This window comes from Pseudoleptotrichia sp. (assembly GCF_057270515.1).
Genome location: NZ_DBHIXS010000004.1, coordinates 57,672 through 173,014, shown reverse-complemented (window position 1 = coordinate 173,014; position 115,343 = coordinate 57,672). Strand labels below are relative to the sequence as shown.

Genomic DNA, 115,343 nt, shown 5'->3' with positions numbered 1-115,343 from the left:
GAAAATGCCCTTTACGGAATCCCTGAAACTGAAAAAGTACAAATAAATCTTGATAACAAAAATGCTGAAGTTGATTTTTCTTCCGATATAAATGATAAAACAATTTCAGACATAATCAAATTCGCAGGATATTCGGTTAAAAATATAAAAAATATATAATAAGGAATAAAATAAAATGGCAAAATCACTATCCCCGTCAGATATATGTCCTATGGACTTAGGCATTAATATATTAAGCGGAAAATGGAAATTACGAATTTTATGGAATATTTATAATAAAAAAATCATACGTTTTAATGAACTTCAGAAAGTTTTGGGAAATATAACTACTAAAACCTTAACCGAACAATTAAGGGAACTCGAAGATAAAAAAATAATAAAAAGAACCGTTTATCCTGAAATTCCTCCAAAAGTAGAGTATTCTCTGACCGAAACAGGCAAAACTATCGAGCCTGTATTAAAATCTTTATGTGAATGGGGAAAGGAATATATGAAATCATCGAAATAATACATTTATTTTGAAAATATTGATATAACAAAATATTAATATAACATAATAAATCTCTATAACATAGAAATATGAAAATCTTTCTTATGGTAAATTGATCTGATTAACCGATGTGTTTTTTTCTTAATACCATTTTTTTATAAATAAAAAATTCCATTTCTCATTTTCTTTTAAGTTTTATTGGGTATAATATATATAGAAAAATTTGAAAGGGATGATTTATTATGAAATTAAAAATTATATTAGCTTTAATTTCAATATTCTTTATTTTTAGCTGTGTTTCAGATTCAAAAGGTGAAAATCAAAGGACACCCGTTAAATCAGCTAACCTTACGAATACTTCATGGAAATTAAAAAATCTTACAGGAGTAAATTTAGAGCAGATTTATTCAGATAAAAAATTGAAAAATGGAATTACTCTAAAATTTTCTTCTGAAGGAATGAGCGGTCATTCAGGGATAAATACATATTCCGCAGAATATAAACTGAAAGGTAACGGTATTTCCTTTACTCCGATAACTGTTTCCTTAATGGCAGGGGATATTGACTTAATGGATTTGGAAAGTAAATATCTTGAACAACTTCAAAACGTGAAATCTTATGAATTAAAAGGCAATACTCTGATACTAAAAACCGGCAATGGAGCTTTAACTTTTGAAAAAGTTGAATAAAAATTGAACAATTGAATAATAGTTAAATAATATAAAAATAGGGCTATTTCAAAAATAAAAGTCTTTTCAGCTTTGAAACAGCTCTATTTTTATTTTACAGATCTTTCATTAAGTCATCAATTTCATAATAAACTTTTCCATAGTCAAGGAAAGGTCTTTTTATTACTAAAACTGTTGTTCCGCATTCCCTGCACGCTTCGATTTTTTCCTGTTCTCCTCCTGTTGTCCCGCTTTCCTTGGTTATGAGATAGTCTATTTTATAAGTTTCAAGCATTGCTTTATTCAATATTTTACTTATAGGTCCCTGTATTGCTATTATTCTCGAAGGCAAATAACCTAATTCTTCAGCTTTTTTTATAGAATCGGCAGTGGGCAACATTCTTACATACAGATTATTTTTTTCTCCCATTTCTTTTATATCTTTCAGATTATTTGACCCCAATGTACTTAGTATATTTTTTCCTTCAAGCCTTTTTACAAATTCATTTACTTCTTCAAGCGAGTCAAATTTTTCTATGTTCTCATTTCCATAATCAAGCATTTTTCTTTCAAATCTCATATATTTTACATTCATTTCATCTGTTACTTTTATTATAAAATTACTTACATTTATCGCATAAGGATGACTGGCATCCACAATCAAATTTATATTTTCCTTTTTAATCAGTTCTCTCATTTGTTCTTCGCTCAATCTCTCGGAAACTACTTTCAGTTCCCTCTTATCATTATTATTTTTCTCAATATATTCTTCAAGAAGTTTTCCTCCATATTCTGTAGCCGTGCTGACAAGTATGCTTCTGTCGGTCTTTTCTATCAGTTTTTCAAATATATCCCTCGAATCTTTTGTCCCTCCGATTATCCAAATCATTTTCAAATCTCCTCTCATTTGTTAAAAAATTTATTTTAATCAGTTATTTTCCAATTTATATCTTTATTATACTGTCTTTGCCAAAATAGTATCATTACCAATTTTTTATTATCTTTTTAGATAATTCAGTTTATCTGATGTTTAATATATTTTATTTTTCTTCCGAAAATTTCCCATTTTTATAATTAAAAATTTTATAATCTCCATTATTTACAAGTTTTCTTTCGTTTATTTCGAGTAAATCCTTATTTTCCACATAATTTATAAACATTTCAAGCACAGTTCCATGAGTAACTATAAGTATATTTCCTGATTTATAATTTTTTAGAATTTTTTTTATCCCTCTCAAAAACCTGTCTAAAGCGTCTTTCAGCTTTTCAGCTTTTATATTTTCAGCATTATACCTTTTTACATTATGAAAATAATTTTCCGCTTCCTCAGAATATTTTTCAAATACCTCTTCATGACTTAGTCCCTGCCAAAGTCCAAAATAAACTTCATTTAATTCAGACATCTTTTTTATTTCTATTTTGTCATTTTTATAATTTATGTTTTTATTTAAGATTATTTCTGCCGATTTTACAGCCCTGCCCAGCTCGCTTGTATAAACTCGGCTGAATATAATGTTTTTAAGCTTGTTCCCCGTATTTTTCATTATCTTTATCCCATTTTCTGTCAATGGAGAATCTAACTGGCCTTGAAATTTTTTTATTAAATTCCATTCGGTTTCGCCGTGCCTTACAATATATAGTTTCAAGCTTTTCTCGTCTTTCCTGTTATTATCATCCTTCTGGCTCATTTTATTATTTTTCTCCCGTAATTTATACTTGAGGGTATTTTCTCACTGTTCCTGTTATATTACATGCCGCCTCTATTACAGGAAACATCATAACCGCTCCTGTACCTTCTCCCAGTTTCATATCCATAAACAGAAGAGGTTCCATTTTTAGTTCTTTCATAATATATTTCATTCCCTGTTCCTCACTTAGATGAGAAGGTATCATATAATCTTTTGAATTTTTGCACAGTTTATATGCACATAATGCAGCTACAGACGAAATAAATCCGTCAATTACAACAGGTATGCAGTTTTTTGCACAACCAAGATAAACTCCTGTCATTCCTGCAATATCCAGTCCTCCAACTTTTACAAGTACATCTATAGGGTCGGCAGAATTTATATTTTCTTTTTCGCTATTTATATTTATCGCTTTTTCTATAATATTTTTCTTATGTTTCAGCGTTTTATCATCTATCCCGCTCCCATAACCTACAATATCGTCCAAAGGCAAATCCGTAAAGACTTTTAACATCGCACTGCTTGTAGTGGTATTTCCTATTCCCATTTCACCGGTAGCAAAAAGATTATAGCCTTTTTGAACAAAAATATCGACGATTTCTATTCCCGTTTCTATTGCTTTAATCGCAGTATCATAAGACATTGCAGCTCTTTCAGCTATATTATGAGTACCCGTATGCATAAGTTTTCTGTCTATGATACCTGCGAGATTTATTATGTTTTCAGTATCTGTCGTTCTGTCTATTCCGAGATCGATGACTTTCACATCAGCATTAAATACATTTCCGAGAGCATTTATAGAGGACTTCCCTTGAAGCATGGCTTCCACTACATATTGAGTAATGACCCTCTTTGATTTACTTACTTTTTCCCGCTCAACTCCATTATCTGCTGCCATTACCGTTACAATCTTTTTTTCAGGTCTATAATTTTCTTTTATTCCTTCAAGCTGTATTGCGAGATTTTCAAGTTTTCCAAGCCCTTTCGGCGTCTTTAAAAGTGAATTCAGTTCTTTTTCCTTATTTTTCATTCTTTCTCTATTTATCGGTATTATATTTTTTATAGTGTCGGCTAAAATTTTAGAATAATGCACAACAAAATTCACCCTCTCTTTTTATTTTATAACTATTACTCTTTATAATCATTACTCATTTTTAAATCATTTTGCCATTTTATCGAAAGCTTTTTCAGTAATCTCAAGTATCTTTTTCATTTCTTCGTCAGTGTGAGCCATGGATATAAAATGAGCCTCGTATTTAGACGGCGGAACTATTATCCCATTTTCAAGCATAGTATCAAAATATATGTTATACATTTTATCACTTGTATTTATAGCGTCCTCAAGGTTTTTCACCTTTTTATCGGAAAAAAATATTGTAAACAAGCTTCCTTTACAGTTTACAGTTGCATTTATATTATATTTTTCTATTAATTTCTTTATTCCCTGAATAAAATTATGGACTTTTTCATTCAGTTTCGTATATATATCAGGATTATTTTTCAATATGGAGATAGTCTTTATCCCTGCTGCCACGGAAACAGGATTTCCCGACAGAGTTCCCGCATGATAGACATTTCCGACGGGTGAAACAAGGTTCATAATATCTTCACGACCTCCAAATCCTCCGACAGGATAGCCTCCGCCTATTATCTTTCCAAGCACTGTCAAATCAGGAGTTATCCCGTAAAGCTGCTGAGCCCCTCCCAATGCCACTCTGAAACCGCTTATTACTTCATCAAATATAAGAATTATATTTTCCTTTTCAGTTATTTCTCTCAGTTCTTCCAAATATTTTTTATCAGTCTCAATCAATCCCATATTTGCAGGGATTGGCTCCAATATTATACAAGCAATGTCTTTTTCTCTGGCTAAAAGTTCTTTTACTTTTTCAATATTTCCGAAAGGCAATGTCAAAGTATCTTTTATCACTCCGTCCGTTATACCGTTGCTGTCCTGATGTTCAAAAGTCAGAAGTCCTGACCCCGCCTTAACCATAAGCGAATCAGAATGTCCGTGATAACATCCTTCAAATTTCAATATTTTATTTTTTCCTGTAAATGCACGGGCTACTCTCACTGCCGCCATTGCAGCTTCTGTGCCTGAAGTTGTAAGTCTGAGTTTTTGAATAGACGGAAAACATTCTTTTACAAGCTCTGCCAGTTCCACTTCTTTTTTTGTAGGCAGACCGAAAGAAGTCCCTTTTTCCACTTCCTTTTTTATACATTCCAATACTTCAGGGTAATTATGACCTAAAATCATAGGTCCCCATGAACCTATACAGTCTATATACTCATTTCCGTCCTCATCACAAAGCCTGCTGCCTTTCGCGCTTTCTATAAATATAGGATAATCTTTATTTACGGACTGAAATGCCCTTACAGGACTGTTTACCCCTCCGGGAATTGATTTTTTTGCTTTTTCAAATATTTTCCTTGAATTTTCAGTTTTCATTTTATTCTCCTATTTTTTACATAATTTCTTATATTATATACTTAAACTGCTTTAAAATCAAACTATTTAAAATATTCTAAATATAAAATTCGATAAAAATAAAAGAAATTAATTCTTCTTTTGGAATTTACAAAATTTATTTCATTTAATCAATTAATCAATTTACGCTTTTAAAATTTTTAAATTTAAAAATTTTAAAAATAAATTTATTTTTCTTATAAACAAAAAAATCAGGAAATAAAATTCCTGAGAAATTTGATATATTTGAATATTATTTATAACTGCCCATTTCCTTCAATTCTTTTAATAATAATTCTTTATCAATCGGTTTTCCTATAAATACTGTATTATTTTCAGCTTCTACCTCTGAAAAGGAAATATTGTAGCCCGTATCTACCACATCAATATGCATATTATAATCAGGACCTTTAAACACTCCCTTCGCTCTGTTTATATCTCCATAATATCCTAAAATCAGTTTATCCAGAAAAAACGTAAGAACGGCAGGATTTTCGGCATAAGCACCTTTATAAGTAACATTTGTCATTTTATTTTTTACATCTATCAAATCGGTATTTTCAATTTTTACAAGCTCCCCACTGAAAAGACTGTTCCAGTAATCCATATCCTGATTATGATAATCCGCTATATGAATATCGGCATGAAGATTTATTTTTTTTATGTCCTCATAAATTATATTTAGCTCATCATCTGCCATATTTTCCACTTTTGATAACTGAATATGAGCCGCCATTTGGACTTGGTCCATAAATACTTCCTCATATTTATTTTTATACTTAAAATATGTTCCCGCATCTATTATTGTTACAGGAGGAAGCACCTGTATTCTTTCATATTCTACATTTTTTACATTATTTAAAATATTACTCAAAACTGCTATTCCCGACGGTTCAACTATTAAAAAATCAGGATTCAGAGTATTATCTATAACGAGTAGGGATGACATAAAATCAGCCTTTGTGCTGCAACAGGCACAACCGCTCGTCAATTCCCACACGTTGAGTTCTATCTCCTTTTCTTCCGTCTCATTGTTATTTTTCAATATTTCACTGTCGATATTTACATCTCCGAACTCATTTTCAAATATGACATATTCTCTTTTCGTACTTTTTACCATTTCTTTAATAAATGTCGTTTTTCCTGCTCCAAGAAAACCTGAAATAACAAGTATTTTCATATTTCCTGCTCCTTTCATTTATCAAAAAAGTAATGTATATTTAAATATAGTAAAACCGCTTTAAAATGAAACTAAAAAATTTCAGTTACTTCATTTTTATAAGAATTTATCAGTCCGATATTACAGGAATTTTACTATAATATGAATAAAACAGGGCTGCCTAAAAATTAAAAAATATTATTTTCAGTATAATCTCAATTAACTTATGCTTATTTTCTAATTTTAAGACAGCCCTTTCAATATATTTTTTATTATTTTACTTATTTATTTACTCTTTCAGAAGTCATATATACTACAGGCTTAATTACTCCGTCTTCTTTTGTTCTCATTAATTCCAGTGCTTTTTCAACATTTTCAAATCCGTCAAATCTGTGAGTAATCAGTAAGCTTGGATCCAATTTGCCGAATTCTATCAATCTTGCCAGTTTTTCAAGTCTTAATCTACCTCCCGGCATTAGTCCTCCGTAAATTCTCTTATGTCCCATTCCAGCTCCCCATTCTACCCTTGGGATTTGTATGAAATCTCCACTTCCTAAGTAGTTTACGTTTCCTAAACGTCCACCCGGTTTCAGTATTTTCATAGCTGTAGCAAACAATCTCTGGTCTCCTCCTGCTATCAGCACTCTATCCACACCTTTTCCGCCAGTCAGTTCCATAATCTGGTCTTCTGTCGGTGCAACTTTAAAGTCAACTATATCTGTAGCTCCGTAAGCTTTAGCTATAGGAATTACTTGAGGTCTTGAATCAACAGCTATTATTCTTCCTGCACCTTTCAATGCTGCAGCTGCAACTCCCATAAGTCCGACAGGTCCTAATCCGAATACTGCTACCACATCACCGAACTGTACATCTGCCAATTCTGCACTGTGGAACCCTGTAGGAACCATATCACTCAGCATACATGCTGTTCCATAGTCCATTCCTTTAGGCATTAATGCCAAATTTCCGTCAGCATCATTGACATGGAAATATTCACCGAAAACTCCGTCTTTTACGTTTGAGAATTTCCAACCTGCCAACATTCCTCCACCATGCATAGGGAACCCTGCCTGTGCTTCAACTGAATTCCAATCCGGAGTTATTGCTGCGACCAATATTTTATCTCCAACTTTGAAATCTTTAACGAGAGACCCTACTTCCACTACTTCTCCGCAAGCCTCGTGTCCTAAAACCATATCAAATCTTTCTCCAACTCCGCCTTCGTATACTGTGTGTATATCTGAAGTACATGGAGCCAATGCTAACGGTTTTATAATTGCGTCTGTCGGCCCGCATTCAGGTCTGTCTTTTGTAATCCAACCTACTTCTCCTATTTTTTTCATTACAAATGCTTTCATTTGCTCTGCCATAAGAAAAACCTCCTGAATTATTTTTGTATAATTTTTTATACTAATATAGTATACCCTAACATATGCTCATATGCAAATATGAAAATCAAATTCTTTTTATCAATTATTCAACTTATCAATATTATCAATAGCTAACTTCTAAAAAATACTTATTTCACATTGAGATAACGTTTAATATTGTTATTTTTATAATTTAATTTTGAATTTTTTTTATTATTATTCTTTGTCATGTTTTTCCTGATTGGGAAAACGGAAGATAAAAATATAGAAAGGAACTGTTCTTAATCAGATCAAAAACAATTCCTCAAATAAAAAATAGTTTAAATTTTTAAATAAATAATATAAATATTATTTTTTATATCTCTTTTATTCTTCTTCAATATTATTTATTACTTCCGACTTTGTTTTCAAAAAACTTGGAATAATCAGTACAGCAATAATTATAAGCATTATTATATATATTCCCAAATGACCTATAAAACTGTTTACAGTTCCCAAAAGAATTCCTATCACTGTAAAATCGACATCTCCAAATGTAGTATTTTCAAATCCCAATTTACCAAGTACAGGAAGCAATGCAGCAGGCAGAAATGACAGTAATAAACCATTTACAAAAGCTCCGACCATTGCTCCTTTTTTCCCTCCTGAAGCATTTCCATATATTCCCGCCGTAGCTCCACAGAAAAAGTGAGGCACTAATCCCGGAATAATCAGCATTCCTCCTGAAATTCCCAATATTATCATTCCTATTATTCCGCCGATAAAGCTGAAAATAAATCCGATTATAACCGCTGTTTGTGCAAATGTGAAAAATACCGCACAATCCACCGCAGGGATACTGTTAGGAATTATTTTTCTTGCAATCCCCTGAAATGCAGGTATCAAATCAGCCAAAATCATTCTGACACCGTTATATACTATTGCTACTCCCACCGCAAATTTCAATCCTAACATTATGACATACAGATATGGAGAAACACCGCCTGAAAGCTCTGAAACAAACTTACTTCCGGCTGCAATTCCGGCTATCAGATAAAACACTACCATTGTAATTGCCGTTGCTATTGTAGTATTTCTTAAAAATCCCCATTTTTCAGGTATTTCAATATTTTCTGTGGAATTTTCGGGATTTCCTACTTTTCCTCCAATCCATGAAGATATATAGTAACCTAGACTGCCGAAGTGTCCCATGGCGATTTCTTCACCGTCGGTAACTTTCAAAGTGTATTTCTGACCTATTGCAGGAGATATTGCACTCCACGTTCCCAAGAAAAATCCTCCTATGATAATCAAAGCAATATTTGCAAATCCCATGGCTCCCAATACCGCCGACAGCAGACATGCCATGTAGAAGCTGTGATGTCCTGTCAGGAAGATGTACTTATATTTCGTAAACTTCGCTACAAGCAAATTTATAAGCAATCCTGCTACAAGTATCATCATCGTTTCCTTACCGAGCATTTTTTGAGCTGTGGCTACTACCGCTTCATTATTTGGAACGACACCTGTTATATTGAACCCTTTTTCTATCATTTTTCCCAAAGGATCAAGGTTTGATGTTATGACATCCGCTCCCGCTCCTAACATAATGTATCCGAGTATAGGACCCAAAGTCCCTGTCAGAATTTTATGACCGGGTTTTTTCAGGGCAATCAAACCCATAAATGAAACTAAACCTAATAATATCGCAGGCTGACTTAAAATATCCGTTAAAAACATTAATATTCCTTTCATAATCATTCTCCTTTTCATTTATTATAATTTTTTTATATCCGTTTTTATAATTTTATTTATTATAATGCTGCCTTATATTTTCCAATACGTCTTCTTTTATCTTTTTCTTATTTGTGTAACTTCTCGTTACGATGACATTTTTATTGTCGGGAAATTGGCTTGCTATTTCTTTTACCGTTACAACTATATCGGTATCTTTTGATAAAGCACTGTTAAAATCTGCCGATTCAACCGAAATATCATTCATACCCTCTTCCTTACATATTTCCTCTATTTTCATCGCAAGCATAAGACTGCTCCCTATTCCGTTTCCGCATACAGTTAAAATTCTCAACATAATTCTGTCTCCCTTTCTTTAAAAATTTTTTCTATTTCTTCAATAGTTTTAGCATTTATAATTTTTTCTATCTCATCATCTTCATCTAAAAATTCTGATAGTTCCTTCAGTATTTCAATATGCTTATCCTTATTTTCAGCAGCCAGTATAAAAATTAGATTTACATCATATTCTCCATATTTGACAGTTTTATCCAATTTCAGTAATGACAGCGAAGTTTCATTTACGCCATTTTCAGGTCTTGAGTGAGGCATAGCTACTTTATCGGTTATTACTACATAAAATCCCATTCTTTCTATATCATTTATCATAGCTTCTACATATTTTTCTTCGATTTTTCCGTTTTTTATTAACGGAACAGAAGCAGTCCTTATACTTTCTTTCCAAGTTAATGCTTCTTTTTCTATCCCTATATTGTCCTTCAAAATTTTACTCAGCATTGTATCTCCTCCAAATAGTCAATAATATCTTTTGTATTTTTACATTTTAATAAACTTTCTTTCAAATTTTCTTTAGATGCCAAGTTAAATATAAATTTCAGAATTTTCTGCTGGTTTTCCCTTTCTTTTATTGCAAATGCTATAAATATGTTGACAGGCTTTTCATTCGGCAAAAATACCTCTTTTTTTGAAATTAATATAAAAATACCGTCTTTCAGAACATTCTCGGAAATACTTCCGTGAGGAATTGCAATTCCTTCTTCGATTACAATGTACGAGCCTAATTTCTTTATGATATCTATCATTTCCTGAATATATTTGTCTGTAATATAGCCCATTTCTTTCATATTTTTGCCAATCATTTTTATTGCCTGTTCCCAGCTTAAATTTTCATTATATATCATTATATCGGAATAACTGATAAATCTTTCGGCATTTTTCTTTTTATAATTTATATCATCCAATATATTATCCTTAAACTTATTTTCCAGTTTTTTTATAAGTTTTTCCTTGTCATCGCTTTCTTCTATAACTTTCAACAGTTCAGACAGTAAAATTTTTCTTTTTCTTCTGAAAATTCCGTATTCAGAAATTTTATTTATATCTTTTTCATCTAATAGCGGCTTTATCGTCAAAACAGGTATACTGTAAATATCTTTCAATTCGAGAGTCGTCAGTATCAGATCTATTTTTATCCCTGAATTTACAGTTTCTTCCAATTTATAATATGGAATAACTGCCAGTATTTCCATATTAAAATTTTCTTTTAAATTACGTTCCAGCAATTTGGAAGTCCCCTCTCCCAAACCGCAGACTAATATCACTTTTTTTCTTATATAATCTGCATTTCTTTCCACAGATGCTTTAAAATGATAACCTAATAATGCCACTTCATCTTCAGGAAAGGAAATACCTATTTCTTTTTCTGCAACAGATATTACCTTTCTTGTAATATCTAAAATAGGGTCTTTATTTTCTATCAGTTCCCTAAATACAGGATTTGTTATATGAATACCCTTTTTTATCCTGTATATTGTAGGCTTTAGATGATAAAGCAGACATTCAAACAAAATTTCATCATTACTTATAGCCAAATCAGTATATCTGAAAAATTCTTTCATCATTTTTCTGATCAGTATTTCTTCATTGAGCCAGTTTTCCAGATTTAATTTGTTAATCGTTACTCCCATTAAAAAATCGGCAAACTTTATAATAGAAACTTTATTTAAAATCTCTATATTATTCTTTTTCAAACTTTCAGTTATAATTTTAAATTCTTTTGTTTCCTCTATAAATGAAAGAGATACCTTTTCCTTATCATTTTTTTCATTTATGATTACTAATAGATAAGAATACAGGACTTTATACGTATCATCTTTAATGTTTAATTTCAGATGTTTATTTATATCATTCAGAAAATCAGATATTTTATTTTCTTCTATTTGCCCGAAATTATTTAAAAAAATTTTTCTTATGTATTCCAGATAAATTTTTCTTTCTTCCTTATTTCGGAATAGAAATTCTTCTATCTTTTTGGTTTTCAGCCATTCTTCATTTTCCAGATTATTGTATTTCAAATAATATCCGAAATTATTTTTATAAAGAATTTTTATTTTCTTCTCACCTAAAATTTCTTTTAAAATACGAAAATCTTTTTTTATTGTAGTTTTAGAAACTTCCAAATCTTCAGATATTTTCTTTAAATTTAGTTTCTTATCAAAAAAAAGTTTAAATTCTAAAATTTTTATTCTTTCTTTTTGGTCAAATTTCCCTGTGTTTTCAATAGCGGAGTATATTTTTTTCAAATTCTGATTAATATCAAAATGAAGTATTTCCCCTTTTTTTTCTATTTTTTTCAATCCCATATTTTTTAGAAATATATTTATATTCTGTAAATTATATGAGAAAACCCTCTTATTTATTCCATTTTTTTCCAATATTTCATCTTCAGGGATATTTCCGTGTTTTATTAAAAATTCAAGAATTTTTACTTCCCTACTGTTCAGCATTTCTACCTCCCATTACAGTTATACCTCTTTTATCAGTATTTTCAAGATAAAGTTTTTTTATTTTTATTTTACAAAAAGTTACCCCTGAATTTTATAAAAAAGACCGGAAATAATCCGGTCCTACTTATTCAAAAGTTTAATTTAAATTTCCATTTTCCTATATTACTGTGTTACCAGTTTAGATTCTACAGGAATCTCTTTAGGTTCATTATTTGGAGATATTTCAGGCTTATTTTTTATTGCGTCCAACAAAATTTTGAAACTTTCCACTCCTATATTTGCCGAATCCTGTGCCACAGTTGCACTAAGACCTTTCTGTTTTATGGAATCCAGTGCTTCAGGGGCTCCATCAGTACCTACTACTATTATCTGATTTTGTTTGTTTGCATTTACTACTGCCTGCATAGCTCCCAATGCCATTGTATCATTTGCCGCATATATCGCTTTCAGATTAGGATATTTCTGGATTAAGTTTGCCGCAAGGTCGAGAGCTTTGGCTCTATCCCAGTCTGCCGGCTGACTTGCCACAAGTTTTATTTTCGGATTTGCCTTAAATGTTTCTGTCGCTCCCTGTTTTCTGTATTCTCCTGACGCAGTTCCCGCCTTACCTTCTATAATTGCCACTTCTCCACCGTCAGCGAGTTTACTTATGATATATTCCGCTCCTTTTGCTCCTACTTTTACATTGTCAGTTGTAACAAACGCCAGCACACTTCCTCCTGAAGCTTTCAACTGGTTCATATCTATTTTTTCATCAATGTTTACAACATAAATTCCTTTTTTATTGGCTTCTACTATTCCAGGTATGAGGTTTACAGGGGATAATGGTGCCACTCCTATAGCCTTATAGCCTTTTCCCATGAGGTTTTCCAGAATTTTCAGTTGTTCCTGAACATCTTCTTCGGAATTTACTGCAAAAATATCGACTTTTACTCCCTGTGCCGCCGCTTCTTTTTCAATTCCTTCCTTCATACTTACCCAGAAAGGATTTGACAAAGTTTTCAGAATAATGGCAACCTCAGCTTTTCCCTCTCCTGAACCTGCACTGCTATTTTCAGTCTTTCCCGTTTCCTTTGAGCCGCCGCCGCACGAAACTAACAAAAATAATCCTACAAGCATTAAAATGCTCTTCAAAAATCTGTTCATCTTTTTTCCTCCTAAAATTTTTTTATTATATTAATTTATTTTATTACCTATTTTTCATAATTTCTTATATAATACGCAGCTCCCAATATTCCGCTTTTCTGATCATGATTGGAAATAATTATATTCATATCCTCTGCCGGATAAGGTTTTCTCGCTTTTTCATAAATAGCTTTTTTCAGTCTGTCAATAGGGAAACCTTTCATTATCGGAACTCCACCCGCAATGATAATATAATCAGGGTCTAAAATATTAATCTCCGTAGCAATGGGTATCGCCAATGCGTCAATAAAGTCCTGAATAATCCTTGTATCACCATGTTCCATAAAAATATTGTCTATGTCAGTTTCAGGAAAGTTTTCCTTGCTGATGTTCTTCAAAGCTTTTCCCGAAGCATGCATTTCGATACAGCCTGTATTTCCGCAGGAACATACTTCTTTTGACCTTAAAACGGGAATATGTCCCAATTCACCGGCTACACCATGTTTCCCTTCTATAATCTGTCCATTTATATAAATCGCGTTTCCAAAACCTGTCCCTACATACAGCCCTATAACTACTGTGTCATTTTTTATATTATTTTCTTTTATATCCCTGAGCATAAGAAAATTTACATCTTTGTTTATATATATAGGTATATCCAGTCTTTTTTCAAGGGTATCGGCTATATTTATATTGTCCAGATTTTTTATATTAGGTGTAGAATACACATATTTCTTATCCTTACTTACTATTGACGGAAATCCTATTCCGATAGCTTCTATTTCTTTCTTGTATGAATTTATATAAAATTTTATCTGCTCGACAAGATTATCGATAAAATCTCCTTTTTGAAGTTCAGTAATAGGTTTTATCTGAAATTCTTCCACTTCATACTTCTCGGAAACCAGTCCTATTCTGAAATTTGTTCCTCCTATATCTATTCCTAAAATATATTTTTTTTGCCTATTCATAGTTGTCTCCTTAAACTATTCAGCTGTTTCTCTGTTATATATATCTATCATTTTGTCCCACGCCGCTATCAGGTTTTCATCCAAATTAAATAATCCCGAACTTCCGACTATCAGTATTTCAGCTCCGGCAGCGGTCAATCTCTTGAATGTTCTTTCATTACACGAACCGTCGATTTCTATTAAATATGAATAGCCGTTTTTTTCTTTCAAAGTTTTCAGTTTTTTTATTTTTTCAATCATTTCAGGTATAAAAGGCTGTCCTGCAAATCCCGGGTCTACAGTCATAACAGTTATTTTATCTATCAAATGAATATAGTATTCCAGCCAGTCTACAGGAGTGGACGGATTTAAAACTATCCCAACTTTGCAGCCTAATGATTTTATTCTGTTTATAATTCTGAAAGCGTCTTTATTTATAGTTTCCGCATGGGGGGATATGTATGTTGCCCCTACTTTTGCGAGTTCATCGATATAATCTCCCGGAAATTCCGTCATAAGATGTACGTCGATAGGTAATTTTGAGATTTTATTCAGCTGTTCCACGAAGAATGGGGATAACGTTATATTCTTTACAAAATGACCGTCCATTATATCCACATGGTAGTAATCCGCCCTTTCATTAAGTATGTCAACCTGTTCTTTAAATTTTGTCAAATCCATACACATAAGTGATGGAGAAAATTTCATTTTTCCCATTTTTATTCTCCTTTCTTTTTCCCTCCAAATATTTTATCTGCCGTAACTGCTAAGATGATTAATCCTCCCATTACAATTTGCTGATAATATGTCGGCACTGTCAGTAAATTCAGACCGTTGTTGATAACTCCTATAATCAGTCCTCCCATTACGACACCGAATATTTTTCCTTTTCCCCCGAAAAAGCTTGTTCCTCCTATAATTGCAGCGGCTATCGCAAATGTTTCAAAGCCTGCTCCCGCTCCGGGTTCTGCCGCTCCTACTCTGGCTGTGGAAACAACTCCCGCTATTCCCGCACATGTACCTGATATTATAAAGACAATAAGAGTATGCAGTTTTACATCTATTCCCGAAAACCATGCAGCCTGTTTATTTCCCCCAAGGGCATATATATTTCTTCCCAATTTTGTCTTTGTCGTCAGAAATCCCAAAATCAGAGCTATAACAACTGCTATAATTGCAGGTACAGGTATTCCTAAAATTCTTCCGGCTATCATTTTTGTAAATAAAGGGCTAAATCCGAAAACAGGTCTTGCATCGGATATAATAAGAGTTATCCCTCTAAAAATCGCCTGTGTCCCCAAAGTAATTATAAAAGGGTGTAATTCCGTTACATTGACTAAAAATCCGTTTAACAATCCGATTAACGCCCCTGCCAGAATTCCTCCTATCAGTATAGCGAACACAGGGTTCATACCTGCTACTAACAGTTTCCCTGTAAACATACCCGTGAGGGCGATTACCGAGCCGACTGACAAGTCTATCCCCGCTATCAGTATTGCAAAAAATTCACCGCAGGCAATCAGTATATTTACAGAACTTTGCAGTATAATCTGTGTTATATTGTCAAATGAGAAAAACAGTGCAGGCTGTCCTATCCCGAAAACTACCATTACTATAATTAAAATGCCGAAAGTCCCATATTTCTGCCATAACGTATTAAATTCTGATTTCATTTTTCCTCTCCTTCATTAGTTAATATCTGCATTATCGCTTCTTCCGAAGCTTCCTTTATAGGTAAAATTTTTGCTATCCCGCCGTCCCTGAATACTGCTATTTTATCACAAACGGCAAGTAATTCAGGCATTTCTGATGATACCATCATAATTATTTTTCCCTCATCGGACAATTTTCTTATAATAGTATAAATTTCACTTTTACTTCCTATATCTATCCCTTTAGTCGGCTCATCAAATATTATAAGTGATGAGTCTGCCATCATCCATTTGCTCAATATTACTTTCTGCTGGTTTCCTCCTGAAAGCTCCGTTATATTCTGGTCTATTGACGCACATTTAATATTTAGCTGATTTTTCCCTTTAAGTGCGTATTCCTTTTCTTTCGTATCGCTTACAAGTCCCCATATTCCTTTCATTTTTGAATTTTTGATAAAAGGCAGTATCGAGATATTCTGTTTAATGTCGAAATTATGAAAAAATCCTGTGTCTCTCCTATTTTCAGTAACAAATCCCATTCCTTTCTTTATGGAGTCGTATTCATTTTTAGGTATTGATTCTTTCCCGAACATTTTTATAGTTCCGCTTTTTATAGGCTCGACTCCGAATATGGCTTCCATGAGTTCACTTCTTCCCGAACCTACCAGCCCTGCAAATCCCAAAACTTCTCCTTTATTGATTTTAAAGGAAACATCTTTTACTTTCCCGTCCATACGGGTCAGGTTATTCACTTCAAAAATTACTTCTTTCCTGTCAAGTTCAGGATTATTTGAATCGTATCTCGATTTTATTTCCCGACCGACCATCATCGTTACAAGGTCTTTTATATCCACATCTTTTATATTCCTTGTTCCCACATCTTTTCCGTCTTTTAATACCGTTACTACATCTCCAATTTCTTTCAATTCTTTCAATTTATGGGATATATATACTATCCCTTTTCCTTCCATTTTCAGCTGTCTTATTATTCTGAAAAGATTGCTTGTTTCATTTTCTGTCAATGACGTTGTAGGTTCGTCCATTATTATGACATCTGCGTCAGCCGCAAGAGCTTTTGCAATTTCGACTTGCTGTTTTTCGCTTATTGTCAGCTCCTCTACAGGAGTATAGGGATCTCTGTTCAGTCCAATTTTGGTCAGTATTTTATTTGTTACTTCTTCCATATATTTATAATCGACCGTTTCCACTCCGAATACTTTTTTTGTCGGTAATTTCCCTACAAAGAGATTTTCCTGAATTGACAGCTCGTTTATTACGCTCAATTCCTGATAGATTATACTAATCTTATTTTCAAAAGAAAGTTTGGGAGTCAAAAATTCATAATCTCTTCCGCCTATAACTATTTTTCCCGATGTCGGCTCATAAACTCCGCTTAAAATCTTCATAAGCGTAGATTTTCCGGCACCGTTTTCCCCAAGCAAAACGTGAACTTCTCCCCTGTTTATTTTAAAGGATATTTCATTTAAAGCCGTAACAATACCGAATTTCTTTGTAATATTTTTCATTTCTACCAATGAATTGCTGCTCATACCGCTTCTCCTTTCCGACTTTCGATACTTCTAACTTTCCGTACTTTTTCTCCTAATCAGGTTTACAGGTATTTTTATATTTCTGACATTGCTCTTTCTTGCCAGTATCTTGTCCATAAGCAGTTCCACAGCCAGTTCGCCCATTTTCTGTTTATTCTGATTTATAGTAGTGAGAGGAACACCCGCCATTTCAGCTGCCGAAATATTATCAAAACCTACTAATTTTACTTCATTGGGAATTTTTATCCTTCTCTCATTCAATGCCATCATTATTCCCAGTGCCATAGTGTCGTTTGTAGCAAAAATTCCGTCGAACACTTCTCCCGAATCAAGCAGTTCCAGAGTTTTTTCTTTAGCTTCCTTATGACTTATAACTGTAACATCGCACAGCAGTTTATTGTCAAAATTCATTCTGTAATCTTTCATTGCCTGCAAAAATCCTAAATATCTTTTATATGCCGAAGATATTTTTCTTATATCTTTCATTACCGCCATTTTTTTGCAGCCTGAGCGGATCAACTCCTGTGCTGCCAGATAGCCTCCATGAAAATTATCGGATTCGATATATATTTCCTTGTCATCTATGTATCTGTCTATATAAATTACCGGAATCTTAAACAGTTGACTGTCATTTTCCAGTTGAACTCCTCCGCCTATGTAAATTATTCCGTCTACAAACTGTCCTATAAGATTGCTCAGCTGTCTTTTTTCAATTTCGATATTTTCATCGGTATTACACACAAAAACCGAATAATTATATTTTATAGCCTGTTTTTCTACTGACTGAACAATTTTGGCAAAAAATTCGTTACTTATATCGGGTACGATAACTCCGATAGTCTGAGATTTTTTTGTTCTCAGGCTCCTTGCATTGACATTTCGCTGATAGGACTTACTTTCTATCAGCTTTAAAATTCTCTCTTCGGTCGCTTTGGAATAGCCGCCTTTTTTATTTATAACCCTTGAAATTGTGGCTATGGAAACATTGGATATTTCAGCCAGTTCCTTTATGGATATTGTTTTTTCATTTTTCATTTTTCCCCTCACACTACTTATATTTTTATAATTTTTTATTTTTCTGTATCTGTACTTCCCCTTTTAACGTTTACATTTTTTACACATTTGATACTGCTGATAATATTTTTTCATTTTATTTTTATTTCTGTTTTTCATTAGTAAACGTTTACGTAATTAATAATTGATATAGTATACCCTGATTTTTAATTTTGTCAATAGAGATTATAAAAATTATATTTATGAATTATTCAAAATCATAGTTTTACATATTATCAAGCATATTGACCCTGTTGGAGTGCCGTCCGCCCTCAAATTCCGCATCCAGCCATTCCTTTACAATCATCTTGGCAAGCTCGCTTCCCACTACTCTTGAACCGAAAGCAAGTATATTGGTATTATTATGTTCTTTGGACAGTTTTGCCGAATATGGCTCACTGCATACGACTGCCCTTATTCCTTTTACTTTATTGGCAGCTATTGAAATGCCTACTCCCGTTCCGCACATTACAATTCCGCAGTCGTAGCCTCCTTTTACTACTGCCTCGGCAACTTTCACACCATAAATGGGATAATCGGTTCTTTCTTTTGTGTATGCTCCGAAATCTTCGACCTCATGTCCCAGTTCTTTTAAATAATCGACTATGACAGGTTTTAATTCCAATCCTACATGATCGCTTCCAATTGCTATTTTCAATATTGACACCTTCCTTTTCATATTTTTCGAGAAATCGTTTACCTTAGTTCTTATTATTATATTACCACATTTTTTCTTTATGTCAAATAGTTAAAAATAAATTTTTTTTAACTTTTTTTATTATTTTTTCTGTAATTTTTAGGAGATACTTTATATCTTTCCTTAAATTTCCTATAGAAAAAACTGCTGTTACGGTATCCGATTGCCGACAGTATCGCCTCAATGGAAAGCTTTGTTTTTAAAAGCAGATATGCTGCTCTTTCGAGTTTTTTTTCCTGAATTAATTCTTTAAAATTATGATCGGTATATTTTTTTAAAATTCTGCTTATAAAATATGCCCTCTGTCCTTTTATGGTGGAAAATTCTTTCAATGTTCCGTTTTTATAATAAATCTCTATATAATCCAAAGCGGAATCCAATAAATCCTTTTCATATTTTTCGGAAATGGAAGAATCTGATTTAATTATTTCCGAATTTTCTAAAAGGGTCAAAATAAGTATTTCCATATATTTTTTAATTATAGTATTATTTCTGGATTTATTCTGTAAAACCGTCCGTATTATATTTTCTACAATATTCTGAATTATGACCATTCCCTGAGTCTGAAAATGCAGATAACTGATACTCCTATATTCTTTTGATATGGAAGAAATCATAAAATCATATATCCTGTTTCCTTTTCCGATAACGGAGTAAATCTTATCGAAAACTTCGGGAAGAATAATAAAGTTTATCGCTATATCTTCTTTTCCCGCGGGTAAAATCTCCTGAACGGCATTCTGATTTAAAAGAAGGAGTTCTCCCTCTCTTAACTGTATTTTTTCCTTATTGATAATATGTGTCGTGTATCCCCTGTACATGTATATCATTTCTATATAATTATGACTATGCTCAGGAAAGCCTGTAAATCTCGTGTGGGTTCTTATTCCAATCAGCTGGTTATTTTTTAAAAATTTTTTGCTTTCTATAACAAATTCTTTCCGGGATGTATAAATCTCCTTTCTTATTTTTCTTTTTCCGCTTAAAATAACTTTTTCTTCGACCGTAATTTTTTTCAATATTTCCAATAATTCCTCACTCACAGAATCACCTCTTTAATATAAACTGTCTTATTTAATTATATTATATAATTTTGTTTTTGCAAGCAAAGTCCTTTTTTTTATTTTATAAAGACCTAAAGTTTTAAAGTTTTCACGGTAAAATAAAAATAAATATACTGCAATTCTATATTCATAGGAGGAAAAAATGGGGAACTGTTATTTAGCTATAGATATAGGAGCTTCAGGTGGCAGACACATTTTAGGCTATATGGAAAATGATAAAATCCGACTGAAAGAAATTTACCGCTTTGAAAACAGGATGATAAACGACGGAGGAAATCTGTGTTGGGATACTGAATATCTTTTTCAGCAGATTATCGAAGGACTCAAAATATGCAGACAGATTGACAAAATACCTGTAAGTATGGCGATAGATACGTGGGCTGTGGACTATGTTCTGCTGGACAGAAATGATAAAATCATAGGAAAGACCTACGCTTACAGAGACCACAGAACTGAAAATATGGATAAAAAAATTGAACATATAATATCCTCTGAAAAATTATACAAAAGAACAGGTATTCAGAAACAAGTATTCAATACTGTATATCAGTTAATGGCTTTTAAAGAAGAATATCCTGAATTACTTGACAATTCCGAAACTTTTTTAATGCTTCCCGATTATTTCAGTTTTCTCCTGACAGGAGTTAAAAAGTCCGAATACACAAACGCAACTTCAACTCAACTGGTAAATTCTGATACGAAAGACTGGGACTGGGAGCTTATAGAAAAACTCAATTTCAATAAAAATATATTTTTACCTCTCAATTTACCCGAAACAGTTACAGGAAATTTTAAAAAAGAAATCATAAATCAGGTCGGATTTGACTGTAAAGTTATCATGGCTGCTTCCCACGATACAGCTTCGGCTGTCATTTCAGTACCTGAAACGGATGAAAAAAACAGCTCCATTTACATAAGTTCAGGAACATGGTCTCTTATGGGGATTGAAACCGACAACCCCATTTCTACAAAAGAAAGTATGAACCTAAACTTTTCAAATGAGGGCGGCTATCATTATAAATTCAGATTTTTGAAAAATATTACAGGACTATGGATTATACAGTCTGTAAGAAATGAAATAAATAAACAGTATTCTTTTGCAGAATTATGCAAAATGGCAGAAGATGAAAAAGATTTTCCTTCAAGGATTAACGTAAACGATTTATGTTTTTTATCTCCTGAAAGTATGATAAAGGAAATCCAATCATATTGTGAAAAAACGGGACAGATTGTTCCCCGTTCAATTTCTGAAATTGCTTCGGTTGTCTATAACAGTCTGGCTGATTCTTATAATAAAACAGCCGAAGAAATTGAAAAAATAACAGGCAAAAAATATGAACAGATACATATTATAGGAGGCGGCTCAAATGCTGATTATTTAAACCAACTTACAGCAAACAGAACAGGAAAGACTGTATATGCAGGTCCTGCCGAAGCCTCTTCCGTGGGAAATATCATAGTCCAGATGATACAAAACAAGGAATTTTCAACTTTGAAAGAAGCAAAAAAATTTATTTATAAATCTTTTGAAATCAAGAAATACAGACCTTTGGCTAATAATGAAAGGAGAGATTAGTATGTTCATCAAAGAAAGATACAGCTCTGCAAAAAAGATATATGAAAACATCGGAGTGAATGTTGATGAAGCTCTTGAAATATTAAAAAATATAAAAATTTCGATGCACTGCTGGCAAGGCGACGACATAAAAGGATTTGACAGGGAAGGCCCTCTGACAGGAGGAATACAGGTTACAGGAAATTATCCAGGGAAAGCCCGTAATCCTGAAGAACTGATGAATGATATAGTCAAAGTATTTTCCCTTGTCCCTGCAAAACATAAACTGAATTTGCATTCCAATTATGCTATTTTTAAAAACGGTAAATTTCATGACAGGGATAAACTCGAACCCGAAGATTTCAAGGAATGGGTAAAATTCGCAAAAAATCAGGATATAGGACTGGATTTCAACCCTACTCTTTTTTCCCATAATATGGTTGTAAACAATCTTACTTTATCGAGTCCCGAAAAAGATGTAAGAGAATTTTGGATTAATCACTGCAAAGCCTGTATAAAAATTTCCGAATATTTTGCTTCCGAGCTAAATCAGCCGTGTCTAATGAATATATGGATTCCTGACGGCTATAAGGACATTCCGTCTGACAGGCTTTCTCCAAGAATGAGATTTAAGGACTCTCTCGACAGTATACTGGATATCAGCTATGATAAAGAAAAAGTCTTTGTATGTCTGGAATCAAAAGTATTCGGGATTGGTCTTGAATCTTATACCGTAGGTTCGGCAGAATTTGTAACTAACTATACTCTTAAAAACAATATAGTTCCCCTAATGGACAACGGTCATTATCATCCTACAGAAACGGTATCCGACAAGATTTCCTCCATGCTGCTGTTCCATGACAGGATTGCACTGCACCTCACAAGACCTGTACGTTGGGATTCTGACCATGTAGTGCTTTTTGACGATGAAACTAAGGAGATAGCCAAAGAAATCATCCGTAATAATGCCTTAAACAGAGTATTTATAGGGCTGGATTTCTTCGATGCAAGTATAAACCGTATTTCAGCGTGGGTAACAGGATTGAGAAATGTCCAAAAAGCTTTATTATCTGCTCTGCTCATTCCCAATGAGAAACTGTCCCGATTACAGCAACAGAACAATTTTACTGAACTGCTGATGTTGCAGGAAGAAATCAGAACTTATCCTCTGGGGGATATATGGAACTATTTCTGTGAAATGAACAATGTCCCTGTAGACAGAAAATGTTATGAAGAAATTAAAAAATATGAAGATAGTGTTTTATCCGAAAGATTCTAATAAAAAAGGAGATAAACTAATGACAGATATTTTTAATATAAGATTTATCAAAGATTTTTGTGAACTTTGTCAGGACGGCTTTAATCACGGCTGGCATGAAATGAACGGAGGAAATTTGAGTTACCGTCTACAGCCCGAAGAAATAAAGCAGGCAGAAAAACTGTTCAGCCTGACAGACAGCTGGCATAAAATAGGTACTGATGTCCCCGAACTGAATAACGAATATTTTTTAGTAACGGGAACGGGAAAATATTTCAAAAATGTTTTAAAAGCTCCCGAAGAAAATATAGGGATTATTCAGATAGACAATAAAGGGGAAAATTATAGGATAGTTTGGGGATTAAGCAATAACGGGATGCCTACGAGTGAGCTTCCCACTCATCTGATGAACCACGAAGTGAAAAAAAAGCAGACCGGCGGAAAACATCGGATTATATATCACTGTCATACTCCCAATATTATCGCTCTCACTTTTCTGCTCCCTCTGAAAGACGAAGTATTTACAAGGGAACTGTGGGAAACGATGACCGAATGTCCTATTATTTTCAGTAAAGGTATCGGAGTTGTAAAATGGATGGTGCCGGGCGGAAGAGAAATAGCCGTTGAAACATCGGAACTGATGAAAATGTATGATTTGGTAATTTGGGCTCATCACGGTCTGTTCTGCTCCAGTGAAAATTTTGATATTGCATTCGGACTGGCTCTGACTTTGGAAAAAGCCGCGGAAATACTTATAAAAATTATGTCCGTTTCACCAAAAAGATTACAGACCATTCAGACAGATGAATTCAGAAAATTGGCAAAAGATTTTAAAGTGGAGATTTCAGACAGATTTTTGTACGAAAAGTAAAGCATTAAATAAAGTACAGAATAAGGAGGTTAAAAATGAACAGTCCTTTTTTGGAACTGGAAAACATAAGTAAGACTTTTCCCGGAGTAAAAGCATTAAATAAAGTCAGATTTGATATTTATCCCGGAGAAGTCCACTCTCTTGTAGGAGAAAACGGTGCGGGAAAATCCACTCTCATAAAAGTTATGTCGGGAGCACATCAGCCTGATGAGGGAGGAATTATAAAAATAAACGGCGAACAGGTAAAAATTTCAAATCCTATAGACGCCATAAAAAAAGGGATTTCGGTTATTTATCAGGATTTCAGTTTATTCGGCAACCTGACTGTAGCGGAAAATATTGTAATAAACCAGATTATAGAAAAAAACAGGCTTATACTCAACTGGAAAGAAATCAGGACAAAAGCCGAAGAAGCCCTCAAAGTTGTGGGTATTAAGATAAATCCCAACGAAATCGTGGATAATCTGTCCGTAGCAAAAAAACAGATGGTCGCAATAGCAGGAGCAATCGCTCAAAATGCTAAAATGATAATCATGGACGAACCTACGTCCGCATTGTCAAAGCAGGAAGTTGAAAATCTTTACGGAATTATCGATATGCTGAAATCTAAAAACATTGCGGTAATGTTTGTCAGCCATAAAATGGACGAACTTTTCAGAGTAAGCGACAGATTTACGGTATTCAGGGACGGACAATATGTCGATACGGTAAAGGCGAACGATATTGATAGAAAAACACTGATTTCAAAAATGGTCGGACGGGATGTCAGCATTCTTAATTATGCAAATTTAAATATTAAAGAAGAAACTATATTGGAAATTAAAGATTTAAGTAAAAAAGGAAATTATAAAAATATAAACCTGAAACTTTACAAAGGAGAAGTCCTCGGAATTACAGGACTTGTAGGAGCCGGCAGAAGTGAGCTTTTTCAGACAATATTCGGAATATTGAAACCCGATTCGGGAAAAATAATACTGGAAGGAAAAGAGCTTAAATCCAATTCTCCGTGGACAGCTCTGGAAAAAGGAATAGGATATATTCCTGAAAGCAGACAGACACAGGGATTAGTTCTGGAAAAAAAAGTCTCGGACAATATTACTTTACCTCTGCTGAAAAAATTTACAAATAAACTCGGCATTATCAATACGAAAAAACAGTCTACTCTTGTACATGACTTAATAAATAAACTGGATGTAAGACCTAAAGATGAAAATCTGACAGCCTCCCAACTGTCGGGAGGAAACCAGCAGAAAGTCGTAATAGCCAAATGGATAGCAGCAAATCCTAAAATTCTGATTGTCGATGAGCCGACAAACGGTGTCGACATCGGTGCAAAAGCGGATATCCATAAAATCCTCAGGGATTTGGCTGAAAGCGGCACAAGCATTATAGTCATTTCCTCGGAGCTGCCTGAAATTCTGTCCATAAGCGACCGTATCCTGGTTATGAGAAAAGGCTGTATCTCGGGAGAATTTAAAAATGACAATCTTACTCAGGAAGCAATAATGGAAAAAGCTGTTATAAATAAGTAAAAAAGAAGGAGATAATCAAATGTTCGCTAAATTAATCAAGAAAAAAGAATTTTCAGTATTTTTAATTATTCTAATAATTTCTTTTTTTCTCACTATTATAAATCCGGTATTTTTTACCTTTACTAATTTTATGGATATATTAAAAGGAAATGTCGTAGTCGGAATACTGGCACTCGGTATGCTGCCTATCCTGATTACGGGAGGAATAGACTTGTCAGTATCTGCAAATATCGCACTGACCACTCTGATTACAGGTAAGCTTTTGACCCAGTCCAATATGGGATTGCCCGCTATTTTCCTAATTTGCTGTATTGCAGGGGGAATAATGGGTGTCTTAAACGGTCTTATAATTACCTGCTTCAATATTTCTCCAATTGTAGCGACTTTAGGCATACAGAGTATAATGCAGGGAGCCATTCTTGTATACACTAAGGGAAATATGATTACCAATATGCCCGAATGGTTTCAGAAATTCGGAAGAATAACAATCGCAAATATCCCTATACAGATTTTCTTTCTAATTCTAACAGTTGCGATAATGTCATTTATCCTGAAATACACATTGACAGGAAGAGGAATATATGCCATTGGAGGAAGTGAAGCGTCGGCTGTCCGTGTAGGTTATAACCCCCGAAAAATAAAAATTTTTGTCTATACTTTGGCGGGAATATTATCAGGTATAGCAGGAGTTATCAATACTTCTATCGTTCAGGGAGTAAATCCCAATACATTCGTGGGAACCGAGCTGAATGTCATCGCCATTGTAGTAATCGGGGGTGCAAGTACCTTGGGAGGGACAGGAACCGTTCTCGGAACTTTTCTCGGAATGTGTCTAATGGCTATACTGAATAACGGACTGGTATTGGCAAAAATCCCTACTTTCTGGCAAAAAATCGTTATGGGTATTATTATCATCGTTGCAGTGTCAATCGATGTAATAAGTAAAAAATATGAACAGAACAGATTAGTCCGTATAGACTTGGATGAATTGGAGGAAAAATGATGAAGTTTAAGCGTGAGATAAAAAATATAAACGAAGTTACCCTTTTAATAATTCTTATTATTTCTACATTAAGTGTGGGACTTCTATCTCCTGACAGATTTTTTACCTTTAACAATTTTATGAGTACATTGAGGCAAATGCCCGAATTCGGTATTTTAGCCCTTGCAATGATGTTCCCCGTTCTGACAGGAGGGATCAACTTATCCATCGTTACTACGGCAACTATGAGCAGCATTGTTTCAACTTATTTTCTCACGGGAGCGATTAGCAAGCAGAACCCTGTTCTTGCAATATTTTTAGCGATACTCCTTTCCCTGCTTATATCTGTAACAGCGGGATTTCTGAACGGCTATATTACGGCTTATGTGGGAGTGGCGGCAATGCTCGTAACGCTGGGAACGACTACTCTCTTTGAAGGGATAAGCCTAAATCTGACCAAAGGAGGTTCCATATCAGGTTTTCCTCTCATATTTTCCTACATAACGACAAAAAATCTGCTGGGAGTTCCTGTTCCGTTTATAATCTATCTGTTCTTTATAATCCTGAGCTATATTATTTTACATAAAAGTTCTTTAGGTACCAAGATACTAATGCTCGGATGTAATGAAACAGCCACAAGATTTTCAGGTATTAATACTAAAAAAGTCATACTGTCTACTTATATTTATTCGGCTATACTTTCATCCATATCGGGCATCATTATGATGTCCAGATATAATTCGGCAAAAGTCGATTTCGGCTCATCATACTTAATGCAAAGTATTACAGCTGTGGTTTTGGGCGGTGTGAGCATTTCAGGAGGACACGGCAATATACTGGGAACAGTTATTGCAGTTGCAATCATACAGATTATATCCAAAGGGCTTAATCTGATAAATGTGGATAGAAATATAGTGGATATAATAATGGGAATTATACTGATTACCGTTCTTGCAATCCGTTATATATCAAAAGTTCTAAGTGATAAATCCCTTATTTCGGGAAGAAAAAATAAAAATTAATAAAATATAGAGGAGGAATTCAATTATGAAATTCAAAAATTTTTTCAAGATTTTTTTACTTTTAGCTTTTGTACTGTTAATAAGTTGCGGTGAAAAGAAAAAAGAAGAAAACAATTCATCATCACAGACAGGAACAGAAAAAAAAGGAAAGAAATTCAAAATTGCTATTATGCCTAAACTGACATCTATCCCTTATTTTGAACAGACAGGAGAAGGAGCAAAAAAAGCAGGGGAAGAATTAGGCGTAGAAGTCATTTACATCGGACCTAACAAAGCCGATGCCGCTGAACAGGTAAAAATGATAGAAGACCTTATTAATCAAGGAGTAGATGCTATCGCTGTAGCTCCTAATGACCCGGCAGCTGTCATCCCTGTACTTCAGCAGGCAAAAGCTGCAGGAATAATGATACTTGACTGGGATACACCTACTGACATCAACGTTGTTGACGCTTCCATTCACCAAATTGACGATAAAGTTTTAGGAGAACATCTCTTTGATAAATTAGTCGAAAAAATGGGAACGGATACAGGCGAATATGCTATAATAACAGGAGGATTATCTGCTGCAAACCTTAATTCATGGATTGATTATGGTTTAAAATATGCAAAAGAAAAATATCCTAATCTAAAATTAGTAACGGATAAAATCCCTTCCGATGAAAAACAGCAGGAAGCATACAGCAAAGCTCTCGATTTACTAAAAGCTTATCCTAATATAAAAGGGATAATAGGATATTCGACAGTTGCTCCTTTAGGAATTGCACAGGCAATACGTGAAAAAGGATTACAAGATAAAATAGCCGTAGTAGGAACTGCTGTCAATGAGGACTCTCAGGAATACTTAAAAGACGGTGCCTTGGATGGAGGATATTTGTGGAACACAAGAAGATTGGGATACTTGACAGTAGCAGTTGCCAAAGCTATGCTGGAAGGAAAAAAACTTACTAACGGTATGGAAATTCAAGGATTTGGGAAAATAGAAGTAAAAGCCGACGGTAAAACAGTTATAATGGGACCGCCTGACAACTATGAAAAAAAATAATCCTGTAATCACTGAAATTTAAGGAGAAGTTATGAATAAAATAGGAGTAATAGGCAGCTTGAATATGGATACAATCATTCAGGTTGAAAAAATGCCCGAAGAGGGAGAAAATATTTTTCTGGAAGCCATTGAAAACAGTTTTGGAGGAAAAGGCGGAAATGCCGCTATTGCATTGAAAAAACTAAACTGCGATGTGTGTTTTTTCAGTTGTCTCGGCAATGATCATGACGCTGAACTGATTAAGGAAAACTTATCCCGATACGGGATTGACACTTCAAATATAAAAATTTCTAAAAACTGCAAGACAGGAGCTGCCTATATATTCCTTGAAAAAAACGGAAATAACAGGATAATTGTTAATCCGGGAGCAAATATGGATATAAACGGAGCGGATATAAGAAATATATTTAAGAGAGAAATGGCAGACTGCACACATATACTGATACAGTTGGAAATTTCCATAGAAGCTGTCAAGGAGATTATCAGTGTATGTAATGAACTGAACATCAAATTAGTCATTGATGCAGGTCCTATAAGAAATATCAGCATTAACGACCTTACGGGAGCATATATTGTAAGTCCCAACAAATCCGAACTGGAAGCTCTTGTAAAAAGGAAACTGCATACTCTTGAAGAAATCAAATCCGCAGGAAAAGAGTTATTGAATAACGGAATAAAAAACGTCCTTGTAAAAATGGGAGAAAACGGAAGTCTATTTTTGAACAGTGAAACTGAAATTTATCAGAAAGTTTATAAGGTAGACACTGTGGATACAACCGCCGCAGGAGACAGCTATATGGCAGGTTTTGTCAAATCACTGTCAGAAAAAAACAACCTAAAGGAAGCTATGAATTACGGAAGTATTTGCGGAGCTATCGCTGTTACTAAAATAGGTGCCGTTCCAAGTTTACCTTCACTGAAAGATATAGAAAATTTTACTGAAAATCTTAAAGAAAGGAGGACAGTTACTTCAAAGTAATTAATAAAATATGGCATATTTATTAGGAATAGATAACGGAGGAACTGTTTCAAAAGCTGCTATCTTTGATGAAAACGGTAACCAGATAGCAGTAGCAGGCATGATAACTGAAATAATCACTCCAAAATCAGGTTATATGGAAAGAGATTTGGAAAAATTATGGGAAGTGAATGCCGCCGTAATTAAGGAAGTTATAACTAAAAGCAAAATAAATCCTGAAGAAATTGCAGGAGTATCTTTTTCAGGACAGGGAAAAGGTCTGTATATGCTTGATGAAAATGGAGTCCCTGTATATAACGGGATTCTGTCTTCGGATATGAGAGCATGGAAGTATGTAAAAAAATGGTATGAAAATGGAACTAAAGACAAAGTCTATAAGAAAACTTTTCAGGAAATTCTTTCAGGACAGCCTGTAAGTATACTGAACTGGTTTAAAGACAATAAGCCTGAAATATTAAAAAAAGTCAAGTATATCCTTTCTGTAAAAGATTATATAAGATTTAAGATAACAGGAGAAATTTATTCTGAAATAACTGATTTTTCAGGCTCAAATCTGTTAAATCTGAATACAAAAACTTATGATAAGGAACTTCTGTCCTTATTCGGTCTGGAAGAAATAATGCCCCTGCTTCCTCCACTAAGACAGTCCATTGACATCTGCGGATATGTTACTGAAAAAGCGGAAAAAGAAACATTACTTCGGGCAGGTACGCCAGTCGTGGCAGGAATGTTTGACATCGACGCAAGCGGAATAGCTTCAGGAATATACGATGAAAAAGAGCTGGCAATGATTGCGGGAACATGGAGTATAAACGAATATATAGGTAAAGAACCTATTTCCAACGGGACAGTAAGGCTGAACTCAATTTTCTGTATTCCGGGATATTACCTTTACGAGGAAAGCAGTCCTACATCTGCGGGAAATTTGGAATGGTTCATATCAAACTTTTTAAGCTTTGAAAAAGAAAAATTGAAATCCGAAGGAAAAAAAATATATGACCTCATAAATGAATGGGTAGCTTCCGTAAACCCTGAAGAGAGTAATTTAGTCTATCTACCATTTTTAAACGGCTCCAATGAAAATGAGCTGGCAAAAGGTACATTTACGGGTATGACGGAATTTCACCAGAAAAAACATTTGGCAAGGGCAGTGTATGAAGGTGTTGTTTTTTCCCATGTTACACATATGAAAAATCTTTTAAAAAACAGGGAATTACCTGAAAGAATAAGATTATCAGGAGGCGCGGCAAACTCCGACGTCTGGGCTCAAATATTTTCCGACGTGCTTCAAGTGCCTGTGGACATTTTGAGGGATAAGGAATTTGGAGCATTGGGAGCTGCAATGGTAGCAGGAATATCGACAGGAATTTTTAAAGATTTTAAAGAAGCTGTGGATAAAATGGTAAAAATAAATAAAACTGTTTATCCAAGAACAGAATATAAAAAAATATACCAAGAAAAATTTGAAATATATAAAGCAGTAAATAATGCTTTAAATAATGTGTGGGATAAATTTGAAATTAAATAATAGAAGAATAGTAGGAAAAGCTGTCTCATAAGGTAGAAAAAATATTCTAATTATAAGTTATATATAATGAAACCCCTTTAAAGTGAAACTGAAAAATTTTAGTTAATTCATTTCTATAAAAAATTATCAGTTCAATATTAAAGGGAGTTTTAATGTATTTTATCATTTTTATGAAATCAGTAAAAATAGTAACTTTAAAGATAATGACTTTCATTTTTTTAAAATATATGATATTTATATAAGTAAATTTACTTTTACTTATGAGACAGCCCTTTTTTATTTTAAGATTATTTTATTGTTTCTATTATTTTATATCTAATCTCTTACTCCTTTCTTAAAACATATGAATTGTATTATTTTAATTGTTTCTATTATTTTATACCAAACTCCATTTAAAATTGGATATAGAGCTTTATAACATTTATATTGGATTCTATAACAAATGTCTTAATCTATCTCTGTTAATCAAATGGAAATAGTATCAAGTATTTTTTATCATCTCTTTATAGCAAAAAAATGATTTATATGTTATCATCTCCATATAAAAAAGGAGTGTAGAATATGACTATGACAAAAGTCCTACTATTGCTTCTTCAATGGATTTATTATAAAAAAGGAGTGCAGAATATGACTATGACAAAAGATGAAATCCGAAAAAATCTGATTTTAAAAAGAAATTCTCTTTCAAAAAAAACTGTTCAAAAAAACAGCAATCTTATTATAAAAAATCTCATTCCCTATGTTCGGGAAGTCAAAAATATTATGATTTTTATGAATATGGGAAATGAAATCGAAATTACAAAGCTGATTGAGCTGTATCCCGATAAAAAACATTATATCCCGAAAACTTTCCCAAAAAGAGAAATGAAGATAAATATTTATGAGAAAGAAAATCTGATTTTACATAAATTCGGATATTATGAGTCGTCATCAGATATATTTTATGATGAGGAAATTCTTGATTTAATTATAGTTCCCGCTATTGCTTTCGATTATGAAAAAAACCGTATCGGATTTGGCGGAGGATACTACGATACCTTTCTAAATAAAATAATTTCAAATAATCCAAGCAATGAAAAAAATCGCAACAAACCTTTATTTATAGGCATATGTTACGATTTTCAGTTAATTGAAAATATTCCGTCAGAAAAACATGATATAAAAATGGACATTGTAATTACTGAAAAAAATGTTATCTATTAATTATAAATAGTTATAAAACAGAAGCTGTTCTAAAAAATAAACATCTTATAGTAAAAACGTAGCAGAAAATATAATTATTAATATTTTGAGTCAGTTTCTATTCTATTTCACGGCTTTATCAATTATTATTTCTCCCTTATAAGTGTCTATTTTAGCTTTTGCACCTATAGGCACCGTAATAAAAGGTCTTACATGCCCTGATTTAAATCCGCTTATTACAGGTACTTTCATTTTCCCGAAATTATCTTCAAATACGTCTTCCAGTCCCATATCGTCAATTTCGGCCCTTTTTGCATTTTTAAAATCGCCTAAAAGTACTCCTTTTATATTTTTTAGCTTTCCTGCAAGTTTCAGATGTTTCAGCATTCTATCTATCCTGTAAGTAGGCTCATTCGTTTCTTCGATAAACAATATTTTCCCGTCAGTATTAATCTCATATTCTGTTCCGAGAGAAGCTACTATGAGGGACAAATTTCCTCCAGTTATCTGACCTTCCGCTCTTCCGCTTTTCAGAACAAAATATTCATTATCAAATTCGAGCAGATTTAACGGTTCCTTATTTATAAACGTCCTGTTAAAAGAAGCCTCTGTAACCGGAGGTATATCTTTAAAATTGGAGCTCATAGGCCCATGATAAGTTACAAGTCCCGTTTTTTCATTAATAGCAATCAGAAGAGTAGTAATATCACTATATCCTGAAAATATTTTCGGATTTTTCTTTATTGTATCGTAATTCAGTTTATCTACCAGTCTTATAGTTCCATAGCCTCCTCTAATTGCAAATATCGCCTTTATATTTTTATCGGCAAACATATCATTTATGTCTTTAGCTCTTATTTCATCAGTTCCGCCAAACCCATACCATCTGGCATCAAAAGACTTTCCATAGACTACATTAAAGCCTTTATTTATAAGATATTCGACTTCCGCGTCTGCTGAAGAGCCTGTATAATTTGCAGGAGCAATCAGACCAACAGTATCTCCGGGTTTTAATCCCTCCGGTATTATAATCTGCTGTTTTTCAGCCCCCGTTATAATGCTCACAATCATCAGAAGTAATATTAGTAATATATATTTTATTTTCATCATTTTAAAAATTCCTCTAACTTTTCTTTTAATTTTGTCCAATCAGGTAAATGTATACCTTTTATACCAAATTTTTCAGCAGCCTCTATATTGACTTTCATATCATCAATAAACACCGTTTCTTCAGGATTTAAAGAAAATTTATTTAAAATCTCCTCGTATATCTCTTTTTCAGGTTTTAAAAGATGACAGTAACAGGATACCGTATGTCCGTCAAAATTTTTGAAAAAATCATATTTTTCATATATATCTTCAAAAGCTCCTTTATGAAAATTTGACAGAATATACAAATTATATTTTTTCTTTAATTCAGGCAATAATTCAGTATTTTCTTTTATAGGAAGCAGCAGTCCTGAAAAATTTGTATCAAAAAGCCTATCGATTTCTTCCGCTTCTTCGGGTACCCTTTTCTTAAATATTTCCTTAGCATCTTCATACGACAGGGTTCCTCTGTCAAGCATAAGCCATTCAGGACTTGCAAATACTTCCTTTAAAAACTTTTCATTTTTTGTATAATCCCGAGGATTAAAATTTATAAGGACATTTCCCAAATCAAACACAATATTCCTAACAGCCATTATCTTCTCCAATCTTTATAATTAAAAAATATTTTTACATCTAAATAACGATATCTGAATAACAATATTATTTTTCAATTTCTAAATATTATAAATTTTCAGTTTTTCTGTTTTGATATTTTAAATTTCTATATTTAATAATAGATATACCCGTATTACCGTGTTTGTAAAAACTGCTTTATATATCCTGATATTTTTTAAATAATCAGATATTACAATTAATCAACCATAAAATCTCTTATATATTGCAATACATCTTCTTTTTTAACTTCGGAACTTTCTCCCGTTCTTCTGTCCTTAATCTCGACAATTCCTTCAGCTGCACCTTTTCCTACAACTATTTTTAAAGGAAACCCTATTAAATCCGCATCTTTAAATTTAAATCCCGCTCTTTCGTTTCTGTCATCCAGAACGGTCTCTATTCCATTATCGGATAATTCAGCATATATTTTTTCTCCTAATGAAACCTGTGTTTCATCTTTAATATTCGCAATTATCACATCGACTAAATAAGGAGCAATATTTTTGGGCCATATGATACCGAACTCATCGTGATTCTGCTCTATAGCTGCTGCCATAACTCTTGAAATCCCGATACCGTAACATCCCATTTTTATTATCTGTTGCTTTCCATTTTCATCAAGGACAGTAGCATTCAATGCTTTTGAGTATTTATCTCCCAATTTGAATATATGCCCGACTTCAATCCCTTTTGCCAGTTTTAAAGTTCCTTTTCCGTCGGGAGAAGTATCTCCCTCCTTTGCTTTTCTTATATCTGCGACTAAATCATATACTATATCTTCGATATTTACGTTTATATAATGATACTCCTCTTTATTCGCACCTAATGCAAAATTTCTCACATATTTGACAGTTTCATCAATTACTACTTTCAGTCCGTCCTTTTTCTCATAAGAACCCGCATATCCCGGTACCAGACCAAATCTTTCACATTCTTCAGGAGTCATCATTTCAAGCTCAATTTTCGCTCCGATAGCATTTTTCAATTTTATGGAATTTACATCCAGATCTCCCCTTATCAATGCCAATACAAAGTTTTCCCCGTCTTCAGTAACTTCTTTCAGCATTACCGCCTTTACAGTTTTTTCTTTAGGAATATTCAAAAAATTTGCCAAATCTTCTATTGTTTTTGCATGTGGAGTTTTTACCAGCTCTTTCATCAGTTTTTTCTCATCACTTTCTTTCAGTTCAATAATGCTTACTGCTTTTTCCACATTTGCCGCATAATTTGAAGAATCATCGTACAGAATATCATCTTCTCCGCTTTCTGCGAGCACCATAAATTCATGCGAAGAATCTCCGCCTATAGAACCGGAATCAGCTTCTACAGCTCTGAAATTCAGCCCACATCTTGTAAATATTCTTTCATATGCAGATTTCATATTTATATATTCTTCGTCGAGGGATTTTTGGTCAATATGAAAACTGTAAGCATCTTTCATAATAAATTCTCTCCCTCTCATAAGTCCAAATCTCGGTCTAATTTCATCTCTGAATTTAGTCTGTATCTGATAAAGATTGAAAGGCAAATCCTTATATGAAGATACCATATTTCTCACTATATCCGTTACCACCTCTTCATGAGTAGGTCCTAAAGCAAATTCCCTTTCATTTCTGTCTTTCAGTCTCATCAGTTCGGGTCCGTAAGCAAACCATCTTCCCGATTCTTCCCATAAGGAAGCAGGCTGCAACACAGGCATAAATATTTCCTGAGCCTTTGCTCTGTCCATTTCTTCCCTTGTGATATTTTCTATTTTTCTTAAAACTCTGTATCCTAAAGGCAGATAACTGTATACCCCTCGTGTGAGCTGTTTTATCATTGAAGCCCTTAACATCAGTTGATGACTTATTATTTCAGCTTCTTTAGGTGCCTCCTTGTATGTTTTTAGAAATGCTTCCGATAATCTCATTTTTCAATATATGCAATATTCCTGAAAATCAGGATATCTATTGCATTTCTCCTTTCTTTTTTATAGTTATGATATAATCATAGAATTTAGAATTTTTCAAATAGCTCATTATTTTTCATAAAATACAATTTTTTCTTTTTATTTTATCATTTTCCCTATGAAATGTCTACTTATTACGGCACTAAATTATACATCCCGAAATCATATGATAAATTTATTTAAAATTTTTTCAAAATTATATAACACAAATATGTAACATAAAATAGAAAATGATTGTCAAAAAATAATCCCTATGACAAACTATATTTTACTTTAGAAAACTATATTTTTTCCACTTCATTATTATTAAATTTTATTTCCGATACGATTACCGACATCAGTATCAGTGCCGCTCCTATCAGCACTTTCAGAGTCAATACTTCTCCAAGCATAAGAAAGGCAAATAACGGAGCAAACAAAGACTCTGTCGTCAATATTATCGAAGCCCTCGTAGATGTAGTCCATTTTTGAAAATATGTCTGTAATAAAAAAGGAATTGCAGTTGAAAATACTGTCAGATAAATTACCGAAACCAATGCCATACCGCTCAGAGGTTTTATTTCCTTTATTCCTGAAATAAATATCAGATTAAATAAAAACAGAAAACCTCCTATCAACATCTGAATTAAAACCAGATTTATCGTGTGAACTCTTTCACTGTAATATCCTGTCGCCGCAACCTGAGCTGCAAAAAAGAATGCAGAAATTATAGTCAGAATATCTCCCTTATTCAGGTTCGTCAAATTCATCTCATTGTCAAAACTCATAATCCCCACTCCCATTACACATAAAATGGAAGCAAGAAATGTGGATTTGTTAGGTCTTTCCTTATATATAAACCAGAAAATATAAGGAACGATAACCACATTTATCGCAGTAAAAAAGGCATTATTACTTGCCGTTGTCAGCTGCATTCCGAAAGTCTGGAAAGCATATCCGAAAACCTGAAATGCTGCTATCATAAATCCCGCTTTAAAATCATAAAGAGTTATTTTCTTCATTTTTTTTCGGAAAAGAGCAAAAAGGACGGCAAATCCACCTAAAAATCTTATTGTTAGAAGATAAAACACATCCATATTTTCATTTAGTCCTATTTTCACAAAAATAAAACCTAATCCCCACAATATTCCTACAAGAAGCAACCCCATATCAGCACTACGTTTTTTCATTTTTCAAAGCCCCTTTCTGAAATTAAAATAAAATTTTTTCTATTTTCGACTAATTATTTTCACTGATTTTTATGAAATTTCTCATATATATCTCTTTTCAGAAACTCATTTTCTATTTTTCCGTTATTTTTTTCAAGATAATCAATTACATAATCTCTTATTCTCTTTATTTCCTTTACATTTTTCACAATATCCGTCATCATCATATCGGAAACTCCGCTCTGTCTTGTACCCAGTATTTCTCCCGAATTTCTCAATTTCAAATCTTCCTCGGCTATTTTAAAACCGTCTGTCGTTTTTTCCATAATCTGAAGTCTTCTTTTTGACAAATCATTGTCAGTTTCAGATTCCAAAAAACAGTAAGACTGATATTTACCCCGTCCTACCCTTCCCCTCAACTGATGAAGGGAAGACAACCCAAACCTTTGGGCATCCCTTATTATCATTATGGAAGCATTGGGAACATTGACCCCCACTTCTATTACAGTCGTAGATATCAGTATATCCAGCTCATGATTTTTAAATTTTCTCATTATATCCTGTTTTTCCTTATAACTCTGTCGTCCATGGATTAATCCTAACCGTCTGTCAGGAAAAATGTTGCTGTATTCATCATAAGTCTCCTGTGCGGACTTCACATTCAGAGTTTCACTTTCTTCTATAAGCGGAGAAACGACATACACCTGACGACCTTCTTTTATTTTTCGCTCAATAAATCCATACATTTTATTCTTCTCATCAAGGTCTTTTATCCATTTGGTCTTTATAGGCATACGTCCCTTCGGCAGTTCGTCAATAATGGAAACATCAAGATCCCCGTATATGGTGAGAGCAAGAGAACGGGGTATGGGAGTAGCACTCATTACTATAAGGTTGGCAATACTCCCCTTTTCTCTTAAAAGTTTTCTCTGCACAACACCAAATCTGTGCTGTTCATCTATCACTATCAATCCCAGATTTTTAAAAACAACGTCATTTTCTATAAGGGCATGTGTACCTATGACAATATCCACAAGCCCATTTTCTATTTCAGATAAAAGTTTTTCCCTTTTCTTACCTTTTACACTTCCTGTCAGTAGTTCGACTCTCACATCGAGATCATTGAATATATCCACTATTCCAAGATAATGCTGTGTTGCCAGTATTTCCGTAGGTGCCATTATTACACCCTGATAACTGTTTTCAGCCATATAAAGAAGCATAATAAGAGCGACTATGGTTTTCCCTGAACCCACATCCCCCTGTATCAGCCTATTTACTATTTTTCCTGCTTTCAGCTCCTTATAAATCTCGCTTATTACTTTTTTCTGGGCTTTCGTCAAATCATATTCCAGATTTTCTATAAATCTGCTCACGAGCTTTTTGTTGTCCTCCAGCTCATAAATATTGTTATTTTCCTTGTCGGTTTCAAATCTGTTCTGTAAAATCCCCATTTCAAGAAGAAGAATTTCTTCAATCATAAATCTTTTTTTAGCTTTTTCCTTCTTTTCAAAATTTTCGGGAAAATGAATATTTAATATCGCCTCTTTTCTTGAAAGCAGCCCCTCTTTTTTCATCAAATCTTCAGACATATTTTCCTGTAGCAAATACCCATAGTCGAGTAATGCTTCATTTATTATTTTTCTTATGGCTTCCTGCCTCAACGAAGCTACTGACGGATAAATAGGCATTATCTGCTCATATTTCAGGGAACCTTTCACTATACCGTCCTGTATTCTTTTATATTCAGGATTTATCAGCTGAAATTTGGCTGAACGTTTCACTTTCCCGTAAACAAGGAGTTCATCGCCTATCTTTATATTACTTTTTATAAATCTATTATTAAACCATACTAATTCTACAATCCCCGTATCATCTTTCAATATTGCACGAAACATAGTACGTCCCGCTTTTATATACTGATTTACAGTATTTATAATAACTCCTTTTATAACTACAAATTCATCTGGAAGTATATCTTCTATATTTTTGCTGTTTGCCTTGTCTTCATAAGCTCTCGGGAAAAAATAAAAGAGCTCGTATAAAGTATATACACCAAGTTTATTAAACTTACTCACAGCTACTTTACCTGCCCCTTTGATTTTCAATTCTTCCAGATTTTTAAACAATAAGTTATATGTTGCCATTTTCCACTTCCATCATATTTTTATTTTAATCATATCTATATTATCATATTATACGCCTTTTGAAAAGATGAAGTTATCTAAAAAATAAAAAAGAGGGGGTCTCCTCATAAGTCAAAATAATTGACAGCCTCTTTTTTATTTTCATATTCGTTATTTTTATTTGTTATTTTTTCTAAACAATCAGTAAACTCGGTTTCAGCAGCAATATCAACCCCAGAATAATCATCAGTATTCCTCCGAACAGATTTACCCATTTGGAATATTTTGTTGTAAGCTGTAATTTATTTACACTTAGTAAAGCCAGCCCAAAAACCATTATATCATCTATCATATAACCTATAATATATATAAAAGTATAAATCTGTCTATTCCAGAAAGAAATATTGTTTATCTGAAGTATTTTCGTATAAGTTTGAGGTATTCCTACCGAACACGCAAATTCTATAACATTTACAGACAGTGCCAACCCTATTATTCCAAGTGCTGTCAGCAGTGTAAAAGGCTTATTCGCAATTTCTCTTATTTGATTTGAAATTTTGGCTCTCTTTTTAAAGTCGGTTACTTCACAGGAAAGTTCATCTCCTTTTTTCAGATAATTTCTTACAAAAAATATTCCGCCTATTATTCCGACAATTCCTACAATAGGAGTTACCCATTTATCCAAACCTACAAAATCCCATGTATAAAGCCACGCATTCAAAATCAGGTAATACATTACCGCTTCAGCAAGGATAAACAACCCTGCCACTCTGAACATCTTAGTTTTACTGCCCACAGCAATAAGAGCGGTCAGAAACAGCACAAGCACCCACATCGCACAAGGATTGAAACCGTCAACAGTTCCCAAAATTAAGGACATTAAAGGAAGCGAATAATCCGTTAAATCGACACTTTTATTTATAAAAGGAATATTCACAATTACCTGTCTGGAAGCATCTTTTGTAAGTCCCGGTATTTCACAGACTTCATCTCCCTCACAGACGGAGCCGTTTGAACTTATATTCTCATATTTACCGTTTTTTACATATTCTTCCAATGTAAGGACCGAATTAGCCTTTTTTTCCTCATCAATTAATTTTACAATTTCCTTACCTGTTGTATCAGGGGTATTAAATCCTTGTATAATGTGTCCGTTTAAATATATAATCGGAGTTCCTTTTACGAGTTTCAGCTTTGTCGTAACTTCATCAAAAAACTTTTTATTTTCCCCGTTCTCATCAATTTTATATTCAATATATTCAAAATCTTTTCTTTTATTAGACAGTTCCGTCAAAAATTTTTCTAAATTTGCACAGTTTTTACAGTCTTTTCTCCCAAAATATTCAATCTTAACCTTATCTACAGCCGATGAAAGCGTTCCTACCATAGATATTACAAAAAATAATATTATCATTTTAGTTACTTTGTTTTTTAAAATTGATTGCACCATAATTTTCTCCCGATTTTTAATTATTCTTTATAGATAATAACAGTAGAAACTGCATATTCTTTACTGTGTGAAATGCTTATCTGTATTTTTAGATTTTTCGCTTGATTTAATAATTCATTGTAAAGGATAACGTTCGGTTTTCCAAGCTCATCATTCAATATCTCAACATCACTTAATGAAAATCCCCTCACTCCTGTCCCGAGAGCTTTGGAAACAGCTTCTTTTGCGGCAAATCTGCCTGCATAGCTGGCATAAGGATTTTTTTTCTGCTCTACATATTCTATTTCTTTTTCAGTATAAACTTTTCCCTTAAAAGAAGAAGTCCTGTTAATAGCGTCTCTTATCCTGCTTATTTCGATAATGTCGGTTCCGATTCCGTATATTTCCATTTATTCTCCTTTATACTGACTTTTCTTTATACTTGCTTTTTTATAAAAAATAGATGGAAACAATAACTTAAACACCGTTATTTCAAGAAGAAAATAACTTTTTATAAAAAAGAAAAATAAAAATTTTTATTATATTATTTTTTCAAAAACTTAAATTATAACCCATATATTTTTTTAGCATTTTCAGTAGTAATTTCAATTACTTTTTCTATAGGAACTTCTTTTATCCTTGCTATCTCTTCAGCTACATATTTTGTATAAACAGGCTGATTTCTCTTTCCTCTGAAAGGAACAGGCGTCAAATAAGGGCAGTCCGTTTCCAGAACTATTTTATCAAGAGACAGTTCTTTTACGAGTTCTTTCGTTTTTCTGTTATTTTTAAACGTTACTGTTCCGCCTACTCCTATATAATATCTGTCAAGAAAAGGTTTTGCCGCCTGAAAGGATCCGGGATAACAATGAAGTATCCCTCCTACGTTAGGATATTCCCTTAAAATATCAAGGGTATCCTGTAACGCTTCCCTTGTGTGAATAACAATGGGCAGCTTTACTCTTTCTGCAAGTTCTATTTGTTTTCTGAAACCTGCTTTCTGTACTTCTTCAGGGTCTTCCATCCAGTGATAATCGAGTCCTATTTCCCCTATCGCGACAACCTTTTTCTCATTTAATGCCAGTTTCTCCAGCTCTTTTTCGACATCATTATTGTATTTTTTTATGTCTACGGGATGTATGCCTATTACCGCATGGACAAAGGAGTATTTATTTGAAAGTTCTATACTTTTTAATGAACTTTCCATATCAAAGCCTATACTTACAATCCCTTCCATTTGTTCCGATATATCTTTCATAACAATATCAAAATCTTCCTGAAACTGCTCGTCATATATATGCGTATGTGTATCTATTATTTTTTTCATTTTTTTCCTTTACAGTTCTTAACTAATATTCAATTTCTTAATCTTAAAAACAAAAAATTTATGCAATATATGTTTCAGGACATAATAATGCAAAAATAATATTTATGAATTTTTTTAGATAATTTCTATTTCGGATAATTCAGATTTTCCTCATTCAATTTTTCCAATGTTTCTTCCAAATATTTTTTGGCTTCAAAATTTGCCATAGGTAAATTCTGGTCTAAATAATTTCCACATTCTATGGCTGTTGCTCCGGGTACATCACCTTTAAATTCAGCCATAAATTTGAAAGTTTCTTTCATTAACTCAACTATATCTTTTGACTCCAGTTTTCCTTTAAGTATGAGATAAAAACCTGTTCTGCATCCCATAGGTCCGAAATATACTATCTTATCTTTCCAGACAGGGTGATTTCTTAAAAATGTAGCTCCTAAATGCTCCATTGTGTGAAGTTCAGCTATATTGATTACAGGCTCTCTGTTAGGAAGTTTCATTCTTATGTCGAAACTTGTAAGATAATTCCCGTTTATTTCATCTATTCTTGAAACATAAAGCCCCCTGTTAAGTCTTATATGGTCTACTTGAAAACTTGCTATTCTTTCCATATACAATCATTCCTTTCATTTATTATTTTATAAAAAAATTTTTTGCTATATTTTTTCGCTATATTTTTCTATTTATATTTCGTTCTATTTATTTTCTATTTTATTATTTTAAAATTTTTTATTTAAAAAAATTTCCTGTTCTATCTCTTTATATTTATTGATGATTCTATCAGTAAATCTAATGTTTGAGTGTAGTCATATCCTTTTGAGGCTGTACTTTTAGGCAAAAGACTTGCAGCAGTCATTCCGGGCAATGTATTTACTTCCATAAAATAAGGCTTATCTCCTACTACCATAAAGTCCACTCTTGCAAATCCTTCACATTTTACTGCATGATAGCTGTCATAGGCAAATTTATCTATTTCATCCTGTATTTTTTTCTCAAATTCAAATACAAATTCTCTTGCTCCTCCGTCAGAATATTTGGACTTATAATCGAAATAATCTCCTGCAACAGCTTCTATTTTAAGTGTAGGATAGACTTTTCCATTGATGATAGGTACACTTATTTCAGTTCCCGTGAGAACTTCTTCCACCAATGCTTCTTTGTCCATAGTATACACAAGCTCAAGAGCTTTTGCAAATTCTTTTTCATTTTCGACAAAACTTACTCCTATACTTGATCCGCCTGAATTAGGCTTTACTATAACTCTATCTCCCAACTTTTCTTTTATCTCTTGAAAATCTGCCTGTTCTCCCTCTCTTATGCAAATTCCTTTTGCTGTCCTCACCCCGTAAGTTTCCACTATTTTTTTTGTAAGTTCCTTATCCATGCACAATGCACTTGTCATAACTCCCGAACCGCTGTAAGGAATTCCAAGACTTTCAAGGATTGCCTGTATTCTTCCATCCTCACCAAATGCTCCATGTAGAGCTATGTATACAAAATTTAGATTTAAATCTTTTAATTTTTCAAATACTTCCTTTTCTGAATTTATGACAACATCAAAAACCTCGTATTTATCTCTGTTCAGATTTTTTATAATCTCTTTTCCGGTATTCATTGAAACTTCCTTTTCAGTAGAAATTCCTCCTCTTATTACTCCTACTCTCAGTAATTCCGACATCTCAAACATCCTTTCTTTTTTATTATATTTCTTATCTTATATCCTTTATATTTTTTATTCTTTATATCTTAATATTCTTTATATCTTTAAATATTTCTAAATTCATCGCTATTTTCCAGATTCTTGATTTTAGCCATAAGACAAGGTTTTCACATTAAATAGAAAAATAATTTATATATTTTATTGTTTTTTTGAAATAATTCTAATTAGCTATTATTTTATCGTTTCTGTGAAATAACAAAATAATCATTGTATTTAATGTCTATTTTTATATTCTAAATATTTTATCATTTTTATAAAATAACTCTAATTAGCTATTATTTTATGGTTGCTTTTAATTTTAGCCGTAAGACAACATTTCTCATTAGATAGAAAAATAATTTATATATTTTATTGTTTTTTTGAAATAACTCTAAGTACCTATTATTTTACTATTTTTTTGATATAACAAAATAATCATTGTATTTAATGTCTATTTTTATATTTTAAATATTTTATCATTTTTATGAAATAGCTCTAATTAGCCATTATTTTATCGTTTTTGCTAAATAACTCCGATAGACTAAATGTTTTTTAATTTTTTCCGAATTTTTTTCTAAAAATTTAACAATATATAATTTAGCAAAATTTTTATTTTACATATCTTTAAAATCTTTTTCCTCAAATGTATATTTTTTACCGCAGAAATGACATTCCACTTCTATCTTTCCTTCTTCTTCAAGGATATGATTTATCTCCTTTTTGCCCAAAGTCATTATCCCTTTATAAAATTTTTCTTTTGTACAATTACATTTATATTCAAGTACCGATTTTTCAAGTATTTCGTAATCTTCGACATATTTTTTTACATGAGCACCCGATATTTCGGCTTCATCTTCAACGATTGAAATATCTTCATATAACAGTTCCGCTATTTTTTCGGAAGTAAATCCTCCCGATAGAAGTTCGGTTATACTTCTTATCTGCCTTAATTTATCTTCAAGTTTATCTATAAAGCTATTTTCTACTCCCGGGAGAAGCTGTATTATATAGCCTCCGGCTTTCTCCACATTGCCGTCATCCAAAAGTTTTACTCCCAATGCGACTACAGATTTCACCTGTTCGGAAATCAAAAAATAATGAGCCATTGTATCCGCTATGTCTTCGCCTGCGAGATGAGTCAGTCCGATAAAAGGTTCTTTCAGTCCCATATCTTTTATTACTTGTAGCGTTCCATTTCCTATAAATTTTACATGACCTTTTTCATCGGTTATAAATTCTCCTTTTTCATTTACTATACTGTTTAATTTTTCATTTTCAACAGTTCCTATGTAACCTTTTACTTCCCCTTTTTTATTACCCGTAGCGAGCATATTTCCGTAAGGACCGTCTCCGTTTATTTTCAGTGTAAGTAAATCATTATCTCCTTTCAGATCTTTCCCCATAATTGCAGTTACAGTCAGTAACTTCCCGAATAACATAGTTGCCACAGGGTCAAGGTTATGTATGCTTTTTGCTTCCTTTACTATCTCTGTCGTATCACATATAAAAAATCTGGCACATTTACTTGTCCCTCTTATCAATTCAGATTTTTCTTTCATTTTTTACTTCCTTTTTTCTCTATTATTATTTAAAAGAGGCACTTTACACGTGCCTCTATATTATTTTATTTTTTATCCAGCTTAGGCTCGGTAAGTTTCTGATCTTTTCCGGCATTCGGTCCCTCCTGAAGAATCTGATTTTCGTTATCATTTTCTTCTTCACCGTCAGTTCCTAAAGTATTCAAATTTGCTAAAGTTGTATTCAGCTTACCGAATAAAACATCTATATTTTCAGCCGTTACATTTATTTTATTTCCTTCTTTTGTTTTTACAACGACAAATTTTGTAACATTTTTAGCTTTTGGAACTTCTTTAGATTCCAGCACTTTTTTAAATTCTTCTTCTATAGGCGGTGTGTTACTTTGGGAAAATGTATCTTTAAGAAGTTTCTGAAAAATCATCATAAAAACTTTTTGTGTGTCCACATTTTCGACAGAAACAGTAATTATTGTTACATCTCCCTGTTTTTCCTTGCCTACTATTTCATATTTTATGTTTTTAAATAATGTTTCAAAAAATAGTTGCTGCATTTTATTATTATATTCCAATTTCAAATCTTTCGTAAAATCTTTATTCACGGAATATTTAGAAGCCTCATCAAATTTCTTTTCTTTTACATTATCTATAAATTTTGATACTACAGTTTCAGGATTTTCCCCACAGCTGATTATCAAAAGAAACATAAAAATACCCAATAATATTTTCTTCATTATCTGCTCCAATCTTATTTCATTTTGTCTCATTTTACATTATTTAAAATAACAAGTCAAGCCCAATTAGTTTCCTTGAAATTAATAGGTTACAACAGCTCCTCTACCTGACTAATCTTTTTGATTTATTGATAACTGAACGCATTCTTTCTATAATTTTTTATTATTTTTTCATTTCTTTTTCAATTTTTCTAACTTTTTTAATTAATTCGGGAACTTTTCCCATAGACATTTTTATTCTTAAATCTTCCATATGTTCTCTCAAAGGATATCCTGACATCTGCTTTCCGTCAGGTACATCATTTGTAACTCCTGATCTCGCAGCTATTATGACATTATTTCCTATTTTTAGATGTCCTGCAACTCCAACTTGACCTGCAAGAGTAGTATTATCTCCTATTTCTACACTGCCCGATATACCTGTCTGAGCGACGATAAAACAGTCTTCTCCAATTATATCATTATGAGCTATATGCACAAGGTTATCTATTTTAGTACCTTTCTTTATTACGGTATCCCCTATCGTTCCTCTGTCTATACATGTATTTGCACCAATTTCGACTTCTTCTCCTATAATAACATTCCCTATCTGCTCTATTTTCATATTATGTCCTTTTACTTTTACAAATCCAAATCCGTCAGAACCGATTACAGCTCCGGGCTGTATTATTGAACCGTTTCCTATTTTTGTAAATTCCCTTATTGTTACATTGGAATAAATAATACAGTTATCTCCTATTTCAGTTCCTTCAAATATGGAAACATTAGGATAAACTATTGTATTCTTACCTATTTTTACATTATGCCCAATGTATGTATTTATTTTTGATATGGTAGCAGTTTCATCAATTACAGCTGTATCCTCTACGGGTTTTTCAAAAGGTTTTAATTTAGGTTTGAAATAATTGAGCAAAATCGGCATAAGTTCCCTCGGATTACTTTTTACGACTATATAATTTTTATTTTCAGGTAATCCCTGATAAAAAGGTACTATTATTGCTCCTGCATTACACTCTTCTATTTTTTTCAGCATTTTTTCATCTGCGGCAAAAGTTATTTCTTTCTCATTTGCTTGAAAAAAAGGTGATAGTCTAAGAAAACTCAGACTATCATTTCCTTTTATATCACCGTTTATCAATTTTGCTATATCTTTAATATTATACATATGGAAACAACTCCTTAATGGTAGTTTCATTTCTATTTTCCGTTTTTTAGCTCATCAGACTGAAATTATTAGAATGTCTGTCCAAAACTGAAATAGAATTTTCCTCCTGTTTTTCTTCCACCTTTTTCTTCAGGGTCAAGCGGCCAACCATAGTCAAATCTCAAAGGACCGATTGGAGTATTCAATCTCACTCCTATTCCGACACCTTTTTTAAGGTCTGCAAAGTTATTTGCATTTTTTCTGTCAGGTGAGTATACTTTTTTACCATTTACTGTTTTAACATTCTGCCATGCATTACCTATATCGAAGAATGCCACTAATTGAATATATTTATTTACCTGTGTTCTATTTTCTATTGTTGCATGGAATTTATTAAATCCATCAAATTTACCGTAATCATATCCTCTTAATGTTTCAGCTCCACCTATGCTGTATCTCAGCGCTTCAGGAGTTCCGCTTCCTGTGGATCCCCATACTACTCTATACGCCATTACGTTCTTATCTTTAAAGAATGTAGGGTGATACGCTCTCAAGTCAGCTTCAAACTGATGATAGTATCTCTTATCTTTTATCAAATCTCCATATTCATAAGTCAACGTAGAATAAATACCTTTAGTAGGGCTGAAAGAATTATCTCTTGAATCATAGATGATTGACGGAGAAACTGCTATAAGATTATATTTATCATTAATTAATTTTGAGCCTAAAATTTCTTTATAGTGGTCATATCTTACAGAAGCTCTCACAAATATCTTATCATTTAATCCTTTACCTATTGTCCATCTTGTACCTATTTTTCTTACTTTTTCTACTTCATTTTGAGCCGCATCGTCATCTACACTTTCTTTCCAGTATATGGAACCTCCACCCTGAACACGTTCCGTTCCTCTTATCCAAGGATCAAACCAGCTTAATTCAAGAGTTTTATCTCCTTTATTTGAAGCCTCTATGTTAAATGCAGCTTCCTGCCCTCTTCCAAGGAAGTTGGAATCTGATAATTTAATTCCTCCTACCAATCCTACTGATGTTCCATATGATATACTTCCGTTTATAGTAGTTGTAGGTCTTTCTTCAACAAGAAATTCGACTACTCTTGCATTAGGATCATTTTCTTTTCCGCTTAAAACAGGTTCTATTGATGTAAATACACCTGTTCTGTAAAGTTCTCTTATTGTAGCTTCGACATTTTTAGTTTCAAAAACTTCTCCCGGTTTTACTGCCTGAGATCTTTCAAATACATAAGGCTGTGTTCTTAATTTTGTAGCATATTCACTTGATCTTTCGTTATCTTTTTTAGTTGATACTTTTTTAAATGAAACTGAATCTACTATTCCCTCTGTCAGTTCAATATTAACTTCTCCTGCAGGACTTACAGATATAGCTTCTATTCTTGCCAGAGAATATCCTGCTTTGGCATAATATCTTATTATTCCGTTATTATCAGGATTTAGAAGATTACCGTTTAAAATTTCTCCTTCTTTTATTCCGAGTGCTTTTTTCAATTCATCCTGAGTAAATAATGTATTTCCTTTTATATTTACACTTTGCACAGCGGGATTTTCTTCCACTAAGTATAAAACTGAAATTGTATTATCCGTTTTTCTGTCAACTTTAGGTTCAACAGTTGAGAACAGACCTGTCTGGAAAATTTTTGCCGCTCCGTTTATCGCTTCCTGTGGAGTGAAATATTCTCCTACTTTCACAGGCACATCTTTCAGAAAATCATCTTTGTTAAGAGTTTTTATCCCTGATATGTCTACACTTGAAACTTTAAATTCTGTTTTCTTATTTAAATCTTCTGCCGATTCTTCTTTTTGAGCCAGTTGCAGAGCATTTCCGGCCTCATCGACTTCGATTACTAAATTAACAGTATCTCCTTCAACTTTAGGATATACATTTACGTTGGAGATATAACTTAACCTTTTTAAAGCCAAGTATATATCACTTAAACTTTTATTTGAATACACTTCCCCTGTTTTGACAGGTAATTTCTCTAAAAGAAAATCTTCAGGTAACTGATTTAAGTGGGAAAATTGTATTGTTCCTACTCTCAAATCCTTTCCTTCCGCTACTACCAAGCCGTTTACCGTCAAAAATAGTGTAGCTGTTACTATTAAAGCGTAAATTTTTCTTTTCATTATTTCCTCCCTGAATTATTTAGTTAAAATATCTAATTTTTTTCTTCGGAATATTTTTTTCATCAAATCTCCAAAAGTATTTGCTCTTGCTGAAAAATCAACTCCGATATAGTAATTCATTTCATTTTTTATGCTCTTTATATTCGTACTGTTACTCATATCTTCTTTTCTGTTATTTCTTGCTACTGTTTCTCCACCTAATCTGACTTCAAAACCGTCAGTTACATTATAGTTAATCCACGCATTATATCCTAAAGGATTTGTCGTATTGGATTCTTTATCTTTAGCTTGGAAAGGGAATTTCACTTCTAAATTCCAGAACCACTTATCCTTATAGAGATTATCCTGTATATATAATGTCGTTGCTCCACTGTATTTCCCTGTATCTTCCGACCTCTTGAAATCAGTTTTTACAGATACGTTTGTCAATCCCAATGTATCTCCAATTTTATCAGTTACCGGAGAAAAAATCAACTGATTTAATGTAGTATTCAACACAGAGCCTATTACTGCTGTCCCTTCCTGTGCCGTACCGTCAGGATTATCTTCAGTTTTTCCCGATGTATTAAATGCAAGTAATGATAAAATCTGCTCTTTTGTAAGTCCTGAATCGGATTTGAATGCCACATTAGCATCTTTCAGAAAACTGTTCATGGAGATTTCAATTCTTTCGCCATTTATAGTAGTACTCGCTTCAAAGACTATGAAAGGGTTCATTTGAGCCATTGACGCCATAGGATCAGTAAATCTGACTTCGGCATTTTCTATTTTAAACTTATTATTATTTAAGATAAAGGAACCTTTTTTCAGTGTATAGCTTCCTAATAGATTTATTTCACCCGCTTCATAGAAAATTCTGCTTCCTCCGACTATTTCTCCTTTTATATTTTTAGCAAGACTTATATTCGGTATATTCAGTTTCAGATCTCTCGTTGTCTGAATATTTACATCTACTGTATACTGTTTCACTATTTTGTCTATTACTTCTTCTATAATACCTTCTACTATGGTCTTTTCTTTCAGTTTCTTTTCCTGTGCTTCAGCTGAAAGTTCCTTTTTTTCTCCGCCGCCAAAATCAGGTATTCCTCTTATTTCACCTGAATTTACAGTCAAATTTCCGAATAAATTATTTTGAGTAAACTTCGCATCTCCACTCAGTACAAGGTCTATGTCTTTTCCATATCTCACACCGACCCTATTTAAAACTGCATTTAGCTCAAATTTTCCAAGCTCAAGTCTTTTTGTCCTCATAAAATCAGGCGGAACTCCCGGAACATCAAGATCTCCTTCGACTTTAAATGTTCCTCCGTTATAACCGCCGTCCAGACGGTTGATGTTCAATTTTCTGTTCATAACATTAATATCTACATTCAGATTTTCTACATCAGTCAGCTTATCTTTTGTCTTATAATAGAAATTATCAAGTAAGATTTTTCCACTCGTTTGTTCATTGGAGAACACTATATCTATATTTGCTATCCCGCTTGCTTTTTCAATGTCCTTTCCTACTCCTAAGAATGCCAGATTGAAATCTTTAGCAAGCACTGACATATTATAATTGATAGGCATAAAATCCAGATATCCGTTTACAAGCAGAGGGTTCTGTTCATATTCAAGATAAAACTGTCCTATATTCAGTCCAGTATTATTGGCTTGAACATCTATATCCAGATTGTCTACAGGAAACCCGCTTAATACAAGTTTATCGGATTTTATTTTCAAATCCGTAAAGAAGTCATCGGGTTTACCTTTTAGGATAAAGTTTAAATCTATATCTCCACTATATCCCTTATCTTTTAAATCCTGAACCGAGTCCAGAGCAAACTTCTGATTTTCAAGTTTATAGTCTATGTCTATATTTTCCAAATCAAATTTTGTATTTGTTTTGAAAAGTTCTTCACCGTTATCTCCGACCAATGTAAAGTCTTTTATATCAAATGTGCCATATTTAAAGAGCTTATCCACATTACCGTCAGAATATTCCATTATGGTTGCCACATGAGGTAATCTAAATCCTTTATAACTTATATTATCAAAAATTACCTTTCCAGTCAAATCAAATTTATTTAAATCTCCTTTCAGATTTAAAACAGACCACGTTCCAAAGGTCAAATCTGTAAATTCAAACAGTTTCGGTATATCAGGCTCATTAATATTAAGAGTTATATCAGCAAGTCCTGTTTTTAAATCATATATACCTTCTACGTTATTATTTCTCAATTCAAAGTTTCTGAAATTGAGTACACTGTTTTTTATATCTATAATTCCCTTAGTTTCCCCTATATACTGGGAATTTATAGTAGTTCTTGCAGGCGCCATAGTTATATTTCCTGAAAGATTGTCAATTTTTCCGTTCAAATTCATCGATATATTGTCGACATATACATTTACTTCAGGTTTTGAGGTGTTATACAGGATATAATTATTTAAATCAGATTTTATATTCATTTTTCCTGTTTTTAAATTATACTGACCTGTCGCACTTAATTTTCCATTATGTAAATCAATAATATTTAAAACATTGTTTCTTATATTCAGCTCCCCTGCTACATTCTTAAATCTCTGATAACCTAACCACAGTTCTTCCATTTTAGCATCTACATCTAAGTTTAAACTTAGCAAATTTCTTATTTTCCCCTTAGCATAAAGTTCCTCATATTCTACGATATATCGTCCGAAAGGACTGTATATACTGTAGTTTCCGCTAAGACTGTCCGTTTTCCCGCTTATATTGGCATTTAATACAATCGGTAGTTTTGCCGTATCCAGACCTTTTAAATTATATCCGTACTGTCTTAAGAGTTTTGCCGCATCAAAAGATGAATTATTAGCAGAAGTAATTGTATACGAATGGTACATATCCTTTGTTGTAGTTCCTTTGGCATTTATCGTCTGTCCGCCTACATTCACATCGGCATTTACATTATAATTTCCGTTGTTTATATTTATCTTGGCGTTTATACTATCAAAATATTTATTTTGACCGCCTTTCAGTTTAGCATTTATTGTCCCTGAATCCAATATATTTTTACTTTTAAAATTAAGTACGAGATTATGGACATCAGGATTTACTTCATAAGTTTGACCGCCATATCTTACAGCGATATAGTCTTTTCCGTCCGCATTAAGGGTCATCACGCTTTTAGCAGGCTCTATTACAAAATCTCCCGTAATTTTACTCGAAACAAAATTTCCTTTTATTATATTATTTTTATCTATACTGCCTGTTCCGTTTATTACAGGAATTTCATAATCGGAACCTCTGTTTGTTATAGTGTAATCTCCGTTACCGTTTTTTTCTTTTACATTATATGTAAATTTTTTGCTGCTGACATCGTCCTTTACTTTAAACCCGCCTATAGTTTCGTCAAAATGGAAAGTCGTATTTTCTACCCTTAAAATCTGGTCTTTAGTCATCAAAATTTCCGTTTTCAAATCTCTGAAATTATATCCTGCAAGCTTTATAGCAGGAGATGAAAATTTACCGTTTAATGTTGTTTCCTTTGTCTTGGTATTTATATCCACATTCAGGTTTCCTGTTACTTCTCCTGAAGCTTTTACTTTTGCATCTCTGAAAAGCTTATACTTGGCAATTTCTTCAAAAGGCGTACTCTGTGCAATTAGTTTAAGGTTGAGTTTTCCTTCATCAATATTCGAATTCAGTTTGAAAATTACAGGATTATTATTAAATTTTTTTGAAGCATTCACAGTTATAATATTTTTTTTCATATCAATTATTGCTTCGATATCTTCGATATTTCCATAATAATCAGTATATTCAAGAGTTCCGTTTTTCACCGTCAACTTGCCTTCGGCTCTTATTTTCTTTTCAGGATTTCCGTCATTCAGAGTGAGAGTTCCGTTTAAAGTACCTTTTTTAGCCTTTATCATATCAATAGGAACATATTGCCCTAATTCTTCCGTTATATTAATATTTTCAAAGACAAAAGCCAATAAAAACTCCTTTTTACTTGTGTCCGTATTTTTTTTTGTATCAAATAATGATTTCAACGATTCTCTGTTATTTACCAGTTGTCCCAGTTTTATCTTTATTTTTTCCTGTCCGTCGCCATTTCCTTTGGCTTCGAGGGAAAATCCTCTGGATTTGGAAACATCAAGATATCCATTGACTTTATTCAATTTTTTGCTTATCTTTTTGGCAAAACTTGTATCGGAATAATACAATATAGCATCATGTACATATATTTTCCCTATTCTACTTGCCCTGTCCACGGTTTTTTTATTCGGATCTCCCGGAGGAAGAATATTGAATACATTAAATTTGTTATTTTTGTATCTTTCCAGATATACTTTCGCATTATAGGCATCGACTTTGGGTAATCTCGAAGGCAACAATAAATTTACATTGGCAGTCGCTTTTTCAGCTTCGATTACTATATTTCCCGACTGGTCTTTTACAACAAGATTATCTATCAAAATCTTATTGAGACCCCCAAGTCTTACCTTATCAAATTCCACATTCAATCCTGTACTTTTGAGGATTGCTTTTAAATTTCCTTTAAAAATATTGGTAGAAATGTATGCTTTTAATAAAAACAGAGACATTAAAAGCGGAATAAATACATACAAAGTTTTTTTCATATAAGTTTTCAACCGCTATCTACCTCCAATTCTTTATAATATCTATTTCCTAACGAGTATTTACTTAAACTTATTCAAAATCAATGTTCATAAGTTCTATTATCCTCGCCAAATCCTCATAATCAAAAAAATCTATTTCTATTTTTCCCTGTTTCTGTAAATCTCCTCTTATAGAAACTTTTGTTTCAAAAAATTCTCTCAATTTATTTTCCAGAAATATTTTTTCTTCATCATTTTCACTGTATCTATCATGCTTATCATAATTTTCATTAATATCAGTTCCATATAATTTTACACTATCTTCATTATTTTTTTCTTTTTTTTCTGAATTTTTCTCACTTTTTTCAGAATATTTTTTTACAATTTTTTCAATTTCCCTGACAGAATATTTTTTTTCGATTATTTTTTGTGCCAAACTTTCCATATCTTCCTTACGTGGTATGCCTAAGAGCGTTCTTGCATGGCCGTAAGACAGCTCGCCTTGTTTTACCATTTCTTTTACTTTTTCAGGCAATTTTAAAATTCTTGTCTTATTTGATATGGATGACCTTGTTTTTCCGAGCTTTTCAGCCAATTTTTCCTGTGTATAACCGTAAACTTCCATAAGCATAATATACGATTCCGCTTCTTCTATAGGGTTCAGATTTTCCCTCTGTATATTTTCCAAAACTGAAATTTCATAGCTCTTGGAATTTCCTGCACTGATTTTTATTACCTGTATCGTTTCCATTCCCAAATCTCTACAGGCTCTGTACCGTCTTTCTCCCGCTATTATCTCATATTTCCCCGTGTCAAGTTTTCTCACTACAATAGGCTGTATCAGACCGTTATTTTTAATGGAATTTTTTAATTCTTCCATTTTTTCATCGTCAAAATATTTTCTGGGTTGGTTACTGTTTGTTATTATTTTATTAATATTTAAAGTCAGCAGCTTCATTTTTCTCCTTAAATTTTGACTGTTAATAATTTTATAACATTCTAATAATCTCACTATATAATCTTATATTGAAGAATATAAAATCCCGTCTATCAATGATTATAAAGGCTTTTTAGCAGGAATACCCGTTTTTCTCGGATATTTTACATCAGTTTTTTTCATTTTTTCTATTTCAAATATTATTCTTTCATCTTTACTTTCAGGAAGATAAAATTTATATATATTTTCTACGGTTGCATCTAATTTTTTCAGAGCATTTTGGCTTTCTTCCAGTTCATTCAGATTTAATTTCTGAGGCAAAAATTTTCCGCCTACTTTTATAAAAGGTATCATATATTCAAGTATTATCCTTAAATTTGCCACTCCTCTGCAAAGAGCCGTGTCAAAAGTTTCTCTTTTGTTTTTTATAAGCTCTTCCGCCCTTTCGGAGCTCGTTTTCACATTTTTAAGTTCCAGATTTTCTATTACTTCATTTATAAATTCTATTTTTTTTCTCACTGAATCTACAAGCAAAAATTCTTTTTCGGGGTAATAAATCGCCAGAACAAGCCCGGGAAATCCCGCTCCCGTTCCCATATCTATTAATTTCTGCTCATCTTTTTTTATTATTTCAGTCAAAAAAAGACTGTCAATAAAATGTTTTTCGATCATTCCTTTTTTATCTCTTATCGCAGTGAGGTTCATAACTTTATTTTTTTCATATAAAAGTTCAAGAAATTTCAGCATTTTTTCTTTTTTTTCATTATCAACCGAAAATCCCGATTTTAAAAGTAATCCCTCAAAATATTCTTTAATATCAATGTCAATCTCAATATTATTTTCCATAATTCTCCATACTTCCAATATCTATTATGATACCCGCTTATCCCGAAAGTTGAACAAATCGGATATAATTATAAATTTTTACGCCTTCATTAATTTTTTAGACTATCTCTTTTTTAGACTTTTAAAGCCGCTTAATCAAAACATTCTAAATAATTCATCTATTTTAATATCCCCTCAAGATACATAAGCAATACTGATATATCCGCAGGGGTTACTCCCGATATTCTTGAAGCCTGACCTACATTATACGGATTTTTTTCTTTCAGTCTTTGCTTTGCTTCACGTGTAATCCCTTTCATAACATCATAATCAAAATTTTTCGGTATTTTTTTATCATCCAGTTTTTTCTGTCTATCCATTATCTGCTTAGCTTTTGCAATATACCCCTCGTATTTTACCTGAACTTCTATCTGATATTCAGTATCTCCGTCAAAAGCAAGATTTGGCATATTTTCCATTATTTCTGCTATATATTTGATATCCTGATAAGTAACTTTTGGCCGTCTTAAAATTTCTTTCAGTGTTGTTCCGCTTTTAAGGGATTCATCATATTTATCAAGTGTTTCTGCTAATCTTTTATTACTTATGCCTAATTTTATATTTTCAAGTTTTTCAATTGTTTCAGCAACATTTTTCTTTTTTTCTTCTATCCTGTCATAATATTTTTTCTCGAGCAGTCCTATTTTATAGGCTTTTTCCGATAATCTTATATCAGCATTGTCCTCCCTTAAAATAAGTCTGAACTCGGACCTTGCAGTGAACATTCTGTAGGGTTCAAACAGCTCTCTGTTTATAAGGTCGTCTATCATCGTACCGATATAGGAGCTTTCCCTGTCGAGAATAAGAGGTTCTTCTCCTTTGATTTTAAGAGCCGCATTTATTCCCGCGACAATTCCCTGAGCTGCTGCCTCCTCATAACCGCTTGTCCCGTTTATCTGTCCTGCCAGATAAAGACCTCTGACTTTTTTCGTTTCAAGAGTGTAATCAAGCTCTTCAGGATTTACAATATCGTATTCCACTGCATAGCCGTATCTCATTATATGTGCATTTTCAAGACCCTCTATAGTATTTACTATTTTTTGCTGATATTCGGCAGGATAACTTGTAGAAAGTCCGCTTATATATACTTCTGCGGTATCAAAACCTTCAGGTTCCAAAAATAAATGATGACTGTCCTTTTCATGAAATTTTACTACTTTATCTTCGATAGATGGACAGTATCGGGGTCCTGTACTTTGTATACTCCCATTATACATCGGTGCCTTATCCAGATTATCCAGTATTATTTTATGTGCTTCCAAATTAGTCCTTGTGAGATAGCAAGAAAGTTGAGGCTTTTCAAGTACCTCATCATCGGGAGTCCTCATGGAAAATTTCAACGGGACTCCAATTTCTCCCGGCTGTACTTCAAGCTTTGAAATGTCAAGTGTTCTTATGTCTACTCTTGGCGGTGTTCCCGTTTTAAACCTGTCCATTTTAAAACCTAACTTTTTTAATGAAGTTGTCAGCTCTTCCGAAGAAAGCTCCCCCATTCTTCCTCCTTTTATTCTTTTTTCCCCGATATACATAAGTCCCCTTAAAAATGTACCTGTCGCAACTATTACAGCCTTTGCCTTAAAATCAAGTCCTGTTTTTGTTTTTATACCTCTTATTTCTCCATTTTCAGTGATAAGCTCCGTTACTATATCCTGAACAGTATCAAGATTTTCCTGATTTTCAAGAGTTTTTTTCATTTCCCTTGCGTATATTTTTCTGTCAGATTGGGCTCTTAATGACCTTACCGCAGGTCCTTTTTTTGTATTCAATATTCTCATTTGGACAAAACTTTTGTCCATATTTCTTCCCATTTCTCCGCCAAGTGCGTCGACTTCCTTTACTAAATGGCTCTTTGCCGGTCCTCCCACAGAAGGATTACACGACATTACCCCTATGTTATCAAGAGTTATTGTAAAAACTGCGGTTTTCAGACCTAATCTCGCCGAAGCCAATGACGCTTCTATTCCCGCATGACCCGCTCCTATCACAATAACATCATATTCTCTCATTTTACTTTTTTCTCCTTAATTTCTTTTCTAATAAAATTTGTCTTTTAATATATAATTTTAATACGTAATTTCAGATTTCGATATTTTTTGTCTATTTTATATTATACAGTATTAATCTCTTTTTTTCAAATAAAAATAAGGAGCTATGGTTGTTATTTTTTAAAATATAGCTTCTATTACTTTTTCTCACATTACTCTAACTTATATCCCCTATCTATATTTTAAATATTTCTTTCTCTTGAATTTTAGACATTTTAATGTTATCATTCATATAATGCTATATACAAATGTATAAAAACGATATTCTAAATTCAGGGGGTCTGTCATGATTTATGAAAATGTTATTGAACTTATCGGAAACACTCCGATAATTAAACTAAATCTTCAGGGGGAAAATGATATCGCCGATATCTATGTAAAACTTGAGAAATACAATATCGGAGGAAGTGTCAAAGACCGTGCAGCATTAGGTATGATTGAAGCTGCCGAAAAAGAGGGATTATTGAAAAAAGGGGGAACTATAGTTGAGCCGACTTCAGGAAATACTGGTATATCATTGGCATTAATCGGAAGAACAAAAGGTTACAATGTTATTATCACGATGCCTGAATCTGTCAGTGTTGAAAGAAGAGCAATATTAAAAGCTTTGGGAGCTGAACTTATTTTGATTGAGGCTGCAAAGGGAATGAAAGGAGCTATTGCAGAAGCTGAAAGAATAGTTGCCGAAAATCCGGGTTATTTCCTTCCCCAACAGTTTAAAAACAAGGCAAATCCACAGAAACACTATGAAACTACAGGAGAAGAAATAATCAAAGATTTTGATTCTCTTGACGCCTTTGTTTCAGGAGTAGGTACCGCAGGAACATTATCGGGAGCAGGAAAAAAACTGAAAGAGGCTTTTCCTAATATCAAACTGATTGCTGTAGAGCCTTCAAATTCTCCTGTGTTATCAGGTGGAGAACCCGGAAAACATATACTACAGGGATTAGGAGCAGGGTTTGTTCCTGAAAATTATAACTCCGAAATAGTCGATGAAATTATACAAATTTCCGATGATAAAGCCGTTGAATTTGGTAAAAGAGCTGCAAAGGAAGCAGGCTTATTCTTAGGGATTTCTTCAGGAGCAGCTATCGCAGCAGCTTATGAAGTAGCAAAAAAACTTGGAAAAGGTAAAAAAGTCCTCGCCATATCTCCTGACGGAGGAGAAAAGTACCTTTCAGTAGAAGCTTATAAATAGATTTATTCACGAATTTATAATAAATCTAATGAGGTGATTAAAAATTTTTAAATGGTTAAAAGATGAGATAAGAAATATCATTGAAAAAGATGCAGCTGTCAAAAGTCGATTTGAAACTCTGCTTTATCCGTCTTTGCACGCTGTTATTAATCATAAAATTGCAAATTATTTTTACAAAAAAAAGTTATTTTTTATGGCAAGACTGATTTCCCAATTCGGACGCCTTACAACAGGAATAGAAATTCATCCGGGAGCTACACTGGGAAAAAGAATTTTTTTTGACCACGGTATGGGCATAGTTGTAGGGGAAACAGCTGTTATAGGAGATGACTGTATTATTTTTCACGGCGTTACACTTGGCGGTGTCAGCTCGGATAAAGTCAAGCGTCATCCTACTGTCAAAAATAATGTCGTTATAGGGGCAGGTGCAAAAATTCTCGGAAACATAATTATCGGAGAAAATTCAAAAATAGGAGCAAATGCAGTTGTATTAAGAGATATTCCTGCCGATTCCGTAGCTGTAGGAATACCTTCGAGAGTTATTCAGAAATTTTCTGAAGACTACTATATGTGGTATATATAATAAAAAAGGAGCTATCTCAAAAGAAAAACTTGAATTTTGAGGCAGCTTCTTTTTACATTTATGCTGACAATGAAATGATATTATGCAAATATTATCATGCCTGTTGATTATCTTAAAGTCGGTTTTTTTATACTTTTACTCTATAAATTTAGAAACTTTCACGATATATTGACTTTCCTGACGGATTATTCCCGTCAAACATCATCACTTTCATCTTTCTACTGACTTTTCCTGTTTCTCTTATTTTATCGGCTAATTCTTTTGCCGCTTCTCTGTAGATTTCTTTTGATACATTTCTTAAAGCGATTATATTTACATCTACTCCTTTAGCATAAGTTGCAACTTCTATATGTTTAATCCAGTCATATTTTTCCTTGACTTCATTTAAAATATCATAATATTCATAAACATCACTGTCCACAAGTTCGACACTCTCAGTTTCCTCATTAGCTTTTAAAAACAGAGTATAAGTTATTCCGTCTTTTTCAGCTTCGATTTCTTTTACATTTTCATCCATTGTCTTATCAGTTGTGTTTCTTAGAGCCGACTTGCTTTTATATCCTTCTTTTTTTAAGTAGCTGGCTATAGCTTTTTCCTCACTGAATTTTTCTTTTACAGGAGATTTTATTTCTGTAGAAATTCCTGTTGTTACAGTGCTTGTATCATTCTCTGTACATGATACGACAATCAATAAACCCGACAATATAGTTATTATTTTTCTTCTCATCTCTCGACCTCTTTTATTTTTTATTTTTCTATTAATTTTTTTATAATATTTAAATTCATGCACCAAAAAGCGGCTGTAATAACAATATTACAACCGTATTTTGTTTTAATCCGGTTAAATAATCTTATTCTGCTTTGCAGCTTACATCTTTTGCTTTTGCTGATGTTTTATAAACAGCCTCTTCGCCTTTCATATGAATAGATAACCCTTTGGCATCTTTATAAAGCTCTCCGCTTCCTGAAACTGATCTTTTCAGCTCATGTGTACCTTTTGAGTTAGTCAGGGAAACAGAATTTCCGTCAGCGGAATATTCTACCATTACAGTGTCTTTCCCGCATACAAAAGTTTTTTTGTTGCTGCCGGCTGTTGCCGTTTCAGTTGTTGTAGGTGTTTCATTAGCAGTATTTCCGTTATCCGATGCAGATGTATTTGAAGTTTCTGTATCTGTGGAAGTTACAGATATTGAACTTTCTTTACTTAAAGACGATACTTTATCACTTCCTCCCGAAGAACAGCTGACTACCATTGCTGCTCCGAATAAAGCTGCCATAATTTTTTTACTCATTTTCATAAATCAAAACCACCTTTTCTCATAAATTTTATAACAAATAATTTATACCTTTTTTTCCTTTTTTATGTTTTTGTATTTTCATATAGATTTTATAAATTTTTCTTATAAATGATTTAGTTTTGAAAAGTTTCTGCTTTTACTCTTAGAAATATTACTAAGTTTTGATTTTAAAAATTATCTTTAAATAGAATTTCACTGTGTCTTTTTTAACTTCCTGTATTTCTCTCTGCCTTCATTTATAGTAAATTCCCTCTTATATTTGACCCTGTTCACCTCATCTTTTATATAAAAAATATCTTCAAGGTCGATACCGTAGTCATTTGCTATTGCGGCAATATAATAAAAAATATCGAAAAGCTCTTCTTCTATAGTACCTTTTATATTTTTCCCGTCATATCTTATATTTTTCCTTACATTTTCCGCAAGTTCTCCAAATTCCTCAATTAATTTTAATATAAGTCTTTGACTGTTTTCTTTTTTTCTGTCAGGATTTTCTTCGTCTTTCTTTTCTTCCAAATTTCCCTGTTCTATATGTTTTATTAAATATTGAAATTCTTTTATTGTCATATCTCCGGTCTTATTTTTTTCAGACAATCTCAATCCTCCTTATAAAAAGCAGTTAGGGGGTTATTCAAATTAGGAATATTTTTCTGTTTGAAATAACCCCTCAATTTACCATTATTTAGTTGCTTTAATTTTTAAACTGCTAATAAATTACTTGTTCAGATAATTTCACAATTAGTATTGTGTCATTTTTAATATTTAAAAATCACATTTGATGAATCAGGTTTAGCAATTTCGTCTTTTTCTTTCAAATATTCAATAAACGCAGTTTCAACTCCTAAATGAGTATCAACTCCCGGTCTTTCCGAATTAACTTTTCCAAATGTAGTGTATCCGTCTTTTCCTTTTGCTACATAGGAATTTGTTCCTACTTCGTACATTTTTTTCATATCCATAGGTACCCATTTTTTTGCTTTTGCGTCAAACACTTCGATTTTTTTAACTCTTGTTCCGAGTTTTCCTGCCTTAGTTGCTTCAAATCTCACGCCTGCACCATAAGGGAATGCTCCTGACGAGCCTCCACTTAAAGCAAAGTCAAGTGCATCTTCTATAACCTGTTTTATTTCGGCTCCACTCATTTTCAGAATATAGATTGTATTTGAAGTAAACGGTAATAACGTATAAGCATTGTCATAAGAGAAATCACCCGGCTCCAAATTCATTCTTATTCCTCCTGAATTCAATATTACAAGGTCTATCTGTCCTGTTCCCATTTTTTTCAATTTTGCTAAAACAGTTTCAGACACAAGTCTTGTAGCTATGGAACCTTGAGGATTTTTATCATTAGGTATTCTGTTTGCGGAACCTCCCGGTATTTCATCTTTGATTTTACCTATCATTTTTTTACCTAATTCATTTTTTTCTGCTTTGTATCTTTCCAGCACCTTTTTGGAATTAGGCTCTTCTTTTACAAATTTAATATCTTTTCTGCTGTTTACATATTTGATGACATCCTGTTTTTCTTTTCCTTCAAGTTTGTATGTTTCACCTTTTTCATTTTTTCTTTCAAACAGGTCATCTCCTATTATTATTGTAGGATTAGGTATCAACTCCGTAATTACACCTTTATCGTCAAATTTTGCTTTTAAATTTCCCACAAGATAAGAGTAACTCCACGCTTCAGCCACATAAACAGGCTCTCCTGCAGGAGACATTATTTTCTTAGGATATTCGGCAATAGGCTTTAAACCGTACTCTTTAAAACTTTCTCCCAGAAGATAGTGAGTATCTCCTGTTATTATTACGTCAATTCCTGAAACTTTTTCAGCTATTTCGAGGTTTTTCTCATACCCTGCATGAGATATAAATATAATTTTATTAATTCCTTTTGCCTGTAATTCTTCAACTACTTTTTTTGCTGTTTCCACTTCATCAAGGAATTTAATGTCAGGACCCGGACTTGAAGACCTTACCGTTTTTCCTACTACATCAAGACCTACAAGGGCAACGTCCTGTCCTCCAATTTTTTTAATTATATAAGGTACCCATTTCCCTTCAAGTATACTTCCCTTGTCAGGAACTACGTTAGCAGAAACTACAGGTATTTTCAGTTCATCAAGGAAACTTTTCAATACTTTATTTCCGTCATCAAATTCATGGTTTCCTAAAGTAAATAAATCAAATTTTCCTGCATTCATTAATGCCGCATCGGCTTTTCCCTTGAACAGTGTGTAATACAGCGTTCCTGATAAAGCATCTCCTGCATGAAGTACAAGATTATTTTTCCCTGTTTTCATAAGCTCCTGTATTCTTTGATTGATTCTTGGAAATCCTCCGATATGGACTGTCGTTTTCTTACCGTCCAGAACTAAATCCATTTTCTCCTCTTCCAGATGAGAATGATGATCGTTCACGTGAATAATATTTATTTCCAGACCTTTCCCTTTTGAAGATGAAGCTTTTTTAGCAGGCTTTGCCATTGACGTTATACTCAAAGCCATAACTAATCCTAATACAAATAATTTTTTCATGTCTCCTCCTTAATTTTGCATTTAATGACTGTCATTTTGTCATTACTTATTATTATAAAGTATACCCTGATTTTTGAAAAAAGCCAGAAAAAATTTTTATATTAATTTTACATTGATTAATGACCGCAGCAGCAACCTTCATGTTTTTTATCTGAAATTGCTTCTACTCCTGGTAATGCTTTTCCTTCCAGATACTCAAGGGAAGCCCCTCCACCTGTGGAAATATGAGAGAATTTATCAGCATATCCCAGTTGGATTGCAGCAGCAGCTGAATCTCCTCCACCTATTATTGTCTTAGCATCATTCAGATTTGCTATTGCTTCACATACACCGATTGTTCCTTTAGCAAAATTAGGCATTTCAAATACTCCCATAGGTCCGTTCCATACTACAGTTTTTGCACCTTTTAATTTATCCTCAAATAATCTGATAGATTCAGCACCTATATCAAGACCCATCCAACCGTCTTCTATGTTATCTACTGAAACTGTCTTAAATTCAGTATCATTTTTAAATTCTTTCGCTACAACTGTATCTATAGGCAGCACAAGTTCCACACCTTTTTCTTTCGCTTTGTCAATTAACGATTTTGCAAGCTCCACTTTATCTTCCTCAAGTAATGAAGAACCTGTATTTTTCCCTAACGCTTTCAGGAAAGTAAACATCATTCCACCACCGATAATTACTTTATCAGCTTTATCCAATAAGTTTTCAATAACTCCGATTTTATCAGAAACTTTTGCTCCTCCCAGTATTGCAACAAAAGGTCTTGCAGGATTATCAACAGCCCCTCCGATAAATTCTATTTCTTTTTGCATTAAAAAGCCTGCCGCAGATTCAGCAATGTTTGAAGAAATTCCTACATTTGAAGCATGAGCTCTATGAGCAGTACCAAATGCATCATTCACAAACACACATCCTAATGATGCCCAGTATTTTCCTAATTCAGGGTCATTTTTAGATTCTTTCTTCCCGTCAAGGTCTTCGTATCTTGTATTTTCAAACATCAGAATTTCGCCGTCTTTTAATTCGTTGATTGCAGCTTCTAATTTTGGTCCTCTTGTTTCAGGAACAAATTTCACAGATTTCCCCAATAATTCTTCCAATCTTTTTGCAACAGGTGCCAGAGTAGTCTTTGCCTTATCTTCTTCAGTTTTTACTCTCCCCAGATGTGAAAATGCGATTACTTTTCCTCCATTGTCCAAAATGTAGTTTAATGTAGGTAAAGCCGCCTTAATTCTGTTGTCGTCAGTTATAACACCATCTTTTATAGGTACGTTAAAATCGACTCTCACTAATACTTTTTTCCCTTTTACATCCAAATCTTTTAATGTCTTTTTAGCCATTGCTTCCTCCTAAAATAAAATTATTTTTTTCTCTATTTATTGAATTATACCACTGTTCAACTGTATTTTCAAGAAATATTTATATAAATCAGCCATATTGACACAGCTTTTTACCGAACTATTTTTTACTTTAAAACTTTCATTATATATTTTTTTCTCAAATAAATCGAAATGCCCTCAAGTATTAATGCAACTCCGAATATTAAGTACACAAAAAAACCTATCTCCCTTGAATCGAAATACATTCTTCCTGCCATAAACATTTCATAACCTATCCCTCCTGCTCCTGCCGCTGCTCCTACTACTATTGCATTTGTAAAATTCATTTCCAGACGTACAAAAGTCCATGATAATATCGAAGTAATAGAAGTCGGTAAAACTCCCTGAAATACTGTCTGCCAGAAAGAAGCTCCTGTAGCCCTCAGAGCTTCGATTATCCCATTGTCCATTTCTTCAATGCTTTCCGAATAAGCTTTTATAAGATATGCCGTACTGTGAAAACAAATTCCTATAATTGCGGCTTCCACTCCTATCCCTGCCACTACCGAAAATACCATAACCCACAGTATAGTAGGGATAGACCTTATAAAAGAAATAGACATTTTAATAATCTTTGATATTTTTTCATTGGATAAATTTTTTGCTGCAAAAAAAGAAAAAAACAGAGCGACAAACGCTCCTATCAGGGTCGTAATAACAGCAAGGGAAAAGGTTATTCCCAAACTCTGGAGTATTTCAAAAAATTTATAATTTTCCGAAAGTCTCGGATGTAGAAACATCAGCTCCATGTTTTTCAGAAATTCTCCAAACGCTCTGTTCATATTTACTTTTCCTATATTTATAGTAGTCAGTTTGAATATACTTATAAAAACACATATTCCGAGTGTTCCCCATAAATACATCCCCGATTTTGTAATTTTTCTTATTCTAATTTTATTTCCTCTTGTCCTTTCGGCATATTTCAACTTTGTCATTTCATTCCCCTTTTACATCATTTCTTTTCTTATTTTATTTGATAGAAGTTCTATTCCTGTAACAATTATAATGATAACAAAGATAACTAATCCTGCTCCGTCATATCTGTTACTTTTGTAATACAGATCAAATACAAATCCTATCCCTGTACCTGTCAATACTCCTATCAATGTTGCTTCCCTAACCCCGTTTTCTATATAAAAAAGGAGCCATGAAATAAGCTGTGTAGCTATGCTCGGTATTATCCCCTGAAATACTGTCTGAAAATACGAAGCTCCCGTTGATTTTAAAGCTTCTGCAATATCTCCTGTAACTTCATCTATAGTTTCGGTAAATGCCCTCATCAAATATCCGAAAGTTACAAAAAACAGGGCGAGAAATCCTGTAAATTCACTTTGTTTAAATGAGAACAGCAATATTATAACCCAAGCTACCACAGGAATATTTCTGAAGAACAGTGCCGCTATTTTTGTAAAAATTTTCGTAATTTTATTCAGACCTACAGTTTCTGAGCCTATTACAGCCATAATCAGTGCGAAAAAACCTGAAACAGTTGTAGCAGTTATTGCCATTAATGATGTCTGAACAGCAGATTTTAATATTAAAGGCAAATATTTCAAAGAATTTTTTGTAGGAATAAAATTTTTAAATAGCCATATTATACCTTCAGGTATTGATAAAAAACTGACTTCCCCTTTAAAACCTAAAATTCCTGCAAAAACAGCATATAATAATATAAACAGTACTATAAATATTATTTTTGACTGAAGTCTCCTTTTAAAAATATCTTTTCCTATTTTATTTTCTATCATTGTTAAAATCCCTCATAATTGTTTATTAAAGTATTTCATAATCACCTGAGTAAACTTTTTCCATTATTTTATCAGTGAATATGTCTATTTTCCCGTCAAATACTTTTTTCCCCTGATTTAGACCTATTATTCTGTCGGAATATTTTTTGGCAATCTCTGTTTGATGAAGATTTACAATGGATGTTATATTCATTTCCTCAGTAATTTTTTTCAGATAATTCATTACCCTTTCCGAAGATTTCGGGTCAAGAGAAGCGACAGGCTCATCACAGAGAAGCAGCAGAGGTTTCTGCATTAATGCTCTCGCTATACCTACTCTCTGTTTCTGTCCCCCGCTTAATTCACTACATTTCTGATAGGCATACTTGCCCATATCTACTTTATCCAGTAGTTCAAAAGCCTCTTCTTTCTCTCTTTCAGTATAAATTCCTAAAATCCCTGTTATCACGGATTTATATCCGAGCCTTCCGTGCAGGACATTTTCTATAACTGTAAGTCTTTCCACTAAATTGTAGTTCTGAAATATCATTCCAATTTTTCTTCTTAATTTTTTTATTTCATTTCCTTTGAGTTTTTCAATTTGTATATTTTCAAATACTATGCTACCGTCTGTTACATCCACTAATCTGTTTAATGTTCTAAGTAATGTTGATTTCCCTGAACCTGACGGTCCCACAACAGATATAAATTCCCCTCTATCAGCTTCAAAAGAAACATCTGACAGTGCTTTTATCCCATTTGAATACTGTTTCGAAACATTATTTACTTTTAAAAGCATAAATTTCCTTTCGTATCCTCGATAATTTCTCCTGAAACATAAAAAATACTTTCTATTATTACTGATATTCTTACTGAATTTGTCTGTACCATTCGGTATTAGCTTCTACAAATCCTGTATTTTTATTTTCTTTCAGGAACAGTCCTCTTACTTTACTTGTTTTAGGACTGAAAATATATGGATTGTCGGTTACTTCTTTAGACAAAAGTCCTTTTATTATTTTTTTTCTGTCTTCTTCCGACAGTACTTTCACATTAAATACAATAGGCCCGTTAGGCACTGCTATCGATTTTATGACAGTAAAACTTTTACCTGCATAATCTCCAAAAGGTGAAACTGCTCCCTGTTTTACTTTATAAGTCGCTCCTACTTTGTTTTCCTCCCCTGAAACCAGCTCATAAATTGTAAATGCTTTCGGAATAGCAAATGTAGCCACATCAGCATCTCCTTTAAATAAAGTTATCTGTGTCCCGGGATGGGAACTTCCGAAAACTATTTTTGAGAATACTTTGCCTTCTTCCAGCACTTCATCCGTATCTTTTAATCCAAACTCTTTTACTATAGCTTTGGCAGGTATTACAAATCCTGATGTTGAATTATTTGTAACAAAAGCCATTGTTTTTCCTTTTATTTTTTTCAAATCATAGCCGTTTTCACTTTTATAATTCTCGGCATCTTCTCCTCTGACCGCTATAAAACTGTAATATAAGGCGTCTTTTATAGTTCCGCTTTCTCCTGCGTTTGTCAGTACAGCCTGAACATCTTTATTTCTGTCATTTGCATTCAGATATGTTTCTGCTCCTATATATGCTATCTGTGCTTTTCCCGAAATTATAGTTTCTATCGCAATGTTATAGTCTGTAGTCGTTACTATCTGGACTTTTTTCCCGGTAGCCTTTTCTATGGCTTTGGCAAATTCCTCACGGGATTTTTTCAGTGAATCATTGGACTCATTAGGCAAAAACACCACTTTTATGGTATCGTATTCGGCAACTCCGTCCTTACTCATTTTTCCGCAACTTAATGCTATTGTTAATATTAAAGTTATTACAAATATTTTCAATATATTTTTTTTCATTTGTCTTTCTCCTTTATTCATAAATATTTTTTTATTCATTAATTTGTAAATTACCATTATTAGTATATCAATTTCTAAAATTTTTTTCTACACTTTTAATTTAAATTTTATTTTCACGTTTTATATTATATTCTATATTTTTATACATTCTTTTTTATATTATTATTTTTCTTGAACTTGTTAAAAGCTATTATTCCCGTTAATATTACAGTTCCTCCTATAACTGTTGACAATGTGAGTTTTTCATTCAGAAAGACTATCCCTGTTAAAGTTGATATAAAAGGTCCCAAAAACATAAAATTTGCTATTTCTCCTGTACTGTTTCCCATAACAAGAGCTTTTCCCCAACAAATATAGGCTATCACACTCGCTAAAAACGACAAGAAAAATATTATAATAAACTGATTTATATTCATTTTAGGAATTTCCAGCAGGGAAGCAGGCGAATAAATAGCCAGCAGAATTGCTCCTGTAAGCATACAATATATGGAAGAAGATGTTCCCGAATACTTGTCTGAAAATTTTCTTTGCATTATATTGTATACTGCTAACAGAAAGGCGGCAAGTAACATCCAGAAAATCCCTTCATTAAAAGAAAAAACCCCTTCCCATAATGTGAGTATGATTATTCCCAAAAAGGAAATAAAAATCGAAATCCAGCAGTAAAGATTTATCTTTTCTTTTAAAAAAAGGACGGATAATATTGATGTAAAAATAGGAGCACATGCTAAAAGTATGCTCGAAGTTGCAGAAGTCAGACAGCTTACTCCTTTATTAAAAGTTATCATATGAAAAGCAAAGCCTGTAAATCCTGCTAAAAAAAATATCGGGATATCCTTTAATGCAGGAAATTTTATCTTCTTTACAACCATAAATATTATCAACATAAAGAAAGTAAATGTATACCTTAAAACTGCCAGAGTTGTGGAATCATAGTATTTCGTTCCCAGTTTTGTAAATATTATCGATACTGCCCATAAAAATACGGCAGTAAAAGCCAGTAGCTGCGAAATTATATTCTCATCAAACCTAAGATTAATCTTTTTCAATCTCAATCCCTTCTTCCTTAACTCCTTTTTTTAAATCTAACCTATTATATCAATTTTGAGTAGAATTTTCTATAAAAATTATTTAGTATCCCGAATTTTCGATTTATAAATTCTAAAACCCTTTACAGCAAATACTCTATAATTTGATATAACTGCATATTGACATTATTTCCTGTTTTCTGATATTATACTATTAATCTTTAAATAAAAGAAAGGAACAGAAAATCTATGGATATAAAAAATGAATTTAACAGTATAATGAAAGAACAGGAACAAATCGCTCTGGCAACTTCAGTGAATAATATTCCTAATGTAAGAATTACAAATTTCTTTTATTGTGAAGAAACAAAAACTTTATTTTTAGGCTCCCGTAAGGATAGTCAAAAAATTTTAGAATTTTCATCAAACAGTAATATTGCTTTTACAACTATTCCAAAAACTGAAAGCAAATATGTCAGAGGAAAGGGGCAAATTAGAAAAAGCAATAAAACTGTATATGATGTAAAAGAAGCATTTATAGCTAAAAATCCTAAAATGGAATTTATTATCGATAATTTTGGCGATGCTTTGGATTTATTTGAAATTCCTCTTTCAGAAGTAACTGTTACTCTTGAAAATCAAGAAATTCACATATTTACTTTATAAAAGGAGGGATTAGCAACTATGGATAACCATAACCGTTGCGGCTGGGCAAAAGGAGAAAAGGACATTCTCTATCATGATACGGAATGGGGAGTACCGTCCTATAATGACGGATACATTTTTGAAATGCTCATACTCGAGGGATTTCAAGCCGGACTTAGCTGGAATACAATTTTACAGAAAAGAGAAAATTTCAGAAAAGCTTTTGATAATTTTGATTATAAAAAAATTGCAAAATATGACGAAAAAAAACTGAATGAACTTATGCAAAATGAAGGGATTATAAGAAATAAGCTGAAAATAAATTCTACTGTAACAAATGCTGTATCATTTATGAAAATACAGAAAGAATTCGGTTCCTTTTCAGATTATATCTGGGGATTTACTGACAAAAAAAGAATTATAAACAAATGGAAAGACTTATCGGAAGTTCCTGCCACTACCGAATTATCCGACAAAATAAGTAAAGACCTCAAAAAAAGAGGATTTAAATTTATAGGTTCTACAATTATTTACTCTTTTTTGCAGGCAATAGGCATCATTGATGACCATTTGGCAAGCTGTCCTTATAAAACAAAAGAATAACAAATATAAAAAAGCAATATTGATTTCTTTAAAATTCATATATTGCTTTTTTTAATTTTATTATTTATTCTTCTTATTTTCGTTTTGGTGGAAATGACGGGAGTCGAACCCGTGTCCAAAATACAAAGTTCTTACTATCATCTACAAGTTTAGTCTATTTATCGCTTTAACCGAAAAGATATTAAACAGACAAAAGTCTAACGGCGAGATTATATAATGTCCTCAAATGATATAATCATACATCCGAGTGAGCCATTAAAATGACGTTATCTAAAAGAAAAATGGCGATTTCTTAAAGTAACGAGCTGCGACTTAGGCAGCTAATGCGTAATTATCGTTTCCGATTATATTTAAGTTGGATTTTAAAGCTCCCGCTTACTTGCCGATAACAAGCTTTATATCCTGTCGAAACCAAAACATTCCCGTAATTAATTACTAATGATTAAGATATGGAAACTTTATATCAAATAATTATAACATAAATGATTTGAAAAATCTATATTAAACAACAAATATAGTTTTAAATTCTATACTTATCTTCTTATTAATACAATATCTTAATCACTATAATAAAACTATTATTTTCATTTCATTATTCCTGATTTTATCTCCCAAAACTTTTCTGAATTTTCTTCATATCTTTTTCCTGATCTTTCCTTTTCAGCGTTTCCCTTTTATCATGAAGTTTTTTCCCTTTAGCAAGGCCTATCTCCATTTTTACCAGTCTTTTATATGTATATACCGATAACGGAACTATCGTGTATCCTTGCTCTTTTATCTTAGCCGACCATTTTTCTATCTCTTTTCTGTTCAAAAGCAGTTTCCTTACTCTTGCTTCAGGTTTATTATGTATATTTCCGAATTCATAAGGAGTAATATGCATATTCATTATAAAAACTTCATTTTTTATTATCCTTATAAAACTTTCTTTTATACTTGTCTTTCCTGCTTTTACTGACTTCACTTCTGTCCCTACGAGTTCTATTCCCGCTTCAAGCTTATCTTCTATAAAATAGTCGTGAAAAGCCTTTTTATTCCTTGCTAATACCATTTTCCCCTATCCCTCCTTTTCTTCAAGTTCTATTTCATGAATATTTTGAATGTTTTCCACATATGGAATTACTTCTATTTCCATTTTTTGATAGGAAGCTCCTGTAACTATGACTTTCATGGTGTTTCCCATTGTATAGGATATATTATTTTTCTTATCCGTAATTTTAAAATTTTCTTCGTCATATACAAAATTATCTCTTGAAGTAAGGACATTATAAACGACCTCAATATGATTTTCGAGTTCCATAAAGACTTTATTTTTATTCATACCGCTAAGCCTCGCAATATATATATTTCCTATTTTATCCTGCATATATTCTATCAGTTTTATTTTCACGCTGTCTTCTTCAAGTTTGTCGGCAACTCTCTCAGTTTTTGAAATAATCGAGGCCACAGTATCAAGATTTTCAAAATATGACTGTTTTTCCTTTTCTTTCATAAACTTTGTTATGGATTTATCCAGCATTCTGTGTACTACAAGGTCGGAATATCTTCTTATCGGCGAAGTAAAGTGCAAATAATATTTTGAAGCAAGTCCAAAATGCCCAAGATTTTTATTCGCATATCTTGCTCTCTGCATTGCCCTTAGAATAAGCTTATGAATCAAATAGCCTTCAGGAAGCCCTGTTGTCCTGTCTATAATCGTCTGAAATTTTCCCGGATGCATTTCTTCAAGGTTTTTCAAATGATAGCCAAATTTTACAAGCGTTTCGTTTAATGCCGCTATTTTAGCCTTATCAGGATCCTCATGAACCCTGTATATAGCCGGTATTTCTTCCCAGAAAAGTTTTTCAGCAACAACTTCATTGGCTGCTACCATAAAATCTTCTATTATCCTTTCAGCTTCACCTCTCGAACGAAGCTCTATATCTTTTACGAGTTTATTTTCATCAAGGATTACTTTTATTTCGGGCAACTCAAAATCAATGCTTCCTCTCCGTTTTTTTATATGTCTCAAAAATTTTGAAAGGGAAAGCATATTTTTCAGCATTTCATATATTCCTGAATATTCCTTTATAAGTTTTTCATCACCTTCAAGGATTTTATTTACACCCGAATAAGTCATTCTATATTTCGATTTTATTACCGATTTATAAAAATCATTTTTTACAACTTTACCGTTACTGTCAAACTCAATTTCTACAGTGAATGTAAGCTTATTCTCATCAGGATTTAACGAACACAGATTATTTGACAGTTTTCTCGGCAGCATAGGTATCACTCTGTCTACAAGATATATGGAATTTCCCCTCTTTAATGCTTCCCTGTCGAGTTCACTTCCGCTCTTTACATAATAGGAAACATCTGCGATACTTACAAAAAGCCTATATCCCGTGTCCGTCTTTTCCACATAGACCGCATCGTCCAAATCTTTAGCATCCGACCCGTCAATAGTAATAATATCAAGATGTCTTAAATCTCTTCTTTTCTCAATCTCTTCCGAAAAATCGTCATTTATTTTATCCGTTTCTTTAATTACTTCATTGGGAAATTTCTCCTGTATTCCATTGTTTATGAGGAGAGCTGATATTAGAGCTTCCGTATCTTGAGGATCCCCTAAAATACTCACTACTTCTCCTTCAGGTTTTTTCTCATCATTTCCCCAGAAATATATCTTTACTGCGACTAAATCCCCTGTTTTGCCTCCTTTTATTTTCTTTTTCGGGATATAAATATCCTTCACTGAATTTTTTGGTCTTACAAAACCGAAGCTTAGATTATGTTCAAATACTCCTACAATGACATCTCTTGCCCGTCTTACTATTTTATAAACTTCCCCTTCACGACTTTTATTCGAATTCGTATTATTTTTAAGAATTCTCACTAAAACCGTATCTCCGTTCATTGCTGTATTTAAATAGTGGCCGGAAATAAAAATGCTGCTTTCTCCGACCACATCTAAAAACCCGAAATTCCCGCCTGAAATGGATATTTCTCCTCTAATCAGTCCGGCATTTTCAGGAAGAGTATATTTACCGTTTCTTTTTAAATAAATTTCTCCTTCATCTTCCCATGAAGAAAGTATCTGTTTATATAATTTTCTTTTTTTTGGAGACCATTCGAGCATTTGAATTATTTCCTGAAATGTCAGCTCATGGTCTTTTAGTATTTTTTTTAAATAATTTAGTTCTTTCATCTAACCCTCCTTAACTTTATTTTACTATTTTTTGTAAATTAAAGAGTTTCTGAATAAAATAATATTGGGATGTATGAGATTTTCCATTGATAACAGATATTCCAGCTTCATCTTTATCTCATATACGAGAGCCTTATCCAAATCAACTTTGGCAAGCTCTCTGACTTTTTCTACACCGTCCCATGTTCTTCCTGCTTCAATAGCATCCGCTAAATAAATTATTTTTGAAAGAGTGCTCATATTTCTGCTTCCGATTGTATGATATTTTACTGCATTTAAAATTTCCTCATTGTCGATTCCGAATAAGTCATAATTATTTCTTATAAATTCCGCCCCTGCAAATCCGTGCAATATCGCTGTAGTCTTTGACATCTCGTCTTCAATTTCAGGATATTTCCCTTTAGTCAGTTCTATCATAACAGGAAGTTCAAAAAATTTGGCTACATCGTGAAGATATGCCGCTGCAACGGCTTCCTCCACTGAAACGTTATAAATTTCAGCGAGCTCTTTTGCTGCGACGGCAACTCTTTCCACATGATTATATCTTTTTTCGTCGAGATATTTTTTTACATTTGTTTTAATTTTATCAATATTTATTTCCATAATAAAACTACCCCTGATTTTATCTTCTATACTCAATCATTCTTTATTGTACTGCATTTTCTCCGTCTATCTGTATGGAAACAGCCTGTACATTAGGAAAATTTTTCATTATTGTATCCGTTACTGCCTGTGAAAATCCGTCAAATAGTGTCTTATCAGCTTTCAACCCTTCAAACTGTGCATTCAGCTTGATAATAGTCGTATTTTTATCATCAACATTTAAAGTATAGGCACTTTGAAATTTCATTTCTTTTGTTATATAAGGTGATTCTTTTATAATTTCATTTATAAAATCTCCTTCAATTACATTCAGTTGTTTAGGAATAGAAACTTCTTTCGTTTCAACAGCTTTCGTTCCCGAATTATACACAAAAATCTGTATTTTCTGAGTCTGTTCTCCACTCGATACCGACTTTTCAGCAAGCTTAGGATCCACAGTAACATTTATAGTTTTTGAATTGTTTTTATCATAATAATTAGCAGTTATTGCTCCTGCCGAAAGTAAAATCAGGACAATTATTAAAGCATTTTTTTTTAAAAATCTCTTGATTTTTTCGTTGTTATTATTTCTGTCCGTATCATTAGTTACCGTTTTATTAGTTACTGTATCTTTCCCCATAATTGACACCTCTTTTTAAATTTTTGATATCCAGCATTAATTAAAGTGTTTTCTTATAGCATTGGCTATCCCTGAAGCAAGTCTATCTTTTCCTGATTCGCTCAAATACTGTTCTATATCGCCGTAATTAGTTATAAATCCTACTTCAACAAGTATCGCAGGTGCATTTGTTCCACGCAGTACGGCAAAATTGGCTCCAAAAACTCCTCTACGTCTTAATCCAAAGTTGGAAACTATACTATCCAAAACATCTGTGGCAACAGAGGCACTCTTCTGCTGATTTATTCTATAAAAAATGTCATTTATTATAAAATCTGAAAGCGGTACGTCGTTGTAATTTCCGTCTACGCTGTTTTCAAATTTTGCAACTTCTGCGGCATAGGCAGATTCTTTCTTGGAATAGTAGAAAGTTTCCGCTCCGTTAGCCGAAGCTCCTCCCGAATTCAGGTGAATGCTTACAAAAAAATCCGCATTAGCGTCATTTGCTATTTTCGCTCTTGTAGATAACGGTATAAATACATCCGTACTTCTCGTCATTATAACATTATAATCTTTTCTTAAATTATTAGCTAATTTTGTTGCTATTGCCAATGCCAAATCTTTTTCCCTGTATCCGTTTCCTGACGCTCCGTTATCTTTTCCTCCATGTCCCGGGTCAACAACAATAGTATATTTTTTCTTTTTACCTGACGAAGTATTTTTTGGAGGTTGAGTAACCGTGCTGTTACCTTTCTGTCCGCTTTGTCCGCTAAATGTTACCTGAATCTCGCCATTCCTGCTTATTATTTTATATTGAGTTCCTGCTTTCAGATAAAATGAAATAGTGGAAATACCTGCTACTTCAGTAATACTTACTGTATCCAAATACTGGTCATTTACTTTCAAAGTACTCGGTATGTTTTTTTTCACTGTTACATTCTGAAAATCCAGCGATAATACTGACTGTCCCTGATTATAAGTGGCTCTCACTCCTATTCCTTTTTTCTCCTTAAATGTTGCAGTATAAACTCCATTTCTGTAAGTTACTTTTTCCAAAGTTTCCGAGAATACAACTGTACTCATCAAAAGTAACATCAGTATAAAAATCCTTTTCATTTTTCCTCCTGTATTTTTTATCATTTGCCGAAGATAATTACACGATTTTAAAAGGTAGGCAAGTAATATTTTAAATACTGCTATTCAGCCATTTACTCCGTAAGTTCGGTAAAATTGTTTAAAAACGTTATTTTGAAACACTTGAAACGGCATTTTTCATTATAGTCATTTTTACATTTTTATCAATTTTAATTTCCACAGTATCAGTCAACACAGCCGCCACAGTCCCTGTTATACCTCCGATTGTAACTATCTTATCTCCTACTTTCAGAGCTTCCAGCATAGCTTTCTGCTGCTGTTTTTTCTTTCTGTTGGACAGATAAGTCGGTCCAAGAAATACTGCTATTATAACGATATATATTACAATCCATTGAAAAATTTCCATTTTTTTCTCCTTCTAAAAATAATATTCCTGTTTTGTATTATAACACAGTTTTATTTATAGTTCAATCATATACAAACCAAACCCTTAATAGAAACTGTTTTTTCTTTTGTTCAATTTTTTTCTATTAAAAACTTTTCTTCAAAATTTTCAATTTTTTCTCAAAATAAATTTTTTTATTTCTGTAGCTTAGTAACATCACATAAATTTCCACACCTTTTCTTTTCGCATTATAAAAAGCTTCCGCAAACTCCATATCCATTTCGTGTCTTGGTCTGAAACTCTCGGCTTTTCTAAATACAAGAATTATAACCGCCGCTCTGAGTCCCTCCTTTTTCAGCTTTATAAGCTCATTTAGATGTTTTACCGCCCGTACGGACGGTGCTCCCGGAAAAGTGGCAATATTATTTTCTATCAGTGTACAGCCTTTTATTTCCAGATATATTTTATCTTTTTCAGTTTCCAGATAAAAATCTATACGGCTTTTATCATATTTGGCTTCGGGCTTTATATTCAGAGTTTTTCCAAAAGGGGACAATTTTTCATTTTTTAGTATGGATTCTGCAATATATCTATGATAAGCGGAATTTAAAAGAATTATCTCCTCTCCCGCTTTTACTGCAACAACATCCCATTTTGTTTTTCTGTCCTTATTTTCAGCTTTTTTTATAAACAGCTCATTTCCTTTCACAAGAAGCTCTTTCAATCTCCCTGAATTATGCAAATGAGCTGTATTTTCAGTTTCCCTATCATTTTTTTCATCATCATCTTCATAAAAATTTTTCTTATCCTTATAGGAAGAATTATTTTTAAAATCAAAAGTTACCGTAAACCTTTTTATTCTTTCCTTAAAAATTACGATTTTATCGTAGTCTATCGTATAAATACTTTCTTTATTACAATTCTTATCATTACTTCCTTTTATCATTTTTTTCTCCGATATTTTTTCTGTTTTTCATTTGTTTTTTTCTTTTTTATTTTTTCTTATTTTTCTTATTTTTCTTCTTTTCTTTATTTTTTATCAAGATTTTTTTATACTTAATTATCTCATATTTATTCATTCGTGTTTATTTACTCACATTTATTTTTGATATTTAATTTTATCATGTTCATTCGCCTTATATTTATTTATATTATATATATATCACATAACCTGTTTATTACACAATCATTATATGCCATACTTATATCTTTATCAAGTATTTTTTACATTTTAAACACGAATGAAATACAAACAAAAAAATACATTTATAAAATTTATTGAAATTTTACTATAAAAAACATAAAACATCAGGTAGAAAAAATAATATGTTCAAATTTTTGGCTATTTTATTATTTTTTCTTTATAAGTAACCGTTTTATATTTTTTACTAAGCAAAATTTTATTAAATAAATGTATTTTAATATATTTTACTATTAACAGACTGATTTTAATGCATTGCATTATTTATTATATTCTTTTGAAAACTGCTGTTTTCTTCAGAAAAGTAATTCTTAAATTCTGATTTTTTAATAATTCTCTGATTGCTGCTTCCTCTAAATTCAAGGTCAGGAGCATATAACTGCTTTATAAAAGGCCCGTCAACCAATACGTCAATATACTCAAGGCATTTTTTTCTGTCTTTATCAAGTTTTATACTCTCAAGGGTATATCCTGTATAGAGCCATATATTTTTCCCTGTTCTTTCTTTTAAAAATCTCAACACTTTGAGCATATCCACAGGATTATACAGAGGGTCTCCGCCACTGACAGTAATTCCGTCCAGAATAGAATTTTCATTTATTTCTTTTGCAATTTCTTCAAGCATTTCATAAGTTACAAGCTCTCCATTATTCGGATTCCAAGACTTTTCGTTATGACAGCCGGGACATTTATGGATACAGCCTGAAAAATAGAGGGAATATCTGAAACCTACTCCGTCCACTATTGTTTCTTTAAAAGTTTTTAAAATTCTTAAACTGAAATCATTTTTTATACCCATAAAAATCACTTTCCTTTTACTTTTTCCCAATATTTTTATCTCAATCCATGTTTTACTCTATCTTTTTCTTCAGCCTTTTTTGCACTGTTCCAGCAATCCAGATCTCCCGTAAGATACCCTGTAATTCTTCTTATTTTGGAAATATCATGACTTCCGCAAACAGGACATTCATCGTATATTATAGTCTCCGTTCCGCATGTTCTGCATCTATCTACAGGATGATTTATGGAGCCGTATCCGATTTCACTATCTTTCATTGTTTTTACTATTTTCAGTATTACTCCCAAATTCTTTCTTGCTTCTCCGTCCAGTTCCACATATGTAATGTGTCCTCCGCTCGTCAGCTTATGAAAAGGTGCCTCTTTCTTAATTTTTTCAAATATGCCCACCTTATTTCTCACATCAATATGAAAAGAATTTACATAATAATCCCTGTCCGTTACATTTTCGATTTCTCCAAATTCTTTTTTATCAATTTTCAGGAATCTTCCCGTCAGACTTTCCGCCGGAGTTGCCAAAATAGAATAATTCAGTTTATATGTTTTTCTCAACTCTTCGGCTATTTCATTCATCATTTCCACTGTATCATAAAGAGTGTTGTAAGCTAAACTGCTGCTGCCATGTTCTGTCTCAAAAAGAGCATACATCGCATTGGCACCGCCTACAAATCCTATACTTAATGAACCTGTATTCAGAATATCGTATAATTCTTCATTCGGGTCAGCTTTTGCCATTCCTTTCCATAAATTATTAGCCCTCATAAAAGGAAACTGTTTTGCCAGTGCCGTCTGCTGGAATTTATATCTTTCAAGCAGTTGTTCCGCCACAAAATAAGTCATTTCCTTTACTTTTGTCTGAAATTCTCCTGCAAGCAGCTTATTCTTCTTATCCTGTTTTTCCTGTTCATTACTGAAAACCATTGTATTTATCATATTTTCAACTTTTTTTCTCGTCTGAACGGCTATTCTCGGAAAATTTATACTTGTAAATGACAAATTTCCTCGTCCCAAACTGCTTTTTTCTCCATTCAGATTTTCAAATACTCTTGTTCTGCAACCCATTGTAGCTACTTCATATCTATATTTGAGAGGGTCATTTATATCCCATAACTTATGACTGTTGAAAGAAGTATCTAAAAACAGAAAATTCGGGAACAATCTTCTGCTCGTAGTTCTGCACGCCAGTAATAAAAGATCGAAATTTGGTGTCTGAAATTTTATTTTTCCGTCCAACATATCATCGATTTTTTCAATATTTTCCATTGCAAAATTATAATCTTCTTCCGAATAGCTAAGCCCTTCTTTTACTTTAAAAATCTGTATTGGAAATATAGGAGTTTCTCTTTTCCCGAGACCGTCCTCAGTCGCTTTTAAAAGCTCTCTTATTACCATTCTTCCTTCTTCGGAATAATCGGTTCCATAGTTGATTGATGAAAATACGACCTGATTTCCTCCGCGGGAATGCATAGTATTCAGATTATGCAGAAATCCCTCCATTGCCTGATAAGTCTCAAGTCTTGTGTCATCATAGGCGATTTCCAGTAATCTTTTAATCTGTGATTTTTCAATATTCAGATGTTCGGATATTTTTTGTGCAGCATTGTCATCAGGCAATATTGTATGAATATTTTCATTTATAAAAGATTTTACTTTTTTATTTGTTTCATCAACATAATCAAGGGAGAGAAAGCTCAAAATTCTATATCTGAAATGTCTTCGGAACGATTTCAACACTCCTTTTGCCATATAAAAATCAAATGCAGGTATAGCCTGTCCTCCATGCTGCTCGTTCTGATTTGTCTGAAAAATGATTGTGGCTAAAGTTGCATAAGTACTTATACTCTTAGCTTCCCTGATATATCCATGCTTTGTCTGAAAACCGTGTTCAAACATATCGGCCAGATCATACTGAAGACATGTAGTAGTCTTGCTCGGATAATAGTCAAGGTCATGAATATGTATTTCCCCTTTCCGATGTGCCTCAGAAAATTTGGGTGAAATCAGATTTTCCAAAGCATACATTTTGGAAACCTCACTTGCAAATCTCATCATCTGCCCTGCCGGTGTCATGGAAGACATATTTGCATTTTCATTATTTATATCATTTTTTTCGACAGTTATTATTCCGTCAATTATATTTTTCAATGGTTCGGATATTTGCATTATGATTTCCTCCTGATATTTTCTTAACTTGACGATGATTTATTAGTCATAATTTTTTCTTCAGTTTCTTTTCTTCTGTTCTTTGATTTTTTATTTTTTGTAACACATCATATACTATATGTTGTTTATTTTTTAAAATATAACACAATATTTCGTGTTTTTCAAGCTGATTTTTTTAAAAATAAGGCTATTTTAATCTATAAAACTCTATATACCAAGATTTTATCTGAAATAAAAATTATTTCTAACAAAAAATAAAGATTAAAAAATAATAGTCTGTTTACTAATATTTAATAATCTTTAATTTTATATTTTATAGAGTTATTCTGAAAAGATGAGATAATTCATAATGATCACGACATAAGTCATCAATAGTTTTATCTTTACTGTTATATACTTTTTCCAGTCCTGCTATTACAAATTTGGACTGCGGTTTCTGCATAAAAGTATAAATAAAAATGGGAAGAAGAAACATTAAAATAGCTGATAATATTATAATAAGTAATATTTCTAATTTTTTTCTCATTATTTGCTCCTGTTTTATTGATATTATCTATCAATAATCTTTTAAAAGGCAACTTTCTACTAAATATTCATGTTTTCTTTCAAGATACAATTCAAAATAGCCTCGGGAAGTTATCGGTTCTTTATCATCATTTTGATATTTTGCATATATAATTATATTTTCATTTTCATTAGTTACTCCACCAATTTTAGAAAAATAATCATTAAATGACTTATTGTCTTTGTATTTTGCATATAATGCAGGAACAGGTGGAGGTCCAAAATCATCTACTTCATTTTCAACTTCAAATTCATCATAACTGAAAATATCATTTTGAAAATAAGGTCTCATCATTTTATTTAAATCTTCTCTTTCTTTATCAGTATCGGATTCATAATATTTTCCATTTTTATAATAAATTCTTTCTTCCTTATCAACTTTTCCATTAATATAACTTATAAATATTCCTGTCCAAAAGTTAGAATACATTTTATTTAAAGTTATACTTTTATAGTATCTGTTATTATCTTTGTAATAAGAGTAAGATAACTCATAATGATCACGACATAAGTCATCAATAGTTTTATCTTTGTTATTATATACTTTTTCCAGTCCTGCTATTACAAATTTGGACTGTGGTTTATACATAAAAGAATAGATAAAAATTGGAAGAAGAAACATTAAAATAGCTGATAATATTATAATAAGTAATATTTCTAATTTTTTTCTCATTATTTGCTCCTGTTTTATTGATATTATCTATCAATAATCTTTTAAAAGGCAACTTTCTACTAAATATTCATGTTTTCTTTCAAGATACAATTCAAAATAGCCTCGGGAAGTTATCGGTTCTTTATCATCATTTTGATATTTTGCATATATAATTATATTTTCATTTTCATTAGTTACTCCACCAATTTTAGAAAAATAATCATTAAATGACTTATTGTCTTTGTATTTTGCATATAATGCAGGAACAGGTGGAGGTCCAAAATCATCTACTTCATTTTCAACTTCAAATTCATCATAACTGAAAATATCATTTTGAAAATAAGGTCTCATCATTTTGTTTAAATCTTCTCTTTCTTTATCAGTATCGGATTCATAATATTTTCCGTCTTTATAATAAATCATTTCCTTTTTATAATTATCATTAATATCACTTATAAATATTCCTGTCCAAAAGTTAGAAGACATTTTATTTAATACTATTTTTCTATAATATTCAATATTATTTTCCTTATAATAATAAGATAATTCATAATAATCACGACATAAATCATCAATAGTTTTATCTTTACTGTTATATACTTTTTCCAGTCCTGCTATTACAAATTTGGACTGCGGTTTCTGCATAAAAGTATAAATAAAAATGGGAAGAAGAAACATTAAAATAGCTGATAATATTATAATAAGTAATATTTCTAATTTTTTTCTCATTATTTGCTCCTTTTTAATTCTTTATATAAAATATTGAATTAACGGGAACGACCGGGGTTAGTTTTATGTTCTTCCGATTTATCAAAAATATCCAAAATTTTTTGTTTTACTTCATCACTATTTTCTCCCCAAAATAAATCCATAATAATTTTCTCCGACTTTCCTTTATCTTCTCTTGACATATCAGCCATTCCGGCGGAATTATAATGCTTTTCATCAAAAATCTTTATATTATTCAAAAATTTATCAATATTTTTTTTAATAAGCGAAAAATCAGGAAACTTCAATTTAAATGAATTTGCAAGTGCTTCCATAAAATTTTGTTTTTCCTCCTCATATTGATATTTAATAAAATTTCCAAATTTTAAAAACTTAGCAGCCTGTTCGGTATTTAATAATAAATGTGCATGGGCACGTATTTCCTGACAAAAATTATATTTATTTTCTCCTGAACCTGACCATATATCCGCGACCTGATCCAATGTCTGGTCTCCCTCTTTCAAATATTTTAATATAGCTTCTCCTACTTTTTGAGAATTATTGAAAACAGAATAATATTTTGTCAGCTTTTTCATTTCATTTTTAGTCATATAATGACTTTTTTCATCACTTCTAAAATGAACATGTGTAAAAACAGCTTTGTCCATTGGTTTATTTTTGATTATGTAGTCAAAAACGGATTTTCCTTCTTGACTTATAAATTCTCCAAAAGGTACAGCAACAGCTTTTTTATCTTTCCTTACAATAAATAATCTATATTGTCCGTCAATTTCTGCTAAAACAAATTTTCCTTTTACTTTATCATCAGGGTTTTTATAAACTATTGGTTCTTTTATTTCATAATAAAGCTGTCCATTTTTAGAAACCCGTTTTATAGTTTCATCTTCCATACCGATTGTTATCACTTTTTCATATATTGATTGGATATCCGTCGAATTTACAGCTCGGTTATTTGGATTATTAATTAATGTGTTGCTTTCTAAATCATAAAGTTCTGCCATAATTATATCATCTCCCTTTCTATTTTATATTAAACTTTTTTGTTTCTAAGATTTTTTTATCTTACTTTCTTAAATTTACCTCCTTTCTTAAAAATATAAATAAAATATTTTGAAATATCCTATTTTTAAAGTATTTTATCAGAAAATATATATAGAATATCAAAATATATTTTTTGAAAACAAGTATTTGGATTATATTTCTTAGAAAAATTTATTTATTATACTTTATCAAGTGAATAATATAATAAATTAATAAAAATATTTATCTATCATTATCTATGTATGTTAGTTCTATGTTAGTTTTTTGATTTATTATTTTTGCAAAATACTGAATGTTATTTTTTTCAATATAACACAATATTTTATATATTTCAAGTTCAATTTTTTGAAAATAAGGATATTTCAATATATGAAATTTTATCTATCAGGATTTTATCTAAAATAAAATCATTTTCAACAAAAATAAACATTAAAAAACAATAGTTTATTTGCCAATATTTAACAGTTTTTTATTTTATGTTTTTTCTAATCTTATATTTTATAGGGCTATTCTAAAAATTGGGAATACAACTGCTGTATGAATTGCAGAATTTATTAATTTCTGCTATAATTTACAGAACTCTGATAAAACAAAATAAAATCGGATTTACAGCTAAAATTTATAATCCAAATTTTTAAAGACAACAGAGTTACTGAAAAAATAATATAAAAAAATAATAATAAACAGAAAACAGGAGAAAATATGAGCAAAAAAATAACTTATGATTATTGTAATAAATTAGTGAAAGAATTTGAAAAAGTCATAAAAAACCCTATAAAGGAAAAAACTTCAGCTTACTATACGGGAGTAGACTTGGGAACATCATGTATCGTCCTTGCTGTACTTGATGAAAACAAAAAACCCGTGGCAGGAGCTTATAGATATGCCAATGTTGTAAAAGACGGAATGGTTGTCGATTATATAGGAGCTGTAAGAATTGTCAGGGAACTGAAAGAAGAAATAGAAGAAAAATTGGGAGTTACTCTAATTTATGCAGCCGCAGCAATACCTCCCAGAACTGAAAAAATTGACGGGGGAGCTGTAAAAAATGTTGTAGAAGCTGCAGGCTTTGAGCTGACGAACCTTTCAGATGAGTCTACTGCCGCCAATGAAGCATTGCAAATTCAGAATGGAGTTATCGTCGACGTAGGGGGAGGAACTACAGGAATTTCAGTATTTAAGGATGGCAAAGTAGTATATATTGCCGATGAAGCTACAGGAGGAACACACTTTTCCCTTGTAATAGCAGGAGCATACCGTATGTCTTTTGAAGAAGCGGAGCTTTTTAAAAGGAATAAAAAAAATTATGACGAAGTCTTTGGACTTTTAGTTCCTGTAATTGAAAAAGTGGCTTCGATAGTTCAAAAGCATATAAAAGATTATAAAGTAGATGAAATCTGCCTTGTAGGGGGAACAACATGTCTCGACGGGATAGAAAAAATTATAGAAAATAAAACGGGGATAAAGACTACAAAACCTAAAAATCCTATGTTTGTAACACCGTTAGGAATTGCATTAAGCTGTAAACAGGGGTAATATTTGATAGATATAATAGATAGATTGACAGTATAATCTGTCATTTTTTTATTTGAAATAAAAACTGATATATAATATAATCAGGTAAACAGAGAAGAAAGACAGAGAAAAAAGGGGGAAGATAAAATGAGAATAAAGCAGGAATTAAATAACAGTCTGAAAATAAAACAGAAATTTTCGCAGAAACATTTAAGCTCTTTAAAGTTTTTAAAAATGAATAAATTTGAACTGTTTGAATTTTTAAAAGCGGAAAAAGAAGAAAATCCCCTATTGGAAATAGAAAATGAGGAATATTTTTTTTCAAAATTCGGACAGAAATCAGAAAATTTGGATATTTTTAGCGGAAAAGATATACCCCGGCAAAAAACAAGAGAAGATTTTATACAGAATATAAAACTACAGATAGATAATACGGCTTTTTCTTCCGAAGAAAACGAAATTTTAGATTATATATTGGATTCTGTCGATGAAACAGGTTTTTTAAATATTGAGATAAAGGAAATAGCCAAAAAACTGAACTGTAACAAAGAAAAAGTACATTATATACTGAATTTGGTAAAAGAAACTGAACCTAACGGAATAGGCACAAGGAATTTGAAAGATTTCTTTAAATACCAGTTGTATAAAAAAGGAATAAAAGACACAAAACTTATGAAATTAATAGAAATTTATCTGAAAAATATAGGAAACAAAGCAATGATATGCAACAAATTGAATGTATCCGAAGAAAAATTTTTTGAATACATTAGTATAATAAAAAAATTAAAATTAAAACCGTTAGAAGAAAATCCTTATGAGAAAACGGAATATATTTTTCCTGATATTATTATAAAAAAGAAAAGCGGCAAATGGGAAATAGAGCTAAATGAAAAAATATATAAAAGTATAGGAATAAACAGAACATATGCAATCCTTGCCGAAAAATCGGAAGATAAGGAAATAAAAGAATATTTAAATGAAAAAATCAAAAAAATTAATTTTATAAGGGAATGCATTGAAAAAAGAAACTCTACATTATATGAGATAGGAAAGTTTATTCTGAACAGACAGATAAGGTACTTTGAAAAAAAAGGAGAAATCATCCCTATAAGGCAGAAAGATGCTGCCATGGAAATGAATGTCCATGAATCAACCATAAGCAGAGCGGTGAAAAATAAATATCTCGATTCGCCAAGAGGAATGACAGCCCTGAAATCTTTTTTTTCAACAGGATATACTTCCAAAGAAATGATTGACGGAGAAAAAAATAATATAAGTTCCATAACCATAAAAAAATATATCAGTGAAATTATAAAGAAAGAAAGTGAAAATAATAGCGTATACAGTGATAAAAAAATTTCTGAATACATTAATGAAAAGTATAAAATAGAAATTTCCAGAAGAACAGTCTCAAAATACAGGAAAGAACTGAAAATAGGTAATAAGAATATTAGAAAAATAGGCAGGGAAAAATAATGAAAGAAACTGAAATAGTGGAAAAAATTATTAATATAATTGAAAAAGAGGATAAAAGAAATCCTCTGACCGATGAAGAAATTTCTGAAAAATTGAAAACAAGCAGAGAAATCATAACTAAAATCAGAATAGAGCAAAAAATTTTAAATTCGAGAGAAAGAAATACGGACAGACTAAAAAAGGATATTGGAATAATCCTGAAAGAAGAAGGAAAAATATCAAACAGAAAATTGACAAAAAAATTGAATGAAATAGGATATAATATCGGAAAATATGCTGTAGATAGGGTATACAGTGAAATAATTTCCGATTATACCGAAATGTCCGAAAAAGAAATAAAAAGCGATAAGATAATCCACGATTATAAAAAAATGGCTGAAAATGAAAGAAAAAATTTTAAAAAAATAATAAAACCTGCAAAAAATGAGGAAAATATTTTTGAAAAATTTATAGGTTATGATAAAAGTCTAAAAAATAGTATTGATAAACTGAAAGCGGCAGTAATGTATCCTCCGAAAGGACTGCATACTATAATTTACGGTGAATCGGGAGTAGGAAAAAGCTATCTGGCTGAACTGACCCACTCTTATGCGATAATTACCGACAATTTTTCCGATAATGCCCCTTATTTTGAGTTTAACTGTGCAGACTATGCCGATAATCCTCAATTATTAATTTCCCAGCTTTTCGGATATTCCAAAGGAGCTTTTACAGGTGCCGATGAGGATAAAAAAGGGATAGTCGAATTATGTAACGGCGGAATTCTTTTTTTAGATGAGATACACAGGCTCCCCTCTGAAGGACAGGAAATCCTGTTTTCCCTTATGGACAAAGGGAGATATCGCAGACTTGGAGAAGTGAATACAGACAGAAAAAGTAAAATAATGATTATAGCGGCTACTACGGAAGCTCCTGACAGTGCCTTACTCCTGACATTCAGAAGAAGAATACCTATGAGTATAAAAATACCTCCTTTAAATGAAAGAACTCCCGAAGAAAAACTCGAACTTATAAAATATTTCCTATACGAAGAAAGTCTGAGACTGAAAAAGAAAATACGCATAAAAAAGGAAGTAATAGAAAATTTTCTGGAAGTAGTCTATCCCGGAAATATAGGTCAACTGAAATCCGAAATTCAGGTGAGCTGTGCCAAAGCATTTTTAGAGTCAAAAATCGAAAATAAAGAAGAAATAGAAATAAAAAAAGAATTTTTTATAGACGTTTCAAGAAGAAGACTGAATCTAAAAATTAAAAACCTGTTAGAAGACGAATACGTCATTTTACCCGATAAAAACAATAAACGAATTTCAAATAAAAATATTTCCCAAATAGGAAATTCAAATATATATCAGAAAATAGAAAAAAAGTATGATGAGCTGAAAGAAAAAGGAATAGAAATTAAAAAAATAAATATTCTCTTGGAAGAGGAAGTAAAAAAAGAATTTCTCGAAAACATCATGAAATTCAATAAAAAAGAATTCAACTATAAGGAATTGCAGCAGATAGTAGGAGAGGAAGTTTTGGAATCGGTCGTAAAAGCTTATGAGCTGGCAAAGATAAGCTTTCCGGACCTGAATTCCCAGATTGTGTTCCCCCTTTCAGTTCATATAAAAACGTCTATTGACAGAATAAAGGAAGGAAAACAGATTAACGTATCTGTTTCGGAAAATTTCAAAATAAGTAATGAAGCCGAAATGAAAATAGCAGAAAAAATGCTGAAAATAATAAATGAAAAATGCTATCTGAATTTTCCTCTTTCAGAAATAGGACTTATCGCAATGTATCTGAAAGAATTTAGAAAAAACAGTAAATATAATGAAAAAATAGGGTTGATTGTCCTATCGCACGGAAAAGTGGCGACAGGTATGGCTGATGTTGCAAATAGAGTTTTAAATGAGGAATATGCAATCGGGCTGGAAATGGACTTTTCGGATACACCTCAGTATATGTTTGAAAAAACTGTAAATCTAGTCAGACAGATTGACAGGGGAAAAGGCTGCATTATATTGGCAGATATGGGTTCGCTGCTCAATTTTGAAGAAAAAATCAAGGAAAGAACAGGTATAAATGTAAAAATCATAGGCAGAGTTGACACACTAATGGTCATAGAATGTATGAGAAAAGTCCTGTATACGTCCGAGAATATCGAAGAAATAGCAGCCGAAATAGATGAAAAAAATACAAGGACTGAAAAGAATAACGGATTGAAAAAAAAGAAAATAATACTCTGCCTCTGTATAACAGGGCAAGGAGCCGCACAGAACTTAAAAAATCATTTGAGTGAAAGACTGAAAAGTGTTCTGGATGAAGTGGAAATAATAACAAAAGGATACATTGAAGGAGAAAACACCGAAGAAATAATAAAACAGCTAAACAGAAAATACGAGATCCTGGCAGTTATCGGAACGTTTGAAACCGATGAAAAAATAAACAATCTGGATTTTATTTCCATTGAAGAAGCCTATCAGCTTAAAGGAATTAAAAAAATAAGAGAAATTTTGAAAAGAAAAATTGCTTTTAATAAAAATAATTTATACGAAATACTGAATACAGATTTTATCCGACTGAGCGACTTGAAATATAAAGAGGAAATATTAGATACAATGATTGGTAAAATGAAAGAAAAAGGAATGGTAAAGGATGAATTTTTACTAAGTGTCTATAAAAGAGAAAGTTCAGTCGCTACTTATCTGAATGGCGGTATAGCAATACCTCATGGAGAAAGCAGATTTGTCAATGAACCGTGTATTTTCATAACAAAATTGGACAAACCCGTAATATGGGACGGAGCGAATATGGCTGATATTGTATTTTTATTAGCTTTAAATGAAAACTCAAAAAAATATTTTGAACAGCTATATAAAATAATATCAGATGAAAACACAGTAAATACAATAAGAAATGCAAAGACAAAAGAAGAAATCTTAAAAATATTATGTAAAAATACAGAACCGGTCAATTAGTTGGCACGGTTCTTGCTTTATATAAAGGCAAAGATAAAATATTAGTGTAAGGAGGGAATTATGAATGTACAGGAATTTCCCAAAATAACAGTTATACTGAGGGGATACAGCTATAAACAGATACGCCTGATAGTCAGTATTTTAGTAAAAAACGGTATTAATTCAGTAGAGATAACGATGAATACTGAAAAAGCCGCCGAAATAATAAAAAAAATAAAAACAGAATTCGGCGAAAAAATATTAATCGGAGCAGGAACGGTTATTACTATGGAAGAAGCAAAAGAAGCAGTAAATGCAGGAGCGACTTTTATTTTATCTCCAATTATGCTCGAAAAAGAAATTTTAAATTTCTGTAAATCAAAGAAAGTAATAACTGTACCGGGAGCATTTTCTCCCACTGAAATAATACAAAGTTTCAGAGACGGAGCGGATATTGTAAAAATATTTCCTGCTGACAGACTGGGAAAAAAATATATCTCGGATATAATTGCTCCTTTAGGTGAGCTGCCTGTAATGGTAGTAGGAGGAATAAACAGGGAAAATGTAAACGACTATTTTAAAAGCGGTGCTAAATATGCGGGAATAGCTTCGGGGATATTCAATAAAGAAGATATATTATCAGAAAATGCAGAAAATCTTGAAAAATCTTTAAAAGATTTTATTAATAATCTCGAAATATAGAGAAAGGAGTCAAACTTTATGAGTGAGCATATAAATTTTAATAAAGAGCTTATTTATAAAAAAGAAAGCACTTTAAAAAAGAACGAAGTTCTTGCTGAAATGGCAGAATTATTGAGGAAAAATGGATTTGTAAAAGATACATACGGCGAAGCCCTTATCAAAAGGGAAGAAGAATATCCTACAGGACTGGAAACCGGAGAAATAAATGTTGCCATTCCTCACGTGGATGTCAAGCATGTAAATGAAGCTGCCATTGCAGTAGGAATTCTGAAAAATCCCATAGATTTCAATAAAATGGAAGAACCTGAAAACAGTACAGCTGTCCGAATTATAATAATGCTCGCATTGGACAGTCCTCACGGGCATATTGATATGTTGGGAAAAATTATAGAAATGATAAAAAACAGGGAAACATTAAATCAGCTTATAAAAGAAGATAGTAAAGAAGAAATTTATAAAATTATATCAAAACATTTATTATAGGAGATTATTATGAAAAAAATACTGGTAGCATGCGGAAATGGAATAGCAACTTCCACAGTTGTATCCACTAAAATAAAAGAAGCCTGTGAAATCAACGGAATTCCCGTTATGATTTCTCAATGCAAACTGTTGGAAGTGGAGTCCAAGTATAAAGATTATGATTTATTAGTAACAACAGGAAAATTTACAGGAGGAGAAGTCAGTATTCCGTCAATAGGAGCTATTTCCCTGCTGACAGGAATAGGAGAAGAAGAAACAATACAGGAAATATTGGATAATTTAAAAAGTTAAAAATAAAAGGAGAGATAAAACATGAATTTTTTATATGGAGTATTTGACACATTATTAAAAGCAGGACCGACGGTTCTATTACCGATAATAATAACAGTGATAGGTCTTATTTTCAGAGTTCCTTTATCAAGAGCATTTCGTTCAGGATTGACAATAGCAATAGGTTTTATAGGGATAAAACTGGTCATCAATCTGCTTTCATCAAATTTAGGACCTGCGGCAAAAGCTATGGTAGAAAATTTCGGAATAAAATTAGACACTATAGATGTGGGTTGGGGAGCTATCTCAGCTGTAACATGGTCTTCACCGATAATAGCAATCCTGATATTTGCCATATTAATAACTAATATTGTAATGCTTATATTGAAAGCTACAGACACTTTAGACGTGGATATATGGAATTATCATCATCTGGCAATAGTAGGAATTATGGTTTTTGAAGTAACTCATAATATAGTTTATGCGATACTGGCTTCAATCGTTATGGCTATAATAACATTCAAGCTGTCGGACTGGACTGCTCCTTTAGTAGAAGACTATTTCGGACTTCCGGGAGTGTCGCTGCCTACAATGTCGGCATTATCTTCGGTTATAATCGCAGCCCCTCTGAATGCCCTGCTGGATAAAATTCCGGGAATCAATAAAATAAACTTTTCAGTGAAAGATGCTAAAAAATACTTAGGATTCTTCGGAGAACCTATGATGATGGGACTGATATTAGGAGCAATAATAGGATTACTAGCAAAATATTCGATAACTGATATATGTAATCTTGCTGTAAGTATGGCGGCAGTTATGATGCTTATCCCTAAAATGACTTCGTTATTTATGGAAGGACTTATGCCTATATCCGAGGCTGCCAAAAAATTTACACAGGAAAAATTCAAGGGAAGAAAATTTCTTATTGGACTGGATGCCGCTGTAGTTGTAGGAAATCCTGATGTCATAACAACAGCACTGATAGTAATACCTCTGACAATACTGCTTTCAGTAGTATTACCGGGAAACAGAATGTTGCCTTTTGCCGATTTGGCAGTAGTTCCTTTCAGAGTAGCTTTAGTTGTGGCACTGACAAGAGGAAATTTATTTAAAAATATTATAATAGGACTGGCATGTACAGGAGCCATTCTTCTTGCAGGAACAGTAACAGCTCCCGTACTGACTCAACTCGCAATTAATGTGGGACTCGATTTATCCTCGTCAGGAGGAACTTATATTTCTTCCTTCGCGGCAACAAGTTTGACAGTGAGCTATCTAATATACAAAGTATTTACAAGTAATCTGTTTATTAGTATTCCTATTTTGTTCGCAGTATTTACAGGGACTTGGTATTATCTGGAAAAAATAAAAAAAATAAGAAAAAGTTCAGTTGTATAATTTGAGGAGGAAAAAATGAAAATATCAGATATAACAGTTTATACCGTAAAGCCGAGATGGATATTCCTAAAAATAACTACCGATAATGGTCTTGAAGGTTGGGGAGAAATGGTTTCGGGAACTAAAACTGAAACAGTCGTAGCCGGAGCAAAAGAAATGGCTAAAAGGATAATGGGTAGAAACCCCCTCGAAATTGAAAAAATATGGCAGGAACTGTTCAGAGTCTTTTTTAAGGGAGGTCCTATAAATATGACAATAGTTTCAGGAATAGAAATGGCTCTGTGGGACATAAAAGGTAAATTTTACAACGCACCTGTCTATGAACTGCTGGGAGGCTCGGCAAGGGATAAGATAAAAGTATATTCGTGGATTGGAGGAGATAGACCGAGTGACGTCGTAAAAGATGCTCAAGATAGAGTTGACAGAGGATTTGATTCCATAAAGATGAATGCTACTGAAGAACTTCATTATATAGATAATTTTAAAAAAGTGGATGAGGTTGTGGAAAGAGTTGCGGCTTTGAGAGAAACATTTGGAAATAAGCTCAATATAGGGATAGATTTTCACGGAAGAGTTCATAAGCCTATGGCAAAAGTTCTGGCTAAGGAGCTTGAAAAATATAGACCGATGTTTTTAGAAGAAGTAGTCCTGACAGAAAATCAGGAAGCTTTCAGAGATGTTGCCGAACACGTTGTAACTCCTCTGGCTACAGGTGAAAGAATGTATACAAGATGGGGATTTAAGGATATATTTAAATCAGGGTACATTGATATAATACAACCCGATGTGGCTCTGGCAGGAGGAATATCGGAAACAAGAAAAATAATAGCAATGGCTGAAGCATATGATATAGCTGCGGCTCCTCATGCACCATACGGACCTGTGGCATTGGCAGCAACGTTGCAGGTAGACATATGCAGTCCTAACGTTTTCATACAGGAACAGTCTTTAGGTATTCATTATAATAAAGGTTTTGATTTACTGGATTTCGTTGAAAATAAGGAAATATTCCAATATAAAGACGGATTTGTGGATATTCCTACTAAACCGGGGCTTGGACTGATAATAAATGAAGACAAAGTAAAAGAAGTATCTCTGGAAGGACTGAACTGGAGTAATCCTAACTGGAAACATTATGACGGTACAAAAGCTGAATGGTAAAAATTAAAATAAGAAAGTACCTCAAAATATAAAATTCTATAGTATAAAAAATAACATTTATTTATTTGGTAAAATTTTACTCATAAAAAACATTCGTTCACTTTTGAAAAAATGAAAACTCGCCTTGTGGCTCAGATAGTTCATTTTTTCTACGATTTACTTCTATTTTTCATTGTAAAATTTTGAAGAATTTCATAAATGTTATTTTTTTATATTACTAATTTTTTTATGTTTTTGAGACAATTCTCTTCCTTAGTTTAGAACTCTAAACAGTTCTCTTAGGCTGCTGTTGAGTAATACAGTGAATATTACCTCCACCATATACTATTTCTACAGTATTTACGCCGACTACTTCTTTATCAGGAAATATCTCTTTAATCTGTTTTAGTGCCAAAGTATCATTCTCATCTCCATATTGAGGTACAATAACACCATTGTTTGTAATGAGAAAATTCATATAAGAAGCGATACATATATCTCCGTCTTCACGCGGAAGAGTTCCTTCCACATAATCAATGTCAAAATCTCCCTTTATTGTAACATTTTTTATAGGACAGCAAATTTTATGTATTTTCAGTTTACGTCCTTTGGCATCAGTCATTTCAGATAAGCGTCTATATGCATCTTGAGCAGCCTCATAAAATGGACTGTCTTTATCTTCGGTATAAATACAGGCTACTTCTCCGGGAGCAACAAAGCAAGCCACATCATCAATATGACCGTTAGTTTCTTCAGGATCTATTCCGTCTTTTAACCATAAGACTTTTTCACAGTTTAAATAATCACACAATTTTTTTTCAATTTCTTCACGTGTCATATGAGGATTTCTTCCTTCACTCAATAAACACATTTCAGTTGTCAGAACAGTTCCTTCTCCGTCAACATGTATAGAACCTCCCTCTAATACAAAATCTGAAGTACGATAAGAATCTACATTTTCTATTTCACAGACTTTCTGGGCAATCAAATCATCCTGATCCCATGGAAAATATAAACCGTCTACCAATCCACCCCATGCGTTGAATTTCCAGTCAGCGGCACGAAGTTCGCCTCTGTCATTAATGAGGAAAGTCGGCCCACAGTCTCGAACCCATGCATCGTTATTTGACATTTCATAAACCGTTATTTCAGGCGGAAGCTGTCTACGACAGTTCTGAAACTGTTCACGTGATACAAGAACATTCATTTTGGTGAATTTGCTTATTGCTTTTGCAACTTCTGAAAAAGCTTTTTGAGCAGGTTTTCCACCGTTTCTCCAGTTATCAGGTCTCTCAGGCCATATTATCCAGACTTTTTCCTGAGGTTCGTATTCTGCCGGCATTCTAAATCCGTCATTTTTGGGGGTAGTTTTTTCAATTCTTTTTGCCATTTTATTACCTTCTTTCTTTAATTTATTTTATTTTTTTGATTTTTATAATAAATTCTCCAATTATAATAAAAATTATTGACCCTATGGTAATAGGTAACTGTTTTGACAATGTTTCCGTATCAAATGAGAGAGGTACTGCTGTGAAAATTAATGAAATTATTATGAGTATCATCGGAGTAATTATTAGAATTTTCAACATAGTATCATTTCCACTGACTTTAAAAGGTCTCGGAGTAACAGGATCAATTTTTCTTAATTTATAAAATGCAGGGAAAATAGGAATGTAGGATAACAGAAACATCACGAGATTTAATGAGAAAAATGACCAAAATAAATCCTGATTAGGTAAAATAGGTGCAATCATAACTATTACCGATGCCACTACTCCATTCATAATTGCAGAGCCTATCGGCATATTACTTTTTTTACTTCTTTTTTTAAAAAATACAGGCATATCTCCGTTTTCTGCGGCATAACAGGCTGTATTATTGACGCCCAATGACCATGAAATCATATTTCCGAATAAAGTCAGTAAAAATAGGAATGCCATTGTAATAATAAACCAACCTCCTGTGGAATTTGTTAAAAGTTTGAAACTGTCTATCATTCCACTGCTTGTACTAATCTGTTCTGTAGGAATTGCAACTCCTATTCCGAATGCAGAAAAAATATAAATTCCCGCGATTACCAAGCCTGCGGCAATAATTGATTGGGGAATCTGTTTTTTTGGATTTTCCATATCATCGGCAAAAGTACAAATGACTTCAAAGCCCAGCAAATTAAAAATAATGACTGAAATATAAGACAGACTGTTTAAGTTGAAAGAAGGAAGAAGTGATTTTAACGTTATTTCATTAGCCATTCCTCGAGTCAGGGCTGTATACACTCCCAATCCTCCGACCAGCAATGCCAAAATCATTTTTATGACTGCGGCACCATTTAATATCCATATACTGTCACTTACTCTATAAAAACTTATCCAGACTATAACCCATATGAAAATCAGCTCAATAATAATTTGTACAAAAACTGAAAATTCCATGCCTGTGATTATAGACAACAAACCGGGGCACATTACTGCGAGGGAAGCAAGCCATAAAGGAAAATTAATCCAGTAAAACCATGATACCCTTGCCCCCCATTTATGACCATATGCTTTTGTAACCCAATCATATATTCCTCCATCTCCAATATATGTTGTACCTAACTCCGATGAAATAAGCCCGTAAGGCAGAAGAAATGCAATAAGTAAAAAAATCCACCAGAAAAATTGGGAATTTCCGATAGCAGCTACAGGGGCCGCAGCTTCGGCAACAAAGACTACACAAATTACAGATAAAATAGCACTGAACAGACTGAATTTTTTATTATTTTCCATATCTTTTCCTTTCCTGAATATTTTTCCTTTTCCGAATACATAGAAAAGATAAATATTAAATATTATATTTCGATTATTTTGCTCCAATTAATTCTTAACTCTTATTATTTCAAAAACTTTTCAAATTCTGTTTTTGCTTTCATTTGTTTTTCTAAATTATATGGATTTTTTTCAACATAATCCCTTAAAAGATAAACTAATAAACCCCGAATCGAAGTCAAACGGTTTTCCGCCTCATCAAAACAGATAGAATTTGCTCCGTCCATTACTTCATCAGTTACTTCTTCTCCTCTTGTTGCAGGCAGACAGTGCATAAATTTGCAATTTTTGCCCGCTTTCATCATCATTTTATTATCTACCTGATATTTAGGAAAAAAAATCCCCATACGTTCTTCCTCTGACAGTTCAGCTTCGTATAATCCATACCAGACATCCGTATAAAGGAAATCTGCCCCGACAATTGAATCTTCATTGTCAGTTACTGTATATTTCCCTCCTGAAACTTTACAGATTTCATCCAGTTTCGCTTTGTGCATATCATTTAATTGAAATCCCTCAGGCCCGTAATGTACAAATTCCATTCCCATTTTCGTTGTAATCAGACCGAGTGAAAAACAGACCTGTGTAGCATCTCCTACGAAAACCACTTTACAGTCTTCCAGCTTTTTGCCTTTGGGCAGATGTTCGATAATAGTACACAAATCACCTAATTCCTGAGTAGGATGATTGTAGTCGGACATACCGTTAATGACAGGTACGGAGGAATAAGCTGCTAAATCTACCACACTTTTATGACGTTCAACACGTGCCATTAGAATATCAGTTAGACGGGAAAGAACTTGACTTGTATCTTCAATAGTTTCGTGTCCTCCCAGCTGTATCTGTCCCGGAGCCAGATACTGTGCATGTCCTCCCAGCTGGGTCATAGCTGTTTCAAACGATACTCTTGTCCTTGTAGAAGACTGCTGAAAAATCATTCCTAATGTTTTATTTTTGAGTAATTGAGGATAATAGCCATTGTCTATACAATCCTTTAATTTTAATGATAAATCGGCAATATAAAGTAATTCCTCTTTTGTATAGTTTTCAGTTGTAATATAGTCTTTCTTGTTCATAGATTACCTCCAATAAAATTTATTTTTACATTTACTTTACATTTACATTATATTTTTTCTATCAGAAGTTTACTATAAACTTTATGTTTTAAACTTGGCTTATATCCTAAATAATATAGCTGTAATGCTTCTAATTACATAATTTTATTACGGAAATAATCCTAAAATATAAAAAGTTTAGCAAGGTTTAGACATAAAGATTAGTTAAAACATTAGGGAAATGTGTTATAATAAAAATATAATCCTTTTAAGAAGGTGATAAATTTGGAAGTCCTAATCTATATTTATAATATTTTTTTAATTATTCTTTATTCATTTACAATGACATTATCTATAAATAATTTTTTAAAAGAAAAAAACTATAAGAACAGATTATTATTTTTAGCTATTTCATTTTATATGCTATTTTTTGTCCTTGATAATTTAGTCATATCAATGACAGAATTAATTACACCTTTTGCCAATGCTTACAATAAAGTTTTTATGGGAGCTTCTTTTATAAAAACTGTTATTTATATAGGAAATAATTACTGCCAATTATGGATTTTATCAATAATTACAAAGAAAAAAACAAAATTATTTCAATATATTATACAGCTGATAATTCTTATTTGGATGGTTATTCTTCATTTTTTGCCTAATACTGCTTTGAAAGTTTATCTATATTATCTGCCAAACCAGTTATTCCTAATATATATAGGTTTTTTAGCTGTCAAAGGATTAAATGAAATAAAATCGGATAAAAGTGCCGAAAAATATTCTTTAATAATTCAAAAATATTTAAAATGGATTGGAGCAGTCTGTATTATTTTTGGAATAGCTATTCTCTTAGAAGATACATTTGTAATTTTTAATGTTGATAAATATAATATTTTAGAAATAAAAATTCAGAACAGAAATATTTGCGAAGATATTTTTTCAATAATAATAAGTATTCTATGCTGTTATTATTTTATTCATGATTATTATAACAACAAAATTTTTAGAAAAGAAATCGATGAGAGTAGAAATAATAATCTATATGAAAATTTTTTTAAATATTATAAACTCACCGAAAGAGAAAAAGAAATCTGTGAATTACTACTGGAACACAAACAGAACAAAGAAATAGCAAGTAGACTGTTTTTATCTCTTGGAACTGTAAAGACACATATACATAATATTTATCTGAAAATGGAGATTAACAGAAGACGCCAGATATTTGAGCTTTTTGAAAAATATGAAATAGAAAATATTAACAGATAAAATAAGTAATGTGAAGAATAATATTTATAAAATTCCTCACATTATTTATCACTTTATACTCAAATCATATTTTTTTATAAAATTCAATAATGCCTTACAGCCTTTTACCACATCATTATAAGTAGTATCAAAATCATCAGTATACCACGGGTCAAGAATATCTCTATCCTCTCCTGCAAATTCAAGCAGACGCTGTACTTTTCCTGAATATCGATTTTTCAAAAATTTTTTGATATTTTCAATGTTGCTTTTATCCATTCCTATAATATAATTGGCAGATAAATCATCATCATTCAAAATACGGGAATACATTCCGTCTGTACTGATATTCTCTCTTTTAAGGCGTTCCCTCGTACCCCTATGGACGGGATTTCCATGTTCCCACGAACTTGTCGCTGCCGAATCTATATAAATCTGATTATCTAATCCCTCGTCATTCACCAGTTTTCTGAAAACTGCTTCCGCCATTGGCGAACGGCATATATTTCCTAAGCATACAAAAAGTACTTGTACCATTATCTAACTCCTTTCATTTCTATAAAATTTTATTATATTATTTATTTTTATTACTTCTAATCGTTTAAATTTTTCCCACAAACATTTATTTGAGCTGACCGAATACTTTTCCAATACTGTCATGAATAACAAGATTTGCGTAATTGTCCTGAAGTGTAGATGATTTATTAATAAGTACAAGATTATCTCCTTTAAAATACTGAACTAATGAAGCAGCAGGATAAACAACAAGAGAAGTCCCCCCAATAATGAGAGTATCCGCCTGAGATATATAATAAATAGCTTCATTAAAAACAGCCATATCAAGACTTTCTTCATACAGTGTAACATCGGGTTTTATAATCCCGTTACATTCAGTGCAGTGAGGAATATCATTACAAAGCTTTAAAAAATCTTCAAGATTATACTTTTTCCCGCATTCCGTACAAGTATTTTTATCAACTGAACCATGTAATTTCAACACTTTTTTACTTCCTGCCATTTCATGCAGACTGTCAATATTTTGAGTAATTACAGCTGCTAACTTCCCATTATTTTCAAGTTCTGCAAGATAATAATGGGCAGGATTAGGTTTTGCATCGGGATAAATCAGATGTGCTTTATAAAATTGATAAAATTCTTCAGGGTATTTCAGGTACATTGTGTGAGAAATAAGCTGTTCAGGAGTAAAATGCCTGTCGAGCTTTATGCTGTAAAGACCGTCAGAACTTCTAAAATCAGGAATTCCTGATTCCGTAGATACTCCTGCCCCTCCAAAGAATACAATTTTTTTACTGTTATCAATTATTTCCTGAAGTCGATTTATTTCATTCATAATTTTCTCCTCATAAATTTTCGCATTAATTGGTTGTCTTTCTTAGTAAATAATATTTCATAATTTCTCTTTAGATAATCACTCATATCGGTTATGAATTTGATTGTAAATAAGAGTACAATGATTTTTATATTCAAACTTTATAATAACCTTTCATAACTGTAGGTCCTTGTAAATAAAAATACAATAATTCTTATATCCAAATCCTATATTAGACTATTTAAGCTATACTGTATAATAATTTTTTATTTTCTCATTAACTTCCTCATTATGAATATATTATTATAAATATTTCAGTTTTCCTCTAAAATCATCTAATGTCTTATACCCTTTCTCATTCATTATCTCTTTTAATTCCCGAGTCAACCTGCTAAATACTTCAGAACCCTCTTTTTGTAAAGATGTTCCTATCTGAACCATGCTTGCTCCACACAGAATATGCTCGAATACATCACGACCTGTAAGAACTCCTCCTGTTCCGATAATCTGTATGGACGGATTCAGACGTTGATAAAAGGCATGTACATTTGCCAGTGCAGTAGGCTTTATATATTGCCCTCCAATTCCTCCAAAACCGTTTTTAGGCTTGATTACAACACTTTCATCGTTAATCACAAGTCCGTTTCCGATACTGTTGACACAATTTATGAATGTCAGAGGAAATTTATTGAAAACTGCGGCTGCCTGATCAAAATGCACTATATCAAAATAAGGGGGTAATTTTACTCCTAAAGGTCTATCAAAATATTCAAACACTTCCGACAATAATTTTTCAGTAGTATCCAAATCATAAGCTAACTGGGGTTTTCCTGGCACATTCGGACAGGAAAGGTTCAGCTCTGTCGGTCCTTTAAATCCGCTATCAAGAACTTTTTTCATCAATGTATGAATTTCTTCGGAAGACAGTCCTGTCATAGATAGAAAAAATGTACGCTCAGGAAGTGTTTCCTGTAGTTCCAGAAGATATTCCAGATAATAGTCAATTCCGAGATTTGGCAATCCCATGGAATTTATGCATCCAAGCTCAGTATCATAATAGCGTGGCTGCGGATTACCTTCACGAGGATTTAATGTGGCACTTTTCGTTACAAAAGTTCCCGCTTCAGAGTGAATCATTTTTTCCAGCTCATTACGGTCATAGCAGCACACTCCTGCGGCATTCATAAGACAATTTTCAAATTCATAGTTTCCTATATGGGTTTTTGTTGATGACATTTGGGGACCTCCTTAGTTTTCAAAATAATATTATACGTTTCTAAATTAAAAATTTTTAAAAGTTTTGACAAAAACAAAATCATCTTTGCTAACTCCTGTAATAGGAATAAATTTATTAGAAAGCAATAAATTAAATAAAATTTTCCTATGTTCATAATCTAAATCCAATATTAGACCTCTTGTCATAAATGCTAAATATTTAACTCCGATTTTTTTTAATTCTGTATAAGCCATATCTAAAAATTTAATGATCATTTTAATTTTTTTATAACCATCAAGAATTTCTAAATTAAATATACTTTCATCCAAAATGACAATATTTTCATTTTTAGGAAATCCTGTGAAAAAATATTCTAACAAAGAAAATGCCACATATTCTAAATCCCCACTTATCGCATCTGCTTCATAGTAAAAATCTTCGGAATTATATTTATTAAAAAGATAAAAAATATAAGAACAAATTATTTTTTTTGGCACTTCATCAACTTCTTCATCATTTTCACTAAAATAATTATAGTAATATTTTAATTCTCCCATAGAAATGTCTAAATCTAAATCATATTTATTAAATGAAAGAGAATATAAAATATCATTTTTGTTTTTTAAATATTCTGAATAACTTATCTTTTGTAAATTCATCTATAAATTCACCTTCTTTAATAATTTCTTTGATGAGATTAGCTATAATATCGTCATCATCAATAACTGCTTTGAATAATACACAATCTCTATCATAAAGATTAAAATTTGAAGAGATTTTATCTTTTATTTGATTTTGAAACACTAAATTTGAAATTAAATTAAAATTATTAATTTCAATCCAGTCAGTGACAGGAGTAAAAGAAATATATTTAGGTCTTACAGCTACAATTATATTTAACGTTGTTTTATAAATTTCTCTACTTTTCTTTACTGTATTTAAATCTATTTGAAAATAAGAAATAGGAATATCATTAATTTCTTTCATAAACACAAGATATTCTACTTTTTTATTCAAAATTAAATCTGTTATTTTTAAAAACATCCATATGTAATCCGCCTGTGAAATAGCATTTTCAAATGTTACCGTATTTTCATCTCTATGTTCAATATTATTACGAAATTCTAAATATTTTTTTATTGTATTTTTTTTAACTACATCAAAAAATTCTAAAATTTCAAGGATTCCATCACATTTCTTCTTTTCGGAGTAATTAATTTGACTAAAACCATAAGCCTCATTCAATTGTCTAATTCTTAAATTATATGCTCTTTTTAGTGAAACATATCCTTGCTCGAAATTATTCCTGTCATAAATTATTTGTTTTTCATTATCATAGCTATTTATCATTGTTTTGTATGCGGATTTCCAAATATCATAAACTCTCCTTCTATTTTCTACCGATATTTCGGAAAATGCTCCCAAAGGCGGAATATTTTCTAAAATTCTAAAATCAATCCAAATTTTTCTTTTCATTTATTATAAAACTCCTTTTTCACTTTAAATAAAAATATTAATTTGTTATCTATTCAATTTTAAAAGCATATTTTTCTTGAGCAATTTTTCCAATTGATAAAAGAGAATAATAATTTACTTTATTTGGGTAACGACCTGCCGGATGATAATAGTCAATTATAAGAATATTTTTCCATTTAACATTTTTCCATTTAGCAATTAATGAATTATCATATATTTCTATATCATCTAATATTTGTTTTAAAAACTTAAATGTTTTTCCACAAATAATAATGTCAGGATTTATAAGTTCTATTTCTCTTTTTATCTTTTCTTTATCCAAATTAATAAATTGTTGTAGATCATTATCATTTGAACTTTTTTCTCCATTGCTTTTCTTAATATTGACTACTGCTATATTCTGAATAACATTCTTAAAAACAGATTTAAAATCTTTACTGGGATAATCAGAGATATCTCCAGAAAATGAATTATAGATAGCTTGAGTCCATATTGCAACTTTTTTCCACATACCCCAAGGCTCTTCTTCATTTAACTTTTTACTAAGATTAAATCCTTTTCCTTCTGTATCATCATAAGCTTCTTTTAAAAAATAGCAAACTTTAGGAGTAGATTGCTTTTCCCATTTGTTATAATTAACAATTCCATCAGAAATAAATTTTCTATATCCTTTTTCTTCATGTTCCTTTTTCCAATTTTCTAAAAGAATTTCAAGTTCCCTCATTACAGAATTCTCCTTTTTTATTATATACTTATATTTTTTGAAATTTCGATTTATGTTATTAATTTATTTAGAAATTATTTTATTAATAAAATAATCATCTTCATGAATTTTGATGTCTTTGAAAAAAGCTCTTTTTTCGCCTTTTGAAAAGCAGTTGCTAATCATCTTTAGAATTTGTCTTTCTTCCCATTTATCTGCACGATAATAATAATCTTTAATTTCAAGTAACTCTCCTCTTGATAATTTTCCCTCTAAAGATTCTAATAAGGCTCTACCGATATAATCTCCTGAATTTCTTTTCAAATTTCTAAAAGACTTTAACAGAATTTCTTTATTTTCAAATCTAGGAGCTGAATATAATCTTACTAAGTATACTTGGATATATTCAGGTACGTTTACATTTACCATCCATTCTTGAAAATTATTTTGAATTTCAATTATATCCTCTTTTTTTATATCTTCACATTTTATTACGACATCAACAAAATAAGGTATGAATTGAGGAAATTTTCTTAGTATGTTAGGTAAATCTTTAAGCCGATTATATTCTTTTTTTGCAACAATAGTACGTATAATTGCTGTAATTGTTTTTTCTTCAATTAACATATCGTTTTTAGCATTATTAATCAAGATATCTAAATCATTTTTTTTTTAATGTTGTAGTCTCTGTACTAGACAATTTTCTAAATTTGCTAGGAATAAGACCTGAATAACCTCTTATTATTTTTGGAGGATTAGGTTTTTCATCTTCATTCAAGTCAGAATTTTCATCACTTTTATTTTTATTATTTTTTTGTTTATCGATATTAGAAATATCTTTAATTTTAGTTTTTTGTGTATTTAAAAACATTCCTTCTTTACTTAGTTTTAGTGTTAATAGTGCAAGATTACTATGAGCTTCAAATGAATTTTTTGCAAAAATTCTATAATCATCTACAAATCTACAGAAGTTGATTCCTTTTGATATAAGATAGTTATCAACTTCTATTAATGCAACTTCTGCAAGTATTCGTGAAGCATTAGAGCCAACAGGTAGACCATAAGAATCTCTATTCGCCCAATATAATAATAATTCATTAATAAGATAAATTATACTTTCATCAATTTTTGGATTTGACCTTAAAATAGATTCAATTCTATGAATATTTAATCTATCGTAAAAATTTGATATATCACATTCTACAACGACTTTATTTTTATAAAGTGTACTTTTTTCTAAAATTTTTTCCTTAAAAGCAGTGTAGTGGAAATTTTTATTAAAAAGTCTACCTTTAAAATTTCCAAATCTATAAGAAAAAACTCTACCTTTACTTTTATTTATTCGCATTTTTTCAATTTCACTGGCGATACTAATTACTAACGTTAAATATACAATTTCATCATAAATATCAATTAAAGCACATTTTCTATAATCTGCTAAGTTTTTTTTAGGCACTAATACATGCCCTAATTTATGCATTTTCAGTTGTGAAAAATCATTTTGTTGAATAGCGGAACAAATTTTTCTACCAAATTTCATCTTTTACTTCATCAATCTTTAAATAGTCAATTTCAAAAGCTCGATTAAACAATTCTACATCTGTAGTTCCTTCGTATAATATATTATCCATGGCTCTAAAACAAACTTTTCGTAATATCTCTTTTTTTAACATAAATTTTAAAACCTCTCCTTAAAAATAGTACTATGTTTTACTTTTTGTAAATAGTATAAAAATTTTAAAACTTATTATCAATTTAAATATTAATATTTTTATTTTATTTTTATTTTTCTAATATTAAACCTTTTCTCTAAATTAATTATATCTTCATTCATTTAAACAATAAAGACTTTGTTATAAGTTATTTTTAAAAGAAGTATACTTTACTCCTACTCGATATGTCCATTGATGTCGGTTTGTATAAATAGTGCAAAGTCAAGATTTTTATTATAGATTTTCTCTCCATTTTCAATTTTATTTCTGTTTATTAATTTTTTTGCAAGTATATTGCAAGCACGAAACTATTCCTTAACTTTTCAATAGCCCGTCTTGTTAGAGCCTACTCGTTCTATATATTCATTTTCTTTCAAAATCTAATGTCATTTTCGGTAGCGGTTAATCCCTATATCTATAATAAGGAAATGGAAAAATAGCCATTTTTCTGTTTCTTTTATATCTACTGATAATTAAAGCTATGATAACGCTTTTACATCATTATAAATTTTATATAGGTGTTTCAAGGACATATCTAAAATTGGCTCAAACATAAATGAATTCAAATGGATGTTCTCTGGTGTTATCATTGCCACAATCTCTAAAGTATTCATAGCATCATCATTTATATGTTTTTTATACTCTTTTATAAGCCATGCACTCTGATTTTTTTTACTGAATATGTCCTTCAATATATCTTGTCCATTTGATAAATCAGAGATTATTTTATTCTGCATATATGCCTCACTTATTAATCTTATTGCCATAGATAGGATAAGTTTATTCTCAATTTCTAACTTTTCTATGTCTGTAATCTTTTCGCTTTCTTGCATTAAAATATGATATACTAATTCACTTTCTCTGCCTTCCGCAAATGTGGTGGGTTCTTTTTTGAACCAATATTTATTGAAAATATCTTGAATTTGATTTAAAGTAATTTCTTCTGTGTTCTCTTTGTAATGTAAAACACTTGTAAGAGTCAAATAATCTTCGTTATCATCACCTTCCGTATATTCAATTAAGTTACGAACAAATGGTATAGAGGCAACCATAATATTATCACTATATTTTTTAACTAGAGTGTTTTTATAGTGCATGAAAATATTTTTTGTATACTGCCCTTTTTCTAATCTTATTCTGTCCGAATCTACAAAAGCTATAAAAGAATTACCTGGTTTCGTGATTCTTGAAGATACAGTTCTATAAAAATCAAAATTATGTGTTAATAATAAAATTTTAAATGATTTTTCATCATTTGCATCAGTGTATTCTGAAATATCACTAATATACTCTATAATCGCGTATTTATTTTTATAATCAAAAGATTCAGAAATATCATCAAGTACAATCAAACATTCTTTACCTTGTTTTTTTGCAACTAAAATTTGAAAAATCATATTTAATATATAGTATGCCCTACGCTCACCTGTACTCAATACATTAAGTAAATTATCTTTCGTTACTTCTTTTTCACCTCGACTATCCGAAAAAATATATTTAAAACTTGGTAATTCCATATTTAAAATAACATCTTCCTGATTCGATGGTTCAATTGAAAAAGGAACAAAAAACCTTTCTTTAAACAAATCTAACGCTTTCTTCCAGTCTGTGACTTGTTCTCTTGCATCATCACGCAATTTCTTTAAATCTTCTTGTGCTTTGTTATAATCATCTATCAATTCATCTAATAAATACTCATAATAAAGAAAAACTTTAACCCAAACTTTTTTCTTGAACAAATCTATATCTTTATACTCTACAATTATATCCTGATGAGTTTGTAAGAATACGTTAAATGCTTGTGTGTCTTTGTTTTTACTAATTGCTTTATTGATTTTTTCAAAGAGCTCTTTAATCTCCTTTGAATTTAATACTTGTTCTTTTTCTTTTTTTATAAGATCATCTAATTCCTTTTGCTCTTTTAATGTTATAGATGTACTTCCGTCTTTAGCTTTTAGTACCACCTCATTATTAGCTACAAAAAACCCGTTAGCATTCAATGCATTACTTATATTGCCATAATTATTGTGGTCTATAATACCTTGTTGCATATATAGAGATTTGTCAACCAACTCTCTGTACTTATTTTCATACTCTTCTATTAATTCTCCTGTTTTTCCAGTCTTCATCATTGAATAAACTTTATCATTAAATAATGAAGCATAATCTATATCATCTTCGGGCAACGGACAATTCATTATTGGATCGTGTAATAATTTTTTTATCTTAATTAAGCAATCATATTCTTTCTTTGCTGTTAATTCCCAGTCATTCAGCATAGTATTTTTAACATCAAAATTATTACGATTTGAATACCCAAACTTCTCTTTTATTTTACTGTACAATGATTCTTTTTTAGACTCTATTGAATCATGGATATTTAGATATGCTTTTCTCAAAGGCTCGTTAGCCATTAATAATCCCTGACCTTCATATGCATTTTCATCAAATGGGTTTATTACTATAATTTCTTCTTTCGAAATTGCTATATTATATTCATCTGAAATACTACACGAACTCTTAAATCCGTATATTTTTTCCTCAACTTGCCTGTCGTCCCTTATAGCTTCAAATGTTTTTGCCAATGAAGACTTCATTGTACCATTTGGGGCATAGATAATAGCAACATTATTATTTAAATAATCAATAGTCTCATTCATCTTCTTAATTCCATAACAGTTTTCTAAATCTAGCTTTAGTTTTTGCATTTTCCCAACCTTTCTTGTTAATTTAAACATTTCTAAATTTTAGGTACAATAGAATGGTTATCTATCCCATCTTTAGTGACATCCCACCTGGCAACTTTAATTTTTTTAATTTTTTTTCCGCTTCCATAGTCAAGCAAATCTTCCCTATTTAAATTATTTAAAACTTTTTCCAAGCTACCCAAACCACTAGAAGATAATAGATATGCCTCTTCAGGATTGCAAAGTTTGCAATATATCAACAATTGCCCTAAGTTTTGAAGATTTAAAGCTGTCTTTTTTGCTTCAATAAGATAGATTTCAGCTCTATCTTTCCATCTTACAATTCCTAAAACATCAATTTCAATTTTCAATCCAACAACCTGTGGATAATATTGTATTACATCATATTTATCTAAAATTGAATCCAAATATACAGAATGACAATCTAACACAAACACTTCGCATCTTTTATTTTTAAACTTGTCTTTAAGGTATGTATCTAACCATCTGCACATGCCAGGATATAGATCAAATTCACTTCTTACATTATTCGCCATATCCCAACTCCTTTGCTAATTGAGTCCATGAGTCAAAATGCTTGCCTCTTATTTTTTCAGGCAAGCTATCATCATTTTCCATAGGATGAATAGGCTTATTCCTTAATCTAACAGGTTTTTCCCAGTAGAATTGATGTGTTTTTTCTTCATCTAAATAGTCAAGCAGTTCTTCAGCATATCTTTCTAACGCCCTTTGCTTATGAACAATGTTAAATCCTATAGGCAAAAATTCATTTGCCCATATCTTTACTTGATGTTCCTTTTTCCAATAATTAGGTTTTCCTTCGTTGTATTTTTTTAAATTAGAATCTCTAAAATTCGGATGTCCAAAATCTATTGTTTGCACTGGTATATCTAATGTTTTCAACATATTAGCTATATCTATAACAAATTGCCAATTACCTGGAATCTCAATATATACTCTATGACAACCATCTTGTCCAAATGCAATATTACTTTTCCTAATGTATCCTGTTACATCTGCCACTCCTCTAAGTAACTCTTTCTTTTCGTCAGTAGACATATTAAATAGTTCATCATTCATTGTCATTGTTGAGTGATGAATTCCATTTCCAATAAATCTTAAAATTTCCCTCATTGTATAATCTTCATTAGGCTTTGTAAAAGACACCCTTGTTACACTTTTTGTTTGTGAAATAGGCAAGGAATGTCCTAAAAGTGGTTCGATAACGCTTCTAATATCAGCTAAACTACTTTTTACATATACCGAAACTTCTAGCCCTTCATCATCTCTTAAATTCTTATGTGGTATTTCTATCGTAATCGTAGTGCTATTAACATCTCTTTGCACTTCTCCGTTTCCTAATATCATACCTACTAAATAAGCCATTTGATTATTCATTTTCAATTACCTCACTCTCATTATTGACTAAATTTTCATATATATGATCGGCAATAGCCTTTGCCATAAGTGGTGGCACCGCATTACCAATTTGTGTTCTAATATCAACTTTATTACCATAGAAAATAAATCTATCATCAAATGACTGAATTCGGGCAGCTTCTCTAGGTGTAATAGAGCGATTCAAAAACGGATGATTATTTGTACCATTTGATGCAGCATCAAATCTTGTGTCTATAGTTGGAGATGGCTCATCCCACTTCAATCTCCCCCATGTTGAATTAAATTTTTGCTTTCCTAAAAGATTTTCAGGCAAATATTCTTTACCTTTTTCTGGTGGTATCATGCTAAGCTTATGAATTGCAATTTCAGAATGATTAGAAGCCTTATGATTATATAACCTATCACTATCTTTTCTCATGAGCTTTTGATACTCTGTTTTTGCTTCAGTAATATAACTTTGTTCAAAATCACCTTCATTTGAATTTAAATATGCTAAATCTTCGATAGCATCTCTAACTGTTGTAGGTTTTTTAACTGTTGGCTCTGGCAAAGAAATTGCTTTATTTTTGCTGCACAGAAATATAACTCTCTCCCTATTTTGTGGAACTCCATAGTCACTTGCTCTAACTATACCTACACTAACTTCATAACCTAATTTTTTTATCTCACTTATAATTTGATTTTTAAACCATCCGTTAGATGTAGACATTAAACTCTTTACATTTTCTATTACAAAAACTAGAGGCTTAAGTTCCTGAACCAAATGTAGATATTCTATAAATAAAAAGTTTCTAGGATCATCTAAGCCTAATTTTTTACCCTTTAAGGAAAATCCCTGGCATGGAGGTCCGCCAATGATCATATTTACGTTATTCTTCTTAGAGAGATTTATTATCTTTTTCTTAATCGCCTTATCTTGTATATCTCCAATAATCAATTCTGACTCAGGAATATTCTCCTTAAATGTCTGTGCCAATTTTTCATTAATATCTAACGCAACTTTTGTTACAAAGTGGCTATTCTTATGCATTCCATAAGACATTCCTCCAGCACCACAAAATAAATCAAGTATTCTAAATTCCATTCTTTTGTCTCGCTTTCGTCTTTTAATCAATATTCGTTTAAATGTTTCTTTTCCATTTATTTGTGGTTTAAAAAGATCATATTCATTATCAGAACCATGATTTGCCTCCCCAACAATTTCAAACATCTTGTCATTGTGATATTTCAAATATGTAAGAGGTACGCCCATTATTCCATAATAATCCATCGGTATTTCTGAAACTCTATATACATGAACTGCATCAAAATTATCATACTTTGGATAGTTTTCTTCTTTGAAGCTATGGGTTAAAACTAGTTTTTTACCACTATCATTGGAAACTTCTAAATTCGTCAGCCACATTGCATTTCCTAAGCTTCGCCATTTTTGTCCAAATTCATCTACCCAAAATCTTGTTTTCCTAGGTTCTGTATCATCTGGTACCCTAAATGCCATATCTCCAAAATGATATCCCACACGAGCCTTATTATTCTTTATATAAGGGAAAATTTCTTTATATGTTATTGCATTCTGATTACTAATCAATAAATATTGTTTGTCATATTTTGTAATTAATGAAAATAATTCTGTAAACTTAGAAAAAGGTGGATTGGTTACAACGATATCAGAATCGATTAAATAATTTATACATTCTTGACTTCTAAAATCACCATCCCCAATTAACGTTTTAATATTCCCATTACTATTTAAAGCTTCAAATATCTTGTCATTATTTAAATCGCCCTCAGTAAAATATGGCATTTTATCCACTTCAAGTAGAAGCCCTCTGCCATCTTCACTAGAATGCATCGCCGACTTTGCATATGATATACATACAAGTTTTTTAAGCTTGAAACGATTGAAGTTTTTAAGGAAATATTTTGCAAAAGCAGATTCGTAAGGATCATCACAATTACACAAAACTTTTTTTCCATTGAATTGAGATTCATAATAGTTCACTTCATTTTCTATCGTTTTATAATCTGTATACCACTCATCTGTATTATTGCTACTATATCTAGCTTTATTTAATATTGAGTTTCCCATTATTAAACCTCCTTCCTTTTTTTCATATATGTTTTGGTCTTATGTCAATAAAAAGGAGAAATTAAATAGAGATTTTCTTTTTTAATTTATCCATATCTTTTTTCATATTTATTTGGCGACAACATATTACAATGTGAATGTATTCTCCTGTTGTTGTAAAATGTTTCTATATATTCAAATATTAGTCGTCTTGCCTGCCTTACATCCTCTATCCTATATCTGTTCAGCCATTCCCTCTTTATTATCGAATGAAATGACTCTATTACCGCATTATCCCATGGATTCCCTTTTCTTGAATAACTCTTTTCTATATTTTTTTCTCCCGTTTCTTCCCCATATGCCTTGCTTGTGTATTGGCTCCCCTGATCACTGTGTATTATTAACGGTCTATCAATCTTCCTTATACTTTTCGCTCTCCTTATTGTCTTTATTACAAGTTCCACTCCTAATTTGTCCGATACTTCCCACGATATTATTTTCCTTGAATACAGTTCCATTATGCTTGATAAATATACAAATCCTCTTGTCGTCCATATTCCGTTACCCATATCTTATTTTTTCGTTCAGGTTTGAATTCCCTGTTCACTATGTTTTTTAATCCTCTAACCGGTACCTTATTCCCCAATGGCTTAAATTTCTTTATCCATAGTGCTTTTATCCCTTCTTCTTTCATATATTTGCTCACCGTCTTCTGACTTATCTCATATCCTTTATTCCTTAGTTCTTTCGTTATCTTCGGTGAACCATATATCTTCTTTGAACCTATATATATCCCTTTTATTTCTTCCTTTATTTCTGTTTTCCTTTTTTCTCTTCCTGACGGCTTTCTTTTTTTCCATGAATAATATCCCGATGAAGAAACACCTAATTTTATTAGCACACTGCTAACGGAAACCTCGTGTTTCTTCCCGTGTTCCGATACAAGTCCATAAATCTGCGTCTTCGTTAATTGCCCAGTATGCCCATTGCCTTTTTTAATATCGTTAATGCGTCCTGTGTATCTTTTAATTCCTTTTTTAATCTTGCTATTTCTTTGTCCTTGTCAGAACTATAGTTCCCTGAACCCCTATGTTCTATTTTTCCATCATTTTTTCTTGCATCCGACAGCCACCTGCTCAATGTTGAACTTCCTATGCCTATCTCCTCTGACACTTCCCTTATTGATTTTCCTGAACTGTGATAATAGTCTATTGTATCCTGTTTAAATTCTTGAGTAAATTTCTTTTTTCCCATTTTTTTCTCCATTATTTTTTATATTATATCATTTTTTTGAAATTTACTCTCTTTAACTTCTCTTTTTTTTATTCTAACATACACTAAAGAGCTTCTTAAGATTTTTAGGCTATAAGTACCGTCAGAATTATCTATGATATAATTCTAATATTTCTTTAAGTTTAAATTTTCATCATTCACTATATCTTTAATATCCGAGCCTCTAAATTCAATTTCAACACTTAGCTCTTCTGGTTCTTTTCCTTTTGTCACATATTCTTCTTTATTTTTCCCTGATTGTATAAATTCAACTGCCTTAAAAATTATAGTCTTTCCACAGTTGTTATTGCCAACAAAAAAATTAATTCCTTCGGATAAGTTCAATTCATGTTTGCCAATAAAATTTTTAAATTTTTTTTAATATTATTTTTGCAATATACATATCTTGACTCCTTCTATCACTAATATTCTCTATATTTTTTTATTTTTGTTTCTATCAATATATCGTTATTCAAATACAACTATGTATTTTGTTGAGAATTCATTAAATATTTCATCAGTTGAATAAAAGACATCCCAAAGTTTCTCATATAAATAACCTTGAACATACAACTCTCGTGCATTCGGCTTTTCTATAAGCACCCACTTTAATTGTTGATATGAGTATTTCGCAAAAGCAATCCACTGCGGATAATTGATTGCCATTGGATTCTTGGTAAAGTATACCTTTCCAGCATTCACCGCCGTAGCTACAGAATGTCCGATAAAAAGCATGGTTTCAAGTTTTGGATGTTTTTTCCTGCTCAACGAAAACGGAATCGAATCTTTTATGGCATGACCTTCCTTTATTCTTTTGATTCCATATCCGATGCGTATAACAACTTCAATAATCATAGCGGGAAAGGATAAGGTACAGAAATGAATAAAATCATACCCCTCATAGTACATTCCTTGTACGATTTCCGCTATCATCTGTTCTTCCTCTCCTATGCTTCCAAACTGTAATAAATTAAACAACCCCATCAAAGGTGCCGGCAGCCCCATCGATGTCGTAATATCAGACTTAAAATGTATAATCTGTTTTGCTATCGCGGCGAATATATCACTTTCTTTTCTATCCGCATAGTTTTCCATTATCTGTGATACGATTTTCCCCGTTTTATCTATTGTTGTCATACGACCAGTAAGAATATCAGTAACACCAATAACAAGACCTAATAAGGGATCATGTCCAAGAGATAGAAGTCTGTGGTAATATGCCGACAATCCTGCAACCCATACCGTTGTGTTTCTATTATCCTGGGCATCGAACGGAACCTTGCTGACTTTTGAATTCGCCAGTTTTTCCATTTCCTCTTCTGGGAATCTTTTATCAAACCAGTCTCTTACATAATTTGCAAGAGTTCCACCCTTAAGTCCTTCTGGTGTTTTTTGCGGTATTCCAACCAACAGTAGATCGACAGCAGCGCCAAGCATCCCCGCACTAGCAGATATTGCAATATCAAATTTATCAAAACGATGTATGGCATTGTATTCTTCATTCAGTTGTCGAATAGCACATTCGTTGCTCTTCAATTCCTCTTGTGAAAATATGTCCTCTAATGCACAACCCGTGCCTACACTCTTTTCCGCTTCCAAGCACAAATTTTCCCAAGCCGGTACAACCATAACCTTGCGTGAAAGTTCGGCTGGTAATGATTGCTTGGTGCTTTGCAAATCAGATAGCTGTCTTTCGTATCCCAGGCTTTTTAACAACAACTCGCTCTCAGATATTCTTTCTTCAATGTCAGCGGTCGAGGGACGGTGAATTTCAGACAGTTCTCGTTCCTGATAAAGAAGAACATTGTTTATTTGCTGCTCTACTTCACTATAGTTATATTTACTCATGAAGCTATCCTCAAATCCTTCTGCAGGTCTTTAATTGCCTGCTGCAAAAGAATATTCAAACTCTGCAAATAATCCATTCTTTCCTTATCTGCATTCGCCTCTGTTTTCATTGTTTGAATAATAGCCTCATGCTTCTTCAAAGCCTCTTTATACAAGCGTTCCTTTTCTTGACGTAATTGTTTGTTTTTCAGATGCGATGCAACTCCAACACCTGCGGCCGCAAGTCCTGCTACAGGTGCCGCAAGTACGAATACTCCTGCAAACATGCCTCCACCAACTATAGCGCCTGCCGCTGCAAGACCAGATGTGATGCCTGCTGCAGATAAGCCTACTACACTACCAAGTCCATAAAGAGCCGCAAAAGACCCCACGCCACCTATTCCAGCCCCCAATGCGCCGGCAAGTACCTCTGGGATTGCACTCTCTCTAATGATACGGTTTTTGTCGTTTAAGGCCGCCGCCGCTTCATTAACCACATTAACAACGGACTGCATGGATTCCACGCTCTGGAAATTCATGTCTTTTTTCTTTTTTACATAAGTGTCTTTTTTAACAGTTACACTCTTTATCTTATTACTCATACATTATCCTTTCTACCTTACTTTATTTACCAGGCCCTTAATTAAGTCTTTATCTTCTATCTTCATAATACCGAAACTCTTTTTTCCGGCGTCCTTTATAGAAGCTCCAATATGATAAACTTCTATTTTATCTATGATTAAAAATCTATCATGAAAATCCATAGTTGCCTTTACCAGCTGTAACAATTACAACATCCACGCCCTGATTTTTCTTGCACAAAATATTCAAAATATGTACATCTACATAGTTGTCAATTAGGATTATTTCTTATCCTTTTGGATAAGCCCTACAA

General features: G+C 32.1%; 108 protein-coding genes, 1 other RNA gene and 1 pseudogene (2 of these 110 cut by a window edge). 26 read left to right on the top strand and 84 right to left on the bottom strand.

Features of this window, described 5'->3' with window-relative positions:
• From ACO5J6_RS04975 to ACO5J6_RS04965, 3 genes are all read left to right on the top strand, one after another.
• On the top strand, nucleotides 1–159 hold the 3' portion of the coding sequence (locus tag ACO5J6_RS04975) for a heavy-metal-associated domain-containing protein (protein WP_485642463.1). Its footprint begins 57 nt before the window's first position; the window shows 159 of its 216 coding nt (coding positions 58–216); the start codon falls outside the window, past its left edge; its stop codon occupies nucleotides 157–159.
• A gap of 16 nt (nucleotides 160–175) precedes the next feature.
• The gene (locus ACO5J6_RS04970) at nucleotides 176–508 is read left to right on the top strand and encodes a winged helix-turn-helix transcriptional regulator (RefSeq protein WP_485642462.1); all 333 of its coding nucleotides are present in this window, start codon (nucleotides 176–178) and stop codon (nucleotides 506–508) included.
• 224 nt (nucleotides 509–732) lie between these two features.
• Nucleotides 733–1,179: an META domain-containing protein gene (locus ACO5J6_RS04965; RefSeq protein WP_485642461.1), complete on the top strand. Its 447-nt coding sequence runs from the start codon at nucleotides 733–735 to the stop codon at nucleotides 1,177–1,179.
• A 94-nt stretch (nucleotides 1,180–1,273) separates the two neighbouring features.
• Here ACO5J6_RS04965 and ACO5J6_RS04960 read toward each other — a convergent pair whose 3' ends face one another.
• The 18 genes from ACO5J6_RS04960 to ACO5J6_RS04875 form a co-directional block, all read right to left on the bottom strand.
• Nucleotides 1,274–2,047 (bottom strand): cobalt-precorrin-6A reductase, encoded by a 774-nt coding sequence (locus ACO5J6_RS04960; protein WP_485642460.1) that lies wholly within the window; start codon nucleotides 2,045–2,047, stop codon nucleotides 1,274–1,276.
• 151 nt (nucleotides 2,048–2,198) lie between these two features.
• Complete coding sequence (locus ACO5J6_RS04955) at nucleotides 2,199–2,846, bottom strand: histidine phosphatase family protein (protein WP_485642459.1); 648 nt, start codon at nucleotides 2,844–2,846, stop codon at nucleotides 2,199–2,201.
• A 22-nt stretch (nucleotides 2,847–2,868) separates the two neighbouring features.
• On the bottom strand, nucleotides 2,869–3,939 hold the full coding sequence (cobT, locus tag ACO5J6_RS04950; protein ID WP_485642458.1) for a nicotinate-nucleotide--dimethylbenzimidazole phosphoribosyltransferase: 1,071 nt from the start codon (nucleotides 3,937–3,939) through the stop codon (nucleotides 2,869–2,871).
• 66 nt (nucleotides 3,940–4,005) lie between these two features.
• Entirely contained in the window at nucleotides 4,006–5,298 is a 1,293-nt protein-coding gene (hemL, locus tag ACO5J6_RS04945; protein WP_485642457.1) for a glutamate-1-semialdehyde 2,1-aminomutase, read from the bottom strand.
• Between the two features lie 271 nt (nucleotides 5,299–5,569).
• A complete protein-coding gene (locus tag ACO5J6_RS04940; protein WP_485642456.1) occupies nucleotides 5,570–6,496 on the bottom strand; it encodes a GTP-binding protein in 927 nt (308 codons plus the stop codon).
• Between the two features lie 260 nt (nucleotides 6,497–6,756).
• Entirely contained in the window at nucleotides 6,757–7,845 is a 1,089-nt protein-coding gene (locus tag ACO5J6_RS04935; RefSeq protein ID WP_485642455.1) for an NAD(P)-dependent alcohol dehydrogenase, read from the bottom strand.
• A gap of 366 nt (nucleotides 7,846–8,211) precedes the next feature.
• On the bottom strand, nucleotides 8,212–9,579 hold the full coding sequence (gene ulaA / locus ACO5J6_RS04930; RefSeq protein ID WP_485642454.1) for a PTS ascorbate transporter subunit IIC: 1,368 nt from the start codon (nucleotides 9,577–9,579) through the stop codon (nucleotides 8,212–8,214).
• 52 nt (nucleotides 9,580–9,631) lie between these two features.
• Complete coding sequence (locus tag ACO5J6_RS04925; protein WP_485642453.1) at nucleotides 9,632–9,916, bottom strand: PTS sugar transporter subunit IIB; 285 nt, start codon at nucleotides 9,914–9,916, stop codon at nucleotides 9,632–9,634.
• On the bottom strand, nucleotides 9,910–10,356 hold the full coding sequence (locus tag ACO5J6_RS04920) for a PTS sugar transporter subunit IIA (RefSeq protein ID WP_485642451.1): 447 nt from the start codon (nucleotides 10,354–10,356) through the stop codon (nucleotides 9,910–9,912). Before ACO5J6_RS04920 ends, ACO5J6_RS04925 begins: the two co-directional genes overlap by 7 nt.
• Entirely contained in the window at nucleotides 10,350–12,365 is a 2,016-nt protein-coding gene (locus ACO5J6_RS04915) for a BglG family transcription antiterminator (protein ID WP_485642450.1), read from the bottom strand. Before ACO5J6_RS04915 ends, ACO5J6_RS04920 begins: the two co-directional genes overlap by 7 nt.
• Nucleotides 12,366–12,527: 162 nt before the next feature.
• Nucleotides 12,528–13,511 carry a D-allose transporter substrate-binding protein gene (gene alsB / locus ACO5J6_RS04910; RefSeq protein WP_485642449.1) on the bottom strand — a complete coding sequence of 328 codons (984 nt, stop codon included), beginning with the start codon at nucleotides 13,509–13,511 and terminating at the stop codon, nucleotides 12,528–12,530.
• 47 nt (nucleotides 13,512–13,558) lie between these two features.
• A complete protein-coding gene (gene alsK, locus ACO5J6_RS04905; RefSeq protein ID WP_485642448.1) occupies nucleotides 13,559–14,461 on the bottom strand; it encodes an allose kinase in 903 nt (300 codons plus the stop codon).
• 15 nt (nucleotides 14,462–14,476) lie between these two features.
• Nucleotides 14,477–15,157, bottom strand: a complete 681-nt coding sequence (alsE, locus tag ACO5J6_RS04900) for a D-allulose 6-phosphate 3-epimerase (RefSeq protein ID WP_485642447.1) — start codon at nucleotides 15,155–15,157, stop codon at nucleotides 14,477–14,479.
• Nucleotides 15,158–15,159: 2 nt separating this feature from the next.
• Entirely contained in the window at nucleotides 15,160–16,113 is a 954-nt protein-coding gene (alsC, locus tag ACO5J6_RS04895; protein WP_485642446.1) for a D-allose ABC transporter permease, read from the bottom strand.
• Nucleotides 16,110–17,642, bottom strand: a complete 1,533-nt coding sequence (locus tag ACO5J6_RS04890; RefSeq protein WP_485642445.1) for an ATP-binding cassette domain-containing protein — start codon at nucleotides 17,640–17,642, stop codon at nucleotides 16,110–16,112. Before ACO5J6_RS04890 ends, alsC begins: the two co-directional genes overlap by 4 nt.
• 30 nt (nucleotides 17,643–17,672) lie before the next feature.
• Nucleotides 17,673–18,677 (bottom strand): LacI family DNA-binding transcriptional regulator, encoded by a 1,005-nt coding sequence (locus ACO5J6_RS04885; RefSeq protein ID WP_485642444.1) that lies wholly within the window; start codon nucleotides 18,675–18,677, stop codon nucleotides 17,673–17,675.
• A gap of 244 nt (nucleotides 18,678–18,921) precedes the next feature.
• Nucleotides 18,922–19,353: a ribose 5-phosphate isomerase B gene (gene rpiB, locus ACO5J6_RS04880; RefSeq protein ID WP_485642443.1), complete on the bottom strand. Its 432-nt coding sequence runs from the start codon at nucleotides 19,351–19,353 to the stop codon at nucleotides 18,922–18,924.
• 107 nt (nucleotides 19,354–19,460) lie between these two features.
• Nucleotides 19,461–20,435 (bottom strand): AraC family transcriptional regulator, encoded by a 975-nt coding sequence (locus ACO5J6_RS04875; RefSeq protein WP_485642441.1) that lies wholly within the window; start codon nucleotides 20,433–20,435, stop codon nucleotides 19,461–19,463.
• 163 nt (nucleotides 20,436–20,598) lie between these two features.
• Between ACO5J6_RS04875 and rhaB the strand changes: the two genes are divergently transcribed.
• From rhaB to ACO5J6_RS04825, 10 genes are all read left to right on the top strand, one after another.
• Entirely contained in the window at nucleotides 20,599–22,032 is a 1,434-nt protein-coding gene (gene rhaB / locus ACO5J6_RS04870) for a rhamnulokinase (protein WP_485642440.1), read from the top strand.
• 1 nt (nucleotide 22,033) lies between these two features.
• Nucleotides 22,034–23,290 carry an L-rhamnose isomerase gene (locus ACO5J6_RS04865; protein WP_485642438.1) on the top strand — a complete coding sequence of 419 codons (1,257 nt, stop codon included), beginning with the start codon at nucleotides 22,034–22,036 and terminating at the stop codon, nucleotides 23,288–23,290.
• Nucleotides 23,291–23,309: 19 nt separating this feature from the next.
• Nucleotides 23,310–24,140, top strand: coding sequence for a rhamnulose-1-phosphate aldolase (gene rhaD / locus ACO5J6_RS04860; protein WP_485642436.1), 831 nt, complete (start codon nucleotides 23,310–23,312; stop codon nucleotides 24,138–24,140).
• A gap of 35 nt (nucleotides 24,141–24,175) precedes the next feature.
• The gene (locus ACO5J6_RS04855) at nucleotides 24,176–25,672 is read left to right on the top strand and encodes a sugar ABC transporter ATP-binding protein (protein WP_485642435.1); all 1,497 of its coding nucleotides are present in this window, start codon (nucleotides 24,176–24,178) and stop codon (nucleotides 25,670–25,672) included.
• Nucleotides 25,673–25,691: 19 nt separating this feature from the next.
• Nucleotides 25,692–26,675, top strand: coding sequence for an ABC transporter permease (locus tag ACO5J6_RS04850; RefSeq protein WP_485642434.1), 984 nt, complete (start codon nucleotides 25,692–25,694; stop codon nucleotides 26,673–26,675).
• Complete coding sequence (locus ACO5J6_RS04845; RefSeq protein WP_485642433.1) at nucleotides 26,675–27,676, top strand: ABC transporter permease; 1,002 nt, start codon at nucleotides 26,675–26,677, stop codon at nucleotides 27,674–27,676. The genes ACO5J6_RS04850 and ACO5J6_RS04845 overlap by 1 nt, the downstream gene beginning before the upstream one ends.
• Before the next feature lie 25 nt (nucleotides 27,677–27,701).
• The gene (locus ACO5J6_RS04840; RefSeq protein WP_485642432.1) at nucleotides 27,702–28,718 is read left to right on the top strand and encodes an autoinducer 2 ABC transporter substrate-binding protein; all 1,017 of its coding nucleotides are present in this window, start codon (nucleotides 27,702–27,704) and stop codon (nucleotides 28,716–28,718) included.
• A gap of 31 nt (nucleotides 28,719–28,749) precedes the next feature.
• The gene (locus tag ACO5J6_RS04835; protein WP_485642431.1) at nucleotides 28,750–29,697 is read left to right on the top strand and encodes a ribokinase; all 948 of its coding nucleotides are present in this window, start codon (nucleotides 28,750–28,752) and stop codon (nucleotides 29,695–29,697) included.
• 10 nt (nucleotides 29,698–29,707) lie between these two features.
• Complete coding sequence (locus tag ACO5J6_RS04830) at nucleotides 29,708–31,225, top strand: FGGY-family carbohydrate kinase (protein WP_485642429.1); 1,518 nt, start codon at nucleotides 29,708–29,710, stop codon at nucleotides 31,223–31,225.
• A 561-nt stretch (nucleotides 31,226–31,786) separates the two neighbouring features.
• Nucleotides 31,787–32,428, top strand: a complete 642-nt coding sequence (locus ACO5J6_RS04825) for a 5-formyltetrahydrofolate cyclo-ligase (protein ID WP_485642428.1) — start codon at nucleotides 31,787–31,789, stop codon at nucleotides 32,426–32,428.
• Between the two features lie 102 nt (nucleotides 32,429–32,530).
• Here ACO5J6_RS04825 and ACO5J6_RS04820 read toward each other — a convergent pair whose 3' ends face one another.
• The 18 genes from ACO5J6_RS04820 to mnmG all read right to left on the bottom strand — a co-directional run bounded on the left by ACO5J6_RS04820 (nucleotide 32,531) and on the right by mnmG (nucleotide 57,766).
• Nucleotides 32,531–33,517, bottom strand: a complete 987-nt coding sequence (locus tag ACO5J6_RS04820; RefSeq protein WP_485642427.1) for a S66 peptidase family protein — start codon at nucleotides 33,515–33,517, stop codon at nucleotides 32,531–32,533.
• Nucleotides 33,514–34,092 carry an HAD family hydrolase gene (locus ACO5J6_RS04815; RefSeq protein ID WP_485642426.1) on the bottom strand — a complete coding sequence of 193 codons (579 nt, stop codon included), beginning with the start codon at nucleotides 34,090–34,092 and terminating at the stop codon, nucleotides 33,514–33,516. Before ACO5J6_RS04815 ends, ACO5J6_RS04820 begins: the two co-directional genes overlap by 4 nt.
• Before the next feature lie 218 nt (nucleotides 34,093–34,310).
• Nucleotides 34,311–36,023: a proline--tRNA ligase gene (locus tag ACO5J6_RS04810; protein WP_485642425.1), complete on the bottom strand. Its 1,713-nt coding sequence runs from the start codon at nucleotides 36,021–36,023 to the stop codon at nucleotides 34,311–34,313.
• 320 nt (nucleotides 36,024–36,343) lie between these two features.
• A complete protein-coding gene (locus ACO5J6_RS04805; RefSeq protein ID WP_485642424.1) occupies nucleotides 36,344–37,231 on the bottom strand; it encodes a DMT family transporter in 888 nt (295 codons plus the stop codon).
• Between the two features lie 59 nt (nucleotides 37,232–37,290).
• Nucleotides 37,291–39,357, bottom strand: coding sequence for an ATP-dependent DNA helicase RecG (recG, locus tag ACO5J6_RS04800; protein ID WP_485642423.1), 2,067 nt, complete (start codon nucleotides 39,355–39,357; stop codon nucleotides 37,291–37,293).
• Nucleotides 39,358–39,529: 172 nt separating this feature from the next.
• The gene (locus ACO5J6_RS04795) at nucleotides 39,530–40,786 is read right to left on the bottom strand and encodes a glutaredoxin (RefSeq protein ID WP_485642422.1); all 1,257 of its coding nucleotides are present in this window, start codon (nucleotides 40,784–40,786) and stop codon (nucleotides 39,530–39,532) included.
• Between the two features lie 20 nt (nucleotides 40,787–40,806).
• Complete coding sequence (gene acpS / locus ACO5J6_RS04790; protein ID WP_485642421.1) at nucleotides 40,807–41,175, bottom strand: holo-ACP synthase; 369 nt, start codon at nucleotides 41,173–41,175, stop codon at nucleotides 40,807–40,809.
• Between the two features lie 155 nt (nucleotides 41,176–41,330).
• Nucleotides 41,331–42,092 carry a TatD family hydrolase gene (locus ACO5J6_RS04785; RefSeq protein WP_485642420.1) on the bottom strand — a complete coding sequence of 254 codons (762 nt, stop codon included), beginning with the start codon at nucleotides 42,090–42,092 and terminating at the stop codon, nucleotides 41,331–41,333.
• A 125-nt stretch (nucleotides 42,093–42,217) separates the two neighbouring features.
• Complete coding sequence (locus ACO5J6_RS04780) at nucleotides 42,218–42,697, bottom strand: S-ribosylhomocysteine lyase (RefSeq protein WP_485642419.1); 480 nt, start codon at nucleotides 42,695–42,697, stop codon at nucleotides 42,218–42,220.
• Nucleotides 42,698–42,837: 140 nt separating this feature from the next.
• Nucleotides 42,838–43,764, bottom strand: coding sequence for a D-alanine--D-alanine ligase (locus ACO5J6_RS04775; protein WP_485642418.1), 927 nt, complete (start codon nucleotides 43,762–43,764; stop codon nucleotides 42,838–42,840).
• 635 nt (nucleotides 43,765–44,399) lie between these two features.
• Entirely contained in the window at nucleotides 44,400–45,344 is a 945-nt protein-coding gene (locus ACO5J6_RS04770; RefSeq protein WP_485642417.1) for an Hsp33 family molecular chaperone HslO, read from the bottom strand.
• Between the two features lie 65 nt (nucleotides 45,345–45,409).
• Nucleotides 45,410–46,054 (bottom strand): DUF4878 domain-containing protein, encoded by a 645-nt coding sequence (locus ACO5J6_RS04765; protein ID WP_485642416.1) that lies wholly within the window; start codon nucleotides 46,052–46,054, stop codon nucleotides 45,410–45,412.
• A gap of 163 nt (nucleotides 46,055–46,217) precedes the next feature.
• Complete coding sequence (lpxD, locus tag ACO5J6_RS04760) at nucleotides 46,218–47,219, bottom strand: UDP-3-O-(3-hydroxymyristoyl)glucosamine N-acyltransferase (protein ID WP_485642415.1); 1,002 nt, start codon at nucleotides 47,217–47,219, stop codon at nucleotides 46,218–46,220.
• A gap of 68 nt (nucleotides 47,220–47,287) precedes the next feature.
• Nucleotides 47,288–49,357: a BamA/OMP85 family outer membrane protein gene (locus tag ACO5J6_RS04755; RefSeq protein WP_485642414.1), complete on the bottom strand. Its 2,070-nt coding sequence runs from the start codon at nucleotides 49,355–49,357 to the stop codon at nucleotides 47,288–47,290.
• 15 nt (nucleotides 49,358–49,372) lie between these two features.
• Complete coding sequence (locus ACO5J6_RS04750) at nucleotides 49,373–53,971, bottom strand: translocation/assembly module TamB domain-containing protein (RefSeq protein ID WP_485642413.1); 4,599 nt, start codon at nucleotides 53,969–53,971, stop codon at nucleotides 49,373–49,375.
• 58 nt (nucleotides 53,972–54,029) lie between these two features.
• The gene (locus tag ACO5J6_RS04745; RefSeq protein ID WP_485642412.1) at nucleotides 54,030–54,896 is read right to left on the bottom strand and encodes a ParB/RepB/Spo0J family partition protein; all 867 of its coding nucleotides are present in this window, start codon (nucleotides 54,894–54,896) and stop codon (nucleotides 54,030–54,032) included.
• Nucleotides 54,897–54,995: 99 nt separating this feature from the next.
• A complete protein-coding gene (gene rsmG / locus ACO5J6_RS04740; protein ID WP_485642472.1) occupies nucleotides 54,996–55,691 on the bottom strand; it encodes a 16S rRNA (guanine(527)-N(7))-methyltransferase RsmG in 696 nt (231 codons plus the stop codon).
• Between the two features lie 188 nt (nucleotides 55,692–55,879).
• Nucleotides 55,880–57,766, bottom strand: coding sequence for a tRNA uridine-5-carboxymethylaminomethyl(34) synthesis enzyme MnmG (gene mnmG, locus ACO5J6_RS04735; RefSeq protein ID WP_485642411.1), 1,887 nt, complete (start codon nucleotides 57,764–57,766; stop codon nucleotides 55,880–55,882).
• A gap of 325 nt (nucleotides 57,767–58,091) precedes the next feature.
• Here mnmG and cysK point away from each other — a divergent pair, with 325 nt between their 5' ends.
• Together cysK and epsC are read left to right on the top strand one after the other, a co-directional pair.
• Nucleotides 58,092–59,003 (top strand): cysteine synthase A, encoded by a 912-nt coding sequence (cysK, locus tag ACO5J6_RS04730; RefSeq protein ID WP_485642410.1) that lies wholly within the window; start codon nucleotides 58,092–58,094, stop codon nucleotides 59,001–59,003.
• Between the two features lie 43 nt (nucleotides 59,004–59,046).
• A complete protein-coding gene (gene epsC / locus ACO5J6_RS04725; protein WP_485642471.1) occupies nucleotides 59,047–59,586 on the top strand; it encodes a serine O-acetyltransferase EpsC in 540 nt (179 codons plus the stop codon).
• A gap of 148 nt (nucleotides 59,587–59,734) precedes the next feature.
• On the opposite strand, the gene ACO5J6_RS04720 is transcribed toward epsC, so the two are convergent.
• From ACO5J6_RS04720 to ACO5J6_RS04675, 10 genes are all read right to left on the bottom strand, one after another.
• Nucleotides 59,735–60,313, bottom strand: a complete 579-nt coding sequence (locus tag ACO5J6_RS04720; protein WP_485642409.1) for a DUF6981 domain-containing protein — start codon at nucleotides 60,311–60,313, stop codon at nucleotides 59,735–59,737.
• Between the two features lie 124 nt (nucleotides 60,314–60,437).
• A complete protein-coding gene (locus ACO5J6_RS04715) occupies nucleotides 60,438–60,884 on the bottom strand; it encodes an MliC family protein (RefSeq protein ID WP_485642408.1) in 447 nt (148 codons plus the stop codon).
• 192 nt (nucleotides 60,885–61,076) lie between these two features.
• Nucleotides 61,077–61,478, bottom strand: a complete 402-nt coding sequence (locus ACO5J6_RS04710) for a MazG nucleotide pyrophosphohydrolase domain-containing protein (protein WP_485642407.1) — start codon at nucleotides 61,476–61,478, stop codon at nucleotides 61,077–61,079.
• A gap of 161 nt (nucleotides 61,479–61,639) precedes the next feature.
• The gene (nadN, locus tag ACO5J6_RS04705; RefSeq protein WP_485642406.1) at nucleotides 61,640–63,418 is read right to left on the bottom strand and encodes an NAD nucleotidase; all 1,779 of its coding nucleotides are present in this window, start codon (nucleotides 63,416–63,418) and stop codon (nucleotides 61,640–61,642) included.
• A 116-nt stretch (nucleotides 63,419–63,534) separates the two neighbouring features.
• A complete protein-coding gene (locus ACO5J6_RS04700) occupies nucleotides 63,535–64,764 on the bottom strand; it encodes a phosphoglycerate kinase (RefSeq protein ID WP_485642405.1) in 1,230 nt (409 codons plus the stop codon).
• 125 nt (nucleotides 64,765–64,889) lie between these two features.
• Complete coding sequence (locus tag ACO5J6_RS04695) at nucleotides 64,890–65,738, bottom strand: PhnE/PtxC family ABC transporter permease (protein WP_485642404.1); 849 nt, start codon at nucleotides 65,736–65,738, stop codon at nucleotides 64,890–64,892.
• Between the two features lie 12 nt (nucleotides 65,739–65,750).
• Nucleotides 65,751–66,551 carry an ABC transporter permease subunit gene (locus ACO5J6_RS04690; RefSeq protein ID WP_485642402.1) on the bottom strand — a complete coding sequence of 267 codons (801 nt, stop codon included), beginning with the start codon at nucleotides 66,549–66,551 and terminating at the stop codon, nucleotides 65,751–65,753.
• 25 nt (nucleotides 66,552–66,576) lie between these two features.
• Nucleotides 66,577–67,329: a phosphonate ABC transporter ATP-binding protein gene (phnC, locus tag ACO5J6_RS04685; RefSeq protein WP_485642400.1), complete on the bottom strand. Its 753-nt coding sequence runs from the start codon at nucleotides 67,327–67,329 to the stop codon at nucleotides 66,577–66,579.
• A gap of 70 nt (nucleotides 67,330–67,399) precedes the next feature.
• Nucleotides 67,400–68,407, bottom strand: coding sequence for a phosphate/phosphite/phosphonate ABC transporter substrate-binding protein (locus tag ACO5J6_RS04680; protein WP_485642398.1), 1,008 nt, complete (start codon nucleotides 68,405–68,407; stop codon nucleotides 67,400–67,402).
• A 140-nt stretch (nucleotides 68,408–68,547) separates the two neighbouring features.
• Nucleotides 68,548–69,456: a DMT family transporter gene (locus tag ACO5J6_RS04675; protein WP_485642396.1), complete on the bottom strand. Its 909-nt coding sequence runs from the start codon at nucleotides 69,454–69,456 to the stop codon at nucleotides 68,548–68,550.
• 228 nt (nucleotides 69,457–69,684) lie between these two features.
• Here ACO5J6_RS04675 and ACO5J6_RS04670 point away from each other — a divergent pair, with 228 nt between their 5' ends.
• Nucleotides 69,685–70,101: a pyridoxamine 5'-phosphate oxidase family protein gene (locus ACO5J6_RS04670; RefSeq protein ID WP_485642394.1), complete on the top strand. Its 417-nt coding sequence runs from the start codon at nucleotides 69,685–69,687 to the stop codon at nucleotides 70,099–70,101.
• Nucleotides 70,102–70,119: 18 nt separating this feature from the next.
• Nucleotides 70,120–70,683 carry a DNA-3-methyladenine glycosylase I gene (locus ACO5J6_RS04665; RefSeq protein WP_485642392.1) on the top strand — a complete coding sequence of 188 codons (564 nt, stop codon included), beginning with the start codon at nucleotides 70,120–70,122 and terminating at the stop codon, nucleotides 70,681–70,683.
• An 85-nt stretch (nucleotides 70,684–70,768) separates the two neighbouring features.
• On the opposite strand, the gene ssrA is transcribed toward ACO5J6_RS04665, so the two are convergent.
• From ssrA to ACO5J6_RS04595, 14 genes are all read right to left on the bottom strand, one after another.
• Nucleotides 70,769–71,107: a transfer-messenger RNA gene (gene ssrA / locus ACO5J6_RS04660) on the bottom strand.
• 180 nt (nucleotides 71,108–71,287) lie between these two features.
• On the bottom strand, nucleotides 71,288–71,734 hold the full coding sequence (smpB, locus tag ACO5J6_RS04655; protein WP_485642390.1) for an SsrA-binding protein SmpB: 447 nt from the start codon (nucleotides 71,732–71,734) through the stop codon (nucleotides 71,288–71,290).
• 6 nt (nucleotides 71,735–71,740) lie between these two features.
• On the bottom strand, nucleotides 71,741–73,873 hold the full coding sequence (gene rnr / locus ACO5J6_RS04650; protein WP_485642388.1) for a ribonuclease R: 2,133 nt from the start codon (nucleotides 73,871–73,873) through the stop codon (nucleotides 71,741–71,743).
• Nucleotides 73,874–73,897: 24 nt separating this feature from the next.
• On the bottom strand, nucleotides 73,898–74,476 hold the full coding sequence (yqeK, locus tag ACO5J6_RS04645) for a bis(5'-nucleosyl)-tetraphosphatase (symmetrical) YqeK (RefSeq protein WP_485642386.1): 579 nt from the start codon (nucleotides 74,474–74,476) through the stop codon (nucleotides 73,898–73,900).
• Between the two features lie 43 nt (nucleotides 74,477–74,519).
• On the bottom strand, nucleotides 74,520–75,095 hold the full coding sequence (locus tag ACO5J6_RS04640) for a chemotaxis protein (RefSeq protein WP_485642385.1): 576 nt from the start codon (nucleotides 75,093–75,095) through the stop codon (nucleotides 74,520–74,522).
• A gap of 36 nt (nucleotides 75,096–75,131) precedes the next feature.
• Nucleotides 75,132–76,190 (bottom strand): N-acetylmuramoyl-L-alanine amidase family protein, encoded by a 1,059-nt coding sequence (locus tag ACO5J6_RS04635; RefSeq protein WP_485642384.1) that lies wholly within the window; start codon nucleotides 76,188–76,190, stop codon nucleotides 75,132–75,134.
• A gap of 127 nt (nucleotides 76,191–76,317) precedes the next feature.
• On the bottom strand, nucleotides 76,318–76,575 hold the full coding sequence (gene yajC / locus ACO5J6_RS04630) for a preprotein translocase subunit YajC (protein WP_485642383.1): 258 nt from the start codon (nucleotides 76,573–76,575) through the stop codon (nucleotides 76,318–76,320).
• A 124-nt stretch (nucleotides 76,576–76,699) separates the two neighbouring features.
• Complete coding sequence (gene sfsA, locus ACO5J6_RS04625) at nucleotides 76,700–77,500, bottom strand: DNA/RNA nuclease SfsA (protein ID WP_485642382.1); 801 nt, start codon at nucleotides 77,498–77,500, stop codon at nucleotides 76,700–76,702.
• A gap of 502 nt (nucleotides 77,501–78,002) precedes the next feature.
• Entirely contained in the window at nucleotides 78,003–78,554 is a 552-nt protein-coding gene (gene nrdG, locus ACO5J6_RS04620) for an anaerobic ribonucleoside-triphosphate reductase activating protein (RefSeq protein WP_485642381.1), read from the bottom strand.
• Nucleotides 78,555–78,589: 35 nt separating this feature from the next.
• A complete protein-coding gene (locus tag ACO5J6_RS04615; protein ID WP_485642380.1) occupies nucleotides 78,590–80,716 on the bottom strand; it encodes an anaerobic ribonucleoside triphosphate reductase in 2,127 nt (708 codons plus the stop codon).
• A gap of 313 nt (nucleotides 80,717–81,029) precedes the next feature.
• On the bottom strand, nucleotides 81,030–81,242 hold the full coding sequence (locus ACO5J6_RS04610) for a hypothetical protein (protein ID WP_485642379.1): 213 nt from the start codon (nucleotides 81,240–81,242) through the stop codon (nucleotides 81,030–81,032).
• A 30-nt stretch (nucleotides 81,243–81,272) separates the two neighbouring features.
• Complete coding sequence (locus ACO5J6_RS04605) at nucleotides 81,273–81,953, bottom strand: hypothetical protein (RefSeq protein ID WP_485642378.1); 681 nt, start codon at nucleotides 81,951–81,953, stop codon at nucleotides 81,273–81,275.
• 30 nt (nucleotides 81,954–81,983) lie between these two features.
• Complete coding sequence (locus tag ACO5J6_RS04600; RefSeq protein WP_485642377.1) at nucleotides 81,984–82,661, bottom strand: hypothetical protein; 678 nt, start codon at nucleotides 82,659–82,661, stop codon at nucleotides 81,984–81,986.
• A 38-nt stretch (nucleotides 82,662–82,699) separates the two neighbouring features.
• Nucleotides 82,700–83,662 (bottom strand): hypothetical protein, encoded by a 963-nt coding sequence (locus ACO5J6_RS04595; RefSeq protein WP_485642376.1) that lies wholly within the window; start codon nucleotides 83,660–83,662, stop codon nucleotides 82,700–82,702.
• A gap of 742 nt (nucleotides 83,663–84,404) precedes the next feature.
• On the opposite strand from ACO5J6_RS04595, the gene eutJ reads away from it, so the two are divergent.
• From eutJ to dgoD, 8 genes are all read left to right on the top strand, one after another.
• Nucleotides 84,405–85,238 carry an ethanolamine utilization protein EutJ gene (gene eutJ / locus ACO5J6_RS04590; RefSeq protein WP_485642375.1) on the top strand — a complete coding sequence of 278 codons (834 nt, stop codon included), beginning with the start codon at nucleotides 84,405–84,407 and terminating at the stop codon, nucleotides 85,236–85,238.
• A 126-nt stretch (nucleotides 85,239–85,364) separates the two neighbouring features.
• Nucleotides 85,365–86,693 carry an RNA polymerase factor sigma-54 gene (rpoN, locus tag ACO5J6_RS04585; RefSeq protein WP_485642374.1) on the top strand — a complete coding sequence of 443 codons (1,329 nt, stop codon included), beginning with the start codon at nucleotides 85,365–85,367 and terminating at the stop codon, nucleotides 86,691–86,693.
• A complete protein-coding gene (locus ACO5J6_RS04580) occupies nucleotides 86,693–89,656 on the top strand; it encodes a sigma 54-interacting transcriptional regulator (protein WP_485642373.1) in 2,964 nt (987 codons plus the stop codon). The genes rpoN and ACO5J6_RS04580 overlap by 1 nt, the downstream gene beginning before the upstream one ends.
• A gap of 60 nt (nucleotides 89,657–89,716) precedes the next feature.
• Nucleotides 89,717–90,337 carry a bifunctional 4-hydroxy-2-oxoglutarate aldolase/2-dehydro-3-deoxy-phosphogluconate aldolase gene (locus ACO5J6_RS04575; protein ID WP_485642372.1) on the top strand — a complete coding sequence of 207 codons (621 nt, stop codon included), beginning with the start codon at nucleotides 89,717–89,719 and terminating at the stop codon, nucleotides 90,335–90,337.
• A gap of 18 nt (nucleotides 90,338–90,355) precedes the next feature.
• Nucleotides 90,356–90,820: a PTS sugar transporter subunit IIA gene (locus ACO5J6_RS04570; RefSeq protein WP_485642370.1), complete on the top strand. Its 465-nt coding sequence runs from the start codon at nucleotides 90,356–90,358 to the stop codon at nucleotides 90,818–90,820.
• Nucleotides 90,821–90,829: 9 nt separating this feature from the next.
• A complete protein-coding gene (locus ACO5J6_RS04565) occupies nucleotides 90,830–91,111 on the top strand; it encodes a PTS sugar transporter subunit IIB (RefSeq protein ID WP_485642369.1) in 282 nt (93 codons plus the stop codon).
• Nucleotides 91,112–91,132: 21 nt separating this feature from the next.
• The gene (locus ACO5J6_RS04560; RefSeq protein WP_485642367.1) at nucleotides 91,133–92,488 is read left to right on the top strand and encodes a PTS galactitol transporter subunit IIC; all 1,356 of its coding nucleotides are present in this window, start codon (nucleotides 91,133–91,135) and stop codon (nucleotides 92,486–92,488) included.
• Between the two features lie 15 nt (nucleotides 92,489–92,503).
• On the top strand, nucleotides 92,504–93,649 hold the full coding sequence (dgoD, locus tag ACO5J6_RS04555; RefSeq protein ID WP_485642366.1) for a galactonate dehydratase: 1,146 nt from the start codon (nucleotides 92,504–92,506) through the stop codon (nucleotides 93,647–93,649).
• Between the two features lie 265 nt (nucleotides 93,650–93,914).
• Here dgoD and aguA read toward each other — a convergent pair whose 3' ends face one another.
• From aguA to ptcA, 3 genes are all read right to left on the bottom strand, one after another.
• Entirely contained in the window at nucleotides 93,915–95,018 is a 1,104-nt protein-coding gene (aguA, locus tag ACO5J6_RS04550; RefSeq protein ID WP_485642364.1) for an agmatine deiminase, read from the bottom strand.
• Between the two features lie 22 nt (nucleotides 95,019–95,040).
• On the bottom strand, nucleotides 95,041–96,396 hold the full coding sequence (locus ACO5J6_RS04545; protein ID WP_485642362.1) for an APC family permease: 1,356 nt from the start codon (nucleotides 96,394–96,396) through the stop codon (nucleotides 95,041–95,043).
• Nucleotides 96,397–96,500: 104 nt separating this feature from the next.
• On the bottom strand, nucleotides 96,501–97,511 hold the full coding sequence (gene ptcA, locus ACO5J6_RS04540) for a putrescine carbamoyltransferase (protein ID WP_485642360.1): 1,011 nt from the start codon (nucleotides 97,509–97,511) through the stop codon (nucleotides 96,501–96,503).
• A gap of 435 nt (nucleotides 97,512–97,946) precedes the next feature.
• Here ptcA and ACO5J6_RS04535 point away from each other — a divergent pair, with 435 nt between their 5' ends.
• Nucleotides 97,947–98,756 (top strand): helix-turn-helix transcriptional regulator, encoded by an 810-nt coding sequence (locus tag ACO5J6_RS04535; protein ID WP_485642359.1) that lies wholly within the window; start codon nucleotides 97,947–97,949, stop codon nucleotides 98,754–98,756.
• A gap of 48 nt (nucleotides 98,757–98,804) precedes the next feature.
• Here the strand turns inward: ACO5J6_RS04535 and ACO5J6_RS04530 are convergent, their stop codons facing one another.
• The 21 genes and pseudogenes from ACO5J6_RS04530 to ACO5J6_RS04430 all read right to left on the bottom strand — a co-directional run.
• Complete coding sequence (locus ACO5J6_RS04530; RefSeq protein WP_485642357.1) at nucleotides 98,805–99,272, bottom strand: low molecular weight protein-tyrosine-phosphatase; 468 nt, start codon at nucleotides 99,270–99,272, stop codon at nucleotides 98,805–98,807.
• Nucleotides 99,273–99,357: 85 nt separating this feature from the next.
• Nucleotides 99,358–100,086: an NAD-dependent protein deacylase gene (locus ACO5J6_RS04525; protein ID WP_485642354.1), complete on the bottom strand. Its 729-nt coding sequence runs from the start codon at nucleotides 100,084–100,086 to the stop codon at nucleotides 99,358–99,360.
• A 282-nt stretch (nucleotides 100,087–100,368) separates the two neighbouring features.
• Nucleotides 100,369–101,301 carry a dihydroorotate oxidase gene (locus tag ACO5J6_RS04520; protein ID WP_485642352.1) on the bottom strand — a complete coding sequence of 311 codons (933 nt, stop codon included), beginning with the start codon at nucleotides 101,299–101,301 and terminating at the stop codon, nucleotides 100,369–100,371.
• Between the two features lie 45 nt (nucleotides 101,302–101,346).
• Nucleotides 101,347–101,940, bottom strand: a complete 594-nt coding sequence (locus tag ACO5J6_RS04515) for a hypothetical protein (RefSeq protein ID WP_485642351.1) — start codon at nucleotides 101,938–101,940, stop codon at nucleotides 101,347–101,349.
• The gene (locus ACO5J6_RS04510) at nucleotides 101,891–102,757 is read right to left on the bottom strand and encodes a hypothetical protein (RefSeq protein ID WP_485642349.1); all 867 of its coding nucleotides are present in this window, start codon (nucleotides 102,755–102,757) and stop codon (nucleotides 101,891–101,893) included. Before ACO5J6_RS04510 ends, ACO5J6_RS04515 begins: the two co-directional genes overlap by 50 nt.
• 49 nt (nucleotides 102,758–102,806) lie before the next feature.
• On the bottom strand, nucleotides 102,807–103,481 hold the full coding sequence (locus ACO5J6_RS04505) for a uracil-DNA glycosylase family protein (protein ID WP_485642347.1): 675 nt from the start codon (nucleotides 103,479–103,481) through the stop codon (nucleotides 102,807–102,809).
• A gap of 63 nt (nucleotides 103,482–103,544) precedes the next feature.
• Nucleotides 103,545–104,087, bottom strand: coding sequence for a hypothetical protein (locus tag ACO5J6_RS04500; protein ID WP_485642345.1), 543 nt, complete (start codon nucleotides 104,085–104,087; stop codon nucleotides 103,545–103,547).
• A gap of 34 nt (nucleotides 104,088–104,121) precedes the next feature.
• Nucleotides 104,122–105,000, bottom strand: coding sequence for an RNA-directed DNA polymerase (locus tag ACO5J6_RS04495; RefSeq protein WP_485642343.1), 879 nt, complete (start codon nucleotides 104,998–105,000; stop codon nucleotides 104,122–104,124).
• Nucleotides 104,987–105,133, bottom strand: coding sequence for a hypothetical protein (locus ACO5J6_RS04490; protein WP_485642341.1), 147 nt, complete (start codon nucleotides 105,131–105,133; stop codon nucleotides 104,987–104,989). Before ACO5J6_RS04490 ends, ACO5J6_RS04495 begins: the two co-directional genes overlap by 14 nt.
• Before the next feature lie 518 nt (nucleotides 105,134–105,651).
• Nucleotides 105,652–107,880: a hypothetical protein gene (locus ACO5J6_RS04485; protein ID WP_485642339.1), complete on the bottom strand. Its 2,229-nt coding sequence runs from the start codon at nucleotides 107,878–107,880 to the stop codon at nucleotides 105,652–105,654.
• 32 nt (nucleotides 107,881–107,912) lie between these two features.
• Nucleotides 107,913–108,416 carry a hypothetical protein gene (locus ACO5J6_RS04480; protein WP_485642337.1) on the bottom strand — a complete coding sequence of 168 codons (504 nt, stop codon included), beginning with the start codon at nucleotides 108,414–108,416 and terminating at the stop codon, nucleotides 107,913–107,915.
• Nucleotides 108,406–109,278 (bottom strand): hypothetical protein, encoded by an 873-nt coding sequence (locus ACO5J6_RS04475; RefSeq protein WP_037598656.1) that lies wholly within the window; start codon nucleotides 109,276–109,278, stop codon nucleotides 108,406–108,408. Before ACO5J6_RS04475 ends, ACO5J6_RS04480 begins: the two co-directional genes overlap by 11 nt.
• Nucleotides 109,271–111,370, bottom strand: coding sequence for a DNA (cytosine-5-)-methyltransferase (gene dcm / locus ACO5J6_RS04470; protein WP_485642335.1), 2,100 nt, complete (start codon nucleotides 111,368–111,370; stop codon nucleotides 109,271–109,273). The genes ACO5J6_RS04475 and dcm overlap by 8 nt, the downstream gene beginning before the upstream one ends.
• 86 nt (nucleotides 111,371–111,456) lie before the next feature.
• Nucleotides 111,457–111,918, bottom strand: coding sequence for an IS3 family transposase (locus ACO5J6_RS04465; RefSeq protein WP_485642333.1), 462 nt, complete (start codon nucleotides 111,916–111,918; stop codon nucleotides 111,457–111,459).
• Entirely contained in the window at nucleotides 111,867–112,250 is a 384-nt protein-coding gene (locus ACO5J6_RS04460; RefSeq protein ID WP_485642332.1) for an IS3 family transposase, read from the bottom strand. The genes ACO5J6_RS04465 and ACO5J6_RS04460 overlap by 52 nt, the downstream gene beginning before the upstream one ends.
• Nucleotides 112,251–112,315: 65 nt before the next feature.
• Nucleotides 112,316–112,603, bottom strand: a complete 288-nt coding sequence (locus ACO5J6_RS04455) for a transposase (RefSeq protein WP_485642322.1) — start codon at nucleotides 112,601–112,603, stop codon at nucleotides 112,316–112,318.
• A gap of 144 nt (nucleotides 112,604–112,747) precedes the next feature.
• Nucleotides 112,748–112,984: pseudogene (locus ACO5J6_RS04450) on the bottom strand (AAA family ATPase); the annotation flags it as partial.
• Between the two features lie 105 nt (nucleotides 112,985–113,089).
• Nucleotides 113,090–114,469, bottom strand: coding sequence for a hypothetical protein (locus ACO5J6_RS04445; RefSeq protein ID WP_485642330.1), 1,380 nt, complete (start codon nucleotides 114,467–114,469; stop codon nucleotides 113,090–113,092).
• Nucleotides 114,466–115,050: a hypothetical protein gene (locus ACO5J6_RS04440; RefSeq protein ID WP_485642328.1), complete on the bottom strand. Its 585-nt coding sequence runs from the start codon at nucleotides 115,048–115,050 to the stop codon at nucleotides 114,466–114,468. The genes ACO5J6_RS04445 and ACO5J6_RS04440 overlap by 4 nt, the downstream gene beginning before the upstream one ends.
• A 12-nt stretch (nucleotides 115,051–115,062) precedes the next feature.
• Nucleotides 115,063–115,236: a hypothetical protein gene (locus tag ACO5J6_RS04435; RefSeq protein ID WP_485642327.1), complete on the bottom strand. Its 174-nt coding sequence runs from the start codon at nucleotides 115,234–115,236 to the stop codon at nucleotides 115,063–115,065.
• 75 nt (nucleotides 115,237–115,311) lie between these two features.
• Nucleotides 115,312–115,343 carry the end of an ORF6N domain-containing protein gene (locus ACO5J6_RS04430; protein WP_485642325.1) on the bottom strand. The gene runs 547 nt beyond the window's last position, so 32 of the gene's 579 nt are visible here — the last part of the coding sequence; its start codon lies off the right edge, out of view — the gene reads right to left on this strand; its stop codon occupies nucleotides 115,312–115,314.

Coding starts and splice junctions, on each gene's coding strand:
- ACO5J6_RS04495 (WP_485642343.1), bottom strand. CDS start 105,000: ATGAAATTTGGTAGAAAAATTTGTTCCGCTATTCAACAAAATGATTTT.
- ACO5J6_RS04595 (WP_485642376.1), bottom strand. CDS start 83,662: ATGGCAGAACTTTATGATTTAGAAAGCAACACATTAATTAATAATCCA.
- ACO5J6_RS04560 (WP_485642367.1), top strand. CDS start 91,133: ATGAATTTTTTATATGGAGTATTTGACACATTATTAAAAGCAGGACCG.
- cysK (WP_485642410.1), top strand. CDS start 58,092: ATGATTTATGAAAATGTTATTGAACTTATCGGAAACACTCCGATAATT.
- ACO5J6_RS04825 (WP_485642428.1), top strand. CDS start 31,787: ATGACTATGACAAAAGTCCTACTATTGCTTCTTCAATGGATTTATTAT.
- ACO5J6_RS04715 (WP_485642408.1), bottom strand. CDS start 60,884: ATGAAAATGAGTAAAAAAATTATGGCAGCTTTATTCGGAGCAGCAATG.
- ACO5J6_RS04490 (WP_485642341.1), bottom strand. CDS start 105,133: ATGTTAAAAAAAGAGATATTACGAAAAGTTTGTTTTAGAGCCATGGAT.
- ACO5J6_RS04520 (WP_485642352.1), bottom strand. CDS start 101,301: ATGTCATCAACAAAAACCCATATAGGAAACTATGAATTTGAAAATTGT.
- ACO5J6_RS04970 (WP_485642462.1), top strand. CDS start 176: ATGGCAAAATCACTATCCCCGTCAGATATATGTCCTATGGACTTAGGC.
- ACO5J6_RS04570 (WP_485642370.1), top strand. CDS start 90,356: ATGAGTGAGCATATAAATTTTAATAAAGAGCTTATTTATAAAAAAGAA.
- ACO5J6_RS04695 (WP_485642404.1), bottom strand. CDS start 65,738: ATGACAAAGTTGAAATATGCCGAAAGGACAAGAGGAAATAAAATTAGA.
- rpoN (WP_485642374.1), top strand. CDS start 85,365: ATGAGAATAAAGCAGGAATTAAATAACAGTCTGAAAATAAAACAGAAA.
- ACO5J6_RS04840 (WP_485642432.1), top strand. CDS start 27,702: ATGAAATTCAAAAATTTTTTCAAGATTTTTTTACTTTTAGCTTTTGTA.
- lpxD (WP_485642415.1), bottom strand. CDS start 47,219: ATGTATAATATTAAAGATATAGCAAAATTGATAAACGGTGATATAAAA.
- ACO5J6_RS04755 (WP_485642414.1), bottom strand. CDS start 49,357: ATGAAAAGAAAAATTTACGCTTTAATAGTAACAGCTACACTATTTTTG.
- ACO5J6_RS04670 (WP_485642394.1), top strand. CDS start 69,685: ATGGATATAAAAAATGAATTTAACAGTATAATGAAAGAACAGGAACAA.
- ACO5J6_RS04940 (WP_485642456.1), bottom strand. CDS start 6,496: ATGAAAATACTTGTTATTTCAGGTTTTCTTGGAGCAGGAAAAACGACA.
- alsC (WP_485642446.1), bottom strand. CDS start 16,113: ATGAAATCAGAATTTAATACGTTATGGCAGAAATATGGGACTTTCGGC.
- ACO5J6_RS04635 (WP_485642384.1), bottom strand. CDS start 76,190: ATGAAAAGGATTTTTATACTGATGTTACTTTTGATGAGTACAGTTGTA.
- alsE (WP_485642447.1), bottom strand. CDS start 15,157: ATGGGAAAAATGAAATTTTCTCCATCACTTATGTGTATGGATTTGACA.
- ACO5J6_RS04515 (WP_485642351.1), bottom strand. CDS start 101,940: ATGAATTTACAAAAGATAAGTTATTCAGAATATTTAAAAAACAAAAAT.
- yajC (WP_485642383.1), bottom strand. CDS start 76,575: ATGGAAATTTTTCAATGGATTGTAATATATATCGTTATAATAGCAGTA.
- ACO5J6_RS04890 (WP_485642445.1), bottom strand. CDS start 17,642: ATGAGCAGCAATTCATTGGTAGAAATGAAAAATATTACAAAGAAATTC.
- ulaA (WP_485642454.1), bottom strand. CDS start 9,579: ATGAAAGGAATATTAATGTTTTTAACGGATATTTTAAGTCAGCCTGCG.
- ACO5J6_RS04810 (WP_485642425.1), bottom strand. CDS start 36,023: ATGAGATTATCGGAAGCATTTCTAAAAACATACAAGGAGGCACCTAAA.
- ACO5J6_RS04720 (WP_485642409.1), bottom strand. CDS start 60,313: ATGAGAAGAAAAATAATAACTATATTGTCGGGTTTATTGATTGTCGTA.
- ACO5J6_RS04830 (WP_485642429.1), top strand. CDS start 29,708: ATGGCATATTTATTAGGAATAGATAACGGAGGAACTGTTTCAAAAGCT.
- smpB (WP_485642390.1), bottom strand. CDS start 71,734: ATGGTATTAGCAAGGAATAAAAAGGCTTTTCACGACTATTTTATAGAA.
- ACO5J6_RS04545 (WP_485642362.1), bottom strand. CDS start 96,396: ATGGAAAATAATAAAAAATTCAGTCTGTTCAGTGCTATTTTATCTGTA.
- ACO5J6_RS04535 (WP_485642359.1), top strand. CDS start 97,947: ATGACAGAATTAATTACACCTTTTGCCAATGCTTACAATAAAGTTTTT.
- ACO5J6_RS04500 (WP_485642345.1), bottom strand. CDS start 104,087: ATGTTAATTGAAGAAAAAACAATTACAGCAATTATACGTACTATTGTT.
- ACO5J6_RS04475 (WP_037598656.1), bottom strand. CDS start 109,278: ATGAATAATCAAATGGCTTATTTAGTAGGTATGATATTAGGAAACGGA.
- yqeK (WP_485642386.1), bottom strand. CDS start 74,476: ATGGAAATAAATATTGATAAAATTAAAACAAATGTAAAAAAATATCTC.
- ACO5J6_RS04700 (WP_485642405.1), bottom strand. CDS start 64,764: ATGGCTAAAAAGACATTAAAAGATTTGGATGTAAAAGGGAAAAAAGTA.
- ACO5J6_RS04525 (WP_485642354.1), bottom strand. CDS start 100,086: ATGAATGAAATAAATCGACTTCAGGAAATAATTGATAACAGTAAAAAA.
- ACO5J6_RS04665 (WP_485642392.1), top strand. CDS start 70,120: ATGGATAACCATAACCGTTGCGGCTGGGCAAAAGGAGAAAAGGACATT.
- ACO5J6_RS04600 (WP_485642377.1), bottom strand. CDS start 82,661: ATGAGAAAAAAATTAGAAATATTACTTATTATAATATTATCAGCTATT.
- ACO5J6_RS04770 (WP_485642417.1), bottom strand. CDS start 45,344: ATGAAAGAAAAATCTGAATTGATAAGAGGGACAAGTAAATGTGCCAGA.
- ACO5J6_RS04765 (WP_485642416.1), bottom strand. CDS start 46,054: ATGAAGAAAATATTATTGGGTATTTTTATGTTTCTTTTGATAATCAGC.
- ACO5J6_RS04920 (WP_485642451.1), bottom strand. CDS start 10,356: ATGCTGAGTAAAATTTTGAAGGACAATATAGGGATAGAAAAAGAAGCA.
- ACO5J6_RS04935 (WP_485642455.1), bottom strand. CDS start 7,845: ATGGCAGAGCAAATGAAAGCATTTGTAATGAAAAAAATAGGAGAAGTA.
- ACO5J6_RS04915 (WP_485642450.1), bottom strand. CDS start 12,365: ATGCTGAACAGTAGGGAAGTAAAAATTCTTGAATTTTTAATAAAACAC.
- ACO5J6_RS04850 (WP_485642434.1), top strand. CDS start 25,692: ATGTTCGCTAAATTAATCAAGAAAAAAGAATTTTCAGTATTTTTAATT.
- ACO5J6_RS04485 (WP_485642339.1), bottom strand. CDS start 107,880: ATGCAAAAACTAAAGCTAGATTTAGAAAACTGTTATGGAATTAAGAAG.
- ACO5J6_RS04510 (WP_485642349.1), bottom strand. CDS start 102,757: ATGAAAAGAAAAATTTGGATTGATTTTAGAATTTTAGAAAATATTCCG.
- ACO5J6_RS04965 (WP_485642461.1), top strand. CDS start 733: ATGAAATTAAAAATTATATTAGCTTTAATTTCAATATTCTTTATTTTT.
- ACO5J6_RS04835 (WP_485642431.1), top strand. CDS start 28,750: ATGAATAAAATAGGAGTAATAGGCAGCTTGAATATGGATACAATCATT.
- ACO5J6_RS04455 (WP_485642322.1), bottom strand. CDS start 112,603: ATGGGAAAAAAGAAATTTACTCAAGAATTTAAACAGGATACAATAGAC.
- ACO5J6_RS04805 (WP_485642424.1), bottom strand. CDS start 37,231: ATGAAAAAACGTAGTGCTGATATGGGGTTGCTTCTTGTAGGAATATTG.
- ACO5J6_RS04785 (WP_485642420.1), bottom strand. CDS start 42,092: ATGAAAAAAATAATAGATACACATACGCATATATATGACGAGCAGTTT.
- rhaD (WP_485642436.1), top strand. CDS start 23,310: ATGACAGATATTTTTAATATAAGATTTATCAAAGATTTTTGTGAACTT.
- ACO5J6_RS04955 (WP_485642459.1), bottom strand. CDS start 2,846: ATGAGCCAGAAGGATGATAATAACAGGAAAGACGAGAAAAGCTTGAAA.
- ACO5J6_RS04865 (WP_485642438.1), top strand. CDS start 22,034: ATGTTCATCAAAGAAAGATACAGCTCTGCAAAAAAGATATATGAAAAC.
- mnmG (WP_485642411.1), bottom strand. CDS start 57,766: ATGAGAGAATATGATGTTATTGTGATAGGAGCGGGTCATGCGGGAATA.
- hemL (WP_485642457.1), bottom strand. CDS start 5,298: ATGAAAACTGAAAATTCAAGGAAAATATTTGAAAAAGCAAAAAAATCA.
- ACO5J6_RS04855 (WP_485642435.1), top strand. CDS start 24,176: ATGAACAGTCCTTTTTTGGAACTGGAAAACATAAGTAAGACTTTTCCC.
- ACO5J6_RS04445 (WP_485642330.1), bottom strand. CDS start 114,469: ATGAGTAAATATAACTATAGTGAAGTAGAGCAGCAAATAAACAATGTT.
- ACO5J6_RS04465 (WP_485642333.1), bottom strand. CDS start 111,918: ATGGGTAACGGAATATGGACGACAAGAGGATTTGTATATTTATCAAGC.
- ACO5J6_RS04610 (WP_485642379.1), bottom strand. CDS start 81,242: ATGAGAAAAAAATTAGAAATATTACTTATTATAATATTATCAGCTATT.
- dcm (WP_485642335.1), bottom strand. CDS start 111,370: ATGGGAAACTCAATATTAAATAAAGCTAGATATAGTAGCAATAATACA.
- ACO5J6_RS04690 (WP_485642402.1), bottom strand. CDS start 66,551: ATGATAGAAAATAAAATAGGAAAAGATATTTTTAAAAGGAGACTTCAG.
- ACO5J6_RS04440 (WP_485642328.1), bottom strand. CDS start 115,050: ATGAGTAATAAGATAAAGAGTGTAACTGTTAAAAAAGACACTTATGTA.
- ACO5J6_RS04615 (WP_485642380.1), bottom strand. CDS start 80,716: ATGCAAATATCCGAACCATTGAAAAATATAATTGACGGAATAATAACT.
- ACO5J6_RS04505 (WP_485642347.1), bottom strand. CDS start 103,481: ATGAGGGAACTTGAAATTCTTTTAGAAAATTGGAAAAAGGAACATGAA.
- aguA (WP_485642364.1), bottom strand. CDS start 95,018: ATGGCAAAAAGAATTGAAAAAACTACCCCCAAAAATGACGGATTTAGA.
- eutJ (WP_485642375.1), top strand. CDS start 84,405: ATGAGCAAAAAAATAACTTATGATTATTGTAATAAATTAGTGAAAGAA.
- ACO5J6_RS04640 (WP_485642385.1), bottom strand. CDS start 75,095: ATGGGGAAAGATACAGTAACTAATAAAACGGTAACTAATGATACGGAC.
- ACO5J6_RS04775 (WP_485642418.1), bottom strand. CDS start 43,764: ATGTCGGAATTACTGAGAGTAGGAGTAATAAGAGGAGGAATTTCTACT.
- alsK (WP_485642448.1), bottom strand. CDS start 14,461: ATGAATAGGCAAAAAAAATATATTTTAGGAATAGATATAGGAGGAACA.
- ACO5J6_RS04815 (WP_485642426.1), bottom strand. CDS start 34,092: ATGGCTGTTAGGAATATTGTGTTTGATTTGGGAAATGTCCTTATAAAT.
- ACO5J6_RS04925 (WP_485642453.1), bottom strand. CDS start 9,916: ATGTTGAGAATTTTAACTGTATGCGGAAACGGAATAGGGAGCAGTCTT.
- ACO5J6_RS04575 (WP_485642372.1), top strand. CDS start 89,717: ATGAATGTACAGGAATTTCCCAAAATAACAGTTATACTGAGGGGATAC.
- ACO5J6_RS04580 (WP_485642373.1), top strand. CDS start 86,693: ATGAAAGAAACTGAAATAGTGGAAAAAATTATTAATATAATTGAAAAA.
- ACO5J6_RS04795 (WP_485642422.1), bottom strand. CDS start 40,786: ATGGTGCAATCAATTTTAAAAAACAAAGTAACTAAAATGATAATATTA.
- ACO5J6_RS04820 (WP_485642427.1), bottom strand. CDS start 33,517: ATGATGAAAATAAAATATATATTACTAATATTACTTCTGATGATTGTG.
- ACO5J6_RS04530 (WP_485642357.1), bottom strand. CDS start 99,272: ATGGTACAAGTACTTTTTGTATGCTTAGGAAATATATGCCGTTCGCCA.
- ACO5J6_RS04565 (WP_485642369.1), top strand. CDS start 90,830: ATGAAAAAAATACTGGTAGCATGCGGAAATGGAATAGCAACTTCCACA.
- phnC (WP_485642400.1), bottom strand. CDS start 67,329: ATGCTTTTAAAAGTAAATAATGTTTCGAAACAGTATTCAAATGGGATA.
- ACO5J6_RS04745 (WP_485642412.1), bottom strand. CDS start 54,896: ATGAAGCTGCTGACTTTAAATATTAATAAAATAATAACAAACAGTAAC.
- ptcA (WP_485642360.1), bottom strand. CDS start 97,511: ATGAACAAGAAAGACTATATTACAACTGAAAACTATACAAAAGAGGAA.
- ACO5J6_RS04680 (WP_485642398.1), bottom strand. CDS start 68,407: ATGAAAAAAAATATATTGAAAATATTTGTAATAACTTTAATATTAACA.
- ACO5J6_RS04845 (WP_485642433.1), top strand. CDS start 26,675: ATGAAGTTTAAGCGTGAGATAAAAAATATAAACGAAGTTACCCTTTTA.
- acpS (WP_485642421.1), bottom strand. CDS start 41,175: ATGGAAATATACGGAATCGGAACCGACATTATCGAAATAAGCAGGATA.
- alsB (WP_485642449.1), bottom strand. CDS start 13,511: ATGAACAGATTTTTGAAGAGCATTTTAATGCTTGTAGGATTATTTTTG.
- nadN (WP_485642406.1), bottom strand. CDS start 63,418: ATGAAAAAATTATTTGTATTAGGATTAGTTATGGCTTTGAGTATAACG.
- ACO5J6_RS04960 (WP_485642460.1), bottom strand. CDS start 2,047: ATGATTTGGATAATCGGAGGGACAAAAGATTCGAGGGATATATTTGAA.
- rhaB (WP_485642440.1), top strand. CDS start 20,599: ATGGGGAACTGTTATTTAGCTATAGATATAGGAGCTTCAGGTGGCAGA.
- ACO5J6_RS04480 (WP_485642337.1), bottom strand. CDS start 108,416: ATGGCGAATAATGTAAGAAGTGAATTTGATCTATATCCTGGCATGTGC.
- dgoD (WP_485642366.1), top strand. CDS start 92,504: ATGAAAATATCAGATATAACAGTTTATACCGTAAAGCCGAGATGGATA.
- sfsA (WP_485642382.1), bottom strand. CDS start 77,500: ATGATAAAAGGAAGTAATGATAAGAATTGTAATAAAGAAAGTATTTAT.
- rnr (WP_485642388.1), bottom strand. CDS start 73,873: ATGAAAGAACTAAATTATTTAAAAAAAATACTAAAAGACCATGAGCTG.
- nrdG (WP_485642381.1), bottom strand. CDS start 78,554: ATGGGTATAAAAAATGATTTCAGTTTAAGAATTTTAAAAACTTTTAAA.
- ACO5J6_RS04605 (WP_485642378.1), bottom strand. CDS start 81,953: ATGAGAAAAAAATTAGAAATATTACTTATTATAATATTATCAGCTATT.
- ACO5J6_RS04885 (WP_485642444.1), bottom strand. CDS start 18,677: ATGAAAAATGAAAAAACAATATCCATAAAGGAACTGGCTGAAATATCC.
- ACO5J6_RS04780 (WP_485642419.1), bottom strand. CDS start 42,697: ATGGAAAGAATAGCAAGTTTTCAAGTAGACCATATAAGACTTAACAGG.
- recG (WP_485642423.1), bottom strand. CDS start 39,357: ATGGCAACATATAACTTATTGTTTAAAAATCTGGAAGAATTGAAAATC.